General features: G+C 42.5%; 91 protein-coding genes, 1 tRNA gene, 1 other RNA gene and 2 pseudogenes (2 of these 95 cut by a window edge). 34 read left to right on the forward strand and 61 right to left on the reverse strand.

The window, feature by feature from the left end; genetic code table 11:
• The 4 genes from J8M00_RS15130 to J8M00_RS15145 all read left to right on the forward strand — a co-directional run.
• On the forward strand, positions 1-149 hold the 3' portion of the coding sequence (locus J8M00_RS15130; protein WP_211011370.1) for a helix-turn-helix transcriptional regulator. Its footprint begins 106 nt before the window's first position; only the last 149 of its 255 coding nucleotides appear in the window; its start codon lies off the left edge, out of view; its stop codon occupies positions 147-149.
• Between the two features lie 2,147 nt (positions 150-2,296).
• Positions 2,297-2,551 (forward strand): helix-turn-helix domain-containing protein, encoded by a 255-nt coding sequence (locus J8M00_RS15135; protein ID WP_023400852.1) that lies wholly within the window; start codon positions 2,297-2,299, stop codon positions 2,549-2,551.
• A complete protein-coding gene (locus J8M00_RS15140; RefSeq protein WP_211011371.1) occupies positions 2,548-2,736 on the forward strand; it encodes a hypothetical protein in 189 nt (62 codons plus the stop codon). Before J8M00_RS15135 ends, J8M00_RS15140 begins: the two co-directional genes overlap by 4 nt.
• 1 nt (position 2,737) lies before the next feature.
• The gene (locus J8M00_RS15145; RefSeq protein ID WP_211011372.1) at positions 2,738-3,331 is read left to right on the forward strand and encodes a hypothetical protein; all 594 of its coding nucleotides are present in this window, start codon (positions 2,738-2,740) and stop codon (positions 3,329-3,331) included.
• Positions 3,332-3,679: 348 nt separating this feature from the next.
• Here J8M00_RS15145 and J8M00_RS15150 read toward each other — a convergent pair whose 3' ends face one another.
• A complete protein-coding gene (locus tag J8M00_RS15150) occupies positions 3,680-4,708 on the reverse strand; it encodes a fibrinogen-like YCDxxxxGGGW domain-containing protein (RefSeq protein WP_211011373.1) in 1,029 nt (342 codons plus the stop codon).
• A gap of 231 nt (positions 4,709-4,939) precedes the next feature.
• Between J8M00_RS15150 and J8M00_RS15155 the strand changes: the two genes are divergently transcribed.
• On the forward strand, positions 4,940-6,595 hold the full coding sequence (locus J8M00_RS15155) for a DUF6794 domain-containing protein (RefSeq protein WP_211011374.1): 1,656 nt from the start codon (positions 4,940-4,942) through the stop codon (positions 6,593-6,595).
• Positions 6,596-6,780: 185 nt separating this feature from the next.
• Here J8M00_RS15155 and J8M00_RS15160 read toward each other — a convergent pair whose 3' ends face one another.
• From J8M00_RS15160 to J8M00_RS15170, 3 genes are all read right to left on the reverse strand, one after another.
• Entirely contained in the window at positions 6,781-8,208 is a 1,428-nt protein-coding gene (locus tag J8M00_RS15160) for a hypothetical protein (protein ID WP_211011375.1), read from the reverse strand.
• 212 nt (positions 8,209-8,420) lie between these two features.
• Complete coding sequence (locus tag J8M00_RS15165) at positions 8,421-10,295, reverse strand: S8 family serine peptidase (protein ID WP_211011376.1); 1,875 nt, start codon at positions 10,293-10,295, stop codon at positions 8,421-8,423.
• A 425-nt stretch (positions 10,296-10,720) separates the two neighbouring features.
• Complete coding sequence (locus J8M00_RS15170; protein ID WP_211011377.1) at positions 10,721-11,107, reverse strand: hypothetical protein; 387 nt, start codon at positions 11,105-11,107, stop codon at positions 10,721-10,723.
• A gap of 559 nt (positions 11,108-11,666) precedes the next feature.
• Here J8M00_RS15170 and speD point away from each other — a divergent pair.
• The 3 genes from speD (at position 11,667) to J8M00_RS15185 (ending at position 15,024) form a co-directional block, all read left to right on the forward strand.
• Positions 11,667-12,104: an adenosylmethionine decarboxylase gene (speD, locus tag J8M00_RS15175; protein WP_211011378.1), complete on the forward strand. Its 438-nt coding sequence runs from the start codon at positions 11,667-11,669 to the stop codon at positions 12,102-12,104.
• 20 nt (positions 12,105-12,124) lie between these two features.
• Positions 12,125-13,084: a polyamine aminopropyltransferase gene (gene speE, locus J8M00_RS15180; protein WP_211011379.1), complete on the forward strand. Its 960-nt coding sequence runs from the start codon at positions 12,125-12,127 to the stop codon at positions 13,082-13,084.
• Positions 13,085-13,230: 146 nt separating this feature from the next.
• Positions 13,231-15,024 carry an ABC transporter ATP-binding protein gene (locus tag J8M00_RS15185; RefSeq protein ID WP_211011380.1) on the forward strand — a complete coding sequence of 598 codons (1,794 nt, stop codon included), beginning with the start codon at positions 13,231-13,233 and terminating at the stop codon, positions 15,022-15,024.
• A gap of 123 nt (positions 15,025-15,147) precedes the next feature.
• Here J8M00_RS15185 and J8M00_RS15190 read toward each other — a convergent pair whose 3' ends face one another.
• Together J8M00_RS15190 and J8M00_RS15195 are read right to left on the reverse strand one after the other, a co-directional pair.
• Positions 15,148-15,864 carry a transposase gene (locus J8M00_RS15190; protein WP_211011381.1) on the reverse strand — a complete coding sequence of 239 codons (717 nt, stop codon included), beginning with the start codon at positions 15,862-15,864 and terminating at the stop codon, positions 15,148-15,150.
• A 106-nt stretch (positions 15,865-15,970) separates the two neighbouring features.
• The gene (locus J8M00_RS15195; protein WP_211011382.1) at positions 15,971-16,663 is read right to left on the reverse strand and encodes a hypothetical protein; all 693 of its coding nucleotides are present in this window, start codon (positions 16,661-16,663) and stop codon (positions 15,971-15,973) included.
• 731 nt (positions 16,664-17,394) lie between these two features.
• Here J8M00_RS15195 and J8M00_RS15200 point away from each other — a divergent pair.
• A complete protein-coding gene (locus J8M00_RS15200; RefSeq protein ID WP_211011383.1) occupies positions 17,395-18,408 on the forward strand; it encodes a phospholipase D family protein in 1,014 nt (337 codons plus the stop codon).
• A gap of 368 nt (positions 18,409-18,776) precedes the next feature.
• Entirely contained in the window at positions 18,777-19,325 is a 549-nt protein-coding gene (locus J8M00_RS15205) for a hypothetical protein (RefSeq protein WP_247687396.1), read from the forward strand.
• A gap of 145 nt (positions 19,326-19,470) precedes the next feature.
• On the opposite strand, the gene ppiC is transcribed toward J8M00_RS15205, so the two are convergent.
• Positions 19,471-19,749 (reverse strand): peptidylprolyl isomerase PpiC, encoded by a 279-nt coding sequence (gene ppiC / locus J8M00_RS15210; RefSeq protein ID WP_039612035.1) that lies wholly within the window; start codon positions 19,747-19,749, stop codon positions 19,471-19,473.
• Positions 19,750-19,968: 219 nt separating this feature from the next.
• Positions 19,969-20,700 (reverse strand): AAA family ATPase, encoded by a 732-nt coding sequence (locus J8M00_RS15215; protein ID WP_211011384.1) that lies wholly within the window; start codon positions 20,698-20,700, stop codon positions 19,969-19,971.
• Between the two features lie 391 nt (positions 20,701-21,091).
• On the opposite strand from J8M00_RS15215, the gene J8M00_RS15220 reads away from it, so the two are divergent.
• Positions 21,092-21,952 (forward strand): hypothetical protein, encoded by an 861-nt coding sequence (locus tag J8M00_RS15220; RefSeq protein WP_211011385.1) that lies wholly within the window; start codon positions 21,092-21,094, stop codon positions 21,950-21,952.
• Between the two features lie 273 nt (positions 21,953-22,225).
• On the opposite strand, the gene J8M00_RS15225 is transcribed toward J8M00_RS15220, so the two are convergent.
• From J8M00_RS15225 to J8M00_RS15235, 3 genes and pseudogenes are all read right to left on the reverse strand, one after another.
• Positions 22,226-22,726: a GNAT family N-acetyltransferase gene (locus J8M00_RS15225; protein WP_211011386.1), complete on the reverse strand. Its 501-nt coding sequence runs from the start codon at positions 22,724-22,726 to the stop codon at positions 22,226-22,228.
• A pseudogene (locus tag J8M00_RS15230) lies at positions 22,723-23,386 on the reverse strand (LysE family translocator). The gene J8M00_RS15225 and the pseudogene J8M00_RS15230 overlap by 4 nt, the downstream one beginning before the upstream one ends.
• Positions 23,383-23,652 (reverse strand): hypothetical protein, encoded by a 270-nt coding sequence (locus J8M00_RS15235; RefSeq protein WP_211011388.1) that lies wholly within the window; start codon positions 23,650-23,652, stop codon positions 23,383-23,385. Before J8M00_RS15235 ends, J8M00_RS15230 begins: the two are co-directional and overlap by 4 nt.
• A 452-nt stretch (positions 23,653-24,104) precedes the next feature.
• Here J8M00_RS15235 and J8M00_RS15240 point away from each other — a divergent pair, with 452 nt between their 5' ends.
• Positions 24,105-24,419, forward strand: coding sequence for a hypothetical protein (locus tag J8M00_RS15240; RefSeq protein WP_211011468.1), 315 nt, complete (start codon positions 24,105-24,107; stop codon positions 24,417-24,419).
• A 182-nt stretch (positions 24,420-24,601) separates the two neighbouring features.
• On the opposite strand, the gene J8M00_RS15245 is transcribed toward J8M00_RS15240, so the two are convergent.
• From J8M00_RS15245 to J8M00_RS15285, 9 genes are all read right to left on the reverse strand, one after another.
• The gene (locus J8M00_RS15245) at positions 24,602-25,603 is read right to left on the reverse strand and encodes a fatty acid desaturase (RefSeq protein WP_211011389.1); all 1,002 of its coding nucleotides are present in this window, start codon (positions 25,601-25,603) and stop codon (positions 24,602-24,604) included.
• A gap of 118 nt (positions 25,604-25,721) precedes the next feature.
• Positions 25,722-26,186, reverse strand: coding sequence for an acyl-CoA thioesterase (locus tag J8M00_RS15250; protein WP_211011390.1), 465 nt, complete (start codon positions 26,184-26,186; stop codon positions 25,722-25,724).
• 237 nt (positions 26,187-26,423) lie between these two features.
• Positions 26,424-27,830, reverse strand: coding sequence for an FAD-binding oxidoreductase (locus J8M00_RS15255; protein ID WP_247687397.1), 1,407 nt, complete (start codon positions 27,828-27,830; stop codon positions 26,424-26,426).
• Positions 27,831-28,137: 307 nt separating this feature from the next.
• Complete coding sequence (locus J8M00_RS15260; RefSeq protein ID WP_211011392.1) at positions 28,138-28,611, reverse strand: hypothetical protein; 474 nt, start codon at positions 28,609-28,611, stop codon at positions 28,138-28,140.
• An 8-nt stretch (positions 28,612-28,619) separates the two neighbouring features.
• Positions 28,620-31,826 (reverse strand): RNA-directed DNA polymerase, encoded by a 3,207-nt coding sequence (locus J8M00_RS15265; RefSeq protein WP_211011393.1) that lies wholly within the window; start codon positions 31,824-31,826, stop codon positions 28,620-28,622.
• A gap of 1,171 nt (positions 31,827-32,997) precedes the next feature.
• Positions 32,998-35,895, reverse strand: coding sequence for an aminomethyl-transferring glycine dehydrogenase (gcvP, locus tag J8M00_RS15270; protein ID WP_211011394.1), 2,898 nt, complete (start codon positions 35,893-35,895; stop codon positions 32,998-33,000).
• 179 nt (positions 35,896-36,074) lie between these two features.
• Positions 36,075-36,464: a glycine cleavage system protein GcvH gene (gene gcvH, locus J8M00_RS15275; RefSeq protein WP_023400829.1), complete on the reverse strand. Its 390-nt coding sequence runs from the start codon at positions 36,462-36,464 to the stop codon at positions 36,075-36,077.
• Positions 36,465-36,526: 62 nt separating this feature from the next.
• Entirely contained in the window at positions 36,527-37,609 is a 1,083-nt protein-coding gene (gene gcvT, locus J8M00_RS15280) for a glycine cleavage system aminomethyltransferase GcvT (RefSeq protein ID WP_211011395.1), read from the reverse strand.
• A 115-nt stretch (positions 37,610-37,724) separates the two neighbouring features.
• Positions 37,725-38,297: a hypothetical protein gene (locus J8M00_RS15285; RefSeq protein ID WP_211011396.1), complete on the reverse strand. Its 573-nt coding sequence runs from the start codon at positions 38,295-38,297 to the stop codon at positions 37,725-37,727.
• Between the two features lie 129 nt (positions 38,298-38,426).
• Between J8M00_RS15285 and J8M00_RS15290 the strand changes: the two genes are divergently transcribed.
• Entirely contained in the window at positions 38,427-39,272 is an 846-nt protein-coding gene (locus tag J8M00_RS15290; RefSeq protein ID WP_211011397.1) for a LysR family transcriptional regulator, read from the forward strand.
• A gap of 10 nt (positions 39,273-39,282) precedes the next feature.
• Here J8M00_RS15290 and J8M00_RS15295 read toward each other — a convergent pair whose 3' ends face one another.
• The 4 genes from J8M00_RS15295 to J8M00_RS15310 are packed head-to-tail and all read right to left on the reverse strand — an operon-like array spanning position 39,283 to position 43,542.
• Positions 39,283-40,449 (reverse strand): FAD-dependent oxidoreductase, encoded by a 1,167-nt coding sequence (locus J8M00_RS15295; RefSeq protein WP_211011398.1) that lies wholly within the window; start codon positions 40,447-40,449, stop codon positions 39,283-39,285.
• Positions 40,450-40,459: 10 nt separating this feature from the next.
• The gene (gene ubiH, locus J8M00_RS15300) at positions 40,460-41,638 is read right to left on the reverse strand and encodes a 2-octaprenyl-6-methoxyphenyl hydroxylase (protein ID WP_211011399.1); all 1,179 of its coding nucleotides are present in this window, start codon (positions 41,636-41,638) and stop codon (positions 40,460-40,462) included.
• Positions 41,639-41,662: 24 nt separating this feature from the next.
• A complete protein-coding gene (pepP, locus tag J8M00_RS15305; RefSeq protein ID WP_211011400.1) occupies positions 41,663-42,976 on the reverse strand; it encodes a Xaa-Pro aminopeptidase in 1,314 nt (437 codons plus the stop codon).
• A gap of 2 nt (positions 42,977-42,978) precedes the next feature.
• Positions 42,979-43,542: a UPF0149 family protein gene (locus J8M00_RS15310; protein ID WP_023400822.1), complete on the reverse strand. Its 564-nt coding sequence runs from the start codon at positions 43,540-43,542 to the stop codon at positions 42,979-42,981.
• Between the two features lie 274 nt (positions 43,543-43,816).
• Here J8M00_RS15310 and ssrS point away from each other — a divergent pair.
• Positions 43,817-43,999: non-coding RNA, 6S RNA (gene ssrS / locus J8M00_RS15315), on the forward strand.
• Between the two features lie 122 nt (positions 44,000-44,121).
• Here ssrS and J8M00_RS15320 read toward each other — a convergent pair.
• From J8M00_RS15320 to zntR, 3 genes are all read right to left on the reverse strand, one after another.
• Positions 44,122-45,219 carry a 1-acyl-sn-glycerol-3-phosphate acyltransferase gene (locus J8M00_RS15320; RefSeq protein WP_211011401.1) on the reverse strand — a complete coding sequence of 366 codons (1,098 nt, stop codon included), beginning with the start codon at positions 45,217-45,219 and terminating at the stop codon, positions 44,122-44,124.
• Positions 45,220-45,312: 93 nt separating this feature from the next.
• Positions 45,313-46,599, reverse strand: a complete 1,287-nt coding sequence (locus J8M00_RS15325) for an SO_0444 family Cu/Zn efflux transporter (RefSeq protein WP_211011402.1) — start codon at positions 46,597-46,599, stop codon at positions 45,313-45,315.
• A complete protein-coding gene (gene zntR / locus J8M00_RS15330; RefSeq protein ID WP_211011469.1) occupies positions 46,583-46,999 on the reverse strand; it encodes a Zn(2+)-responsive transcriptional regulator in 417 nt (138 codons plus the stop codon). Before zntR ends, J8M00_RS15325 begins: the two co-directional genes overlap by 17 nt.
• A gap of 289 nt (positions 47,000-47,288) precedes the next feature.
• Between zntR and J8M00_RS15335 the strand changes: the two genes are divergently transcribed.
• Together J8M00_RS15335 and J8M00_RS15340 are read left to right on the forward strand one after the other, a co-directional pair.
• Positions 47,289-48,236 carry a D-2-hydroxyacid dehydrogenase gene (locus J8M00_RS15335; RefSeq protein WP_211011403.1) on the forward strand — a complete coding sequence of 316 codons (948 nt, stop codon included), beginning with the start codon at positions 47,289-47,291 and terminating at the stop codon, positions 48,234-48,236.
• Positions 48,237-48,470: 234 nt separating this feature from the next.
• Entirely contained in the window at positions 48,471-48,833 is a 363-nt protein-coding gene (locus tag J8M00_RS15340) for a DUF3192 domain-containing protein (protein ID WP_211011404.1), read from the forward strand.
• Positions 48,834-48,901: 68 nt separating this feature from the next.
• On the opposite strand, the gene J8M00_RS15345 is transcribed toward J8M00_RS15340, so the two are convergent.
• From J8M00_RS15345 to J8M00_RS15355, 3 genes are all read right to left on the reverse strand, one after another.
• Complete coding sequence (locus J8M00_RS15345; protein ID WP_211011405.1) at positions 48,902-49,804, reverse strand: diguanylate cyclase domain-containing protein; 903 nt, start codon at positions 49,802-49,804, stop codon at positions 48,902-48,904.
• Complete coding sequence (locus J8M00_RS15350; RefSeq protein WP_211011406.1) at positions 49,805-53,545, reverse strand: hybrid sensor histidine kinase/response regulator; 3,741 nt, start codon at positions 53,543-53,545, stop codon at positions 49,805-49,807. It lies immediately after the preceding gene.
• Between the two features lie 185 nt (positions 53,546-53,730).
• Positions 53,731-55,131, reverse strand: a complete 1,401-nt coding sequence (locus J8M00_RS15355) for a PhoH family protein (RefSeq protein WP_211011407.1) — start codon at positions 55,129-55,131, stop codon at positions 53,731-53,733.
• A gap of 411 nt (positions 55,132-55,542) precedes the next feature.
• Between J8M00_RS15355 and rapA the strand changes: the two genes are divergently transcribed.
• Both rapA and J8M00_RS15365 read left to right on the forward strand, forming a co-directional pair.
• The gene (rapA, locus tag J8M00_RS15360; protein ID WP_211011408.1) at positions 55,543-58,440 is read left to right on the forward strand and encodes an RNA polymerase-associated protein RapA; all 2,898 of its coding nucleotides are present in this window, start codon (positions 55,543-55,545) and stop codon (positions 58,438-58,440) included.
• Between the two features lie 168 nt (positions 58,441-58,608).
• Positions 58,609-60,099, forward strand: coding sequence for a hypothetical protein (locus J8M00_RS15365; RefSeq protein ID WP_211011409.1), 1,491 nt, complete (start codon positions 58,609-58,611; stop codon positions 60,097-60,099).
• Positions 60,100-60,132: 33 nt separating this feature from the next.
• Here the strand turns inward: J8M00_RS15365 and J8M00_RS15370 are convergent, their stop codons facing one another.
• Both J8M00_RS15370 and J8M00_RS15375 read right to left on the reverse strand, forming a co-directional pair.
• Entirely contained in the window at positions 60,133-60,420 is a 288-nt protein-coding gene (locus tag J8M00_RS15370) for a hypothetical protein (RefSeq protein WP_211011410.1), read from the reverse strand.
• The gene (locus J8M00_RS15375; RefSeq protein ID WP_211011411.1) at positions 60,414-61,067 is read right to left on the reverse strand and encodes an HAD-IA family hydrolase; all 654 of its coding nucleotides are present in this window, start codon (positions 61,065-61,067) and stop codon (positions 60,414-60,416) included. Before J8M00_RS15375 ends, J8M00_RS15370 begins: the two co-directional genes overlap by 7 nt.
• Positions 61,068-61,092: 25 nt before the next feature.
• Here J8M00_RS15375 and J8M00_RS15380 point away from each other — a divergent pair, with 25 nt between their 5' ends.
• Together J8M00_RS15380 and rluA are read left to right on the forward strand one after the other, a co-directional pair.
• A complete protein-coding gene (locus tag J8M00_RS15380) occupies positions 61,093-61,968 on the forward strand; it encodes a DeoR/GlpR family DNA-binding transcription regulator (protein WP_247687398.1) in 876 nt (291 codons plus the stop codon).
• Positions 61,969-62,042: 74 nt separating this feature from the next.
• Positions 62,043-62,696: a bifunctional tRNA pseudouridine(32) synthase/23S rRNA pseudouridine(746) synthase RluA gene (gene rluA, locus J8M00_RS15385; protein ID WP_211011412.1), complete on the forward strand. Its 654-nt coding sequence runs from the start codon at positions 62,043-62,045 to the stop codon at positions 62,694-62,696.
• Between the two features lie 20 nt (positions 62,697-62,716).
• Here the strand turns inward: rluA and J8M00_RS15390 are convergent, their stop codons facing one another.
• A complete protein-coding gene (locus J8M00_RS15390) occupies positions 62,717-64,006 on the reverse strand; it encodes an amidohydrolase (RefSeq protein ID WP_432652275.1) in 1,290 nt (429 codons plus the stop codon).
• Positions 64,007-64,204: 198 nt separating this feature from the next.
• Between J8M00_RS15390 and J8M00_RS15395 the strand changes: the two are divergent.
• Positions 64,205-65,397 (forward strand): annotated as a pseudogene (locus J8M00_RS15395) (HD-GYP domain-containing protein).
• A 41-nt stretch (positions 65,398-65,438) separates the two neighbouring features.
• Here the strand turns inward: J8M00_RS15395 and J8M00_RS15400 are convergent.
• Together J8M00_RS15400 and J8M00_RS15405 are read right to left on the reverse strand one after the other, a co-directional pair.
• Entirely contained in the window at positions 65,439-66,536 is a 1,098-nt protein-coding gene (locus J8M00_RS15400) for a general secretion pathway protein GspB (protein WP_211011414.1), read from the reverse strand.
• A gap of 9 nt (positions 66,537-66,545) precedes the next feature.
• Positions 66,546-67,460: an ExeA family protein gene (locus J8M00_RS15405; protein ID WP_211011415.1), complete on the reverse strand. Its 915-nt coding sequence runs from the start codon at positions 67,458-67,460 to the stop codon at positions 66,546-66,548.
• A gap of 172 nt (positions 67,461-67,632) precedes the next feature.
• On the opposite strand from J8M00_RS15405, the gene J8M00_RS15410 reads away from it, so the two are divergent.
• Positions 67,633-68,739 (forward strand): tRNA nucleotidyltransferase, encoded by a 1,107-nt coding sequence (locus tag J8M00_RS15410; RefSeq protein ID WP_211011416.1) that lies wholly within the window; start codon positions 67,633-67,635, stop codon positions 68,737-68,739.
• 25 nt (positions 68,740-68,764) lie between these two features.
• Here the strand turns inward: J8M00_RS15410 and J8M00_RS15415 are convergent, their stop codons facing one another.
• Positions 68,765-69,310 carry a hypothetical protein gene (locus J8M00_RS15415; RefSeq protein ID WP_211011417.1) on the reverse strand — a complete coding sequence of 182 codons (546 nt, stop codon included), beginning with the start codon at positions 69,308-69,310 and terminating at the stop codon, positions 68,765-68,767.
• 226 nt (positions 69,311-69,536) lie between these two features.
• Here J8M00_RS15415 and J8M00_RS15420 point away from each other — a divergent pair, with 226 nt between their 5' ends.
• On the forward strand, positions 69,537-69,872 hold the full coding sequence (locus J8M00_RS15420; RefSeq protein ID WP_211011418.1) for a hypothetical protein: 336 nt from the start codon (positions 69,537-69,539) through the stop codon (positions 69,870-69,872).
• 48 nt (positions 69,873-69,920) lie between these two features.
• Here J8M00_RS15420 and lpdA read toward each other — a convergent pair whose 3' ends face one another.
• The 6 genes from lpdA to serB form a co-directional block, all read right to left on the reverse strand.
• A complete protein-coding gene (gene lpdA / locus J8M00_RS15425) occupies positions 69,921-71,345 on the reverse strand; it encodes a dihydrolipoyl dehydrogenase (RefSeq protein WP_211011419.1) in 1,425 nt (474 codons plus the stop codon).
• 218 nt (positions 71,346-71,563) lie between these two features.
• Positions 71,564-73,471: a pyruvate dehydrogenase complex dihydrolipoyllysine-residue acetyltransferase gene (gene aceF / locus J8M00_RS15430; protein WP_211011420.1), complete on the reverse strand. Its 1,908-nt coding sequence runs from the start codon at positions 73,469-73,471 to the stop codon at positions 71,564-71,566.
• Positions 73,472-73,482: 11 nt separating this feature from the next.
• Complete coding sequence (gene aceE, locus J8M00_RS15435; RefSeq protein ID WP_211011421.1) at positions 73,483-76,149, reverse strand: pyruvate dehydrogenase (acetyl-transferring), homodimeric type; 2,667 nt, start codon at positions 76,147-76,149, stop codon at positions 73,483-73,485.
• Between the two features lie 102 nt (positions 76,150-76,251).
• Entirely contained in the window at positions 76,252-77,001 is a 750-nt protein-coding gene (gene pdhR / locus J8M00_RS15440) for a pyruvate dehydrogenase complex transcriptional repressor PdhR (RefSeq protein WP_211011422.1), read from the reverse strand.
• 438 nt (positions 77,002-77,439) lie between these two features.
• Positions 77,440-77,583 (reverse strand): hypothetical protein, encoded by a 144-nt coding sequence (locus J8M00_RS15445; protein ID WP_211011423.1) that lies wholly within the window; start codon positions 77,581-77,583, stop codon positions 77,440-77,442.
• Between the two features lie 93 nt (positions 77,584-77,676).
• A complete protein-coding gene (gene serB, locus J8M00_RS15450) occupies positions 77,677-78,708 on the reverse strand; it encodes a phosphoserine phosphatase SerB (RefSeq protein WP_211011471.1) in 1,032 nt (343 codons plus the stop codon).
• Positions 78,709-78,787: 79 nt separating this feature from the next.
• Here serB and J8M00_RS15455 point away from each other — a divergent pair, with 79 nt between their 5' ends.
• A complete protein-coding gene (locus J8M00_RS15455) occupies positions 78,788-79,405 on the forward strand; it encodes an AhpA/YtjB family protein (protein ID WP_211011424.1) in 618 nt (205 codons plus the stop codon).
• A gap of 84 nt (positions 79,406-79,489) precedes the next feature.
• On the opposite strand, the gene J8M00_RS15460 is transcribed toward J8M00_RS15455, so the two are convergent.
• The 4 genes from J8M00_RS15460 to prfC form a co-directional block, all read right to left on the reverse strand.
• Complete coding sequence (locus J8M00_RS15460) at positions 79,490-80,254, reverse strand: TatD family hydrolase (RefSeq protein ID WP_211011425.1); 765 nt, start codon at positions 80,252-80,254, stop codon at positions 79,490-79,492.
• Complete coding sequence (gene pdxH, locus J8M00_RS15465) at positions 80,255-80,896, reverse strand: pyridoxamine 5'-phosphate oxidase (RefSeq protein WP_211011426.1); 642 nt, start codon at positions 80,894-80,896, stop codon at positions 80,255-80,257.
• Positions 80,897-80,997: 101 nt separating this feature from the next.
• The gene (gene argS / locus J8M00_RS15470) at positions 80,998-82,740 is read right to left on the reverse strand and encodes an arginine--tRNA ligase (protein ID WP_211011427.1); all 1,743 of its coding nucleotides are present in this window, start codon (positions 82,738-82,740) and stop codon (positions 80,998-81,000) included.
• A gap of 63 nt (positions 82,741-82,803) precedes the next feature.
• Positions 82,804-84,393, reverse strand: coding sequence for a peptide chain release factor 3 (gene prfC, locus J8M00_RS15475; RefSeq protein ID WP_063362491.1), 1,590 nt, complete (start codon positions 84,391-84,393; stop codon positions 82,804-82,806).
• A 323-nt stretch (positions 84,394-84,716) separates the two neighbouring features.
• Here prfC and J8M00_RS15480 point away from each other — a divergent pair, with 323 nt between their 5' ends.
• Positions 84,717-85,454, forward strand: a complete 738-nt coding sequence (locus J8M00_RS15480; RefSeq protein WP_211011428.1) for a thioesterase II family protein — start codon at positions 84,717-84,719, stop codon at positions 85,452-85,454.
• Between the two features lie 262 nt (positions 85,455-85,716).
• The gene (locus J8M00_RS15485; protein ID WP_211011429.1) at positions 85,717-87,045 is read left to right on the forward strand and encodes a hypothetical protein; all 1,329 of its coding nucleotides are present in this window, start codon (positions 85,717-85,719) and stop codon (positions 87,043-87,045) included.
• Here the strand turns inward: J8M00_RS15485 and J8M00_RS15490 are convergent.
• Positions 87,042-87,611, reverse strand: coding sequence for a DUF6151 family protein (locus J8M00_RS15490; protein ID WP_211011430.1), 570 nt, complete (start codon positions 87,609-87,611; stop codon positions 87,042-87,044). The genes J8M00_RS15485 and J8M00_RS15490 overlap by 4 nt on opposite strands.
• A gap of 175 nt (positions 87,612-87,786) precedes the next feature.
• Between J8M00_RS15490 and efpL the strand changes: the two genes are divergently transcribed.
• The 3 genes from efpL to J8M00_RS15505 all read left to right on the forward strand — a co-directional run bounded on the left by efpL (position 87,787) and on the right by J8M00_RS15505 (position 94,170).
• On the forward strand, positions 87,787-88,359 hold the full coding sequence (efpL, locus tag J8M00_RS15495; RefSeq protein WP_211011431.1) for an elongation factor P-like protein EfpL: 573 nt from the start codon (positions 87,787-87,789) through the stop codon (positions 88,357-88,359).
• Between the two features lie 185 nt (positions 88,360-88,544).
• Positions 88,545-91,262, forward strand: coding sequence for a basic secretory protein-like protein (locus J8M00_RS15500; protein WP_211011432.1), 2,718 nt, complete (start codon positions 88,545-88,547; stop codon positions 91,260-91,262).
• A gap of 229 nt (positions 91,263-91,491) precedes the next feature.
• The gene (locus J8M00_RS15505; RefSeq protein WP_211011433.1) at positions 91,492-94,170 is read left to right on the forward strand and encodes a hybrid sensor histidine kinase/response regulator; all 2,679 of its coding nucleotides are present in this window, start codon (positions 91,492-91,494) and stop codon (positions 94,168-94,170) included.
• Between the two features lie 19 nt (positions 94,171-94,189).
• Here J8M00_RS15505 and rimI read toward each other — a convergent pair whose 3' ends face one another.
• From rimI to guaB, 5 genes are all read right to left on the reverse strand, one after another.
• Positions 94,190-94,636 carry a ribosomal protein S18-alanine N-acetyltransferase gene (rimI, locus tag J8M00_RS15510; protein WP_211011434.1) on the reverse strand — a complete coding sequence of 149 codons (447 nt, stop codon included), beginning with the start codon at positions 94,634-94,636 and terminating at the stop codon, positions 94,190-94,192.
• On the reverse strand, positions 94,620-94,907 hold the full coding sequence (locus tag J8M00_RS15515; RefSeq protein WP_211011435.1) for a hypothetical protein: 288 nt from the start codon (positions 94,905-94,907) through the stop codon (positions 94,620-94,622). The genes rimI and J8M00_RS15515 overlap by 17 nt, the downstream gene beginning before the upstream one ends.
• A gap of 71 nt (positions 94,908-94,978) precedes the next feature.
• Positions 94,979-95,055, reverse strand: a tRNA-Trp gene (locus tag J8M00_RS15520).
• 146 nt (positions 95,056-95,201) lie between these two features.
• Positions 95,202-96,776 carry a glutamine-hydrolyzing GMP synthase gene (guaA, locus tag J8M00_RS15525; protein ID WP_023400782.1) on the reverse strand — a complete coding sequence of 525 codons (1,575 nt, stop codon included), beginning with the start codon at positions 96,774-96,776 and terminating at the stop codon, positions 95,202-95,204.
• A 126-nt stretch (positions 96,777-96,902) separates the two neighbouring features.
• Positions 96,903-98,372: an IMP dehydrogenase gene (gene guaB / locus J8M00_RS15530; protein ID WP_211011472.1), complete on the reverse strand. Its 1,470-nt coding sequence runs from the start codon at positions 98,370-98,372 to the stop codon at positions 96,903-96,905.
• Positions 98,373-98,505: 133 nt separating this feature from the next.
• Here guaB and xseA point away from each other — a divergent pair, with 133 nt between their 5' ends.
• Entirely contained in the window at positions 98,506-99,855 is a 1,350-nt protein-coding gene (gene xseA / locus J8M00_RS15535; RefSeq protein WP_211011436.1) for an exodeoxyribonuclease VII large subunit, read from the forward strand.
• A 1-nt stretch (position 99,856) separates the two neighbouring features.
• Here the strand turns inward: xseA and J8M00_RS15540 are convergent, their stop codons facing one another.
• The 3 genes from J8M00_RS15540 to J8M00_RS15550 form a co-directional block, all read right to left on the reverse strand.
• On the reverse strand, positions 99,857-100,477 hold the full coding sequence (locus J8M00_RS15540; protein WP_211011437.1) for a hypothetical protein: 621 nt from the start codon (positions 100,475-100,477) through the stop codon (positions 99,857-99,859).
• Positions 100,478-100,525: 48 nt separating this feature from the next.
• Positions 100,526-101,347, reverse strand: a complete 822-nt coding sequence (gene cysE, locus J8M00_RS15545; RefSeq protein ID WP_036976872.1) for a serine O-acetyltransferase — start codon at positions 101,345-101,347, stop codon at positions 100,526-100,528.
• A 206-nt stretch (positions 101,348-101,553) separates the two neighbouring features.
• Positions 101,554-104,439, reverse strand: a complete 2,886-nt coding sequence (locus J8M00_RS15550) for a M16 family metallopeptidase (RefSeq protein ID WP_211011438.1) — start codon at positions 104,437-104,439, stop codon at positions 101,554-101,556.
• Positions 104,440-104,727: 288 nt separating this feature from the next.
• Here J8M00_RS15550 and J8M00_RS15555 point away from each other — a divergent pair, with 288 nt between their 5' ends.
• Positions 104,728-105,684: a methylenetetrahydrofolate reductase gene (locus J8M00_RS15555; RefSeq protein ID WP_211011439.1), complete on the forward strand. Its 957-nt coding sequence runs from the start codon at positions 104,728-104,730 to the stop codon at positions 105,682-105,684.
• 68 nt (positions 105,685-105,752) lie between these two features.
• Here the strand turns inward: J8M00_RS15555 and J8M00_RS15560 are convergent, their stop codons facing one another.
• Entirely contained in the window at positions 105,753-108,179 is a 2,427-nt protein-coding gene (locus J8M00_RS15560; RefSeq protein WP_247687400.1) for a zinc-dependent metalloprotease, read from the reverse strand.
• Between the two features lie 159 nt (positions 108,180-108,338).
• Here J8M00_RS15560 and J8M00_RS15565 point away from each other — a divergent pair, with 159 nt between their 5' ends.
• Positions 108,339-109,307, forward strand: a complete 969-nt coding sequence (locus tag J8M00_RS15565) for a class 1 fructose-bisphosphatase (protein ID WP_211011440.1) — start codon at positions 108,339-108,341, stop codon at positions 109,305-109,307.
• 23 nt (positions 109,308-109,330) lie between these two features.
• Here J8M00_RS15565 and J8M00_RS15570 read toward each other — a convergent pair whose 3' ends face one another.
• Genes J8M00_RS15570 through J8M00_RS15585 form a run of 4 tightly spaced genes read right to left on the reverse strand, consistent with a single transcriptional unit; the run spans position 109,331 to position 112,483 of the window.
• Complete coding sequence (locus tag J8M00_RS15570) at positions 109,331-109,648, reverse strand: hypothetical protein (RefSeq protein WP_211011441.1); 318 nt, start codon at positions 109,646-109,648, stop codon at positions 109,331-109,333.
• A 24-nt stretch (positions 109,649-109,672) separates the two neighbouring features.
• The gene (locus J8M00_RS15575) at positions 109,673-110,458 is read right to left on the reverse strand and encodes an ATP-binding cassette domain-containing protein (RefSeq protein ID WP_211011442.1); all 786 of its coding nucleotides are present in this window, start codon (positions 110,456-110,458) and stop codon (positions 109,673-109,675) included.
• A complete protein-coding gene (locus J8M00_RS15580; protein WP_211011443.1) occupies positions 110,455-111,390 on the reverse strand; it encodes an ABC transporter permease in 936 nt (311 codons plus the stop codon). Before J8M00_RS15580 ends, J8M00_RS15575 begins: the two co-directional genes overlap by 4 nt.
• Complete coding sequence (locus J8M00_RS15585) at positions 111,377-112,483, reverse strand: substrate-binding domain-containing protein (protein WP_211011444.1); 1,107 nt, start codon at positions 112,481-112,483, stop codon at positions 111,377-111,379. The genes J8M00_RS15580 and J8M00_RS15585 overlap by 14 nt, the downstream gene beginning before the upstream one ends.
• A 196-nt stretch (positions 112,484-112,679) precedes the next feature.
• Here J8M00_RS15585 and J8M00_RS15590 point away from each other — a divergent pair, with 196 nt between their 5' ends.
• Positions 112,680-113,873 (forward strand): ROK family protein, encoded by a 1,194-nt coding sequence (locus J8M00_RS15590; protein WP_211011445.1) that lies wholly within the window; start codon positions 112,680-112,682, stop codon positions 113,871-113,873.
• A 19-nt stretch (positions 113,874-113,892) separates the two neighbouring features.
• Here J8M00_RS15590 and J8M00_RS15595 read toward each other — a convergent pair whose 3' ends face one another.
• Positions 113,893-114,723, reverse strand: a complete 831-nt coding sequence (locus J8M00_RS15595) for a sulfurtransferase (protein ID WP_211011474.1) — start codon at positions 114,721-114,723, stop codon at positions 113,893-113,895.
• 93 nt (positions 114,724-114,816) lie between these two features.
• On the opposite strand from J8M00_RS15595, the gene J8M00_RS15600 reads away from it, so the two are divergent.
• Positions 114,817-115,343 carry the 5' portion of a glycosyltransferase family 9 protein gene (locus J8M00_RS15600; RefSeq protein WP_211011446.1) on the forward strand. 487 nt of this gene lie beyond the right edge of the window, so the window shows 527 of its 1,014 coding nt (coding positions 1-527); the start codon lies at positions 114,817-114,819; the stop codon falls past the right edge of the window.

Here is a 115,343-nt window from a genome sequence, read left to right on the forward strand (position 1 = left end):
ATTGGGAAAGTGGAGAAACTTCTCCATATACTAGTTTGTTGATCAAAATGTATATCGTTTGTGGGCTAAACCCTAAATCTCTTCTGCCTCAAAGGAAAGCAGAAGTGGATAAAAACGAACCATTAAGGAATTCAGAATTTCCAGAATAAAGAAACTAATAAACTTTGTTTATATTTGTTACATTGAAAAATTCAATACATCAATTACAGGAAAAGTCATGGGAAAAAAGAAACTAATCGACTCCTTTTTTTCATTAGAAGAGTCTTCCTTAAAGTTAATCTCTGGTGCAGGTGGTGTAGCTGGAGGAGGCGGTCAAGTTGACCCAGCTAGTGTTAATATCCTCCCGCGCCCACCGCATAAAATAACACGAAAGAACAATTAAACGTTTGGAGTAATATGGATATACTTTATAAATTACCTATTGACTTAAATCACATAATAAACATCTCTATTTGGCTTTTTCTTATTTTAGCTGTGGTAGTTAGCAAAAATAGTCCAACAGTTCGATGGATCGCCTTATGTATTTTGATTGCAAGAACCATTGATATTGTTATATATCCGTGGGCCTTGACTACTGGTACTTGGTTTTATGTCATTGTTAGTATGCAAGATTTACTTTTAGCACTAGTGATTTTGTTTCGATATAAAATAGCTTACACAATAGCAAACAAAAATTTATGGAGTATTAGTAAGCTAGCAAAACATTGCCACTGTGACTTTAGACTAACTTCTAACGAAATTATGTATGTTCTAATATTGTTCTCATCAATTCTTGTGAACATTGCGTCTCTAATAGAGAGGGGCGTTAGGAAGTTAACAGACTACAACCCGATGTTTATATATAACTCTTTTGAGTCTATGAAGTGGTTACTTACCTTATTGTCTGTAATGGTAATTTTTTCGCTGACCATCGATGCGATGAGAGGTCTATACACTGGCAAAAAAATTAGGAGCTACACTTAACAAGTATAGTCAGGAGCCCAATCCAGATTAAGCAACCTTCCTTAACTGATTAAAAGAGGGGTCAATGTCACTGACCCCCTAACTAAATATTTATCTATAACGCCCACTCACTATGACTTTCTTCGGCTGTTTATTTTAATTTTTACCAGACTCTAAGTAACTAATCTCTAGACAGCGGAAGCCTTCTCCGCTGGGTCTAGGTTAGTTTTATGTATTAGCACTGCTAAAAGTGAAATGGCCTTCTGGATAGATAGACAATCATAGTATTTATGATAAAGAGATTAACTATCAATAACTCTGACCCCATTGTTATGGTATTCATATCAAACTTAAGAGGGTTTATATACATATCTCCTAATATTGTTTGCGATACGTATCTAAACACGCTGCCATATCACACCAAGAGGCTAATTGAATTGTATTATTTTCATACAAACCATATCACATATCCCGGTTTTGCTGTTTTTCGCTATCGAGATATATGCGCCAATTGTTTTGGTACTGCATTTTTGGCCCCCACCAAATGGCGCACATCTGGCCACCCTCATAGGGTGGTATTGATAGTTGATATAGTTTGATTACCGCGCAAATTCATCATTACACCACCAAAGTAACTGACTATTTCGTTTATCGGTTCAATAAAAAGCAAATAGCCCAGTTATTTCATGAAGGTTAGCCAAATCATCCCGCTTGCATAAAGCAGGCTTTCCGTCTGTTCGCGATTAGTTTTGTTCTCTAATAATTTAAAACTTCTGAATGGTTCTAAGCCTAATTGAGGGATTTCCTCTTAGTCGACAGCTTAAAAACAAAGGGGAAATAAAGCAATAAATTTCAGCATCTTGCATAAAATTTTTTGTCTTACCTGCTTAAGAATTGCAAATAGTAGTCTACCCAGGCTAGCAGGGTTCTATTAGATTTAGTTGTATTCAGCTATACGCCCAAAGCGTAGTAAACAGTCCTTCTCCTTTAGCCATCAACCAGTGAGTTTTTGCTATTTATTTTAATATGTTGCGTTTCGAGTACGTTTTAAATTTGCTTGATGCTTACCCCATGTTACTAGCCATATCGTTTAGGTGCTTCAGGTTCTTCCTATCAATATTGAAGGTAAATTTCAGAAATATCTTAAATTTCAAAGGAGGAAGGCGCATTGATTCAATTTTTCATATTATTCAGTTGTTGAGTTTCACATCTAAGTTTTAAAGGCTGACAAAATCAAATCGGCAAGAATACTAAAAAAGGGACTAATGACACTGTTTACTTATGAAGCATTTTTGTTAATATATCGTACATAATTGAAGTGTATAAGGCTTTCAAGTTAGCAAGGAAAAAAACGGTGGTAAGTGGAGATGACCTCAAGGCGATGAGGAAAAAAGCAGGGCTAACCCAAAAAGAAATGGCCGACAAGCTAAAAATCACCAGAGAAACGGTAAGCAATTACGAGCTTGGAGTTGGAGAACCTAGGACTGGGCATTTCTTTAAGTGGCTTATGTATTGTAAGATAGACTCGAAATCATTGCTAAATCAAATAAAGATGATACATGATGAAGTAAATGGCCAAACTGAATCAAAGTTACAGGATGAAGAATGATGATAAATTTTATTATGAGCAAAAAGGTATGTTCAGCCAGTCAGCGGTTTTCCTCCCTTAAATTAGAATTGTGTACGCAAATACATGGTGGTGGCCCTTGGCAGCCTGTTGACCCTTCTTCAGCCAAAATAAGCACAGATCTTCTCTCTCCCAAAAAACCAAAACAGGAGAAAAAAGGTAATTAGTATGAAGCCTTCGCAACTAATTGTTCTGACAATTATATCTATTTCAGTATTTTACACATTGGTCGGCAATCCAAAAGTAGTTACGGAAATCTATCTAATAACTATTTTACCGGCTCTTTTATATGGATTTATTAAAAAAGATCCCAACATTATTCACATTTCCATATTTTTGATACTAATTAATTTATCTGAATACATAATATTTGGTTATGAAATAATCAGCCTTAAAGCCATCGACATTAATAAAGTCGTTCATGGGATACTTATATATGGCATACAGATGATTATTAGCTTAACTGCCGTAGCAATATTTATATTTCGAGTACAAATATCAAGGAAAATATCAAAATCTGAAAAAGTTGATCTAACTTATTTTGATGGGATATTTCACTGGATATTTTTATATACATCGCTCGTTTACCTTGCTGCGATGATTGAATACACCTTGAGAAATGTATTTGAACTCCCATCTCTTATTTTAGTTTATAGCAGTTACAAGACTTTAATCTATTTAGCATGGGCTTTGACCTGTGGAACATTGCTTTCTATGGTAGTGCATTCCATCAGAAGTGAAATTAAAGTCAAGGCGCAGTGATTTATTACTTTTCATATCACATATAGCATTTAGACGCCCCAAAAAAACCATTGTCGGTAAGACAAAACTGGTGCAGAGGTCAAACACCTCTGTTCCCAGGGGCGAGTTATTCTTACATTCCACAATGTATGTTGATACAAGCAAAGCCCATATGGAAACAGCCAAGTTGCCATAAGGATCATTCAATAAACCCCCTCACTTTGTTCAGATTTTATAATCATTATTCTTCGCTATACCATAAAGCCCAATGAGGGTTCCAAAGCAACTTATTCAGAAAGAATCAGTAGCTCTGACACTACTGATTGGAAGGGATCAATGACTCTGACCCCTTTGATCATAGGTAATTACTTACCTCATCCATAATAGCGCAAAGCGGGTGCCATTTGGCTCCACTTTACTTGCACATAAACCAGAGCCAATTGCTCCAGACGCATAGGTACCTCGTGCAACCCAGCAATGAGTTGGACCGTGCGGGTCAACCTGCCAACCAACTTGATGAGAGTTGTTTGCCCACGTTAAATAAGTAGGTAAAACGCAGCTCGACACTAGCGTTGTTGTGTCGTTGTAATCTGTTCTGCAACTTGGAATATCTGCAACCTTAGGCATATGCTCCACACGATCTAAATAGCCCCACGCACTTCGGATCAAATTCAAATCATAGGTTGATAAATTGTCAGCATAAACAGTCTTGCCACTTACACAATTTGCACCAGCACAGGCTACTTGCTCTCTAGCATCACGAAACTTGCTCAAGTCTTGCTGATAGAGAAATAGTGAGCTTGGGTCATTAGGGCTGGTTTCAGGTGTTGTGCCATAATCAGAGATGCGAGCAATACCACCGGGCTGAGTTTTAGGGTAACTACCGACTAATGTCCAGCCACCACCATCTGTGGTCATATCACAATAAAATGACTGTTGCTCACCAGACTCATTTAGCAATTTATACACACCATCACCGACACTATAACCGGCATCTAAAACTTGCTTGCAAGTCTCAAAACTCGCTGCCGGATTATGATTGAAACGCCAGTCACCACTGGCTCCGGTATTACTATGCCAGCTGCCTTGGTAAACACCAGAGTCGCTGAGTGATCCTGCAAAGTAGCGCAATTCACCAGAAAGTAAATCACTGGTTTGGAATTTGATATTGAGCGCATTGACACTGGCTTCTCCTGACAGGATCAGTTCGGGCTCGCTCGCCACAAAGTGCGCTCTAGTGCCCTTCACGGCCAGATCAACTGTTGTTTCGTTAACAAGCTGTCCATCATGAACAGTATCTAAATGAAGTTGATAGTCACCAGAAAAGTTATTCTCTGTGGCAAAAACGACTGTCGGTATGAGCAGAGCAAAAGCGGTAAGTTTATTGATATTTTTCATTAAATATTCCTAATTTAAGTAGCCAAAGTAATACGTGGCTATGCTTCCTAAGCAGTTTTATCTCGAGTAAAACTGCTAGTCGCGAGTATGTAATATTGGCTTCTTAAATACCAGAGACATCAATAAATCATTGCAATAAAGCGCACTTTTTAAGCCGCGTAACAGCCTCTTGAAGTCTTAATTTCACAGTAATAAAATCAAGAAATAACAATAATACGCGTGGCCTTATTCATGAAAAGAGTGTTTATCCAATTGATCATCATATCTTTGATTTTGTTCACCAGTAGCTGTGCCACCACCGTTTTCCAAACCTCAGAGCAAACATCAGAGCAAACACCAGAAAACTTGAAAGAAGCTATTTTAATACTTCAATCTAGGCTACCGCCTGAGGATTTAGCCGCACTGAAAAATACTACAGAACCAGACTTAGCTAAGTATCACCATGGCTTTGGAGCTGGCCTCAGAAACTCACTGGGTCTTTGGTCTAAGTCGCCGCTTGCTCAATGGTTTACGCAGCGTGATATTCGTCACCCTGACAATATGAGCAGTATTATTATCAAAAGCTTACATCGCGAACTTAATGGTCTTCCATGGGAGGTCGATAAACAGCTCCACATCTATCAACAGTCTCAACAAGAGATTGAAATACTTCATAAAAAGTACCTTTTAAAGGAGCAAAAAAGATATATCAGACGAAAATCTGCCATGCTGGGGTGGCAATGGAAAACACATCAAGCCCCCAAAGCTCTGCTACCAAAACAGCCAAATAATAAAGATATCTGGGGACTTGAGCCCTACGATAGTGGCTTTATTGTCACAGTCAAAGGCTGGAGAAAAACCCCTAAAAATATCTGGCATGATGGGATTTATTTTATATCCGCCAAGTCAACGCAGCTCTCGCCTGTCTCGGTTCAAGGCTGCCCAGAAATTCACGATGTCATCGTGCGTGGAAATCAGGCCCAATGGCTATGTAAAGAAAATACCGAGTGGTCAATTATCACCACCCAACCGAAAGCACCTTCAACACGGCAGACATTACACTTACCCACTCAGTTTGACCGGTTGCGACTGGGTAAAAGCAAAACAGGATTAATCATTGTCTCCCAAGACGCCATTTATACCTTGGGATCAGACAAGCTAACTCAACTATTTCAAGCTACTTCAAGTACGCGACAATATCCTGAGTTCGACTCTGACGGCTATGGCAACCATCAAGCTGATGAATTTTTCTTTCCGCAAAGAAGTGCAACACTGCTATTGTTTAACAATGCAGTTTATTTTCAGGTAGAAGATACAGGTAATGAAACCGATTTATACCGACTTAAGTTAACAGAGACGGACATTGAAAGTGCAAATAAGTTTTTTGTGCATAAATACATTGGCAGACGAGCCGTAAACATCAGTAATATAGCCATTGATAACCACGACAACCTTTGGATTGGCACGCCAAACAACGGGACACTGGTCAAGCTCAGTAAAAGTGGTGATACCAAGTTTGCGTCTATTTTCAACAATCTAACTCCTCAAAAAACCATTTCTACGGAGCACCAAATACATTGGCAAGCACTTTTACCAACAAGTGCCATATTGATTTCAGATGAAGTTATGTACTTAGCCTCTTCCAATGGTATTGTCACAGTGCAAAATAATGAGATAACACCTGTTGTTTATTTTGATTACCCACTTGGCATGAATAGAACTCCTTATACAGCAGCTCCCCAATATAACTACCACATAAAACCACAGCGACTGGGTAAATTTAACGATGGTAGTTTTATCCTCGGTGATCGACATGATGGTGTATATTTGTTAATGAATAATGGGTCATCATTTGACTTTTATTTACCAGAAATAGTAAATAAACCTTATCTGATAGGCCATAACTAACTCAAAAATTGGCATTATTGCTAATACACTTAGATAGCTTGCAATGAAGTAGAGAAGTTAGCTTTTATATGACAGCTGTTTTTGATTATGACAATACTGAGTTGGTGGTCTCAGTGACCACCACTTTAGGCTTATCCTCTTACACAGTTTATATTATTTAAAGGTGTAAACTTTATTCGGCTCACTTACATCTTCGCTTCATAAGTTTTATCTACGACTTCTACTGAGATATTATTATTGTTAAAGTTCCCGACAATACGTTTGAAAACAAGGTCATTTTCGCGAATAAAATGAATGAATGCACGGGTATAATTGGGAATGACTGTAGCAATCGTATTATCAAATGGGATGTGCATAAAACCTGATTGGAAAATAATCTGCGCATCTTTGAAATATACAAAGCCCTGACGCTTTGCTGACATATTCTCCAAAATATAAAATTGCGCTCCTTGAATGACCTGTTCATGCTCTATTTGTTTAAACTTAAAATGGTCAATATGCTGCGCAAATGGGCCATATGCTTTGATAGCAGAAATACTATATGCATCTGCTAATATCTCGATCCCCTGCTCAACCAGTACTTTCAATCCTCTAATTTGGCCTAAGTGAGGATGAGTAATAAAAGCAGAAGTGATACGCTTGGTGGGAAATTGCTGCTCGATTAAACTCAGAGTCTGCTTGGCAACACGTTCACTTGGACTTGCACCAAATAGGGTGATCTCATCTCCATTCACTTGAAACACACTGTTATGCCGCGCTGAAGAATCAGTTACAACATACAAATTCTCAGCAATTTTCGTCGCTTGCCTCACCCCATCCCCGGCTTTAATGACAGGCCCATACCCCGCAGGCAGCTTGAGTTTATCGGAGTCGATTTTATCTATCGCATAAAAATCCGCGTTAAAGCTAATATAGGTCGGTGAAGAGTCACCTGTGTAGTATTTATTTACTTCAGTCGCTAACGTAAAGCCATTGATAGTTTGCACATTATTATATTCAAAGCGACCGCCTCCCGCTCCTTGAACAAGAGATTTCAAGCGCAGTGTTGTGGCATCAAATATATATTTAACCGTCTTTTGACTGGCGTCTTGATGTGCGATCAAAAACGTGTTGGTTTCATTGTCATAAGTTACTTTTATGTGCTTCTTTATGTCGCTTTCACGCAACAGTGGTCTGATAGCCAAAAAGTCTACATTGCTCAGTGTATAAGGTAAGGCACGATCGAAATTGTCCATGCCCCTTGAGAGCACTCCTTTCCCTATGGTTGACGCATTTTTTTCGTAAAAGTAGCTATGCGTGTCATTTTGAAACTGCACTCTGTCATATAGTCTGCCTCCAGCAAAGTACAAAATATCATTGTCATAAAAATGTTTATTGACCATATCGACATCGATTGATCTAATAGACATATGCCGGTTGGGTGTTTGCATATCCCAATAGTTTTGACTTCTATAAACATTATTCAAGAAGTGATACCGTAAAGAAAACGCATCAATTGAAAGTGTGTTTTTGTACTTCGTCTTTATTTCATTGATCACTATTTCAGCGCTTTTAGCACAGACTGGTTGCGCAAACCAAACCATTAAGACAATTAGACTAAACCGTAAATACACGTGACGCTCCTTTTATTTCACAAAGAGGTGGACATAACTGCAACAAAGTAGATGTCTTATTAATGTGATGAAATGCCAGCAATGTAAAACGCTAAGCTTAAGAATTTACAAAAGTTTACGAACAATGAACGTAAAAATGGGCGCCGTAACTCAGCCCCCACAAGTGTGAATCGCTAGCTAAACTCACGGCTTAGCTAGCAGGTTAAAGCAAGTTAAAGCGCCTTTTTCTTGGTCACTTTATTTTTATGTCCCAAGATTCGAATTGACCAGCTGTCTAAAGTGCCAGGCTTTACATTATTCTCGACAGACTGTACTTGTTGGCCCGCAACAAAATCAAACGTCCCAAAGGACATAGGCTCATTGCTCATATCAGTAATGTGGATTTTCCACTCCCCTGTACCTGCATTCGCCTTTTCGTCCCAGAATTTATAGCTCAGCATCAAATGATCGTTATAACCATCGGCACTACCAGGGGACTGCTCTGGTAAATTGAGGTGCTGACCAATTAAATTATTAAATGGTGACATAACAATACTACGTGTACCACTTGGTGACTCTAGTTCCACTTTTATATCAGAAATACGAGTATGTTTGGCATTTAGGCGGATCTGAACACCTTCAATAAACAAGTCATCATCAACTTGAATTGACGCAGTTGTAGTACGCGATGCATCATCGTGGATCGTCGCATTTACCTTACTACCCAAACCATACCAAGGGGTTTTAACCAATTCTGATGGCAAGTCTTCAATGGCATAGCGACGCACTAACTCTGTCGCTTTATCCACATCCAATAAACCAAATCCATAGTAAGGAGAAAAAGTATGCCCCGCCGCATTGGTTGACCAGCCCTCGAGGCCAGTGATGCCATTGACTTGAATATCTGCTCGGGTTGGATCCACCTTGGTTGCAGTGCGCGCTAACAAGTGACGAATATCACGCGGAGTAAGGTCATGATTTTGCTGCTCTGCCGCTGATAGCAACAGCGCAATCGCACCCGATGTGTTTGGCGCAGCAGATGACGTACCATTCATTCTTACTGTAAAGTCATCATATTGAGAGCAGTCAAAACTTGCATCAACATGCTCAATGATCCAATCACATGAAATACGGGTAGTGGCATGTCCGGGTGTTCCTCTGTCTAACCCGCCAGGCGCGGTCAGGAATACGTTACTACCCACTGTTGAATAACTAGATAGCACGCCATCTGCACTTAGCGCGCTCACCGCGAGGTTCCAAAAGTTAGCTGGCGTATAGAGTGAGTTGCCATTGGTCCAAGGCAAACCATGATTATCTCCGACAGGAAAGCTATAACCATAGAACGACAGACCCTGCTCTGTGAAATAATGAATGCGAGAATTAAGATAAGAGTTACCAGCAGCCTGCACATAAACAGCTGTGCGAGGATCTTCTTTAGTCGACAAAGTCACTGTCTCGTAGACTTTTTCCTGCTCTGGCTGACTAAAGAGCAGCACATCATTACCTTGAGCATCTTTGACTGTTTTAGAGAAGGTATACGGCAAGCTAACGGATGGGCTCATGCCATAACTTTTATTGAATACACGAATTCTATCAGCCGTTGTGTTTTCAAATTGATTACCATCAAAGCCGTGACTTACTCTCCACTGCTCATGGCTGTCAAATGTTCCACCATAATTGGTAAATGCGGCAATTTGCGCAAGTGGTGCAACACCCCGAACACCTATATTGTTTTGAGCAGCTGCAATAATCCCCGCGACCATGGTGCCATGATCGCCACGAAATGGCGGCCGTGCATCTATTTTTGGATCATCAATGACATTGGCTGCCAGATCCGCATGACCCAAATCAACGCCAGAATCAATCACAGCGACAAGCACGTCTTGACCTTTATGACCCCAAATATGCGTTTGCCACAAATTCAAATCGATACCCGACTGCGTATTGCTTATGGCACCTGAATTAAGCAGATTCCACTGCAGTGCCAACATGGGATCACCATTTGGATCAAGCCAGCGGTGCTCATAATCCCGATCTGTTGTCGCCGATACATTGACTGAAAGTAGCGCAGAAACCAGACCTGCAAGATATTGTTTTTTTATTTTCATAACAAGTTCCTTTTATGGGTTCAATTTATTTCTAGCATTCCGACTTTTGACTTGTCAATAAAAATACACACTTTATTCTCTTAATTTTAACAAGATCGTGCTCTACACGGCCTGTAGCTCGCTAAAAAGTCAGTTTGAAGAAAAGTTGATAATCATTGAAAGTTGAGAGGGAATAACAGCTAGGTCATCGTTTAACCAAGGTTTAAAACGACTGAGAATAGAAAAATGGGATTGAAATAAGACAGTTTAATTGACTATAAGAAACGCGACGTAATTGAGTTGTATGGTCATCTTCACCGAAATTCACAATGGCTCAGGCTAATAAGTAGTACCCGCGATAGATTCCTTTGAGGGTTCATATGAACAGGTCGTCACTGTATATTAAAAATGGGATCAACGACTCTGACCCCATTGATAATCAGAGATTAAAAATCTAAGACTTTAGTAACAAAGCACTTTTGAGGTAACACCCCTCTTTGCATTTCAATTTTTACTCTATCACCCTCTGAAATAGCTGAAGCAATATTTACCACTTTTTCAAGTGTATCCGGCTCGTCATAGGTTACAACATTACTCATGAAACATCTGAATTGACGACCATTGCTATCTGTTGCAGTGACGGATAAATGATTTGCACTCACATTCATAGAAAAAGTGCCTGACTGACTGTGATTGACTACAATTTCAGCGGTATCAATAGTGACAGAGCCATAATTTTGCTCAGAAATTGTAACCTCAGCAGCAGATGCAAGGTTTGCAGACATGCCTAATGCTAAAACAGATGCGCCTAAAAATTTAGTTATTACTTTCATTGTATATTATTCCTTTATACATATATTTAAGTTGCTAACCCCTTAAAATTAAGGGGAATAAAAAAACCAAACGCCCCTACTTAAGGAACATAACAACGTTAAACTTTAAATACAACCATAAAAAAGAAAAATAAAAAACCAAAAAAAACAATAAATAAATTAACTAAACAATCCTACAAAAATAAAATTAAACACAACCTAAAATACAACAACTTACAAAACAAAAGGGAAACTATTGAAATTAAGTTAATTAATATAAATAACAACAAAATTAAAACACGCTCTCGAACTTTAATAATCACCATTTTTAGTCTTACATACTAAATAAGATAAAAAGAATGTCTCTTACCGTCCAAAAGAGCATTTTTCTACACTTTGCACTTGTCCACAATCATTGCACATTTCAATGCTGGAATACCTGTGGTCAGAAAAGATTTATTTTAATGGCTTGCCCAGTATCTAAATATCTGGTTGTTACGTGTTGCCCCACTTCACTATAAAAGTATTGAAAAGGGCGGTACCCCCAGAGCGTATCTAAAACAGCACATTGAGTAAAAAAATGAATATAACCTCAGCAGATCCACAGCTAGTTCACCCTTTGGGTCAACACATTATTGTCGATATATTCGACGCCTCAAATTTAATGGGCGAGCAAAACATCGAGGACATGATGATTGACTGCGCCAACGCTGCAAACGCCACGATCCTGAAAACCCATGTGCATCCATTTGAAATGAACGGTGGTGTATCTGGCATGATTATTTTGGCTGAGAGTCATATTTCTATTCACACATGGCCGGAGTACAACTTTGCAGCCATGGACATTTTTATGTGTGGTGATGCACAACCCCAGCTGTGCCTGCCCGTGATAGAGCAGTATTTTCAACCGGGTAAAATGGTAATCAATGACCTCACTAGAGGCGGCTCCATCAGCCGCTTGGGGGAGTTCCAACCACTTTTGCACAACAAATTACAAGCAACCTCAATAACCGCATAATAAAACGGAGTATTCAGCACATGACTAAAATTAATTGGCATTATGAGCAAATGACAAGTGGTATTCACATTGCACTTCGTTCAGAAAAAGATTTGGTAAGTGTGGAAACAGAATTTCAAGACGTCAGTATTTTTGAGACCCGCCACCTTGGTAAAGTAATGCGCATCGACGATGGCATTCAGGTGACGACAAAAGGCGAACACATCTATCACGAAATGATGGCTCACGTGCCTATTATTTTTCATAACCATGTTAAAAACGTGCTCATTGTCGGAGGTGGTGACGGTGGCAGTGCACGTGAAGTACTAAAACACCGCAGTGTTGAAAAAGTAGTCATGGTGGATATTGATGAGCAAATTATCCAATTGAGCCGTAAATTTTTACCCGAAATAAACAATGGCGCCTTTGATGATCCAAGATTCGAGCTGCGCATTGGCGATGGTGCTGACATTATCTCCCAATACAACGATTGTTTTGATCTGATCATTCTAGATGCCGCCGATCCGGACGGCGGTGCATCAGAAACATTATTCACTCAGTCATTTTTTGCTAATTGCTTAACCGCGTTAAAGGCTGAAGGTATTTTAGTTGCACAAGGTGGTACGCCTTATTTCGAACCTTACATGATGCAGTCCATGGTGTCGCGTTTAACTCAAGCATTTAACAACCCTGCTGGCATATACATGGGCGGCTGCTATGACTATTTTGGTGGCTCCCACGCATTTATTTGGGCTACTCGAAATGGCAGCATTAATACGCTGCCATTAGAAACGCTAGAATCGCGTGTTACTACAGCGGATATTCAAACTAAATACTACTCACCTGAGGCACACTTTGGTGCTTTTTTCTTGTCAAAAGACATGCGAGAACATGTAGATCAAGCTGTGAAATGCGAAAACGTGGACACTCTGTCGATGCCTGAAGCCGGTGATTGGGACGATTACACGCCAGAAACATCAAATAACAGCTACGATAAATAGTCGCGTATTCAATATGCCATTTGGGCATAAGCATATTTAAAAAAGTCACTGATATGGAGGTTGGTACCGTGTCAGTGGCTTATTAGATCCAAGCGCAATTCACTTACTTGAACTCTGTTTGATACATATAGATACAACATAAAGCGATGAAATCATTATATAAACGATTTGAAAAAATAGGCCAAAAAGACTCTTTTGACAGTCAGTTATACCAAGCTAAACACAATCTTTTATTTATTCAGCAGTGCTCAAAAGAGTTTTCCAGTTGGATAGCTATCGCATTCGTGATTGCCTTATTCGGCGGGATTTTACAAATTGTGACCTATGATTTTTTAGGCTCGTTAGTCGATTGGTTGGATAATGTAGGCAATCAATCACAACTCAACGGCAAAGGGCATGATTTAATCTTCATTGCTATTGCGATTGCCGTTGTTATTCCGACTATTACCCTGATTAAGAATCTTGTTTTTCATCAATTACTCGGTCCAAACTTACAAAAAAATACCATCATTAAGCTATACCGTACATTAATTGGCACACCGGCGAGCTACCACGAAGAGGACGATCCGGGGGCTACAGCCATTGTGATTGTCGATACGTCCGAAGCCATCATTGATGTGGTTTTACAGTTTTGTGGTTTCGCGGGCTTTATCTTGGCATTTATTGGCGCATTACTTTTTTATGTGGGCAATATTGATGGATGGCTCACCGTCCCATTCCTTATTTGGATAGGCCTGTTCTTAGCATTGCTGATAGGGCAATGGATCCCCAAAGCCAAAACCACTAATCGCCTAGAAGCAGAGAGTTGCGCCGAGATTACCGGTAAATTCACTGAACGTTTCGCGCGTATTCGAACTGTGAAAATGTTATCTAATAAAGAATACGAACAAAAATTTGCTGAAAGATGGGCCTCTCGACATCGCAGAGTCGTCGCTAAGGAATACCGAGTGTTTTCAAGTTTTGCCTCGGTGATTGGTTTACTCAACGGTTTATTACTTGTTGGGACAGGAGGTTTGTGCTTAAAGCTATGGATGGAAAGCGCGCTCTCAATCGGCGAGTTTTCCATGGTTCTGGCGTTAGTCTATCGGGTTATATCCCTATCCGAATGGTGCCAAGATGAATTTGACGCCTTTTTTGTTTCTTGGGGTCAAGTGACCGTCGGCAGAGAGCTGATCAATGAGTTTCTTGAAGAAGTAGAGCTCGTCGAAGAGGAGGGAAACTTCAATGCAGCAAGAGGCAAAATCACGTTTAAAAATGTTGAGTTTGCCTATGAAAACAAAGCACCATTATTCACTGACTTCTCTTTAAAAATAAAAGCTGGAGAAAAAGTCGGGATCATCGGCCCTTCAGGTTCTGGTAAGTCTTCACTACTCAATATGCTCTCTGGTATTGATGAAATTGAACAAGGAGCCATTTATATTGATGGTAAAAATATCGAAGACTATTCAACCGAGAGCATCTGTAGTGAAATAAGTTTTTTAAATCAAGATATTGGCCTTTTTAATCAGAGTATTTTTGAAAACGTCGCTTTTGGCTTGAATAACGTTAGCAAGGCATCGGTAAGGCATGCACTGGAAATGGCCAACGCCCTCAATTTTGTAGACAGCTATCAAGATGCGCGAGGCCGTCGGGGCTTGGCTGCTTTTATCGGGGAAAATGGTGGGCAACTATCTGGCGGCCAACGTCAACGTTTGGCATTTGCCAGGGCAATATTGAGAAATAAAAAAATACTCCTTCTCGATGAAGCAACCAGTGCGCTTGATCCGGCTTTAAAAGCTGAGTTTATCGAAACCCTCAAAGTGCTCATGAAGGGGAAAACCGTCATTTCAATCGCCCACTCTTATGATGTCCTCACCATGATGGATCGCATTATTGAAATCAAGGACGGTAAAATCATCAGAGACACAAAACCAGCTGATATCATCAACATGGTAGACTAAATCAATGGGGTCAGAGTCAATGGTCGTCTTTTTGCTTTTTGTAACTTTCTGACCTCCTATCACCTCCGCGAGGCATAGGGGTCGATCGTCTACCCGATAACGTTTCAATCAATGGGGTCAGAGTCAATGGTCGTCTTTTTGCTTTTTGTAACTTTCTGACCTCCTATCACCTCCGCGAGGCATAGGAGTCGATCGTCTACCCGATAACGTTTCAATCTGTTGTTTAAACTGCTTACTGCCTAGCACCCACATTTTGTTTGTCGCTGTGTGAATTTCTGTGAGCATTGCTGCTGGGATCTCTCGAGCAAACAAAGCTCGGTAGTTTGCTTGCCTTTTATGAGAAGATAAACCCAGAGCTAAATACACATCATGCTCTGTCAGTAAGCAAATACGTTTGCCCAATGCATTGTGGTGATAACTTGACCAGATATACTTCGCCGGGTCCGACACAATACCGGCCCTAATTGGGTTCAATTCAATATAGCGACTCACAAGCAAAAAGTACCGCTCAGTATCCACTAACGTCGACTTATAACGCCCTTCCCATAGAGTACCCGTTCTCTGGTAAGTAGTATTAAAATATCGAACATAGTAGCGCCCTAAAGACTGCATTAGCTTGCTCGTACCATTCGCCGTTGTTTGAGTCAGCAGCAAGTGAACATGATTCGTCATCAAAACATAAGCATGAATTTTCACTCCATACTCTTTAGCGTAGTGTTTCAGCTTGTCTAAATAAACCGCATAGTCTTTTGTATCAAAAAAAGTCGCTTGTCGGTTGTTGCCTCGCTGAACAACATGCTGCGGTATATGAGGTAGGTTCAATCGTGGTAGTCTCGCCATATTATCACTAATCCTTTAGCTTTTGTGGCTATTGCAAATGCATTACTTTTATTCAAAATTTATAAAAAGATCAGTGTTCTCTGATCCCTGTGATTTTAAACGTCATCTATGCAAACGTGCGAATTGTCGGGTTCATTGCTTCAGACAAAAAGTGGCCAAATAACCCAACATCAACATCTAAGCGCTCAGAGAGTGTTTTATATTCTTGTCCAAAACCTTCAGGGTGGAATTGTTTACCGTACTGTTCAGTCAGTTCATTTAACCTAATTGACCCATTTAAAGATGATGCATTCAAATCTGCATACTGGTATGAATTTCTAAGCTTTAAGCCCTCAACAATTCCGCTGTGCAGTTGAGTAAATGCGTCTTTCAATTTCTTGTTACCCGACAAAACTGTTTCTAAGTTATTTACCTGAGCAGCAGAAAGCTTGCCACTGCTCAGTTTTAAATTTCCTTTTTTGTCTTGATACAAATCCAAATCACGCAAATCCAAATTGGGATTTTTGTCTGTTTGCACTGTTTTAAACCTCTCGAATTCACTCAGGCTTGTTTTCAATGCTTTTTGCACCTTTTCCATTGCGTCAACATATGCAAGGGTAACTCTTTTTGCCTCGTCTTCGGCCGTTTTAATATCCTCTTTACTCACACCAACATGTGTTTGCAAAGTCACTTTTGCCGAAGTTAAAGGTACCTCAGGTTGTAACTGTGATTCTTTCAATTGTTGTTTCAGTGAAGACTGTGCACCTCGGGTAGGCGCTTGCTGACTATTAACGATGTTTTTTCGATTAATTTCCATCATTGTGCTCCAATCCTTGAAAGCCATGTATGAATAATTAGCTGAATCTACAAAATATTAGTGTAAGAAAATAACTGAAAAGTAGCATACTCACAAGAAGAAAACCGTTCGTGTATAAGTAATGCGATTATTTTTACACAATAACATCGTTTAAAAATTTCTACCCCCCTTTAAGTGCCACACAACCTTATATGATAAGCAATCAATTTACATTATGAATAAACTAAAAATAAGTGCATCAAAGTCGACTTTAGAAAACACTACAGCATTCGTAGTTGTTCAGCATAATTTGCATAATAAGGGTGCAATAGGCAGTACATTAAACGAAGTGTTCCTAAAACTTAAAAACCAACCTTTAGCTGCTCAGAGCGAAGGTTCAAACCAAGTTTAAACACAGCCCTACCTATTATTGTATCTGCAATATCCTCAACTCCTGCGCAGCAGTTAATACTTTTAGACTTAAACAGTGATGCTCTTACAGCACAGAGACAGATCCTGTGCTATCACATAGAAGCCGCAAAAAAAGCTGAAGGATTGATGGTGAATAGATCTGTCAAATCAATGGGGTCAGAGCCATTGATTATTTAGCCCTAGCCCTTTTATCACGCCAACAAACTCTTGAGTGACAACAGACATAGACTTTTTACTTTCCTCTTTGATTGAACGTTACTTTATATTTCAACTTTGATACATTGCCATAAAGCAATTACAAAACAAGGAACTAGAAAGAGGCTATGGATATTTTAATTGAAGATGGCACTGAGAGAAAACATAAGCAAAAACTGCAGAGCCTTATTTCTAGTTCTAAAAAAAGTATTGATATTGCAACAGCATACTTAACTGAGACAGCACTACTTAAACAAAAAGGAGATGTAAAAGTTCGACTCCTCACTTCAATATCCGCAAATGATATTTTAAGTGGCTCAGTAAGTCTGGACGCTATTTCTTTGTTATTTAAACAAGGTATTGAAATTCGATTATTGGACCCAGACAATAACCACTTTCACCCTAAAGTGTATATATTTGACCATAATACGTTTGTTATTACTTCCGCAAACTTCACTCGCAACGCAATGGAAAACAATATCGAAATAGGTGTAAGTAGTGACTCCCCTCAAGTTTCTGAATTAGTTAAGTGGTACGCGAGTTTATGGAGTACAGCCACGCCACTGACAGGTGACATGCTTGAAGACTTGATTAACTTCCAAAATAAACATCTGAAAACAGCGCTAGAAATAAAGAAAATCAAAAACGACTACAATCTATTGGAAATCAATTATAGAAAAATAAATTTTGTACATCAAAAGTATAAAAAATCTAACTTTTTTATTTGTAATAGTAACCGAAAGTACAGCGCTCGAAATAATGATGGCAGTTATTTTGATGAGGAATTAATGCTTGCCAGTGAGCATGTGATTGCATGGGAGAGCTATAGATATGTAGACCACATGAAAAGAGTGGTACCTGGCGATATTATTTTTCTTTACGCCAAAAAAACCGGAGTCATAGCAATAGGAGAAGCCCTAGAAAGGGCCAACAAAGTTCCGCCCGAACAAGCACTTAAAAAGTCTACATCAACAAATGAATGGAAAATACCTGTCAGATGGCTAACGCCTAAAGATGATAGATTCGAAATAGACATACCAGATCAAGCCGTTCAGCCTACATTTCTTGATATCAGCGCTGATAAATACGGCAGTTTGAGAGACAAAGTTATGGTTCACTTTGAGCATAGCTTACAAAAGTAATCATCGTGTTCCCGAAATAAAACAGTGCACACAAATTCGAAGAACCTGACCGTGTAAAACTACTTTTGTACAAGGTAAAAAAAGAGGTCTCTAACTCTTTTTACGAAGTACAAAGCCCATGTGTTTACCTAGATGTCAATTGTGCGAGTGAATCGCTTTCTATTTCATGAATCAACGACTCTGACCCCATTGATTATGACCATGCTAATTCACACCACTTATTCATTAAAATCACTAAAAATTAGTAGCTGAGAACAACGCCCGAGTTTCACTGAACACCAAAACACTGAAATATAATGACTTTTTATTTGGTGCGCTTATTGCTAAATATGACTATGCTCTTACTGAATGAGATAAGGAACTGTGTTATGGAAATAAAAACAATAAGAAACTACCTAATGGCAACAGCCATTGCGTGTCAAATAGCCCTTTTGATATGGGAAAGCTTAAATGGCGGTGTCGTCACCCATCACTTTTTAGCTCGAGAGGATATGCCAGGTCTGTCAAATTGGTGGGGTCTTGTGATTTTACCATTTTTAGTATGGATCACCGCTTACAGTATTGAAAAAAGAAGTCAGCATCTAACAGATAAACAGGCCCGAGCCGATTATCATAAAGCGGCTTACATAAGCTTTTTAGCCATGTTACTTATTAGCATTGCTCAGTCGACTATTTTTAGCCTAGGTTATTCAACAGCTGCACTGTCTATATTAATGGCCATCACATTTATTTCGCTCTTTGTGCCGTTATACAGAATTGAAGCGATTGTCGGTTACGTGTTAGGTGGAGCATATTTTACAGGCCCTATGATCCCATTTGTTGGCGTGGTGATATTTGTAGTGGTATCTGTTTTTGCACATTTCTGTATCAAACCACTCATCCTTCGATTAAAGACGCCAAAAACCGCAGCTGAATAAAGGTATTTGACAGCATTGGATGCTAGCTTCGTTGATTACAATCAACGAAGCTACGTGCTTTTTGTATAACACCTACAGCGAGTATTATGTGATAAGGCCACTCCGTTATCATTTTAAATCAAACCTTAAGCCTTTTGAGCATTATTTAAGTGCGATACAGCACTTTAATGATATGCCAACCAAATTTAGTTTTGACCAACTGCGGAGTTAGCACTTCACAAGAGAAACAAACTTTATCAAACTGAGGAACCATGGTGCCGCGTCTAAACTCACCTAAATCACCGCCTTTTTTACCTGATGGGCAGGTTGAATGCTTCTTCGCTAAAGTTTGAAACTTTGCTCCTTTTTTTAGCTGTTTGAGAATATCTTCCGCTTGCTCTTTATGCTTTACCAAGATGTGTAACGCATGCGCTGTACTGGCCATATGACTCTATGCTCACTGTGTAAATTATTGCACTATTAATTAAACACAATAATACACCAATACGTTGTCAAAGATGAGCGCCAAAGTACTCAATCCAAGTGAATGGAATAAAGACCAAGTTATAATTTAGTCGCTAATGCAGCAGAAGATAAAAAGGCCTGCCCTAAAACTCAGCTGCAAATACATTTGACTCCGCCCTCACAACTCCCTTAGATTAGTTTACTCTTCCATCAGAACTTTCATCATCTGCTCATGATGATTCAAAAAATCCTTTGTAATTGTGTAGTGTTCAGTGTCTTCGTATTTGACTTCACTTATACCTGTCTGTGAAAACTGATAAATTTTTGCCCTAGGGTATGCCAACAAAATTGGCGAGTGGGTCGCTATAATAAATTGAGAGTTTTCTTCAACTAATTGGTGGATAGCTGACACTGCCGCCATCTGACGTGCAGGTGATAGGGCAGCCTCGGGCTCATCCATAATGTATAAACCATCACCTCGTAACTTGTTTACCAAAGTCGCCATAAAGGACTCTCCGTGTGATTGCTGGTGTAGAGATTTTCCACCATAGCTACTCAGATATCCCACTTCATCCATAAGCGTCGCAAGGTTGTAAAAGCTCTCAGCTCGAAGAAAGTACCCATCTCTTGGGTGTTTAAAACTCTTAATTGGCTTAAGGTACTCATAAAGTGAAGAATGGGTTTTATTGGTAGTAAATGTTGACTGTTTAGTGCCACCTTCAGCGTTAAATCCCATAGCCACCGCAATCGCCTCGATGAGTGTAGACTTGCCCGCCCCATTCTCCCCTACAAAAAAGGTAACATCGGCATGGAACTCTATGTAGTCTAGCTCTCTAATCGCTGGAATATTAAAAGGATAAACCTCGAAGCTGTCAATATTGTCACGCTTTAACTGAATTTCTCTGAGGTAAGGCCTATCTGTAAAACTCATGCTTTCTGTGCCGCTGTGTATTGTTAGTATCAATGTTCGCCAAAACAAGTAATTTCGAACAAACACTCTAAAAAATAAATCGGCTACGCTATCACCTTCTGAATCGACCCACAAGCTGCCCAATATCAATGGGGTCAGAGTCATTGATAAATTTAAGGTTTACACTTATTGACCTCGTTCAGGGTTGTAACGCAGCTCAAGCTTCGGATATTGAATCACTGTCTCGAGCCAAGTGTTTTTTTGAATGGGATCAACGACTCTGACCCTTTTGATTCTTGAACCTTACAAGACAAGGTGCCAGCGAGTAACAAAGTACATAATCAGATGAACACGACGCAATTTCCAAAGATGCACTACGCTAGTAGTATTGGGCAACAATGATGAGAGACCAATGTACAAGTTCATACTCATTTGGTTATTGCTAGTAAGCCAGGCGTCTATTGCGACAGAGACAATTCGCGTGCGAGGCAGTCAGTCAGAGTATGATAGTACTCACAATTACTATGTAGGACTCATAGAGCTGGCTTTCGATAAACTAAACAAGCCAATTAGAATTCAATTTTCACCTTATATGGTGCAGGACAGAGCGCTCTTTGAACTGCAGTCTAATCGTTTAATTGACTTATACTGGGCAGGTACCAACCAGCAAAGAGAGTCTGAGTTGGGGGTGGTGCGTATCCCACTGATTAAAGGGCTACTCGGGTATCGCGTTTTTACTATTCATCAAGATAATGAACAGCTTTTTTCTCAGATCAAATCTTTAAAATCGCTAAAAAATACGACTTTGTGTCAGGGACAGCACTGGCCCGATACAGACATCATGCTAGCCGCAGGCCTGAGCGTGATCACCAACGTTGTATATGAAAATATGTTTAAGCAAGTCTATGCAGATAGATGTAAAGCCTTTCCCAGAGGGATCAATGAGGCCTTCTCTGAAGTAAAAATCCGACAACAAATTATGCCTAAGTTAATGGTCTTTGATGATGTTATTTTGCACTATCGGTTCCCAATGTATTTTTTTACCCATAAAGATAACTCTCAGCTCATCAATGACCTGAAGTCGGGTTTAATGCTGGCAATCAAAGATGGAAGCTTTGATAAATATATGCAAACTCATCCTACGACTAAGCATTTGTTTCCCCTTAGTAAATGGGATAATAAAACGATATTAACCATAGATAATCCGTTTCTACCTAAGTCTGCACAGGTTGATGACAAACAGCTGTGGATAGAACTTGGTAACAAAAAATAGCGGCCAAAAATTTACTGAGCAATTTTTAGAGGTTTTCCTTACTTCTTTTCAAACCAAGATACACATCTTGGTACTGTTTTTTCCCATCAATAAACCCAAGCTGCCCTGAACTATTTTGCTACTTGTCATATGTTTATGATCACCTCAATGTAACAATAAGAGAATAGTGGCTCATAAATGACTATCCACACATCAGGACAACCCCCTAGATGCTCTTCAAGCTAAATATAACTTACTTCCATGCCTGATCTAACTACCTATGACTTAGCTGTGTTAAAAATAACGAAATACACAGTGTCGTCCATGGGTATGTAGCGTTATAGTTTCTTCATATCGTGCACCAAGGCTTAGAGCAACATTTTTGGATGCGCTGTTTTTAGGATCGATATAACTCACTAAGCTTTTTGCTTTTAAGCTGTTTCTCGCCAACTCAATACACTGCCGTCCAGCTTCTTGCGCATAACCTTGGCCGCGAGCTTCAGAAACCAACCAATACCCCAACTCTAATTCAGGCCAAGCTGGCGACTTCCATAGCCCCACGCACCCTACAAATTTCTTAGTAGATTTTTCTTCTACAGCATAATATCCAAAACCATTCAGTTGCCAATGCCCAATCAACATAGTTAAATTACGCCAAGCGCCTTCTCTATCTTTCCGACCACCTACATACTTTGCATCTAAATTATGTTGATAAAACATAGCGTAGTGTTCAAAGTCCTTTTCATGCCACTGGCGTAAAGTAAGACGCTCAGTTTGTACCGTATTAATTTTCATGCATCTCCTGTTAGTTGATCAATGAATGTTAAACTTACACCAATTGAAATCAGCATAACTGCACTTAATTTATTCATTATCGCCGTCACAGATTCACTCGTAACCTTTTCATTTACTTTGCTACTTAACTGGGCATATAGCAGCAAACACAATAATTCAATGACAATGCTTGTAAGTCCTAAAATCAGTAATTGAGATAAAAATGGTTTTGACTCATCTATAAATTGAGGCAAAATTGCAACAAAAAACAGGAGTGTTTTAGGGTTTGACAGCTCTATAAATAACCCCCCTTTAAACGCTTTGTAAACATTTACTGAAATTGCACCTTGAACTTTATTGAGAGCGCTTTTTTCTAGGAATAGATTAATGCCTATCCATAGTAAATATGCCGCACCAGCCCATTTCACAAAAAAGAAAAAAGTATCTGAAGATGAAAGTACGGTATTAATTCCCGTTGCAGATATTAAAAATATATATCGCACTTCCACCAACCACTCCAAACGCAGCTGAAACACTGGCTTTATATCCCGAACTGACTCCATGAGAAGCGACATAAAATACAGCCGGTCCAGGAGAAATGCATAAGATAAGCTCAGCTATACAAAACAATATCCACGTTGTGATATCCACACTACCTCCAAGAAAATAACAAAGGCTCACTTCTCATTATTTTTTTGAAATAGACGCGAATCATGACGTTCGTATTCAAGCCCGTAAATCTCTTTGAATTTTGATATTTTTTTTATGGTGTCTTCTTCGAAGGCTGGCGCTCCATCAAATGCATGCAATGCAATGCTCTCTATCAATTCACCTAAACTCATATCGTACAGTTCAGCAGTTGCCTTTAGAACTTTAACTAATCTCTTCTCCATTCTTAGACCAGTTTGTACCCTTTCCAATTTCTCTTGTTTATTTCGTTTTTCCATTTTAACCATCCACCTCAACATTGTTACCATGGTAACAATGTACCACAAGTAAAATGTATTAAAAGCTTTTTTGTATGTGGGCTATGAATGATTGACTCAAACAACAAGAGCCTTTCTCATATCTACAAATTAATGGGAGCCCAAATCATTGTAAGTACTTACACACACCATACGTTGAATTTACAGTGTTCATTGAAATAAAAGATTTTAAGTAAGCTTAAGCGATATTGGCCCTTTTAATTTCCTATACTCCAACAAATTGCTCCTCATACTCCATCTGCAAAAAATTGACACCTTGATTGAGAGTGGCCTCTGCTGGCATAAAGAAAATAGTTTTCATCCACTGTTTTCGCGGCTTAGATAGCCAATCTCATGCTACTTAGAAAGTTTGGTTTAAAAAATGCATTAGAAATTCACTAAGAACAAAAATTCAAATGAGTGATGTCACCACCATGAATGAAAGCACAAATACCGTATATGTATTGAGCGGCTATGCAAAATGCTCGACCACAAATCAAAATAAATACAAACTCGGCAACAAGCACTCTATCGGCCTGTTAACGACCGATAAGAACTACAAAGATAATATCAACAACCTTAAAACCTTTATCCAAGATTTAGGTTGGGACTCCATCACGTTTTGCATGGTTGAAGAGGTCGACGATATCAATACCTTGTCCAATGACGTTTTAATATCCAGCTTTCAGCGCGCCCAGAAGAATGGCCAATCATTGGTGGTTAATGACTTGCCCATTACCGTGCATTAATGCAAAACAGAGCTTAAAAAAACAATGGGGTCAGAGTCGTTGATCGTTCATGCTATGTGGGATGAACGACCTCATTTGGGCTGTAGCGAAACGAGCTAATGGCCTTTTAAAGTAACAATTAAAGCGAGTATTTTGAAAGGGCTCATATGACTCTACCCCCATTTGACTGACTAACACTAAAATCAACTACTCGATTCACTTTCTAAGTATTGATTTGCATGCTTTAAGCTTTGTAAGTCATCAAAACGTACTCCGTGCTGGGCCATAACTGGCCGTATTTTTTTGCTTATCAATTGCCGAATATAAAAGGGTTGATTTGGCACGAAGTGATGAATGGTATGTGTACGGCCAAAGTCAAAACAAAAGAGCTGAAAAGGTAAAAACCAGCGACTGGTGATCACATGTGTTTGCTCTAACACATTATTCACACCACCATAGTAGTGCATTGAAGAAGTAATTAAATTAAGAGAGGTTGAGCGAATAATATTTGGTACAATCAGTACCACCATCAAGAATTCAGCAACTACAAGCAACTCCACTCCCCATGCAGGTAATTCAAATGGGTGAACAAATTGCAGCACATAATAAACAATCACACAATGTAAGATTGCAAAGTAAGTCGTCGCAAGCGGAACACCTGCATTAAAGACCTGAAAAAACTTAAAGTCACGTATTTCTTCACTAAAACGCTTTGAATTAATCAATAAACCCAGCAGTCCATCAGCGACCACAACGGCTCTCAAAAATGGAGACTTAATACCATTACCCACTAGGCGCTCTTCTAAGTCTTGTGAAGTACCAGAGACTTTATGATGATGTAAATGGATCTGCCTGCGATACCAAGGGTTCACCGTATTTGGGCGCATCAACCACACAATTAGCATCATAAAGTTATGTATAAATGGACGCTTACTAAAATACTGCTTATGAAGCAGATCATGCTCAAGTTCATGTGCAATAGAAGTAATAAAGGCAACTAAAATAATACACAGCCACGCAGGTATCACCGCAACATAATACAGCGTCGCAACACCAATAAATGAACTCAATGACAACAATAGTATGACCATGGCAATACCGTTTTGCCATTTAAGGATTGGATAACGCGCCCTAAGCGATGCCTCTTCGGCTTTTATCGCTGTCACTATCGCATTGATGTTCTGATTCGCTGTTAATTTTGACATTGATAGCTGTACTAAATAGTTGATATTAGAATCATACCGGAATCAATGGGGTCAGAGTAAATGGTTTTTCAAATTCACTTTACGCTTCCCCATTCATATCAAGACAAAAAACAGCGGGTTAATTAAAATCCCGATCGAAATACTCTGACCCTTTTGATTGCATCTCGTATTGCTTAAGTATCGTCAGCATATCTTCTGGAATGGGCGCTTTTTGTCCGGTTTTCATATTAAACATCACCACAGTTGCGTACCCAGTTGTACATATTGCTTGCTGTGATTCACTCAACGCCTCGTAGCGCATGGTAAAACGATCTTCTTTGATGTCAGTAATATATGAACCAATATACAAAGTATCAGGAAAAGTAACCGGTCGCTTGTATTGCGCATAAGTATCACGCAGAACCGGACTATGGCTGGGCTCAGATAATATAGAAAGCAAACCGGTTTGCTTTAAAAAATCAATGCGCGCAGTTTCGAAATAACGAAAATACGACACGTTATTCACATGCCCTAACGCATCCATTTCACCCCATACCACATTAATTTTTGTGTTAATTGCATACTTTCCGAAAAACTCCTGCATGACGTAGCCTCAAATTATGATTATTTACTTTGAGCGTAACAACTCATCGTACCAGCAGCAAGGTTAGTTCAGTTGCAAAATGCACTTTTGCGCGGGATGGAATCAATGGGGTCAGAGTAAATGATTTTAAAAATGCACAGTACTCTTTCCCCAACCAAACTCTTATAAGACTGCAGACTCATTAAAAATTAGGATCAAATGACTCTGACCCCTTTGATTAGAAAACTGGATATTGCTCTATTCATCATAGTGCTGCTCCCATAATTTGTTGCTAAATCGATTGTTGGGATCTAGCTTTTTCTTTAGTTCAAAGAATTCTTTAGCTCTTGGGTAAGCATGGTTAAACTGCTCTGTCGTAGCGTGCAGTTGGTATGGTAAATAGTATGCTCCACCTTCAGAAATTACCGCATCAATCATTTCTCGACTCCACGCTTTAACCTCTGCCTTATCCCGTTCAGATGTTCCTTGGCGATAATAAACAACAAAAGCAAACACCTCTTCTCTCGCCCAAGCTAGCAGTGAACCTGTATCTGGCAGAGCGTGGCGTATTGATACATTAAGTACATTGACTTCATACGCCTTAAAAATACCTGACATTTTTGCAGAGAAGCTGTCAAAACGGTCAATTGGTACGAAATACTCCCTTAGGACATAAGTTTCATTTTGTCGGCTTTTGGGTTCTAGCTCTTTAACATCATAACTGGCCTCATAGTTTCGCCATTGAACAGCTTCAGAAGAATACTGGATAGGCTCAACAATGTGCTGTCTCATCCATTTGCCAAGACCGGTATCAGCAACAAATTTAGCAGCTTTAGGTTGCCACCAATAATCCTTGTCACGTGAAATCAATTTCTCTTGCACAGTAAGCGGCTTTTCAGTTTTAACCCAGCTAACACTATTCACATGTGTATAATCTGGTGGGTAAATATCAGCATTATGAAAAACGACACTTGGGTTGCTTTTTACGTTCTGCTCAAAGAAAGAAGCGTATTGTTCGATCGTCATGTAGTCAGTTTTTCGACCAACTTTTAAATTTGGTACTAGCTCAAGAGTTGCCTCAGCGATAACACCCAGACCGCCATACCCTCCGATAACCCCAAAAAACACTTCCGAGTTTTCGTGTGGCGATGCACTAACAATAGAGCCATCGGCTAAAACAACTTTAATAGATTTAACCGACCTTATAATTGGCCCTTCACCCATGTAGCGGCCATGTACATTAACACTCAAAGAACCGCCAACAGTAAAGTTTGCGTATGATTGCATGATTTTTATAGAGAGGTTTACAGGGTCAATGACATCTTGAATATCACGCCAGCGAATACCACTTTGGACAGTAATTTCTTTTGCTTTGGGATCAAAAGAAATTACCTGATTAAACTCTCTCATATCTAGATGCAAATGATCTTCAAGCGCGATTTGACCGCCTTGGCTGTAGCGACCACCCCCAATGGATAGTTTTCCTTTTGTGTCGCTTATGGCGTTCTGAATATCCTCAATCGATTTGGGGGAAATTACCTTCGCAACCTCTATTGGGTTAAGTTGAGTTACATCGTTAACTATATTTACTTTACTAGGAGAGCTTTCTTCTTGAGGTGAAAAGTCAACGAATATGTAAATCGCAAACAACAGAATTAAGGCCAAAAATACACTTATAGTAATTGAGATAATTTTTAAAACTTTCTTGCCCTTAGCGTACATAAAACCCTGTTATTTGTTGTTTTTACGAGAAAACAGGCTAACATTTTATCCCCTACTTTCCAATACAGCAGACAGTACTTGGGTGACATCTGCTTTTCACAGTGCTCTGATTCTTGTAGTCAACGGGGTCAAAGTAAATGGTTTTTGATATGCATTGCACTTTTTCCAAATACAAATTCAAAGACGATTACGAGATTGCAGATTAATTAAAACCAGAATCAAAGTACTCTGGCCCCTTTGATTTGATGTTTTAATTGATGGGTGAAAGATTGGTTTCTTTTATCTCATTTATAATTTTTTCTAAACTTTCATGCCATTGGTTACTTGCAGCTGTTCTTGATTTAAGAAGGTGTACTTTATGCTTTTCGAGCTGATGTTTTACCGTTTCTCCCCATTTTTCATCATTTGGTTTAGCTTCTAGTATTTGTTCGAAAGCAAACAACATACTTGAAAAAAACCATGTGTATTTGGCATATTCGTCATCATTAACATTTTTTGGGACATACCCACCACTTGCAAACTTAGGATGAGCAATACAGAGTGTAAGATACTGTTGATAAATTCCATGTGCCTGTGCCGAAGCTGAAGTATTTCTTCCAACTTGAACTTGCCAATAAGCAACCCCTAAAGCACCAATAGCTACAAATAAACTAATTATTGGAACCCAATTTTTCCAAGTCTCAATATTTAGTAAAACTGCAAAGCCTGTTTCAAAACATATCATACGTGATTCTACCTCGGTGGTAATACTTTACGTGAATTAGTGACAACAAAACCCTCTGGAACAGGCTTAAATAAGTCAGATTCTAAGGGCCATCTCTTAGCTCTACTTTGAAACTCTCTGAGATTTTTAATATTAAGACTAACAGTTACAAAAAAATCATTTTCGCCACCTTTAATTCGAGCTAAATCCCGACGGAAGCTTTGTTTTGCAGGAGAACGTACTCGACTATCTCCATATTGGCGGTTATTTACAAAAATAGCATATGCATGAATATCCAATACAGCTGCTTCTATTAAAGTAGCAAATGTATCTAAATCTTTATTCCATGACAGGACAGCGAGTGCATCAACTTTTCCTTGAAATGCAACTCTTGTCTTGCTGTTTTGCAATTCCGAACAAACCATAACACCGAAATGAAAGCCATTATGCTCATAGACCGGTTTTGACCATTTCGATTTCTTTAATGGCTGCCATGTTTTACCAAAAATTCTGGTCAAGGTTTCATCTTCAGCAGGTGCAGGTTCTATTTTTTGTTGCCAGATTTTTGTCCAATGAGGATACCCAAGGCGATTATCTTTCAAAACTAAGCAAGCCTCACTCACCAGCTTATTATTTTTGAAATGTCTATATTCTGTACCTGCAACCAAATTTATCCCCACGCCAGTTAAGCGACTAGAAATACTATCAACCCAATCGAGTGGCAATGATAATTCAGGTAAAAATAAATACTGTGGTTTAGGCTTCGACGAAATTACATTATTAATTAATTCACAAATTTGTTTGTAACGCTCTAATGAATGATCGGGTCGATTACAAGCAGCCTTTTCCCAGCTACGTTCCTTTGTGGCTAAACTAGCAACTGCAACTAAAACCTGTTCAGTACTACCATTTCCTATCTTGATATTATTGGATGGTTTAGAAGGGGTGATTGGCGGATCTAATAAATTAGGTGAAACCCACGCACCTCTTAGGACTGAAATATATTTCGCAAGTGCTTTTATTGGACTTGAATTTTTCTTAGCATTTTTACCTATACACTCAGGTACTAATTCAACTATCTCTGAGGAAGTGTATGGCCTTGTAGGGAAAACAAAAGGAACTATGTTTTCATAGCCAATTTTGCCTTTTCTAAATAATCTTTTACCTTGAGTCTTAGCTAAAAATTTAGTTAAGTTAGATACATTTAAAAACTCACCATCATTTAGTGTTGTTAAGATTTCTTTTTGTTCTTCTATTATGTGCGAATTATGACTTTCATTCTCAATAAACCCATGCAGGTTTTGTATACACTTGTATGGTAATTTTGCTAAATCACTTTGTTGTAATTTAGGTGCAATTTCATAAAAACCGTCATCTAAGTATGTCGAGAAGAAATCATCATTGAAACTCAACCTCTGTATCAAGGTTTCCATGAAAACTTTTGCTAGTTTTTTTACAACATTGCTTGCAGCTTCATTTTTAAACTCTGTAGGATAAGCTTTAGCAGCGCTATCTATAAATGAATGGGCTAAAGACTTATATAGCTCGCTCCATAGTTCGTCATAAATAACACAATTTTCTACACCATTAATGTTTCCACAAGACTCTCTGCTTTTTAGATGAGCAATCAAGCTATCTAAGGCATCAAATGTAGCTGTTACAATGTTATTAGCATCGTTCCAGTCTTTAAGAGATATTGCTAAACTGAGCAACCTAGGTAAGTATATATAATGATTTAATATTTTTTCTGGGCATAAAATATGGTCATGGGCAAACTGATAAAACTCTTTACGCTCTTTGACCCAACCCGATGCAGGAATGTCTCTAGCAACAGTTTCCACTTGTCTCAGTTGAATGGACCAACTCAAACGATGTAGACTCAGGCCATCAGCTCTTCTCAATGTGTCAGCACTTTCACTCGAAGATTCTGCTGCAATCAATACTTTAGCTGCTGTTGTTTGTTCAAACTGGTCAATTGAAGGCATGAGCCTATGTTCACTTGACAGCTTATACATTTCTTGTTCAATGCTATCAACTAAATCTAACCCAGCTTCACCTTCCAATATAAACAGTTTTTGTTTTGTTGATTGGAATTGTATTGTCGTATTTTTCAAGTAGTATTTTGGAAAGTCAATCTCCCATAACTCAGAGTTTTCAGTATTCTGTTTTAAAACTGGTTTTTCACCCTGTCCAAACTTAAACTTTAAACGCTCAGTCAAAAAGTTCATAAATGACTTTGTATCGTGTATCTTGCCGCCATCATGCAGCACCAAAAACATATCATCAACATATCGTCCATAATGAACTGGTGCTAATTCCTCTCGTATCAACTTATCCCATTTACAGAGTAAAACATTAGAAATGACACGCGAAACTGTTAACCCCATAACTAGTCCGCTAGGGATGTCTTTATCAGGAGTTGTTAAGCGTTTTGAAAACAGGTTAGCAGCTCTCCCCCAATCCTTAAGTAACCTTACTATTTTTTTAGTAAATTCTTGCTCCTCCGGAGAAATACACCTTTCTTCAACCAAACCAATTGTTTCTTGAAACTTCGGCTCAGTAAGAAAACTGGGGTCAATAGTATGATAATAACTTTTTAAGTCTAACGACACTGCAATTACAGGTCGTTTATGTTCTAGCTCGCTTCTGATTGCAGCTAAACCATCGTTACGCCATTTTTGATATGGCTGATAATAAGGTTTAAAAGACCCTATACCATTAATATTAAATGATTTTTGCTTGCCTCCGCTATCGGTCTTCAACCTCTTTAATCTTGCACCATAAACATCACTTTCACTTAAGCATGCATCAAATTTATGGCCAACCATATTAATCCATAGCGCAGATAAAATATGTGTTTTTACAGGGAAATTGCCAACTACCCTAAATTCAGGTGTGATAACATTAAAACTACAAAAATGCTCGAAAGCCCTTTTTTTATTGGAGAAGTGAGTATGACCGTTCTTGCAATCTTCTCTAGGCCTGCTTGAAACTTTTTTGGGAACAACCCTAAACTGCCCGATATAATGATTTAATGTTTTTGGGCCATCATTATCTTTCCATTCTTTCAATAAGCATTTTAGATTCCCTAAAAGGTTTTCTTCAAATTCGGCAAAATCAATAGCAGAGGGGTAGCCGTCTTCCATAAAACAATCAACTTTAGCCTTGCGATACGCAACCATCAAGTCTGTAAGTGATAGATTATTCCATCCTTTGAATTCTGCTTTATAACTCATGTTAAATCCCTGTACTTAGGTACCCGTATGTAATGTATTAGATAAGTTTTTTTACTTGTTTTAGATACACTTGTCTTTGCTTTATAACTGTATTAGAACTCAAAGTTATAAAGTACTTAGAATCAGCTCTATACTACAACATAATTATTTCTAACTACTTGATTAGTTGGATTTTACATTTATTTTGATGCTATCAAATATTCCAAATATATATACAAGCAAAGATTTTAGATAGGGAACTACTTAAATGAAAAATAAATTAGTTTGCCACTAAGCTAAAACGTAACTAGCTGCTTAGACAGTTAACTCATCTTACCCCAATTCCACCCACAAAAAAAGCAGCCATCAGGCTACCTTTTAAATTTAAGTATTTTTAAATCAGAACATTACACATCATCACGATACGTATCAACCGCCGGATAACTACACACAAGGTTACGGTCACCTAGAAAAACAATGGGGTCAGGTCTTGCATCGTGCAACCCTAAACAACAAAGCCAACAGACAACATCCCTCCCCCTTCCATCACGCCTGAAAATAAGCAATTGATGAGTAATGCGCTCGCATGGATGCGAGTCAAGCCATGATTTCCCCAAGGGTGGCGAATACATGGGGTTTACGTTCACATCAATAGTGTTTTGAAGATTAAGCGTGATAGCGGGGCGCTGGGAGAGTCCAGAGAGGGGCCAGCGCCAGCCCCTCTTTGGTTGTCGTCGCCAACGCGACAAAATGTTTAGCTGAACGGTTGTTAAACTGATTGCCCTGACACACGTCGATCCTGACCTCCGTCAGGATGACGAAGGCGAGATTGCAGCTGAACCCAGCATCTCTGCAAAATGGCTCCTGACTTTCGTCAGGATGACGAGGGGAAGATTGCAGCTAAACCAAATACCTCTGCAAAATGGTTCCTGACTTTCGTCAGGATGACGAGGGGAAGATTGCAGCTGAACCCAGCACCTCTGCACAATGGTTCCTAGAATTCGTCAGGATGACGAGGGGAAGATTTCAGCTGAGCCTAGTACCTCTGCAAAAGGGCTCCTGACCTCCGTCAGGATGACGGAGATGAGACTCCAGCTAGACCCACCCCACCACAAAAAAACCGCCTTAATTTCTTAAGGCGGTTTTCAAATCAAAATCCATGTCAGGACTGCTCCCGACAATCAGATATCAATTACTCTGCATATGTCTCAACAGCTGGACATGAACAGATAAGGTTACGGTCACCGTATACGTCATCGATACGCGTTACCGTTGGCCAGAACTTGTCTTTTGCTACCGCTGGTACTGGGAATGCAGCATAGAAGCGATCATATGCACGCTCCCACTCGTTGCCAAGTACATCAGCTTGTGTGTGCGGAGCAAACACAAGTGGGTTGTTCTCAACAGACCATTCGCCTGACTCAACCTTCGCAATCTCTTTACGGATTGAGATCATCGCTTCGATAAAGCGGTCAATTTCAACCTTAGATTCAGACTCAGTTGGCTCGATCATTAACGTGCCTGCAACTGGGAATGACATGGTCGGTGCATGGAAGCCATAGTCCATAAGACGCTTCGCCACATCCATTTCAGTAATGCCAGATGCTTCTTTAAGTGGACGTAAGTCAACAATACATTCGTGTGCAACACGGTCATTACGGCCGCGATATAACACTGGGTAGTGATCCGCTAGTTTAGCCGTTAGGTAGTTTGCGTTTACAATCGCCATTTCAGTTGCTTGCTTAAGACCTTCGCTGCCCATCATGGCAATGTATGCCCAAGAGATAGGTAGAATCGCCGCAGAGCCGTAAGGCGCTGCTGATACTGCACCGTTGCCCTCTGTGGTACCTGCAACATTAATGATGCTGTGGTTAGGCATAAATGGTGCAAGGTGCGATTTAACACCAATTGGACCAACACCAGGACCACCACCACCGTGTGGGATACAGAATGTTTTGTGTAGGTTTAAGTGTGATACGTCAGAGCCGATGAAGCCCGGGCTTGTAACGCCAACTTGCGCGTTCATGTTCGCGCCGTCCATGTATACTTGACCGCCGTGCTGGTGAACAACATCACATACTTCACGGATAGTCTCTTCGTATACACCGTGTGTAGACGGGTAAGTAACCATGATGCAAGATAGGTTCTCAGACACTTCTTCTGCTTTTGCACGTAAATCGTCAAGGTCGATATTACCTTTGTCGTCACAACCAACAACCACAACCTTCATGCTTGCCATTTGTGCAGACGCTGGGTTCGTACCGTGTGCAGAGCTTGGGATCAAACATACGTTACGGTGACCTTCGCCACGTGACTCATGGTATTTACGGATCGCAATAAGACCCGCGTATTCGCCTTGTGCACCTGAGTTTGGCTGTAGTGAAACTGCATCGTAGCCTGTGATATTTACAAGCCAGTCATGCAGCTCAGTCATCATTGTTTGATAACCTTGTGCTTGCTCAAGTGGACAGAATGGGTGAAGCTCAGCGAATTCAGGCCAGGTTACTGGGATCATCTCCGCTGTCGCGTTTAGCTTCATAGTACAAGAGCCCAAAGAGATCATTGAGTGGTTCAATGCTAAATCTTTGTTCTCTAAACGCTTGATGTAACGCAGCATTTCAGTTTCGCTGTGATACTCATTAAAGTTTGAATGGGTTAGGATCTCGTCATCACGTACCAAGCTTGCTGGAATACCTGTGATGCCGTTTGCCGCAACCTCTGCGTCAAGCGCAGCTACATCAAGACCATGGCCTTCGCCTAGGATGATGTCGAATAATTCTATGATGTCAGCGCGTGTTGTTGTCTCATTCAGTGCGATTGAGTACTCGCCTGCATGGTTAATTGCAAAGTTAACTTGATTTGCAACAGCACGTGCTACAACGGCGTTTTTGTCTGCTTCTTCTGCTACAACTGTGATGGTATCAAACCAAGTGTCGTGCTTCAGTGCAACGCCTTTTGATTTAAGGCCAGTCGCCAAGATGCTTGCAAAGCGGTTGATACGCTGTGCAATCGTCTTAAGGCCTTGTGGACCATGGTACACCGCATAGAATGCAGCCATGTTCGCTAGCAATACCTGCGCTGTACAAATGTTTGAGTTCGCTTTTTCACGGCGGATGTGCTGCTCACGCGTCTGCATCGCCATACGTAATGCGTCGTTACCTAAACGGTCTTTAGAAACACCGATGATACGACCTGGTAGTGAACGTTTGTACTTGTCACGCGTTGCAAAGAATGCCGCGTGTGGACCACCGTACCCCATAGGTACACCAAAACGCTGTGCAGAACCAAGCACCACGTCAGCACCTAGTTTACCCGGCGCTTTTAATAGCATTAAACTCATGATGTCTGCCGCAACACAGGCAATCGCTTTTTTGTCTTGTACTTGTGCGATAAGGTCTGTGAGGTCTACCACTTCACCAGATGTTGATGGGTACTGGAATAGTGCACCAAAGATCTCGTGGTTTGCCACATCGCTTGCAGGCGCTACAACAACTTCAAAACCAAACTGTTCAGCACGGGTGCTTACTACGTCGATTGTTTGTGTGTGTACGTCGTCTGCAATGAAGAAGGTGTTTGCTTTTTTCGCTTTTGCTACACGCTTAGCTAGGGCCATAGCCTCTGCTGCAGCTGTAGACTCATCAAGCAAAGATGCACTTGCCAAATCTAGGCCTGTTACATCCATAGTCAGTGTTTGGAAGTTAAGAAGAGACTCCAAACGCCCTTGTGCGATCTCTGGCTGGTATGGCGTATACGCGGTGTACCAACCTGGGTTTTCTAACACGTTACGTAGAATAACATTAGGCACGTGTGTTGGGTGATAACCTTGGCCGATGTATGATTTAAATACTTTGTTTTGGCTTGCTACTGATTTTAGGTAGCTCAGCGTTTCAACTTCAGTACGGCTTTCACCAATCTTAAGACCTGTTTCTAAACGAATAGAGTCAGGTACCGTTTGACCGATCAGCTCTTCAACACTTGATACTCCAAGCTCAGCAAGCATCTCGCTTACTTGTGCGGCATTCGGGCCGATGTGGCGACGAATAAAGTCTTGCTTTTGCTCTAATTGTTCAAGAGATTTGGCGTTTGACATTAGTCCAGATTCCTATGATCCAAATAAAATGGGTGTTCCTGCATTGATGCCTGACATCTTTGCCAGACAAAGGCCTTGGTAACGCAGTCACAGATAATGCTTTGAGCGTTAACCAAACCAAAACGGTTTGATTTAACAACAAAAGCCCCAAAAAATGGGGCTTTTAATCACACAACGAATTAGTCTTCGTCGATTGAGTTTTTGTAACCTTCGTGGTCAAGTAGGTTTTCAAGCTCTGACTCGTCAGACGCTTTAACTTTGAATAACCAACCGTCGCCATATGGGTCGTTGTTAACAGATTCTGGTGAATCTTCTAGCTCTTCGTTGATTTCAACGATAGTACCAGTGATTGGTGCGTAGATATCAGAAGCCGCTTTTACAGACTCAGCAACTGCACAATCTTCGCCAGCATCTACTTCGTCATCAACGTCAGGTAGGTCAACAAATACCATGTCGCCTAGAAGCTCTTGTGCATGCTCAGTAATACCTACAGTGAATACACCGTCGCCTTCGCTGCGAACCCATTCGTGTGAAGATGCGTATTTTAACTCGCTAGGAATGTTGCTCATTTTTTGTTCCTTTGGTCGTTTTAGTTGGGCAACCGCCCATAATTCTACTCGTTACAATGATCTTAGATCACTGACTTACCGTTACGTACGAAGCTAGGCTTCACAACTTTAACGTCTACTAGCTTTTTGCGCATTTCAACTTGTGCAGTTTCCCCTGTTGAACGAGGAACACGTGCCAATGCCACGCTAAAACCTAAAGTCGGAGAGAATGTACCAGAAGTTATAACACCTTCGCCACCTTCTACGATAACTTTAGAGCCGCCGCGCAATACACCTTTGCTTTCAAGCACCAAGCCAACCAGCTTATCAGTACTCTTATCAGCACGTTGTTGCTCAACTACTTTACGGCCGATGAAATCACGATCTTCTGGTTCCCAAGCGATGGTCCAAGCCATATTAGCAGCCAGTGGAGAAACCGTTTCATCCATATCAGAGCCGTACAAGTTCATGCCCGCTTCTAAACGTAGCGTATCACGTGCACCTAAGCCAGCCGGACGCACACCTGCATCTAGTAATTGCTGCCAAAGTTCTGCTGCATCGTCGTTATGAACAACGATTTCGTAGCCTGCTTCACCAGTATAACCAGTTGTTGCAATGAATAGTTTTCCAGCTTGAGCACCAAAGAATGGTTTCATGCCTTCAACTGCTGCACGCTGCTCATCATTTAAGATAGTCGCTGTTTTTTCTTTTGCATTTGGACCTTGTACTGCAATCATGGCGTACTCAGGACGCTCGGTGACTGTCACTTCAAAATCAGCGGCAACTGCACCAATGTGTGCAAGGTCTTTTTCACGCGTTGCAGAGTTTACAACTAGACGATAATCCGTTTCTGTGAAGAAGTAGATGATAAGGTCGTCAATAACACCACCTTGCTCATTCAACATGCCAGTGTATAGCGCTTTACCAGGCACGGTCAGCTTTGCAACATCGTTTGCCACAAGCTTGCGTAAGAACGCTTGTGCATCAGCACCTTTCACATCCACAATGGTCATGTGCGATACATCAAACATGCCCGCATCTTGACGCACTGCGTGGTGCTCTTCGATTTGTGAACCATAGTTGATTGGCATTTCCCAACCGTGGAAATCAACCATTTTAGCGCCTGCTTCTAGGTGCTTAGCATGTAGTACTGTTTTAGAAGTCATACTTGTCCTTCACTTTTTTGTGTTATGTAAGTCACTCTAGGTGCTTTACATATAATCGAGGTAAAAACCTCGAAGGGGTTAATCTTGAGCTGGTGACCAACTCAAATGCACGGAATTAATTTACGCAAAAACCTTCAGCGCTGAGCTTTTTTTGCCACGCTGAAAGCGGGGCTTGCTGCGCGATAAGTTGATGCTGCTGCACACCATCTTGTAGTAACGTAGTGATAAATACATCACCACTTTGTTTGCCATAACAAGCTTGTAGATCTGAAATACCTAAGCCAGGTGTGAGCGAAAAGTTTGTTAATAATGAATCAAATGCAGCGTTGCCACTGAGCTGTGCGATGACTAAGTCTTCTCGACGTACAAGTTCAATATCGTACTCGTGCTCATGCTGCTCAACTAACACTTGTAAAGTTGATGCAGCGTCTTGATCCAAAATAAAGCGATAAGCTGTTTCACTAAAGTAGTAAACCGCGTAGCGGTGACCGTTGGCAAATGTGCCTTGAATACCAAGACCGGGCGCTATCAACTTGTTTAAGTTGATGCCAAGCTCTTGATTAAGGAAAGGCGTCGTTTCAAAGCCACTAAAATCTAATACCACTTGACCTGCCTGTGAACTGTAAGCATTCTTTGTTGGTACAGTCCCTTGACGGTGTTTGGCAAAAATTATCGGAGAAAACGTCATACAACCACCTTAGTGAAATTAAGATGGACAAAAGTATAGGGTGGCAGATAACCAACAACAAATTGTAATTATTTATCAATTGATAAATAATATTAATGTATTCAAGATTTATAAATAGCTTTTTTAAATATGAAGAACTTATCAATTGATGGCCTACGGACACTTGTCACGGTTGTAGAGGTCGGAGGTTTTGCAAAAGCAGGTGAATTGCTCGGCTTGTCCCAACCAGCCGTAAGTTTGCAGATCCGTCGCTTAGAAGACTTACTTGGATGTAAGTTGTTTAAAAAACAAGGCCAGCGTCAAGTGCTTAATCAGTACGGTGAACTCCTGTTGCCGCAAGCAAAGCAGATGCTGCAATATAATGACGCCATCTTGCAACAATTTACTTCTGAAAGCGTCACAGGTCGCGTGCGCTTAGGGATCCCTAGTGAGTTTGCCGCGCGTATTCTACCGGCCATCATCGGTGACTTTGTCTCTCTGTATCCAGATGTAGCACTGGAAGTAAAATCAAGGCTTAGCAAGCATTTACTTTCGGTATCTAGACAAGATCAATTTGATCTGGTTTTGGCGTTAAATGAAGAGCTAGAATCTGTAACCCACCCTATATTTATGCGCGATCAATTGGTCTGGGTTGGCGACTTAACGCTAGCAAAAAAAGATGTCATCACCTTAGTCACCGCACCAGAGGGCTGTATTTATCGACGTCGTGCTATTGAAGCGCTGCAACAAAGCGGCCGTCCATTTCGTATCGTATACAGCAATGCAGACTTAACCGGCCTGATAGCGGCGTTAAACGAAGGGTTGGGGATCACGGTTTTAGCCAAAAATACCGTACCGAGCGAATTATCTTATCAAGAATATACCCATGATTTGCCGATGCTTGGCGAAATAGGGATCAGTTTAATCAAAAATACTCAGGAGTCCGCCCACGCTGTAAACAAACTCGCTGAGTTTATCGCGTTACGTTTGTCGTAACGCAGCGCCCTTACTGCCCTACAGCCTGCTTTACAAACAGGTTTTTGATCGGACCTAAATTATCAACTAAGCTCAAACCCAAGCCTCGGATTAGCTTTTTAGCCGGGTGCGCGCCCTCAAATAAGTCTTTAAGGCCCTGCATCATAGCAATGTGCTTTTGTGCATCCAACTTGCGCGCACGCTCGTACTCTCTGAGTACTTTATGTGCGGCAAACTCCTGGTTCTGCTCACCCAATGCGTTAATTAAATGCGCTGCATCTTTTAAGCCTAAATTCATGCCTAAACCTGCTAATGGGTGAATGGTATGGGCTGCATCTCCCATTAATACCACACGACCTTTTAACCATTGCTGGGCGTAGCGCATAGTAAGTGGAAACACTGCTCTGTCACTTTGCACTTCACACAATCCACATTGCATATCTATGGCGACGGACAAAGACTTATTAAACTCGCTAGGGCTTTGCGCCATAAGCTGCTTAGCATGCTCAGGAGACGTTGACCAAACAATGGAATGCATATTGTCTTCACGCAATGGCAAAAATGCCAAAGGACCTGTCGGTAAAAATACCTGACGTGCCGTATGCTGATGGGCACTATCGGTTTTGACCGTGGCCACAATTGCATGGTGGTCGTAATCCCAAAAGCTCAGCGGCATATCAAATAACTTACGCACTCCAGAGTTTGCGCCATCGGCAGCCACCAGCAGCTTGCTCATTACTGGCATGCCAGACGCTAACGTGATCAGCACATCGGTATCTGTTTGATGAATCGTTTGATAGCGGCTTTCAAACGCCAGCGTGACGTGTTCATATGCCTGTAGCTTATTGTACAACGCATAGCGAATACCATCGTTTTCAATGATGTGACCCAGCTCGGGGAGCTGTAAAGCGTGTGCATCAAACGCAATTTTGCCAAAGCTGTCTGCATCTCTGACATCCATTGCGGTATAAGGCGTTGCTCTACTAGCAAAGATATCCTGCCAAACATCCAATGATTCAAACAGTTGCTGACTGGCAAGGCTGATCGCGCTGACTCGCACACCATAGTCTTCATTTAATGGCTGTGGCGCAGCGCCGGCGTCAAGCACCATCACTGAAATACCTTGTCGTGCTAAACCCAATGCCAGCGTTAATCCAATACAGCCACCGCCGACTATACATACTTGCACTTGCTGCATGAGAGCTCCTCTATTGCACTCGGCCCATTAGCTGTCTAGCCAATGGCATTTTTAAATTGGGAAACAGGCTGATCATCATCAAGCCGCAACTACGCCCAAAAGCGATGCTGCGAGACTCGTTGGAAAACAGCCTCACAAGGCCATCAGTCAAAGTCATCACTCGCCCGATGTCTTGATCTCTAGCGACTTTATAAGCTTGGGTAAACCCATGGCAGCCCCAACTATCGAGTTCTGTTGCTTCTAGCTGTGTGACCAAACATTGAATATCACGCATACCAAGATTAAAACCCTGACCGGCAATCGGGTGAATGGCGTGGGCGGCATTACCTATCACGACCACACGATGATGTACCACACTGGAGATACGTCCATGAACAAGCGGATAACGACTGCGCGTTCCTACCGCTTCAAACAGGCCACCACGATAGCCAAACTCTTGTTGTAGACGCGTTAAAAACTGGCTGTCATCAAGCGCTAATACTTCCTCTAGCGCACTTTGATTCATGCACCACGCTACCGAGAAGCGTCCTTCGCTCATAGGTAACAGTGCAATAGGCCCCTGTGATGTAAAACGCTCAAAAGCTTGACCTTGATGTTCAGGCGACACTTTCACATTCGCAATTAATGCCCCTTGCTCATATAGAAAGCTATCAAATTCGAGGTTAAGTAAATCTCGTGTCGGTGATTGCGCTCCATCAGCAACCACAAGTAGTTTTGCCCGTAATTTTACTGCTTCATCACTATCGAGCGTCACCTCAACATAGTCTAAATGCTGCACTAATGAGGTGACCTTAGCAGGACAAAACAAAGTAATGTCTTGGTTTTGCAATTGCTGGTGCAAAAATTGACCATATGGATTCACTTCGACCACATAGCCCAATGCATCAACTTGATACTCTTGAGGTGTGATCGCCGCTTTCCCAAAATGACCTCTATCAGACACATTGACCTTTAAGATTGGCTCAGCAAAAGACCAGGTTTTATTAAAGAGGTTAAGTTGACTTAAGTAATCAACGGACTGTTCTGCCAGCGCAATGCAGCGATCGTCAAAGCTTGGGTGGCTTTGCGCTTTAGGGGCAAATGCTTCCACCACAGCAATACGGCAGTTGGGAATTTGTTTTTTAATACTGACGGCAGCAGTGGCACCTGCCATGCCACCACCGACAATAAGTACGTCGAATTGTTGCAAGCCTGATACTCCCAATTCTTGCAGTTAGGCTTTTTGCATCAGCGCTTCAATCTCTGCTATCGATTTTGGCACATCAACGGTTAAGTTTTCATGGCCATTTTGCGTGATCAGTAAATCATCCTCAATGCGCACGCCAATGCCTTTGTACTGTGCTGGCACTTCAGCATCTTCATCGAAATATAAGCCGGGCTCAATGGTCAAGACCATACCCGCTTCAAACGGTCGATCTGCCTCATCCAGCTTATACTCACCAACATCATGCACGTCTAAACCGAGCCAGTGACCTACACCATGCATATAAAATGCTTTGCAAGCTTGTGCTTCGACCAACTCTTCAACAGTGCCTGAAAGGATACCCAGTTCAATTAAGCCTTCAGTTAAAACACGAACAACCTGCTTGTTGGCTTTGACTAAAGTACCACCTGGTTTTACTTCTTCAAATGCCGCCAATTGCGCTTTGAGTACCAAGTTATAAATTTCAGTTTGCGCAGCGCTAAACTGACCACTGACCGGGAAAGTTCGTGTTATGTCAGCAGCATATCCTTCCAATTCACATCCTGAGTCGATCAAGATCAAATCCCCTGACTTTAACGCATCACTATTTTCGGTGTAATGCAATATATTGGCATTGTTACCTGAACCAACAATGGTGCCATATGCTGGGTATCGCGCGCCATTCATCGCGTAGTGGTGATGTATTTCAGCTTCTAATTGATACTCAGTAGCTTCTGGCTTGGCAAATTGCATCGCTCGCACATGCGCCTGTGCGCTGATCTGCGCCGCCTTGCGCATCACGGCAATTTCACTCTCTGACTTAAACAAACGCATTTCATGTACCAAGGGACGGATATCCTTGATGGTCTCTGGTGCTTTATAGCCTTTTTTCGGTGCACCGCGCAGTGTGCTCAATAAACTCCATACCTTGTCATCAAATATTGGATATGTTCCCTGACCAAAGTACAATGTCGCACAGCCATTCACCAACGCTAATAATTCGTCATCTAAATCTGTTAAAGCATAGGTTTCGTCCATATCAAACTGGGTTTTGGCCTTTTCAAAGCCAACTCGCCTACCATGCCAAATCTCCGCTAGTTTGTCTTTATTGCGGCAAAATAAGATAGTACGGCCATTACCTACTTTGTCTTTGTGTAAGACCAGAACGGCATCCGGCTCTTTGAAACCTGTTAAGTAAAAAAAGTCGCTGTCTTGGCGAAATGGAAATTCAGTATCACGACTGCGAGTAATTTCTGCGGCCGCAGGAATAATCGCCACCGCATTGCTATCTAGGCTGTTTAGCAGTCGTGTGCGACGTGCTACAAACTCTTCATTTTTTATCATAATTAGTGCACTGTTTTTGATGTTGCGCCATTTCCTTGCTCTCTGCCCATCTCTGCAAAGCATAAAAGCGCAGAAACACGAATATACTCGACCACTTCATGAAATGCTTGTTGGTCTTCCTCTGTATCATCGAAATGTGTATCAAGCTTAGTGATCTCACTGAAGTCACTGATCACTTCTTTTACGTCATCAGACAGCTTGCCATAGTCTTTTTGCTTTAGACCAAAGCCAAGTAAAAACCCTGAAACCCAAGAGACTAACGCATTAGCTTGATCGATAAGTGCTTCATCACCATTTGGCAAATAAACTTCAAAGGTGTGTTCAGGATCATTAAAACGCTCTACCACAAGCTTGTATAACTCGGCTAAAAACCCTTTGAGTTCAACGCCGAAAGCTTGGCCGTCATTGAATACGTCACTGAGTAAACCTAAGTATTCTTTATCATCAATACTCAAGCCACAGGCCAAAATGCCACTAATAGTGCCATGAACTTCTGCAGGTGCGACAAAGATGCCGTGTTTTTCGAGTAGTAACTGTGCTTGCTGGTAATCTTTTAATTCGATCATAAGGCTTAATTCTCATTCACTTGATAAGGTTAATGCTACCATTCGAAGTATAGCAACTACAATGCATTGTCTTGTCTCGAAGGAAAAAACCCCGCGGTTCCATCTGTTTGCCTACCAAGACACAGGTAGTTTTCAAACAGAGAATCTAGGGCGCGTGTATGTAAAAAAAGCAAAAATTGGGCAGCCAATACTCAGTCGGTGATTTTGCCAGCAAATAAGTAAGATTTTTTCATTTTATGGTTTAAGCATTCGGTGTTGTCTTATATACTAAAGTTGTTCCCTAGCTCGCCGGACAGTGGATTATGTCCCTGAGCCGATAAACTTTTTTTAGGAATGCAGTTTATTCACTTTTGCGCAAGCTTGGCAGGTACCGAGAAGCCTACGGTGGGTTGTTGCCTTCCGCCTTGAACCTTAGGGTTCAAGGACTTACATCCGCATCCGCGCAGCCGGGGACACCTTCACCTACCATCAAAACTCGCATTGAGTTCGCCTGACTTATTTCTTTTTCCGAATATACAAAATAAAAAACCCACAGAACATAATCCTATGGGCTCCCTATTTACATTGACTTTCTCATGTCTATATAGATGACTTACGCTTTACAGGCTGCGCATACATAGACAAAACAAACTCTTTCAGCTCGATTGGGAGTGTCTCTATGCTTTGCTTGAAACGTTCAGTTTCTTCACTGCTGCTATTTGCTTGCTCGCCCGCAGCTAAATAGTTTGTTGAATGCAAGTAATAGTTATCAATGATTTGCTTGTCAATGATTTGCGCCAACTCCTCTGGCGTTTCAAAATCATCCTCAATGGGCGTACCGAATGCGACATGGACATTGCCTTTATCAGCGCTAAATCCATCAATGATACTCTTGATATCTTCGCCTTCTTCTTTTTGGTACTCGCCAAACTGTTGCTTGTGATAGAGCTCTTTGGCTTTTGCCAGTGCACAGGGCTCATATTGATAAGAAATTGATACTGGCACTACCTTTAGTTTGCGTACATAGTCAGCAAATGGCTCTTTTAAACGCCTCCCCTGAAGTTGCAGCATTTTTAAGAGCGCAGGGTCGGTATAGTCAATACCATCTTTTGCGCGACCTTCTTTTTGTGCTATCCAAATCGAATTGCCTTCTTGCAGTGAGTCATAAATGTAACCTGATAACTGCGACAGCGCTTTGAGCATCTCTTTTGGCGCTTTTGCTGAGCGCTTTACGATAAAGCTCTTATTCAAGCGCATCAACTCGGTAATATAAGGGACTTGCAATAAGTTATCACCAATTGCAATGCGTACAGTCGGCAAATTGTTCTGGTGCAATCCCCAGTTAACCAGCGCCGGATCTAATACGATATCGCGGTGATTAGAAATAAACAAATATGCGCCATTTTTATCTAAACGCTCAAGCCCAGAATAGGTAACCTTGGAAGTGGTACGCTCAACCAACATAGACAAATATTGTGCCACCTCATTTTGAACGGCTTCAACATTGTTGACAGTTTTCCATTTAGATTTGAGTCTCGCTTTTACCAAAGGTCTGCTAATAGCAGCAAAAGACGCTATCCATTTTGGTAAGTTATGTTCGGCAATAACATCTAAAAACTGTTCGTCGGCCAATAACCTCTCTAGGGCCGCGGGCACTTCATCATCATTATAAGGTCTGATATCTGCGTATTTATCCACTAAATTACTCTTACTGATCTAGGCGTATGACAAAAAACGGCCTATTCTATCTCGCTCTCAATCCGGATGCTAAGAATATCAAGTCTGACCACACTAGGTTGTCAGACGTTGTTTGAAATCCATCGCGAATAAACGCAGCATCAACATCGCAAGTAAAATGGCACAGATTTGGCTCAGCCAGCTTGGCAACACTTCATGCTGATGCCCTGCCATTGCAGCCACTTCAAAACCAAATTGCAAAACAAGATAGTCCGTTAAAAAACCAAACAATATAGCGACACCAATAACAGCTGTAATATATGCAGCTACAGCTCGACGTCCTAACTCTTTTGCAACCACCCCAATGGTTGCCACATTTGTTGCAGGTCCCGCTAACATAAAGACTAACACCGCCCCTGGTGACACCCCGGCGAGCAACAGCCCTGCAGCAATAGGCGTCGAAGCCGTCGCACAAATATACATAGGAATACTGATCAATATGACCACTATCATGGCCAATATACCGTCACCCCATTGAGCTAAAAACTCGGTTGGCACATATGTTTGGACTAATGCAGCGAAGAATATACCAATTAGAAGCCAAACCATAGTATCAGATAATAGCTTGTTACAACTAAATTTGACTGCTTGCCATAGCTTGGTAGGTAAGCGGTCTTTGGATTTACTTTGAGAAGAGCAGCAAGCACTTACTTCTGGTTGCTCTATTTTCTCTTCTTCCGGGCAACTGCCTTGCTGATGACCACTCGTCATGTGTTTATGATTATGCGTACCGCGCGGTGCCGTTGAGGCACTCTCAGCGCCGCAGCAAGTTGCTGTGGGCTCAGTCACCACTTTTGATACTTGCTCACGGCAAACAGATGCAGCTTCCGAGCTCTTGGTACAACAAGCGGATTCCGATTTAGGGGCGGCCTGCGGCGCTTTAGTACAACACGGCGCCGCTTGTGGGTGTTTATCACTATGCTGCGCGTCCACTGACTGTTCGTGGTTATCTCGGCCAACCAATAACCCCGCTGTGATCGCGCTGACTACAGCTGCAATTGGCCGAATAATGGCCATAAAAGGCCCCAGCATAGCGTACGATACAGAAATGGAATCCACGCCCGTTTCCGGCGTTGACACTAAAAATGCAGTGGTGGCACTTTTAGACCCACCAGCTCTTCGCAGCCCAATGGCCGCGGGGATCACTCCACAGGAGCACAGTGGCATGGGTGCGCCGATCAATGCCGCTTTAACTGTTGTCCACAATCCCTCTTTACCTAAATGACGTTGTAAAAAGTCTTTTGGAATAAATACATTAAGCAGGCCTGCCAGTAGTAGACCCAGCATCAGCCAAGGTGCTGATATAACAAACAATTGCCAAAAATTACTGATGAGTGTCATCTAAATCCTCCAGTGCCGTTAAAATTGAACAAGCGTTTGCGGGTTCATCACCACCACAACATTGATCAGCCAGTAAAGTCAATGAACGTTCAAATATGCTCAATTCCGAAATTTTTTCGCGGACCCAATCTCGCTTTTGTAAAGTCAGGGTTTTTACTTCTTCACAGCGATATTGTTGTTTATCAATCTTGATACTCAATAACTCTTGAATATCTTTAAGATTAAATCCAACTTCCTTTGCGCGAATAATAAAACGCAGTCTATCTACTGCCTGTTTATCATATAGACGATAGCCCGCCGCACTTCTTTCATTGGCAACCAATAACTCTTGTTGCTCATAATATCTCAGCGTATCCGTCGATACGCCTAACAACTTTGCAAGCTGCCCTATTCGATACATCGCCATGGTTATTCACTCAGTTAACACGATAAAGTCAGCTGATGCACTTAAGCCTGAACAACTTGTTAGCCACAATAAATCAAATTTAAGTGCTAAAAGTGATACACTGGCGTTTGCTATTTGCTGAACGTACACACATGAACTCTGCAAATGGTGTCGTGAACTAGCACGTTTAATGCCCATCAATTAAATAGGCGCTAAAATTCATCGCCACCATTTCGTCAATTTCATCACTAATAAAGAGTATAAACCTTGGAGTTAGCTCCAAAGTCAATAACGAGATAAAAATATGAATATTGTTGTTTTGGATGCCGCTACTTTGGCAGGCGTCGACCTTTCTCCACTTCACGAATTTGGCACTGTAACCACATATGAATACACCAGCCCCAGTGAGGTCGACAGTCGCATTCAACAGGCAAACATCATCGTCTCTAATAAAGTTCAGTTGAATGGCGCTCACTTTGCAGTAGCACCTGAGTTAAAGTTAATCTGTGTTGCCGCCACTGGTACTAACAATATTGATCTGGTTGCGGCAAAAGATGCAGGTATTGCGGTTACTAATGTTGCCGGATACTCAACCCCTTCAGTCGTTCAGCACACCTTTACCTTGCTAGGTAACCTAATGAGCAATATTCATCGCTACGCCGCAGATACAAAGCTAGGCGCTTGGCAAAATAGTAGAATGTTTTGCCGTCTAGATCACAGTATTAATGACATTGCCAATAAACGTTTTGTTATCGTCGGCTATGGTAACCTTGGCCAGGCAACCGCTAAAGTCGCTGAGGCATTTGGTGCCAAAGTGATCATTGCTGAGCGCCCAAATAGCAAAGCAACACGCAGTGGCCGTATGGCATTTGAAGATGCAATGAAGATTGCTGATATCGTTTCAATACACTGTCCACTCACACCGCAAACTGAAAACTTGTTTAATGTTGAGACTCTTTCACTGTTGCCAAAGCGCGCTATTCTTATCAATACAGCACGCGGTGGCATAGTCAATGAGCAGGCTCTAGCTGATGCACTCGCTAACAATCAAATCGCCGCGGCGGGTGTTGATGTGCTCTCGGTTGAACCTGCTGACGCTGATAATCCACTGATCAAATATCAGGGCGACAATCTAATGCTGACCCCACACACGGCATGGGCCAGTCAAGAATCAATCACTCGACTAATTCTTGGTATTGCTGAAAACATCACCAGCTATTTAGATGGTGGGCAACATAACCGTGTGGTTTAACCACGCAAATGCAATGCAGTTTAGGCCACTTAATATGAGTGGCTTAAAACACCACATTTTATTCATTATTGTTACTATTTAGTGTAAATCTCATACCCACCTTTCTCCAAAAACCATAACCAATTGATTTTTAATAATAAAAAAACTGGCAAAACAATTGCAAAAGTTAAGGTAAGTAAAAAATAAAATAAAACTTGATGATGACTGTACACATCAGGTCATGAGGATAACACAATGAAAAAATTACTTGTTGCTACTGCGCTTTTAAGCACTACATTACTGTCTGGTTGTATCGTTGCCGTGTCTGATGGTGAAATGCGTCACTACAATAGCTGGCCTGCAAAACACCAAGAAAATAGAGATAAGATCAGCGAACTCGCACTGGGTACTAGCTACAAAGAAGTTACTAAAGAATTTGGCACGCCAGACTTCAACGAAGCAATATCAAAAGGCGGCCACACATATCAGGTCCTTTACTTTGCCACGAACAGAAAACACGCGGATGGCCAGATCACCAAAGACGAATGCACACCATTGGTATTTAAAAACAATCAACTCGTTGGTTTTGGTCAGTCGGCGGTAGATACTTACTTGTAACCAACTATTCAGACATTTCCCTGCTCAAGCCGCATATCGCGGCTTTTTCATTTGGCGTACAGTGAGCGTTAGCGGTTTACCAAAACCACCCGCTCTTGCAAGTGATGTGCTTGCAACAAGGCTTCATCCGCCAGCTTCAAACTATCTTGGTGATCACCAGAAAAATCTTCTTTGACATGGACTACCCCAATGCTAATCGTTACGTGCGCGCAAATAGGAGAGCTAGGATGAGGAATTGATAAAGCATCTACAGCTTGATGCATGGCAGCAGCTAAAGACAACGCTTGATCTGCATTGCGTTTATTCATCAGAGCTACAAACCGCACGCCATCATAACGCGCAACAAACCCCTCTACTTTTTGTGTGATGCTTTCCAAAACCTTGGCAACTTTAACCAAACACTCATCGCCAGCACTGAACCCACAACTGTCGTTGTATTCTTTATAATAGTCTATATCCACGAGCAACATTGATAGTGGCACATGTTGATCCCGACTTTGATACCAAAGCTGGGCAAGGGTCTCATCTAACGCTCTACGATTTGGAATTTCGGTTAATCCATCGATATTAGCTAGACGCTCAAGCAAGTCATTCTTTTGCTTAATTGCCAAATGAATTTTTATCCGCGCTTTGACGATATTAGGGCTAAACGGCTTAACAATATAATCCACCGCCCCCAACATCAGCCCGCGCGCTTCATCTTGGTAACTATTACTAGCTGAAATGACTATCACTGGTATTTGATAGCTACTGGGATCCGCTTTGAGCTGTAACAGAAAATCAAGGCCTTCATCATCTGGCATTAAAATATCCACAATGATTAGGTCAAAGCGCGTTTGCAATAGGCGCTCAAATGCTTGGCCGCTATTGGAACAACCAATCACCAAGTGCTCATCAGATAAGGTATTTTCCAAAACCACCCGATTGAGAGGATCACCGTCTAACACTAAGATATTGGCTGACTTTTGCATTTAACTTCCTTTTGCTTCCAATAAAATAAACTGTTGCGCTTGTTGAATCAAAGATATTAACTCATCTCGCATCTTATCATTCAAAGGGGCACTGCTTGACCCACTATCTGATGAATTAACCACCTTTTCACGGCGAGCGTTTGCCTCGGTCAATTTGGCATAGTCAGCTAAGCGCGCCAATCCAATACCACCAGCAGCCCCTTTAATACTGTGTGCAATCTCTGCCAACCGCGCATTGCTATCAACGGCTTGCAAATCACGAACATACTCATCACACAGTTTAGCAAACTTATCCAACATTGCTTTTACAAGGTCCGAGTTATTCATCAGCTGCCTAAGGGCAAACGATTTATCAAAAACACGCGGGTGATTTCCTACATAGGGCTGCAAGGCGACACATAAGTCATCAGGAGAAATGGGCTTAACTAGAAATGCATTAACACCATGTTCGAACGCTTTTTCTTTTTCATGCTCATGTGCATTTGCAGTAAGCGCAATAATTGGCAATGCCTCTTCACTGAGTTTCTCACGGATAATTTGAGTGGCCTGATAACCATCAATATGTGGCATATAGATGTCCATAAGCACCATGTCAGGTTTGAGCTTTTGGCAAATATCCAAAATACCCTGTGCACTAGAGAGCGCCACAACTAGCGCACCATGTTGCTCCAAAACCGTTTTGGATATATCAAGGTTTAGTACATTGTCATCAACCACTAAGCACAAAGCGTTTGCCAAACGATCATGACTTGGCGGCGACGTAGTGCTTTGTTCAAACGGAGATAAACACAGCGACTGGTAAAACATGTGCTCAGGTAGCCTAAGAGTGGTAAGTGAATGGCTTGCACATTGCGACATATTTAAATTATTGGGTACCACTAACCCAGAACAGCCTGAAGACGTCATATCGCTAAAGTGATGACATAAATAGCTCAACTCCTCGATGTCATCACAGGCGATATACGCAAATTTATCCAACTGTTCCAACGCCTCACCAAAATTGGCAAAATGCGTGACTTGATAGGCCGATAAATAACTCGGCGGTGTATTTGTTGATACCAAACATATGTTGTTATGATTAGCGTGATAAGCCCGGCCGTGTGTTTTCAACATCAGCTCAAATTCAAAAGTGCTCCCTATCCCTTCTTCGCTTCGGATCTCAATTTTACCGCCCAATAGGGTGACTTGTTGTTTTACAATAGCCAACCCTAAGCCTATGCCTTCATACTCTCGAGAACTGGATTCATTTCCTTGTGTGAATGCATCAAACAGGCGGTTTTGGTCCACTTTTTTGATACCTGGACCGGTGTCAAATACAGCAAAAGACAACCACTGCTCCCCTGATTTACTCCATTTTGTTTCCACCCTAAGGCCCACTTCACCATGGCTTGTAAATTTAACCGCATTGCCTAATAAATTGACGAGAATTTGTTTGATCCGAGCTTCATCCCCTACAAACTCAGGCCACACATTGGCTGCAACCTGTAATTTCAAACCTAATTTTTTTGCATCGCTTAAAGGCTGGATCAGCGCGCTCAAACTGTTCATCAAGTTCAATATCGTAAATGGTTTGCTATGCAGTTTTGCTCGTCCCCCCTCAAGGCGAGCAAAACTTAATATATCGCTCAGCATTGTCAGCAGTTGTTTCGCTGCGGTTTCAATATGCGCTAACTTTTCACTGTCTTGGACACGTGTTAAGCCTGGTTTTAGGATCCCCACTAACCCCAGTATCGCATTTAAAGGCGTTCGGATCTCATGGCTGATATTTGCTATAAAACGGCTTTTCGCTCTATTTGCCCGCTCGGCTTCTATCTTAGCTTTAGTCAGGGCTGTTACATTTTGTACATGGATCACAAAATATTTTGGTACCTTTTGCTTGTCCCAAACGAGTGATACACTCAGCTGAAGCCATAGCGCTGACTCGCTTTGTGACAAACTCAAAACTTTAACCCCTTTACGCTCTTCCAATAATTGCGCCAATACGCCATTGAGTGTATCCAGCTCGTCTTTATCAAACAAGGCACTTAAATGCTGTCCAGCTTCAACGCCATCTAACAGTTTTCGCACAGCGCGATTGAACTCTAAAATCACACACTCTGTTGAGACCAGCAAAATGCCATTTGGCGCATGTTTAATTGCCGCTTTAAAGTTTTGTTCAGAGGCTCGCAGCGCGATCATAGCCTGTTGTTGTTCACTAATATCGCGGGCAATACCTAAACTCCCGATACGACTCCCCTGCTCATCAAACAATGGAGATACACTCACCAAATATGCTTTTTCATCGAAGTTGAGCGTTTCTGTCAAAGGTATACTGTGGAGCTCCATCGCCTGCTCAAGGTCAAGTAATTCCAAGTACTTTTGACTCACTTCCTGATGCTCTTTGGCAACCAATTCAGCTTGCACAACCCCAATAAATCGCTCAAACGCCTGATTACAACCAATGAATGAGCCATCAATATTTTTAAAATAGATGAGATCCGGCACTGAATTAAGCACAGTATTGAGCAGAGCGGCTTGGCGCTCTTTAGCCTCAAAGCTACGAGAGAGCGCTTTTCTTTGGCGCTGAACCTGATCGTCTAAACGCGCATTATGAGTTTCCATTTGCTCAAATAAAGCTTGCCTTTGAGTGACAACTTGTTTGATTTCTTTAAACCATGGCTGCCAATCACTTGGTACTGGATAGTTAAGCGTGTGGTCTTCAGCTAAATCTTGCTTAGTCAAGTAGTGAACAAAGTGCTTCAGCGGACGAATAAAGATCTGTCCGTTTAACCATAAAAACGTAAAGAAGGTGAACACAATAAACAGAGTCAAAAAGCCAAGTTCAATTATGACCTCTTCAAACACCGCCGCAATAAAGGCGTCTTCTGATTGCTGAAACCGCAACGAATAAGGTGCATTTTGTATTGCACCTTGTAGCTCAACCCCTCCACGCCACAGTCTAGCATACTCAACCATGGGGTCTTTTTGTAAAACAGCTGCTTGGCTGCTTTGCACCAATACTTGTGAATTTGCGTCGATCAGTGCCAATGCCCCCTCATCGAAGGTCAACTTATCCAGCAAAGCAGTCACTTTGTCTGCACTATAAATCAGAATAATGTGTGATTTACCGCCGCTGATAATAGGCTGTGCGATACTGAAATAAGTATTGCCGAAAAGCCGAGTCTGTTTACTGTCAGGGTTTGCTAACCCCCCCTTTCTTGGACTAAAACGTCCTTCAACAATGGCCGTTAATAAATGGCTTTGTGTATCATCTCGGCGTTTTACAAAGGCAAAGCCATGTTCATTAAAATATGCCACGGCCTCTAATTCACTGATCAATGCCAACGCAGTATCGAAACTCGGACCCAGCGCCATGACGTGTAACCAATGCTCCAATACATGAGGCGAAGCTTTGTAGGTACCCAAACCAACCAATTCCCCTCCCTGCTCTGGCAATCGATGATAATAGTATCCCAACTGCTGGCGCACTTGCTGCTGCACATTATTGGCGAGTTGATATTTAATCGGTGTATCAAGACCTCTTTTAATGCTGCCAATAACCGTACTTGCAGCACTCGCAGCTTGATCGACCTGTGCCAATACCGCTGAAAACTGCACCTGATACACGTCATATTGGCGCTCTAACTTAATATTGAATAAGTGAAAGCACAGAACGATTGCGAGAATTAAGGGTATCAATAAAGCGACACAAATAGATTTTCGGTAAGTTTTAAGGGGCAGGAACTCTGACAAAATGTCCATTCATGGGCCTGTAATAATTGCTTCCATCTTTTTTTGAAAGAGTAGCGAGCGCCATTGAGATAAGCAAGTGCTTCACGCTGGCTGCAATTTCTTTTGTGCATACAGCCGATGTATAACAGTAAACCGCATGTGCTCACAGCTATACATCGACCGCCTGCTAACGAGTTAACAATTCACGGCGTGTTTTACAAGTTTTCCTCTGCAAACGACGCCAACCTGCTGCGCACAACCCCATTGAGGTTGACAGTTGCGCTTCCTTCAAAATCTTTGAAGCGCTCAACAATATACGTCAACCCGGATGTCACCGGCGTTAAGTAGTTGCTGTCAATCTGCGCCAGATTCCCCGTACATATCAATTTAGTCCCTTCACCACAGCGCGTAATAATGGTTTTCAGCTGCGACGCCGTTAAGTTTTGGCTTTCATCCAAGATTACCACTGCATTTTGAATGCTCCGGCCACGCATAAAGTTCACAGACTTGAACTGAATATTGGCCTTTTCCATTATGTAGTTACGACTGGAAATTGGGCTTTCATCATGTTTGTGCAGTACCTCCAAAGTATCAGTGATCGCCGCCAACCAAGGTGCCATTTTCTCTTCTTCTGTACCTGGTAAGAAGCCGATACTTTCGGCGATTTCTGGCGTGTTTCTGGTAACAATAACCTTATCGTACACCCCTTTTTCAATGATCATCTCTAGCGCACTGGCCAGTGCCAATAGAGTTTTACCACATCCCGCAGGCCCGGTAAGTACCACCAATTCAATATTGGGATCGAGTAAAGCATCTAAAGCCATACCTTGATACACATTTTTTGGCTTAACCCCCCAAGCTTGTTGATGCATTAAACGTTCAACACTGATGTCCTTTAAAGTGACATGGGCCTCATCATAACCGATAACACGCGCTGCAAAATGCTCACTGTCATCGAGTAGATATTCATTGTAAAAAACTTCCGGCATCAGCGACTTTGGCACTTTATGCAAACTATAACGGCCCTGCTGCTCGGTTTGACACTCACCTACAGTAGCCCAAAAGTCGCCTTCGAACTTGTTATATCCAGAAGTGAGTAAATTAATATCATCAATTAATTGGTCAGTGCGGTAATCTTCAACAAACTTTAATCCCACTCCCTTTGCTTTAAGTCGCATATTGATGTCTTTGGTCACCAAAACTACACGCTTTTCGACATACTGTTTTTGCAATTGCAATGCACAGTTAATGATGCTGTGATCATTTTCATTACCCGGCAGACCAGAAATACTATCAGGGTATAAATGGTCGTTAACGATAATGAGTTTACCACTGCTGGCTGGTTTATTCGGGTCTCTCTGTACTTTAGGTAAATCAACACCTTCTAACATTTGCTCGGGTGTTGCATCGGTTAAGACATCGTCGAGGCTACGAATTGCAACCCGCGCATCTCTGCTGACATCACGTTTTCGATCTTTGATGTGGTCAAGTTCTTCTAACACTGTCATGGGGATCACAACATCGTGTTCTTGGAAGGAGAGGTAAGCGAGGGGCTCATGAAGTAAAACGTTGGTGTCTAGTACATATATTTTCCGGTCGAGGTCATCTTTTCCCATAGTGCATTCCTATTCGTCTGCAATTTCTATGATTGAACACTGTATTGCTCGCCACACAATACATCGCTCTAACTTAATTTTAGTCTATTTGTCACAAAAGTCGTTTTTATGACAAAAAGTGCAGTATGAAACTGTCCCTATTTATTTCCAGGTATGTACATTGTCACTTTTTTTAATCAATTGGATCGTATATTTTATCTCCAACTATGAGCATGTTTGACTATGCTTAATAGCCACTATTGCACATTAAAAAACAATCAACGGTGAGCAAACAACAAATATGTCCGAGTTATTTGGTAAAACCCGCACAACACCACGCTGTAAGGCACATTTATTGTGTTTTTACAATCTTGAACAAGGCTTTGCTTCTCGGTAACATAGCCGCCTTTTTTCTGCGAAGATGAGAAAACCATGAATTTTTCCTTAGGTCAGCGCTGGATAAGCGATACCGAATCAGATTTGGGTTTAGGGGCCATTGTCGCCTTAGAGGGTCGACAAGTAACCATTCTGTTTCCCGCCAGTGGAGAAAACCGCGTTTATTCTGTACAAGAAGCGCCGGTGACTCGTGTAGCATTTAATCCTGGGGATGTTATCCGCAGTGTTGAAGAATGGGAAATGCGTGTAGAGAGCATCGAAGAGCAAGGGGATCTGCTTTGCTATCATGGTGTTCGTCTAGACAAAGAAGAAACTGTCAGCCTGAAAGAAACCTTTTTAGATCACTTCATTAAGTTTAATAAGCCGCAAGACAGGCTTTTTGCAGGCCAAGTAGATAGATTTGATCGCTACACATTACGCTACCAAACATGGCAGCACCAATTTAACCGTCAGCAATCTCACCTTAAAGGCCTTATCGGTCAACGTGCGAGCTTGATACCTCACCAATTATATATCGCCGATGAAGTCGGACAGCGTTTTGCACCACGTGTTTTGCTTTCTGATGAAGTGGGACTGGGTAAAACCATTGAAGCCGGTATGATTTTGCATCAGCAAATTCTCACTGGCCGCGCTAGCCGAGTGCTGATCATTGTACCTGAAAGTCTGCAACATCAATGGCTAGTAGAGATGTTACGTCGTTTCAATTTGCGCTTTTCTATTTTTGATGAAGAACGCTGCGACGAAGCATTTGCCGACTCTCCAAATGTCTTTGAAACTGAACAATTGGTACTGGTGAGCCTTGAGTTTATCACCAAAAAGCGCCGCTGGTTTGAGCAGGCGACCTTGGCTGATTGGGATCTGCTCATTGTCGATGAAGCACACCACTTAACCGTAGAAAAAGATAAACCAAGTACTGAGTATCAGCGTATTGCTGAGCTTAGCCAAGATATTCCAGGCCTCATTTTGTTAACTGCGACACCTGATCAACTGGGTCACCGCAGTCACTTTGCCCGTTTGCAGCTATTAGACCCTGATAGGTTCTATGATTACGATGCATTTGTTGCGGAAGAGAGCAATTACAAAGAAATTGCTGACGCGGCAAATCAATTGTTGCAAGATACTGAACTGGATGAAAAAGCCACGCAGACCATCACTGAGCTTCTCAAAGAAACCGATATCTCTGAGTTACTTAAGCGTGTTGCAGAAAAAGAACAAAGTGCAAAACAAGAACTGCTGGGTATGCTGCTTGACCGTCATGGAACCGGCCGTATCTTGTTTAGAAATAGCCGCAGCGGTATTGAAGGTTACCCGAGCAGAAAAATCCACGCACATGCAGTTGAAATGCCGAAACAATATAAAACAGCCATGTCTGTTTTAGGTAATATGGGTGGCATTCAAACGGCTGAAAAAAGCGCGTTACGTGCATTGTTTCCAGAAAAAATCTTCCAAGAATTCGAAGGGGAAAGTGCAAGCTGGACACAGTTCGATCCACGTGTAAATTGGCTGATTGAAAAACTCAAAGAGTTAAAACACGAAAAAGTACTCTTGATTTGTGCAGAAGCACAAACCGCGATAAGTCTAGAACAAACCTTGCGCGAACGTGAAGGCATTCGTTCAGCGGTGTTCCATGAAGGCATGTCTATTATTGAGCGTGACCGCGCTGCAGCGTATTTTGCCGATGAATATGACAGTGCGCAGGTATTACTGTGTTCTGAAATTGGTTCTGAAGGACGTAACTTCCAGTTCTCGCACCACTTAGTGCTATTTGATTTACCGCTGAACCCAGATTTATTAGAGCAACGTATTGGACGTCTAGACCGTATTGGTCAACAACATGATGTGAATATTCATGTACCTTACTTTGCCAATACCGCACAAGAAGTTTTACTGCGCTGGTACAACGAAGCATTAGATGCATTTGAAACCACCAGCACCACAGGTCAGCTACTCTATAAAGAGTTTTCTGAAGATTTGCTTGAGTTTATCGCAGCCCATAATTGCGACGAAGAAGAGCTAGATCCGCTGCTTGAGCAAGTTGCCAAACAGAATAAAGTACTGCGCGCCAAAATGGAGCAAGGTCGAGACAGACTCCTTGAACTACATTCAAGCGGTCAAGGTCGTGCCGAGCAAATCGTCAGTGAAATTGAAACGCTCGACGACGATGTTATTCTGCCAGCTTATATGATTAATGTGTTCGATATATTTGGCGTTAACCAAGAAGACAAGGGTGAAAACACCATTATTCTGAAGCCAACAGAACACATGCTCAATCCATCCTTCCCTTGTTTGAAAGATGATGGCATTACAGTCACATTTGATCGCTCCACATCACTGTCTCAAGAAGATGCACAATTTATCAGTTGGGATCACCCTATGGTAGAAGGTGTGATGGACATGATCTGTGATGATGATTTTGGCTGTGCGTCTGTAGCATTGCTTAAAAACAACAAGTTACCAGTAGGTACTTTCTTTGTTGAACTAATCTATGTTGCCGAAACTTCCGCGCCTAAATCATTGCAGGTAGGACGCTTCTTACCTCCTACGCCAATACGTGTATTGATGGATAAAGCCGGTAATAACTTGGCAGATAACGTTGCCTTCGATGCATTTAACCAGCAGTTGTCTGCTGTTGGCCGCCAAACTGCAAGTAAGCTTGCCAATGCACTTCAGTCCGGAATCCACCCACTGATCGCCAAAGCAACTGATATGGCAAATGAGCAGCTAGAAACATTGCAAAACCAGGCACAAGCAGATATGCAAACGCGATTGGACGAAGAGCAAAACCGCCTTACCGCGCTAAAAGCCATCAACCCCAATATTCGCGACGAAGAGATTAAAGTGTTTGATAAACAAAAAACACAGCTCAGCGAGCATATCTCTAAAGCGCAAGTTAAACTCGATGCCATTCGCTTAATTGTGGTTTCTAACCAATAACTATTTATTCAATATCAGGCAGTAAAGTCCCGCTTTACTGCCTATTTATTCTTTCACCAGCCATAAACCTCATTATTTATTATTAAATTCATATAGAACATATAGTTATTGTGTATTGGTTAAAAGCTTGATAACTTGGTCAAGATTTATACAATCAAGGAAATGACTATGAAGATAAGAATAATAACCTCACTTTTTATGCTCAGCCTTCTCATGCTGGCCACAGCATCTATGCAAACATATGCAGCCAAGAACACTTCGCCCATTGGAAACTATTTTATAATTGATAGTAGCGGCACAGATCAAACCTATAAATTAAGCTTCAAACCTAACAATCAAGTCATTGTATCTGGAGACTTTAAAGTATCCGCCCAATGGCAGTGGCAACCTCAGCAACAAATCATGGTGCAGCTCGCTCAGCCGCAAAGTCAATTCGAAATACAATTGTCTGAGAATGAGACCTATATTCACCAATTAACGGGGTTAAGCTTCAATTCAAAAACACAACAACAAAGCCCCTACACACAACACTTGCAAGTTTGGCACAAAGAAACACAAGAAGTCGTTGATACCTATACGATCTCAGGTGAAGCAGTGTTAGTAAAACAACGCCAGCTGAAAAGGTGGCAATCACAACTGGTAAATAAAACTTGGGAAATCGCAAATATTGATGAAGTAACACATGCCGACACTCCTTGGTTTAAAGCCAGTAGCTCAGCTTCGGTCACTTTTCACGAAAAAGGCACGGGGATCGTACAACATTGGGACAACACACAGAGTGACCTAACATGGAAGCAGAAAGGCAAAAAGCTCATTCTTAATTATCAGCGCAACGATAAGCCCATGAAAATTGTGCTACGCGTATTTGAATATATTGACGACATCGGGCTGCGTTTTGTCGCAAAACACGTAAACAAAGAGTCAAAACAAGCCAAGTGGATCAGTGGCTACATGATCGAAAAGCAGGATGTCGCACTCACTTACGAGCAAATCGTTGGCCAATGGCGCAAGAATTCTGGACGTTTTCATGACTACTACCCTGATCAAATTGCGGTTGCTGGTGTCGCCAATACCGCGTCTAAATGGGAGCTCAACCATCTTGGTCAGCTTGTCAGAGAAAAACTAGAACACCCAGAGCAAGGTGTAGTATTAAATTGCCCTGATAATAGCTGCTATGTTAGTTGTGAATTCTTCTATGAATTACTCGCTAAAAAAGGCAATACACTTTACGTTGCACATCATTTTAGCTCTGAGTTTTATCCTCAAGGTCCTCTGAAGATGCAAGGTAAATGGATATTAAAAATCGAGTATGATGAAGAGTTTGGCATACAAGACTTTTCTAGAAACATCTTCTCAAACACCCCAATGACCTTGGAATATGAAGCGCAAAAAGAAGCTTACGTATTCAGTCGATTTCCAAACGAGAGTGGAGAGGTTGTAAACCGAGTTAAATCGCCTGCGGGCACTGGTACCTTCTCTTTCATTGATGGCAACCTGCATACGCTGATTAACCAACAAGAAAGCATTTTTGAAATAACCAAGTTTGCCCGAGATGGTCTCTCTGTCTGCCAATATCAGCCAGGTGAAAGCTGTGCGACAGGTCGACAGGCTGTATTTAAATTTACTCATGATGCTGGCCCCTACCCAGCAACAAACTAAAATCATATGGGGACATCATTTGTCCCCACTTTTCTATCCAATGACCACAATGACTATCATTGATTGCAATGCTAGACAAGCTGAATTAGTTAAGACGATGGCAGGACGCTTAAAGCGAACTCCATAAAGTAGCCAAAACATAAACACGACAACATACCCAAATAAAAATGTCATCGATAATGTACTTTCACCGTGACGATTTATTTCATTAAGCAACTGTCCAAGTAAAGCAAATGCACCTATCCCACCAAATAATATCCCAGCGAAATCCCAATAGCGCTCATTACTGGTCAATAAATGGTGCCAAACAGTCTTCAACATGCTTGCTTCCCCTGTGACAACTCGATATTCCAACTGCGATAATCTATCACTCTCGCCACAATATTGGGATGATCCAACTGGCAGAATCGCCCTACCACCACCACGTCACACCCGGCGGCTAATGCCCCTTGCACACCAGCATCCGAGTCTTCAAACACCACGCAATCCCGACAAGATAAACCCAATTTTATAGCAGCGCTAATAAACGGCTCTGGATCAGGTTTACCATTTTGCACATCTTCAGCGCCCACTAAATATGCCGGCCTAGGCAATCCACAATGTTGCATACGCTGAAGCGCATTCTCCCGATCCGCTGACGTTGCCAATACCCAAGGTATTTGGCGTTCGTGCAGATGGGCGAGAAACCTCGTAGCTCCTGCAATTTCGCAGACATATGTGGCAAATGTGGCCTCTGCGCCTTCTAAATTTTTGGTTTCTTGATGAATATCCAAGTGAGGTAAATGCTGGCGGATATAATCTTCAAACCGCACACCACGACCGTCTTTGAGTACAGTTTCTAAGTCCAGATGATGAATCTGACACCAAGGTGCAATGGCTTTCGCGATGGCTTTATCAGAATCAACTAACGTTCCATCCATATCAAAGATAATCCCTTGATAGTTAGATAAGTCACAAAACAACTCCATACCTCCTCCTTAAAAGTGCAAAAACATGCAAAACAAACAAAAAAAGCGTAAAAACATGCATCAACAAGCAAATAATACGCTTGCGATCCCAATTAGATCAAGTAAAATTCGGCAAAAAAACGCAGGAACATGCAAAATGCTACTCGCAGAACGGCATCAATTGATCTTAGACCAACTCACCCTACATGGCAGGATCACCTCGGTAGAGCTGGCAAAAACACTGGCTGTCAGTGAAGACACGATCAGGCGCGATCTTAACAAGTTAGGAGAACTCAAGCTGTTACGCCGCGTTCACGGCGGCGCCTTAGTTTTACAAGAGGACACGCCCGACTACTTCGATAGATTAAGTACGCCAGATCCATCAAAAAAGCGTTTCTTAAAACCCGCACTCGACATGCTTGAAGCGGGCCAAACTATTGTGATTGACTCAGGAGAAACCTGTCGTTACTTGGCGCAAAATTTACCCGCCAATTTACCTTTAACCGTCGTCACAGGCTGCCCTTTAATTGTTCAAGATCTCATGCAGCACCCCCAGGTACACGTAATACAAATTGGTGGCAGAATGTTCAAACCGGCAATGCGTACAGTTGGAAATTCAGCCATCGAGATGATCAAGCAAATCCGTTTTGATTTAGTCTTCATGGGGATCTGCGCATTTCATGTAAAGCACGGTTTCTGCGTGAGTTATTTGGAAGAGGCTGAAGTACTTAGAGCAACCATCGAGCAAGCCGATCGCACTGTACTCATGGGCCCTCATGATAAACTGGATAAAACCATGACTTTTCAAATCGTGCCTGCACAGAAGATCCACCACGTTATTACCGATGCAGGTGTGCGCCCAGATGTCCAAACCAGTATTCAAGCGCTTGGTATAGAGCTAACCATCGTGCCAAGTAGTTAAGCTAGCTCCTTACTTGGCCTTTCGAGTGTAGGCAGTTAGAATATGCCTGTTTTGATCTTTTTTGGAATTTTGCTGTGCTTTTAAATTACAACCCGCCTACCGATCCCTACCTTGAAATTTTATATCAAGATGAACATATGTTGGTGATCAATAAACCAAGCGGCTTGTTAACCGTTCCCGGCAAAGATCCAAAACATGCAGACAGCGCGATTAACCGCGTCAATCGAGTTTTTCCAAACGCAAAAATTGTGCATCGTTTGGATATGGCAACCTCAGGTGTACTGTGTTTAGCAATGCACAAAGAGGCGCATCGTTTTTTAAGTATCCAGTTTCAAGACAGACTCACTAAAAAACGTTATGTGGCGCGTGTATTTGGTAAATTAGAGTCCGAGCAAGGCTCTGTCGATTTGCCCTTAACCTGTGACTGGCCCAACCGCCCAAAACAAATGGTCTGCCATGAATCAGGCAAACCCTCACTGACGCACTTTGAAGTACTCGAATATGAGCCACAGGCAACGCGCGTTTCTCTAACGCCTATCACAGGGCGCTCCCATCAGTTACGCGTGCATATGCAATCTTTAGGACATGTGATTTTAGGAGATAGACTGTACGCCCAAGGAGACGCCCTGACAGCGGCAACTAGGCTACAACTACATGCGCAAATGCTTGAGATCTGCCATCCGGTCAGCGGCGAGATGATGCAATTTAATGCGCCGGATCCATTTTAGGATCCGATCCGCATTTGTATTTATTGATTAAAGAGATCTAACGCACTGGCAGTCATTGCACGCACGCCCGTTTGTAAAGCCAGCGGGTAGTCTGGTGCAAATTTGCTCGAATGTAGTGACGGTAATACGGTGCCATTTTTTTGTGCCGCTGCATAATCCTGCGGATTTACACCACCTAGCCAGAAGATAGTGATTGGCACATTCTCAACTGTGCGCCCAAACAAACCAAAGTCTTCACCCGCCATAACAGGATCAGCTTTGACAACATTCTCTTCGCCTAACTCATTTTTGATACTTGCAGTCACAGCATTAGCAAGCTCAGGATCATTGTACGTGGATGGAATGCTTTCCGATTCATGAACATATACTACAGGTGCTTTATCTGCGGGTAATCCAGCACTGATGGCCACTCCTTGAGTTAACCGCTTTAATGCGGCTATTTGCTGATCTCTCACTTCTCTGTCGTAAGATCGTAAGGTTAGTTGCAGCTTTACTTCATTAGAAATAATATTGTGCTTAGATCCGCCATGTATGGATCCCACGGTGATCACCGACGGTTTCAGCGGCGAGATCTCTCGGCTTGTGATTGTCTGGATCCCAAGTACAATACGAGAGGCGAGTACCACAGGATCTATTGTCGTGTGCGGGTAGGCCCCGTGGCCACCTTGCCCTTTTACAGTAATATCCACTGAGTCGACATTGGCAAGCGCATAACCTGGAGAGATAGCCACTTTACCAGCAGGTAGTGATGCGCTGACATGCAGACCCAACACATGATCTGGTTTGGCAAACTTGCTAAATAGCCCTTCTTTTAACATTGCCTTGGCACCTGCGCCAACTTCTTCTGCTGGCTGAGCGACCATCATCAAGGTGCCCTTCCACTGGTGTTTATTCTTTATCAACTGCTCTGCGGCACCAATAAAGCTGGTCATATGAATATCATGGCCACACCCATGCATTACGCCTACCGTATTATTGTTCGCATCTTGCACTCTGACTTTTGAAGCATATGACTTGCCTGTTTGCTCTATGATTGGCAAGCCATCAGTGTCTGCACGGATCATTACGGTCGGCCCATGCCCGTTTTTGAATAGGCCAACCACACCATATCCACCAACGCGATCCGTTACATCAAAACCGAGCTGCCTGAGTTCCTGTGCCAAACGTGCTCCGGTGTTTTTCTCTTGCAACGATAATTCGGGGTTTTGGTGAAGGTGGAGATAAAGTTGTTCTAATTTTGGCAGTGATAGACTCACTGCCGATTCTAAATCACTGGCGATAACCTGATTGGCGCAACACAATAACGCCATTGATGTGAGCAATGTTTTCATAAGGTTATTATTATTAAGTTGAAAAAGTCGTACCAGCTTGCAAACAAATGCGGGTAAATGCAACCACTTTATGACCGATCACTTGCCGTTATCATATTAAGATCTGAACACTTTTCTCCCTTTCATTTTTACATCCATTTGCTAAGCTTAAATTCTCTACAGGGGGATTTTTATACAGTGAAAACAATAAATATCAAAGATTTACAACCGGGTATGTTTGTTGTTGGCGTGATCAGACAAGCCGGACATGTTCGCGTAAAAAATCAGGGTTGGGTCAGAAATGAAAAAGGGATCAATAACCTGATCAACTCTGGTGTATGGAAGTTGAAATAGATCCCGATAAAACATTGGATCAATCTCAACCTGAAACCGAAACAGTCAAAGAGATCGCCGAAGCACCCAAACAGGATCCGTGGCATAAGTCTGTGCCTGTTGAAGCTGAACTTGGTCATGCAGTTCAGATGTATGAACAGGCTAAACAACTCCAAGAGAAAACCTTTTTAGACATCAAAGAAGGACGCAAAATCGATGTTGCGGACTTTAAAGAAACGGCTTCAGGATTTATTGATTCAGTATTTAGAAACCAAGACGCATTGGCATGTATTGCGCGGATCCGTGAAAAAGATGGCTATCTACTGGAGCATTCCCTAAACGTCTCCATTTTAATGAGTATCTTTGCGAAACACCTCGGCTTCGAGCGTACGCTCATTGAAGAGCTGTCAACTGGTGCGCTGCTCCATGATATTGGTAAAATCAAAATCCCTGACGAAATACTACAAAAGCCAGACAAACTCAGTGAAAACGAATTCGCGATTATGCGCGAACATGCCAAATTTAGCCACGATATTGTTAAAGACAGTGGGCTTGGTGAGATTGCCTCAGAAATTGCAGGCTTTCATCATGAACGATTAGATGGCACAGGCTACCCTTATGCAAAAAAAGGAGAGGAGTTATCTCAATATGTTCGCATGATCTCAATAGTCGATGTTTACGATGCACTCACCGCAGATAGAGTCTACAAAGTAGGTATGACGCCGATACAAGCGTTTAAAAAGCTCAAAGATGGCTGTCCACATGAGTTTGATGAGCACTTACTCAATCAATTTATTCATTGTATTGGCATGTACCCAGTCGGCACTCTAGTCAAACTCAAAAGCCACCGAGTTGGCATTGTTGCTGCCAGCAACCCTGATTCGCCTCTACAACCTGTAGTTAAAGTCTTTTATAACGCGAAAAACATGTTCCATGTTGAAGTGAGAGATATAGATTTGAGCGATAAGCGAGTTGATGATGAGTTAGAAGCTGCTGTAAAGCCTGAAGAATTTGGACTCGATTTAATTAAGTTTTTTCGTCATTCGATGTTACCTTAGCGACCGACTCGCGCCGCTAAGGAGGTCGCACAGTGACTGAATTATGGGATCCAGTCCTGCATTGCATTTAACGTAAATTCAATTCCATCAAAATCAAATAGAGCTTGCTCTGGCGTGATCTCTACAATGGTTAATGCCCCGAGGTTATCTCCTTCGTACAACTCTCGATTGTTTAATTTTATCCAGCGCTTCTCTGGCTCGGTCGCATAGATATGAGCTTGATAACGCAAAGAAGGAATGCTGTTTTGTAATTTTGGTGGTAACAGCTCAACAGGCGTAGCATGTGCTGTATCTTTACTACTGGACACCACATCTTCCTCTTCACCAGAATTCACAGTAAATGCGGGTCGTGTTTCTTCTACGGCCGCCGCAAACGCCTGCTTTAGTTCATCTGATACACCTGATAACTCATCTTCTTGAACGTTTTGGGTGCCATTAAATTGGTTGGCTTGTGGGTTATTGGTGTACTGCTGAGCCATGTTCGGATTGTACATTTGGCCGTTATTTGCCGCCACCATAGACTGCTGTGGGTAAGCCATATTAGGCTGCGAAAATTGACCTGCCGTTGCGTATTGTTGTACTTGCGGTACTTGGCTTTGTACTGGTACGTTAATAATTTGCCCTTGGCTATTTACTGGCACCAACTGCTGTGAATACACAGCTCTCCCACTGGCATCAAAACCAACCTGTACCGACATCCATTGATAATTTATCTGGTTATTCACCATACCTTGAACTACAGGCCGTTGCATAAGCACAGGTTGCTGCACTTGACTGGCCACTGGCATAGCAGGCACAACAGCTGGTGTAGCTGCTAAGGCGACCTTAGTATCAGGGGTCGCTTCCGTTTTTTCGACATTTTCCGCCGCTTTTGTGGTTGCAGGTTGCTCAGTGGCGGGAGATTTGTCATCTTCTACCACTTTTGTAACCTCGGCTTGCAGTGCTTCTTCAGGCGCTTGTACTGATTGCCCTAAAAAGTAACCAGCACTCAATGCACAGACACTAATTAGTCCACCACCAAGGCCGAGACTCAAACGTTTATAAAAAGCCACCTGTGCTGATTGACGTGCTTGTACATAGTCTTGCTCAGATTTTGACTGTTGTTGTGATTGTTTTAATGCATTAACAAGATAAGACATGACACACCATTAAAATAAATATGAAAGACCAAAACCGCATGCAAACATCGCGGCTACCCAACCTGAAATTAATACAGGTACATTGAGTTTTTTGGTTTGTTGTTCTGGGATCAAATTCAGTGGCAAGGCTTCTTTTGCGGCCTGCTGTGCAATTTCCTTACTGATCTCTTGCTGCTGAGCAGAATACGCACCTAGTAGGCAGCGATCTGCCAGTAAGTTAATAAGCCTTGGGATCCCCGCTGTAACTTGGTGGATATAAGCAATCGATTCATTGCTAAATAAATGGTTTTGACACCCGGCTTTATTCAGTCTGTGTTTGATATAAGAAAATACTTGCGATTCAGTCAGGGGCAATAAGTGATACCGTGCGGTGATACGCTGTGCCAGTTGGCGTAACTCATTGCGCTGCAACAATTGCTGCAGCTCTGGCTGCCCGACAAGCACTATTTGGAGTAATTTCTTATGATCTGTTTCCAAGTTGGTGAGTAAACGAAGTTGCTCTAACACTTCTGCTGCAAGGTGCTGCGCTTCATCAATGATAAGCATGGTGTGCCCACCTTGCTCATGATTCTCCAATAGCCTTTTTTTAATTACGTCAGTCAACGATTTAAGTGTTGCATCTTTAGCATCATACTCTATATGTAACTCGTCACAGATACTCGCTAACAATTCCATTTCTGACAATGCTGGATTTAAGACAAACGCGACCTGAGTGGACTCTGGTAATTGCGCTAACATGCTGCGGGTCACCGTGGTTTTTCCAGTGCCCACTTCCCCTGTTAATAATACAAAGCCACCGGCATCGCCAAGTCCATAAGTTAAATGTGCCAGCGCTTCTTTGTGGCGATCACTTAAAAATAGAAACTCAGGATTCGGCGCAATTGAAAACGGTTTCTCCGTTAAACCAAAATAGCGTAAATACACGATCTGTCTCTTTATTGTTAGAATGCTGCCTATAATGGCAAAAAATCACTTTAAGTTAAAACATTGTTTGCTTAATCGTCCCTGAATTTTTTACAAATTTAGGAACAAACATTTTAAACTCAAGGTGATAGTGCCATAGTAAAGAATGAATTAATGAAGTATTAGGATGACTATGAAGGTGTATTTGGTCGGTGGTGCCGTCAGAGATAGATTACTCGGCAGACCTATATTAGAGCGAGACTACGTCGTAGTAGGTGCAACAATCCGGGATATGCTAAAACTTGGCTACCAACAAGTTGGCAAAGATTTTCCTGTATTTTTACACCCAGATAGTAAAGATGAACACGCCTTGGCACGCACAGAGCGAAAACAAGGTCAGGGCTATACAGGTTTTATTTGTGACTTTGCACCGACCATTACATTAGAAGACGATCTGATCCGCCGCGATCTCACCGTGAACGCGATAGCACAAGATGATCAAGGTAATCTGATCGATCCCTATCATGGCAAAGTCGATCTCGACAATAAGATCCTGCGTCATGTCAGCGATGCCTTCAGCGAAGATCCACTCAGGGTTTTACGTGTTGCACGATTCGCAGCACGTTATCACTATTTAGGCTTTACCATTGCCGATGAAACCATACAATTGATGAGTGAAATGGTACGTGCTGGTGAGCTTAATACCCTCACTAAAGAGCGCGTATGGATGGAAATAGAAAAGTCTCTTAAAGATGGCGCTATCCACATATTTACCAATGTCCTCGAGGATCTGAATGCGCTGCCATTTGTCACACCTTGGCAAACTAAATGGGATCAAAGCACCGCGAACACATTATCGGATCAGCTTGAACGCTTAGATCCAAGTAATGACACTTATTTGAGATCTGCATTTAGCCTTTGGCAATATCAAGCAGATCTGAGTGAATACAATCTCGAACAAGATCATAAGATCCCAAAATCCTATGCTGACAGCTTGCGTGACTTACAAGCGAATTTACCATTACTGAAATCAGACGATTGGCAAGCAGACACGGTCATGACCATTCTAAATCAACTAGATGCATGGCGTCGTCCTGAACGCTTAAGTGTATTTATCAGCACTGCACGGGTTATTGATGAGAACTGCTCAACTAGGGCCGTTGAACTCAACAAGGCGTTTAAGGCAGCAAGTAATGTCAAAGCACAAGAAGTCATCGCTTTGGGTGCCAAGGGGCCAGAAATAAAAAAAGAAATGGATAAATTAAAGTTGAATCGGATTGCGGCCATATTGACGTTTTAAAAAGGGGCTATTGCCCCTTATAAAATTAAGCACATTTTTTGCTTAATACATCCTCAACAGAAACAGCTAATTTATCTTTGCGGATCACAATATGCTGATTGTTGGATTTGATTGACAAAGCACCGCCACCAACCGTCAAATTGTCGCTAATGATATATTCCAATTCATTGTTGTCATTTATTTCATACGCAAGTGACGGTGTTGCATTTTGTAATTGGAAATGACGTAGGTTCTCGTCATATTTGAAGCTTAATCCATTAAATGCATAATTAGGCAGCTCTTGTGTTGCTGGTGCATAACAATCTTTATTGCCACCTTTGTTATCATTTAGGTGATCAAACATATGATATTTACCCTGACTATCAATTACTGCAACCGCTTTATCGCCTTCATAACTTGCGTCATAAACACCAACTATCGGTGCAAACTCTGATTTAGCAGGCTCTACAGCCGTTGTTGTATCATTAACACTTGTTTGCTGTTCTTGCGCAGTCGGCGTGCTCTTATCATCACTGCCTCCACCACATGCTGCCAGAGTTAAACCAAAGAATACAGGTAGTACTTTTTTCATTGTTTGTTGTCATATTGGGAATAAATTGGTCGGTCATTATATTTAAAAGTCACAATACTTAAAGAGGTAATCAGGCCAAAATTCCATGAAAAGTAAATCAAAGTAAACCAATTCTCTTTTATTCTTCATTTCAAAAGCAAAGCATAACAACCTCTTTGTATATCAATGGACTCGCTGCATACAACGCCTCACAACAGTCATGAACAATATCGATTGAATGAGCTCAATGCACTTATACAGGCAACAAGAGGCAATAATCTGCTGTTCAGACTCCCTTGGCGACACATTTAAGCTGGTTAGTGGCGAGATCCAAGGCTCAGGAAGTAGGGGCGTTATAGCACATATTGAAGATGAAATCGCTTTTGAACAAAGTAGAGGGAATGATACTGGTGAGCTAAAAAGCTTTTTAGCCATACTAGAAGAGTATCAAGGTTATTCGCTGCAATCTAACGTTACTGTGACCACCTATTCAGTATTTAAACACATTGAGCGAAGCCAACTGAAGAATACATGTAAGCATAACGACATTAACTCAAAGCGATGGTACAGCAGTTTCATATAAAAAAACCCGGCGATCGCCGGGTTTTTTCAATTCAAAAAGAAGTGTAAATTACTTCTTCTTAACTGCTTTTTTGTTTGGAAGGTCAGTGATTGAACCTTCAAAGATTTCAGCAGCTAGACCGATTGACTCGTTCAGTGTTGGGTGAGCGTGGATAGTAAGTGCCACGTCTTCTGCGTCAGCACCCATTTCTACCGCTAGGCCGATCTCACCAAGCATTTCGCCTGCGTTGATACCAACCATTGCACCACCGATAACACGGCCTGACTCTTTATCAAAGATAAGCTTAGTTTGACCTTCAGTACGTGCTGAAGCGATTGCACGGCCAGATGCTGCCCACGGGAATACCGCAGTTTCGATCTTAAGACCTTGCTCTTTCGCTTCTTTCTCAGTTACACCAACCCATGCAATTTCTGGATCTGTGTAAGCGATTGAAGGGATACACTTAGGATCGAAGTAATGCTTCTTACCAGAGATAACTTCTGCAGCAACGTGTGCTTCGTGTACCGCTTTGTGTGCAAGCATAGGCTGACCAACGATATCACCAATCGCGAAGATGTGGTTAACGTTTGTCTTCATTTGCTTGTCTGTGTTGATGAAGCCGCGCTCATCAACTGCAACGCCAGCTTTGTCAGCATCAAGTAGCTTACCGTTTGGTGTACGACCAACAGCAACCAATACTTTGTCGTAACGTACTTGGCCTTCAGGTGCTTGCTTACCTTCGAATGAAACGTAGATACCGTCTTCTTTCGCTTCAACCGCAACTACTTTCGTAGAAAGCATTACGTTGAACTTGTTCTTAACGTACTTCTGGTAAACCTTGATGATGTCTTTGTCAGCAGCAGGTACTAGCTGATCAGCAAATTCAACAACGTCGATGTCTGAACCTAGTGCACGGTAAACAGTACCCATCTCAAGACCGATGATACCACCACCTAGTACAAGTAGTTTGCCTGGAACGTCTTTAAGCTCAAGTGCACCAGTTGAATCAATGATACGCTCATCTTGTGGGATGAACGGAAGGCTTACTGGTTGTGAACCTGCTGCAATGATAGCGTTATCAAACGTCACTGTCTTAGTGCCGTCAGCGCCTTCAACAGCGATGGTGTTAGAGCCTGTGAATTTACCGTAACCGTTAACTACGTTAACTTTACGCATTTTAGACATACCAGCTAGGCCGCCAGTAAGTTGACCGATTACAGACTCTTTCCAAGTACGGATTTTGTCTAAATCGATTTGTGGAGCACCGAAAGTTACACCGTGAGAAGCCATTTCAGCTGCATCGTCGATAACCTTAGCGACGTGAAGAAGTGCTTTTGAAGGAATACAACCTACGTTCAAGCAAACACCACCTAGGGTATCGCGAGATTCAATCAATGTAACATCTAAACCTAGGTCTGCTGCACGGAATGCTGCAGAGTAACCACCAGGACCACCGCCTAGTACAACAACTTGAGTTTTGATTTCGTTGCTCATGTTATTACCTTAACTATTATTCGAACGGGACTCTACTCAACTGAGTATCCGCACCCAATTTGCCTGCCAGTCGCCAAATTAGGACAAAACCAACAGAGAGAGTTTTTTGTGCGCGAAAGTGTATCATTCGCACTCACTAATGTCCCGTCCAATTATCAGACAGGACACTAAAAATACAACAAAACCGCACAACTTAGGTTGGGCGGTTTTGTATCATCTTACATCACTAGCTGACGAATATCGCTCAGGTAGTTTGCAAGTGTCACAGTAAAGCGTGCTGCAAGCGCACCGTCAATTACACGGTGGTCGTATGAACAGCTTAGCGGCACCATTAAGCGCGGCTCAAATTCTTTACCATTCCATTTCGGCTTCATCTCAGACTTAGATACACCTAAGATAGCCACTTCTGGTGCATTCACGATTGGCGTGAATGACGTACCACCGATGCCACCAAGGCTTGAGATTGTGAAACAACCGCCTTGCATGTCAGCCGCAGTTAGCTTGCCGTCACGTGCTTTTTTAGATACTTCCATCAGTTCACGGGAAAGTTCAATGATGCCTTTTTTGTTCACGTCTTTGAATACAGGAACAACCAAACCGTTTGGCGTATCAACCGCCACACCGATGTTCACGTATTTCTTCAGAATTAGGCTCTCACCATCTTCTGATAGTGAAGAATTAAACGTTGGGAACTCTTCAAGTGCTTTTGCCGCCGCTTTCATCACGAAGACCAGAGGTGTGATCTTCACGCCCATCTTCTTCTTCTCAGCTAGAACATTTTGCTCCTTACGGAATGCTTCTAGCGTTGTGATGTCTGCTTCGTCAAACTGAGTAACGTGCGGGATTTGTACCCAGTTACGGTGTAGGTTTGCACCAGAGATCTTTTGAATACGAGATAGTTTCTTCTCTTCAACTTCACCAAACTTGCTGAAGTCTACTTTCGGCCAAGGAATAAGACCAAGCTCGCCACCACCTGTGTTGCCACCTTTAGACAGCTGACCAGATTCAACTTGCTTAACTAGCTCTTTCACGTAGTTTTGAACGTCTTCTTTAACAACTCGGTTCTTACGGCCGGTCGCTTTAACACGCGCTAGGTTTACACCAAACTCGCGTGCAAGACGGCGAACAACTGGTGATGCATGTGCATACTGATCGTTTGCTACAAACTCATCTTTTTGTGCTGATGCAGGCGCTGATGCCGGAGCTGGCTTGGCAGCTGGAGCCGCCGCAGGTGCAGTTGTTGGAGCTGGCGCTGCAACAGGTGCTGCTGCCGCAGGTGCACTGCCTGCCGTTTCAAATACAAAGATTAAAGAGCCTGTCGATACTTTATCGCCAGCGTTTACTTTGATCTCTTTTACAGTCCCTGCAAATGGCGCTGGTACTTCCATAGAGGCCTTGTCGCCTTCTACAGTAATAAGAGACTGCTCTTCTTCGATTGAATCACCTACTGATACCATGATTTCAGTCACTTCAACTTCATCACCGCCGATATCTGGTACGTGTACTTCTTTCGCTTCTGCTACCGCAGCTGGTGCCGCTGTCGGCGCAGGCGCTGCTTCAACAGGTGCAGCTGCAGGCGCACTGCCTGCAACTTCAAATACGAATACCAAAGAGCCTGTTGATACTTTACCGCCAACTTCCACTTTGATTTCTTTCACAGTACCTGCAAATGGTGCTGGTACTTCCATAGAAGCCTTATCGCCTTCTACGTTTAAGATTGATTGGTCAGCTTCAACTGCGTCGCCCACTGCAACCATGATCTCAGTAACTTCTACTTCGTCGCCACCGATATCTGGTACGTGTACTTCTTTAAGCTCTGCCGCAGCAGGTGCCGTAGGTGCTGGCGCTGCAGCAGGAGCCGCAGGCGCTTCTGCCGCAGCTGGTGCTTCTGCACCGGCTGCGTCAAAAATCATAATCAAAGAACCTGTTGAAACTTTATCACCTTCAACAACTTTGATTTCTTTAACAGTACCCGCAGCGGCTGCTGGTACTTCCATTGAAGCCTTATCGCCTTCAACTGTGATCAATGACTGATCCACTTCAACCGTGTCACCTACGCTTACTAGGAGCTCGGTTACTTCAACCTCATCGGCACCAATATCTGGAACATGAATTTCAATTGACATGTTTTTGCCTCTTATGCGTAAAGTGGGTTAGCTTTTGTTGTGTCGATATCAAACTTCTTGATAGCGTCAGCAACAACTGATTTTTCAACCTTGCCCTGTTGAGCAAGTTCGTTAAGTGCAGCAACAACCACATAACCTGCGTTCACTTCGAAGTGACGACGTAGGTTTTCACGGCTGTCTGAACGACCGTAACCATCAGTACCTAGCACCTTGTAAGAACTGCTTGGCATGAATGCACGTACTTGATCTGCATAGTTCTTCATGTAGTCAGTCGCAGCAATTGCAGGAGACTCGCCAAGTACAGTGGCAATGTAAGGTACTTTTGCATCTGCTTCTGGGTTAAGCATGTTGAAACGTTCAGCATCTTGACCGTCACGTGCCAGCTCATTGAATGAAGTGACAGAGAATACATCAGAACCAATGCCGTACTCTTCACTTAGGATTGCACCCGCTTTGCGTACTTCGTTCAAGATTGTGCCTGAACCCATAAGTTGTACGTGTGCTTTCTCACCTGCGTTTGACTCAAGCTTGTAGATACCTTTACGGATACCTTCTTCAGCGCCTTCCGGCATTGCTGGCTGGTGATAATTTTCGTTCATCAGCGTCAGGTAGTAGAACACATTTTCTTGCTCTGGACCGTACATGCGACGGATACCGTCTTGTAGAATAACCGCAACTTCAAATACGAACGTTGGGTCGTAAGAAATACAGTTAGGAATAGTACCCGCTTGAATGTGCGAATGACCATCTTCGTGCTGTAGACCTTCACCGTTTAGCGTTGTACGACCTGCTGTAGCACCTAATAGGAAACCACGCGCTTGTTGGTCACCCGCCATCCATGCCATGTCGCCAACACGTTGGAAACCGAACATAGAGTAGTAGATGTAGAATGGGATCATCGGTAGGTCATTGGTGCTGTATGATGTTGCAGCAGCAACCCATGAAGACATTGCACCTAGCTCGTTGATACCTTCTTGAAGTACCTGACCAGACGTTGCTTCTTTGTAGTAAGAAACGATGTCGCGGTCTTGAGGTGTGTAGTTCTGACCGTGTGGGTTATAAATACCAATCTGACGGAATAGACCTTCCATACCGAAAGTACGCGCTTCATCCGCAATGATAGGTACGATATTTTTGCCAACACCTTTGTCTTTCAACAAGATGTTTAATGCACGTACGTAACCCATTGTCGTTGAGATATCACGCTTTTGCTCTTCAAGTAGCGGCTTAAACTGCTCTAGTTTTGGTAGTTCAAGTGCTTGTGTGAAGTTAGGTAAACGCTGCGGCGTATAACCGTGTAGCGCTTTACGGCGTGCGTGCAGATATTCGTACTCTGCAGAGCCTTCTTTAAGCGTTAGGTACGGTAAATTTGTAATTTCTTCGTCAGAAACGAGATCTTCAAGGCCTAAACGTGAACGTAGGTGTTCAACGCTAGACATGTCCATTTTCTTAACTTGGTGTGCAATGTTTTTACCTTCTGCAGCTTCACCCATGCCGTAACCTTTTACAGTCTTAGCTAGGATAACTGTTGGACGGCCTTTCTCATCTTGCGCCGCTTTATAAGCTGCGTATAGTTTAGATGTATCATGACCACCACGCTTAAGTGCGAAGATTTCATCATCCGTCATATCAGCAACTAGTGCAGCTGTCTCTGGGTAACGACCAAAGAAGTGCTCACGTACATACGCGCCATCTTTCGCTTTGTATGTCTGGTAGTCACCGTCGATTGTTTCGTTCATCAGCTGTAATAGCTTGCCAGTTGTGTCTTTTGCAAGTAACGTATCCCAACCAGAACCCCAAACAACTTTGATCACGTTCCAACCAGCACCTTTAAATAGGCCTTCAAGTTCTTGAATGATCTTACCGTTACCCATTACTGGGCCGTCAAGACGCTGTAGGTTACAGTTGATTAGGTAGCATAGGTTGTCTAGCTTTTCACGCGCAGCGAAAGAAATTGCACCACGTGATTCTGGCTCATCCATCTCACCATCACCTAGGAACGCATATACGCGCTGCTCGTTAGTCTCTTTAAGACCACGACCTTCTAGGTATTTAAGGAAACGTGCTTGATAGATTGATGCAATTGGACCAAGACCCATAGATACTGTTGGGAACTGCCAGAACTCAGGCATCAATTTAGGGTGAGGGTATGACGAGATACCTTTTCCATCTACTTCTTGACGGAAGTTGTCTAACTGCTCTTCAGTTAAACGACCTTCTAAGAATGCACGTGCGTAGATACCAGGTGAAATATGACCTTGGTAATAAACTAAATCACCACCATCTTTCTCGTTTGGCGCACGGAAGAAGTGGTTGAAACACATTTCATAAAATGCTGCTGAAGACTGGTAAGACGCCATGTGGCCGCCTAACTCTAGGTCTTTTTTAGACGCACGAAGTACGATCATGATCGCATTCCAACGTACGATAGAGCGGATACGGCGTTCAATCGTGGTATCACCAGGGTAAGCTGGTTCTTGGCCTGCCGGAATAGTATTCACATAGTTTGTAGTGATACCAGTTGGCATATCTACACCATCTAGGCGGGCTTGCTCTAGCACTTGCTCAAGTAAGAATTGCGCACGTTCTACGCCTTCTTCTTTTACAACTGACTCAAGCGCTTGTAACCACTCTTGGGTTTCTAACGCGTCAACGTCAAACTTATTGACTTCAGACATATGGAGTGTTCCTTATGTTTTAAATGCAAATTTATTCAATGCGCCAATGACGCAATCGAGCATAATTGCCCGATTTTGCTTAAAAAGACCGAATTTACCTAACTATTGCTGTTTAGTACGGCGCAGACTTCGCTCAATACGAGAGCGCTCTCTGCCCGCTTCAAGTAATGCTTCTTCGATGAAGGCTAGGTGTGCGTTACTTGCAAGCCTTGCCTTTTCCGGATCCCCTTGGATCACGGCGTCCATCAATACCGCTCGATGCTGCGCTAGCTGATCGCTAACGTCTGACTTTTGCACCAATACGGTTAAGTTTTGCAATACATTTTGTTCAAGTAACGACTGCATCCCACGCACTAAGTGCAGTAACACCACATTATGTGACGCTTCTGCTACAGTGAAATGAAATGCATTGATTGCTTTGGCTTTTAGGGCTAAATCATCCCCGACCTCAGCAATATTGTCATAGCTTTGTTTGACCTTATCCATATCGTTGTCTGTACCTCGAAGTGCTGCGTAATACGCGGCAATCCCTTCGAGGGCATGACGGAATTCGAGTAAGTCAAACTGAGACTCAGGGTGTTTACTGATCAAGTCAAAAAGCGGATCAGTTAAGCCTTCTTCTAGCTGATTTTTAACGTACGTGCCACCGCCTTGACGACGTGTCACTAACCCTTTGGCTTCGAGTTTTTGAATCGCCTCTCGTAACGACGGGCGGGATACTTCAAACTGCTTGGCAAGCTCTCTTTCCGGTGGAAGCTTTTCTCCTGGAAGCAATGATCCTTCTAAAATCATGTTTTCCAGTTGCTCTAAAATCACATCCGAGAGTTTCGCAGCTTTAATTTTCAAAGACATTGATAACACGCCAATTTGGGTTTTATATCCACCAGCTAAAAATAAAGCCCCTACGCTAAACCGTAAGTCTTTAAAACTTAGCAATATTTACTTAATTATTTAGTATATTGTGACCAGTCAGGTAAATTGGTCATACCAAATTTGGACATTAAGTTACCAAAATCAAGCTCGGCTGTCAAAAATACACCTTTTCATCACTTTTAATGTCCTTTTTTTGACATCCATTCAGATTAAACTTTATACAATTAAAATTGATTGCAAAGAAAAATAAAAATGGTCAGACCAGAGTGTCATAGCAGTAAAAGGTGAATAAAAGGAAGCTTGAAAAATAAAGAGTGGATAAAGCAGTAAGAGAGTGGTGAGTTAGACTGAGTAAATGCGCTGGAAGCCACGTCTACTTGATGAATAAACGCACAGCTTCCAGCTTAAAAAACTAAATTACTTAATTGCCACGTCGCATGCTTCGATACCGCTGCAAACGAAGTCACTGATTCCACCACCAACGGCCTTGGTTTTGCGTGATGCAATTACCTTGTCATCATTAAGTGTTTTGAGATTTTTTTTGATAAGTTTTATTTTCATCGTTACTTTCCTTTTGTTTTGTTTTTATTTTTTCAATCCAAGTATATGAGTCGCTACCAATCTATCAATACCAAACCCTATTCAGTGTGTACATTATGATTTAATTCCATCTGGCATAGGCACTGTTAGAAAGTACAGTAATTGTAGTAAAGAACCATCGCAAATGGCTGCATCTGCTCGCTCCACAACCTTGGGTTTACCGTGTACAGCCACCCCTAAATCAGCCGCCGCCATCATTACCAAATCATTAGCACCATCACCAATGGCTAAGGTTTGTCCCGCACTAATATCGTAACGGCTGCGCAAACTCTCTAGTACTTGCGCCTTTTTATCTGCATCTACTACTTCGCCAATAACTCGACCAGTTAACTTTTGCTCTTCAATTTCCAGAGTATTAGCAAATACATGATCTAACCCCAATCGAACCTGCAATGCCTCTGCAAACCAAGTAAATCCGCCAGAAGCAATTGCCAATCGCCAATCGTGCGACTTTAGTATTTCACATAGAGCTTTAATCCCCGCCATCAAAGGCAGATCTTCTTTGAGTGGAGAAATCAAGCTCAGTTCAATACCCTTTAATTTCGCTACGCGTTTATACAAACTGTCACTAAATGCCAATTTACCTGCCATTGCTTCTGCGGTTACCGACGCCACCTCGTCGTATACATCTGCAAGACGGGCTATTTCATCTATGCACTCTATTTCAATCGCGGTAGAGTCCATATCCATCACCAATAGGCCTGGTTTTAGTAGTTGAGGTAAACGAGGCAATATTGCTCCTTGACATCCCACTGTCTGAGCTGCTTGCCGGACAATCGCTTTGGGCAACGCATCAACTTGTTGTAAATGAACTTCTATAGCCACACCTACTGGCAGATCATCATGAGCTTTAAAAGCACACAGGCCAATAAACGTTAAGTGCTCGGATGAAAGCATCTCGATAAATTGCGTCAATGAGGTGCCCTTGACACTAGCGCCAAATAAAACGATGTATTGAGACTTGGCCTCTGTCGATACGCCCACTTTAGCAGATTGGGCATTTCCAAACTCGTACCACTTTGATAAGGTAAGTTGATTTTCAACAGGGCGGACATCGAATTGGTCGACATCAATGATATTTTGCATTGGCATTGAGCACTCCTAATAACGGTATAGGCTCTTTTTAACATCTAATGAAAATAATGTCAGCCAACAACCTGTAACTATGAAAAATACACAAGCACATGCTTTTTTAAAATCTTCACAAAGTAAACGTTTACTGAGACTCACTATAGCAGCAGGCTGCTTGCTCGCGCTGCTATGGATAGCGACCAACACCAGTTTTCGCTCTCACCAGCTACTGCACACCAATGCCAATCACACAGGGCAAAGCTTGGTCCGGCTATTTGCACTCAATGCCGCTGAACCACTGTCACGTATGGACACGCCAAGACTCAGAGCCCTAAGCAACCACTTGGCCAGCGATCAGTACGTGCTCTCTGTTGCCGTCTATAACCAAAAGGGTCAATTTCTAATAGGCAACGACGGCATAACCGAGGCACCCGAATTTCAAGGTTTACCTGACGGGTTAGCTGGTATCAATCCGAGTAAAGATGCCATAGTTGGAAAGATTGTAGATAGCCAACAAACCATCGGCTTTGTCAGCATTGAATATCTTACTGATGCTGCCATGAGTGAAAGCCATAAACACTTCCATCAATTGGGCCGAATCGTACTTTTAATGCTACTTATTGTTGGTGTATTTACCTGGCAAATAGGCCGTGCGTTAACGCGCCGTGATGTCAAAAAACAAATAAAAAAAGAGCACAAGAAGACAGTCTGATTGAAAATGAAGAAAACAACCAATCATAACGTCATGTCTGCTAGTGTACGTTTGCCCATATTTGGCTTGCGATTAAAGCTAATATCAAATTGAAAAAAGCTCACATGTCGACGTGTAAAGTGACAACGCAATGACTTCTTTCGGTTCACTACGTAATTGACATACATGTGTAAAAACATCCATCAATCTCGCAGGTGTATTAACCTGCCCCTGATGGCCAAAAACTGGCATCGATGGCGCATCAGTTTCAATTACAAAACTTGAGAGTGGCAACGCGCTCACCACATCTCGGGTTTTTTTGGCCCGCGGGTAGGTAATAGTACCACCCAAACCAAGTTTAAACCCTAAGTTGACGTAATATTGAGCTTGTTGCCGAGAACCCGAAAAGGCATGGATCACACCACCAAACTTAGGTTTTATTTGCTTGAACGACTGCGCAATTAGATGATGACTTTGGCGGTGGTGCACAATCAGCGGCAACTCTAAAGTATTAGCCAGCCGGATATGATCAGCAAAAATTGCCTGCTGTAGGGCGAGATCTGCACATTGGCTATCAATGCCGCATTCGCCAATGGCCACCAATTCCTGTCTATATCGTGTTGCCAAATCAACCAACTGCGTCATTTCTTGACGACTATCTGGTGTCAAGAAATAAGGGTGAAGACCAAATGCAATATAACTACACGAGTGCGTTTGTTGAAAATTCGTTAAACGCTTGCACTGTGCCAGTGAAACACCTGGCACAATCAGCTTTTCGATGCCATAAGACGCAGCGTCTGAAATTTGCTGGTTTACGTTGTCAGCAAATTCTGCAAAGTCTAAGTGGCAATGGCTATCGATAAATCGCATTTAAGGATTCAGGCGTTCAATCGACCAGCTGCCATCTGGTTGCTTTACGTACATAAAACGGTCGTGAAGTCGATGCTCTCCACCTTGCCAGAACTCTATTTTATGAGGCACAACACAATACCCGCCCCAAAAGTCAGGCAATGGAATATCACCTTTAGCAAACTTACTTTTCATATTTTGGAATGTTTGCATCAAAGCTTGTCGAGACGAAACTGGACGGGATTGTTGAGATGCCCATGCCGCCAGCTGACTCTCTTTAGGACGAGACAAAAAGTATTTCGCCACAGCGGCTGTACTTAAAGGTTGAGCCTCGCCGTATACAATCACTTGTCGCTCAATTGCATGCCATGGAAAGTGCAGAGATATCTTGTTATTGATAGCTAGATCTTGTGCTTTTTTTGAGCCCGTATTGGTAAAAAATACAAAACCATTTTGATCAAGGTTTTTCAACAATACAATACGCTGTGATGGCTGACCTTGCGCATCCACTGTTGCCACAACCATGGCGGTTGGATCCGCTGTAAACTTTGCATCAACGGCTTGCTGTAGCCAAATTTCAAATTGTTCAATCGGATTGTCTTTCAGCGCTTCTCGACGCAGCCCACCCTGCACATACTCTCTGCGGATTTCATCTAATTTCATCTTGGCGATTCCTTAGCATATTAAAACGGTGTTTACTCTCATCAGTAAACAAAAAGCCGCCTAAAGTGGCGGCTTTTACAACATTAACCAATAAATGGAGCTTACATTTGCTCCATTACCTCAATGCCTAATAGGTCTAAGCCCGTGTGTAGTGTTTTAGCCACTAAGTTACATAGTAGCAAACGACTTTCTCTAGTTTGCTCTGCGACATCATCTTTCAATATCGGGCATGCTTCGTAGAATGACATATACAAACTGGCAAGTTCATATAGGTATCCACATAATACGTGTGGCGTCGCTTCATTGATCATCAGATCAAGGACTTCTTCCAGTTGCAATAACTTAAGGGCCAAAGCCTTTTCCTGTGGCTCTGCGATGATGATCTGACCACTCAATGATCCGCTATTTACCTCAGCTTTGCGGAAAATGCTTTTAACACGTGTATAAGCATACTGAAGATATGGCGCTGTTGCGCCTTCAAAGCTCAGCATTGTGTCCCAATTGAAGATGTAGTCGCTTGTGCGGTGCTTTGACAGATCGGCATATTTAACTGCACCAATACCTACTTTGCGGGCAATTTCTGCGCGCGCTTCTTCAGAGAGCTCAGAGGCACGCTCAGCCAATTTCTCTGATGCACGACTCACAGCTTCATCTAACAAATCAGCAAGCTTGATAGTACCGCCAGTACGCGTTTTGAATGGCTTACCATCGTCACCCATCATAGTACCAAAAAGGCTTGGCTCGTAGCTGGTTTTATCTTTCAAAAATCCAGCTTTACGAGCTGTAATTTCAACTTGATTGAAATGCAAACCCTGACGAGCATCAACAAATATTAAAATACGGTCAACGTCCAACTCATTTGAACGATAATCACATGCAGCTAAGTCTGTTGTTGAGTAAAGGAAACCACCACCGGACTTCTGTACGATAAATACTGATGGCTCACCATCTTTGTTTGCCAGTTCATCAAGGAAAACAACTTGCGCGCCTTGATCTTCTACAGCAATGTCTTTGTCTTTTAGTAGCTCAATAACGCCATTTAAACGATCGTTATAGGCACTCTCCGCTTTAATGTCTTCGCGTCCCAATGTCACATTGAGCTTTTTGTACACTTCTTCAGAGTGCTTCACCGAGGTGTCGATGAATAACTGCCACAATTTTTCGCAATGTGCATCACCACCTTGTAACTTCACTACGTAATCTCGGGCTTTATCAGCAAAACCTCCCTCGTCGTCAAAGCGTTTTTTTGCATCACGGTAGAAGCTTTCTAAATCAGCCAGTGCCACCGCTTCCAGATCAATGCCCTGTTCAAGTAAATCTTCAAGGTGTGCGATAAGCATACCAAACTGAGTACCCCAGTCACCCATGTGGTTTTGACGGATAACTTTATCACCGCGAAATTCAAGGGCACGTACAACGGCATCACCAATGATGGTCGAACGCAGGTGACCAACGTGCATTTCTTTTGCAAGGTTCGGAGATGAGTAATCAACAACGACTTTATGCGGAGTCGCGTGTTCTGCTACACCAAGTTTTGCATCTTGGTTAGCTGATTCTAAGCTTGATGCTAAGAACTCAGGTTTTAGATGAATATTGATAAAACCTGGGCCTGCAATTTCAGTTTTAGCAGCAAGATCGGCAATGTCTAAGTTGTCTATGATCTTCTGTGCAACTTCTCGCGGATTCGTTTTTAATGCTTTTGCGGCGCCCATTGCGCCATTGATTTGGTAATCACCAAATTGCGGGCGAGTAGATTGTGTAACCGCTGGGTTTGTGCCTTCTGGAATGCCCGCAGCTTGCATTGCTGCATTGGCTTTTTCAATTAATAGAGTTTTGATATTCATTTGTTATCCTGTGGTCCTTGCCAGCCATCAAACCAGCAAGGTTAAATTCAATTTAAGCGCTTATTAGTGTTCACGTGTATGATGGAACTTAACATCAGGATAGCGTTCCATTGATAAGTTTAAATTTACACGGCTAGGTGCAATGTAAGTTAAGTTATCACCACCATCAAGGGCCAAATTCGCTTCGCACTTGCGTTTAAATTCAGCCATCTTCTTATCGTCGTCACACGTCACCCAGCGGGCTGTTTGTACCGCTACACTTTCGTAAATTGCATCTACGTTATATTCAGCTTTTAGGCGCGCTACAACCACATCAAACTGAAGCACACCGACCGCACCTACGATTAAGCTATTATTTTGTAGTGGTCTAAATACCTGTACCGCACCTTCTTCTGACAGCTGTACTAAGCCTTTTAGCAACTGCTTTTGCTTAAGCGGATCTTTTAAGCGAATACTACGGAATAATTCGGGCGCGAAATTTGGAATACCACTAAATTTCAGCTTCTCACCTTGCGTGAAGGTATCACCGATTTGGATTGTACCGTGGTTATGCAAACCAATAATGTCACCAGCATATGCCTCTTGAGCGCGCTCACGGTCACCCGCCATAAAGGTTACCGCGTCGGAGATACTGACTTTTTTGCCAATACGTACATGGTCCATCTTCATACCTTGAGTATATTTACCCGATACAATACGCATGAAGGCAATACGGTCACGGTGTTTGGGGTCCATATTCGCTTGAATTTTGAATACGAAGCCTGAGAACTTTTCTTCTTCAGCCTTTACTTCACGCTCTTCAGTTTGACGTGGCATAGGCGTTGGCGCCCACTCTGTTAAACCGTCAAGCATATGGTCAACACCAAAGTTACCTAATGCTGTACCAAAGTAAACTGGTGTTAGCTCACCCGATAAAAATAACTCATGATCAAACTCATTTGATGCACCGATCACCAGCTCTAGCTCTTCACGAAGCTGTTCGGCTAACTCATCACCGATTTCGGCATCTAGATCTGGGTTGTCTAAGCCCTTAATGATGCGTTTTTCTTGGATGGTATGGCCTTGACCCGTTGCATATAAAATCGTTTCATCACGATGAATGTGGTACACGCCTTTAAATTCTTTACCGCAGCCGATTGGCCAAGTGATAGGTGCACACATGATATTCAGTTCTGTTTCAACCTCGTCCATCACTTCCATTGGGTCACGGATGTCACGGTCAAGCTTGTTCATAAAAGTCACGATTGGCGTGTCACGTAAGCGAGTAACTTCCATTAATTTACGTGTTCTATCTTCAACACCTTTTGCCGCATCGATTACCATTAGACACGAGTCAACTGCAGTCAGTGTACGATAAGTATCTTCAGAGAAGTCTTCGTGCCCCGGGGTATCTAGTAGGTTTACCAATGCATCATTATACGGGAACTGCATCACCGAGGTTGTTACCGAGATACCACGCTCTTTTTCCATTTCCATCCAGTCAGATTTTGCGTGCTGGTTTGAACCACGACCTTTTACTGTGCCGGCTTTTTGTAACGCCTTTCCGAATAAAAGCACTTTCTCTGTAATGGTGGTTTTACCCGCATCCGGGTGAGAAATAATGGCAAAAGTACGGCGAAGCGATACTTCTTGCTGGATACTGTTGTTTGACATTGAAAACTCTACTTTTGGCTTATCTGAGTGAGACTATTAACTGATAACACTCGGCTGTGAACACATATCCGCATATTGTCTCCGATCCTGACTATTTTAACAACTTATCGGCGCATAAATTGACGATAAACTGCGGCATTTCTAACTTTGACCAATCTCATCGTTCATTCCACCTGTGCCGCCAATAGCATTCAATCAATAGGCGATTCTCTGGATATACAAAGTTGGCCCCTTTGCAGTGCAAGCCTGAACGCTGCGGCCCCTATACAATTTTATTTAAATTGTTAGGATAGATACCCATAACCAATAATAAAAAATATTCAATGACTACAAAACTATTTACAACGCCAAAGCCTAACCCTCAGGCAACCATTCGACTTTTCTGCTTTCCTTACGCAGGCGGTGCACCAAGCATTTTTATACCTTGGCTAGATAAATTACCCGCTCATATTGAAATAGTCCTTGTCCAGTTACCTGGGCGCGGTGCCCGGCTCATGGAGCCCCCCCATGACAAAATGCACTTAATTATTGAAGAGCTAATGCAACACAGCGACTTTATAACTCAAAAACCATGTGTATTCTTTGGTCATAGTCTTGGCAGTCGTGTTGCTTATGAACTCGCCTACACCTTACAAAAAGCAAATAAAACGCTGCCAGTTAAAATGATTGCCTCGGCCAGTCGAGCACCGCATTTAGCCAGCCAAAAACAACCTCTTCACCATTTACCTAAGCAAGAGTTCATCAAAAAGCTTCGTGAACTCAATGGTACACCACAAGAAATTCTGGCAAATGCTGAGCTGATGGACCTGTTTTTACCGCTGCTACGCGCTGATTTCGAAATCGCAGATTGTTATCGGGCTGAGCCATGCCCTCTCCCACTGCCTATCGATGTCTTTTTTGGTCACGATGATATTGATATATCACAAGCTCAACGTGATGCTTGGCAGTCGCTATCAAGCTTTCCAGTTCAGCAGCACGCTTTTAATGGTGATCACTTTTTTATCAACACACTCAGCGATCAAGTGATTGCAAAAGTGTCTGACATACTAGCCTCCTTATAAATTAAGTACTTGAATGGATCACAGTGAGGTCCATTCATCTCCCAAACCTGTACAATTTTCACACACCTTTGTAAACTAAAGTTAATCGACAGTCCTAGACATAGGTACACAATACCAATTACTATAAAGCGCTAAATAGTTTGCATTCTCATAATGAAGAAACTAACTCGCTCACTTTGTATTAAAATGATTGCTAGAAGCGTGTGCGAATGGCAGCCATGTCTTTAAGTCAGCTCATTGATATTAAAAGGATGATAATAAAATGAGAAAAATATTCGTGTTGTCTGTGCTGACGGTGGCACTGTGTGGTTGTAAAAGCCTTGTCGAAAAAGGGCATAACTTATTTGAAGCGGGGATGTATTCACAATCAGCTGAATATTATGAGCAAGCACTGGTTGAAGATCCGCACAATATTGATGCGCAAAAAGGACTCCTACAGGCCCGCAATAAAATATTAGATAAAGGTTTGATTGACGTTCGAATGCTGCGTTTAGGGGGTAATCCGACTGGCGCGGCAATGAAATTAGAATCACTATTGCGTAACCAAATTGAATGGCAAATAGAGCCTCTTGGGCCCATCGCTAATACACAAAACGAAGAAATTGAATATGCTACATTATGGTTGAAGCAGCGCGCCGAACAATTGGGCCAGTCTCGATTTCCAGATCAGTTCCGCTTTTTTGAACATCGCTATTCGTTTTTAATCGGCAACGCGCAACTGCATAACCAATTTGCGATATATCGTGCACCATTGCAAAACAAGGCACATGCCCTGTGTACTCGCATGTTCACACAGGCAAATAACGCGCGTTTTTATTTACGCCAATTTACTGAAAAATACTGTATGGCATGGGATCTGCCACAAAGCTTTACTCCGATGACCCAAGATCCAAGCCGCTATTCGAGCATTACACTGACACCGCGATTCAAAGTAAACTTGCATCGTACCAGTCGACAGGCGAATTCGTTACAGACTGCCTCTTCTGAACTAAAGCAAATATTCAGAGAAAGCTTGTGGTATAGCCCAGTTGGTCAACAGACTTTTAGGCTCAAATTTGATGCCAGATTAGAGCACATTAGAGACGCTAAGCTGGTCAACCGTCAGAAGCACTTTACCATTGTTGAAGAGCGTCGCAATCCAAACGACCCCTCGGACAAACTCGATGTCGAAGTAAAAAAAGCCTACAACTACCCTGTCACCGAATTTACCGAGCAATTTAGTGTCGACGCAAAATACGAGGGTATCATTGCAGCTCAACCTATAGAGTTTCGAGTGGATGAAAGTCAAACCCACTATACACAAAGCCACCAAGCGGATTTTCCACAACTCAAAATCAAACCTGTGAAAGCAATTTTTTTAGATGTTGACTCTAAGTTAGATACACAACTAGATGCACTACAGCAAGATTTTAAGTCACAACTAGATCGTATCTGGGTCGAAACTCATTGCAATGGCTTGATCGGTGCGCACTATGGTGAATACATTCTGCGCTGTGGCAAAATTTCTCCACAGCATGAATTTGTAAACAGCTGGTTCAAAAAACAATTCGGTTTAACCTACTACGAAATGGCATCACTGTATGCGCTTTAGCGTTGTTTTTCATCGCCAGCTAAGCAATAAGGTTGTGCGATCGGCTTGCCTTGTTGATAAAATTCGCTGGGCTTGCCTTTGCCAAGTAAACGCCAGAGCGCTATTTTTAATGCTAAATGCACAACGACACGCTTATGGGACCACTGACCCTTAATTTCGGCAGGTATTTCAGCATTGGCAAACTTACAGAAAACGCTGCCAATAGGTGGCCCAACGGTCTCGTTTAGATCCTCTTCAATACAACCTTTCAACAGTCCTACTAAAGGCCAACGTGCATTCACGGTATTTCCCAACGGTGTATTGCAACATGCAGCAAACCAGCGGTGAACACCGCCTTTTGTCACCGTAAGGCAAGCTATTTGCTGTTTTCCTTGGTGCACCTCAAGTTGTGATGAACTGACTTGAAAAACGTCTGAACCGCCATACTCATTGAGCATTTGATTTTGACCAAGGTGCCTTACAAATTTCTGGCAATCATCACAATAACAAACCACACGATTGTGAAATAGCCGACTTCCATAAGATATGGTGCCACGCACTTTGGAGCAGCGACACCTAAAATTCATACATTTACCCATACAGTACAGTTCCCTTATTCACAATAGCCACAATAAGATAAATATCATGCCGTTCTCTCTTATCCTATCACCCCTTTAAAACACAATAAAATACCTACGGGGCTTGGCGTTGGCGGAGCTTCATGCTAGTTTTCTGCAAAACAAAATAAATTTGGGAATTACTATGCCAAAGGCCAGTGAAATAAAAAAACATGCGGCGATTGAATACAATGGTCGAGTTATGATTGTGCGCGATATAGAACGTTCGGTACCGCAAGGTCGTGCAGGTGGTAGCCTTTACCGCATGCGTATGTACGATGTCGTAAACAACGGCAAAGTAGATGAAACATTTAAAGCTGAAGAAATGCTAAAACTAGCAGATCTAACTCGCCGCCCTGCAATGTTTTCATACGTAGATGGCGAAGAGTATGTATTTATGGATGAAGAGGACTACACACCTTATCACCTAAATAAAGAAGCTATTTCCGAGCAGGTATTGTTCATTAACGAAGATACTAAAGGCCTATCTGTGGTTGTCGTTGAAGGCAGCCCGGTATCAATTGATTTACCGTCAAGTGTAGAACTTGTGATTGAAGAAACATCCCCCTCTATCAAGGGTGCTTCAGCCAGTGCACGTACTAAACCAGCCACACTGACCACGGGGCTAATTGTACAAGTTCCGGAGCACATCTCTACAGGTGATAAAATCAAAATTAATACCACTGAAGTTAAATTCATGGGTCGTGCGGAAAGCTAATACCGCTTGAACACAATACTAAAAGCCGGATAACCCGGCTTTTTTACTACCTCTTAGACCTCTCCTGTTACTAAGTTCTTAGCTAAAGTTTAGAAGTTAAAATAATACTTTGAATTGCTGCAATTTTGTGCCAATAATAAATGGAACGTTCCAAATAAAAACAATCAAGATAATGGGAGTTAGTCATGAGAAGATTTGCACTGTGTGCTCTAGCACTTGCTATTCAATCAACGTCAATACACGCACATTCAGGACATACACATCAACACACTCAACAAACTGAACTCAATGAGTGGCAAGATAAAATAAGTTATAAAAAAGGCCAGCGAGTTACCTACCAAGGCGCCGTATACCAGGCTAAATGGTGGTCAGAAGGAGATTTACCAGCAACCAATACATCGGGCGCTTGGCAGTTTGTGCAATTCATGAATGGCGAAGGTGAGGTATCTAACCCTTGGTTGCACGCACAAGTTTATACAAAGGGACAAGTGGTTGCGTACAAGGGAGAGATTTTCAAGGCTAAGTGGTGGACATTAAACGAAGTACCGGGTGCAAGCCAAGTATGGGAGAAAATAGCGCACGACAAAAAGAACGATCCAATTTCACAAATGAGTTTAATTGGCCACAATATTATTCTGAATGAGCAAAAAGCAGAATCACCAGCCGGTGAATCCCTAAACAATGCATTTGATGGCGACCCTCGTACCAAATACGTGACGCTCAAACCACAAGGCTGGATACAAGTATCGCTAGCGCAGCCACAAAGCCTTACCCAATATCAGTTTACCTCTGCAAATGACGCACCAGGTCGAGATCCTCACAACTGGACGCTAAAAGGTTCCAACGACGGTGAAAACTGGCAGACAATAGATCAGCGTAACGAGCAAGTATTCAGCAAACGCTTCGAGCAAAAAACCTATCAATTGTCCGAAGAGCAGCCATACCAACATTACCGTTTTGAGTTAACACATAAAGGCACCGATGACTGGGGCTACGACCTTTTGCAAATTGCCGAACTAGACTTGTTTACAAATACACAATTGCCAATTGCCGGAATAACAAGTGACTCCAATACCGTATTTGTTGGTGAAATCATTGAGTTTCAAGATGCTAGCCTCAATCAACCAAATAGTTTTGAATGGCAATTTGAACAGGGTATCCCCGCTGCTAGTTTAGCAAAAAACCCGCTTGTCTCATTCAAGACTCCAGGCGTCAAAAATATTGAACTGACGACATACAACTGGCATGGTCAAAGTGAACTAGTGACTCAACAGGTGAAGGTCGTCGACCCAGCAAACCCTTGGCAAGGATTCGATTATCCAGAAATAAAATTTGCTCACGAAGATACTCAAAGCGAAGGATATAAGCGCATTCATAGACTCTTTCCTGATTTGGAAAAAACCATCAATGACGTAACGCTACAGGTCAATCAATATTTATATAAACACTATGGTGAGTCACCTGAATTTGATTCAGTCACATTTAGCTTGAAGTGGATGGACACCTTAGCTTATCGGGCAGGCTCTGGCCGTAATATGGAAATCGCATTCAGTACAAAATACATCACAGAGTCACTGGCCAATGCCAGCGATGAGGAAGTGATCTACGAGTTGCTCGGGGTTTTTTGGCACGAGCTTGTACATGGCTACCAACACTTCCCAACAGGGGCAATGGCTGATGGCAATGAAGCACATGCCATCATTGAGGGCATCGCTGATCTGGTGAGGATCCGAGCAGGCTTTCATGCGACACGTAGCCCTTCACCTTCGAAAAACTGGCTCGGTGGCTATACCAATACAGGTTTCTTTTTATCTTGGATACAAGATAACTACGACGATGACTTCACCTACAAAATAAACCAAATGGTACTGGCTAGCCAAAAAGAAGGTTGGGAATGGACTCTTGAAGAGGCGATCAAGCGCATTTTAAATCAAGATATCAATATTTTATGGCAAAAATATCAAGCGACTTTAGGCGCTGCTCCCGAAGCACCAGCCATTCCTGATGAGCAACTAAGTTTGATAACTTTGGGCGGTGAGGCAAGCGCTACCGCAGTGCCTGCTGACCCTATCTATGACGTTACGAACGCCTTCGATGGCGATCGCTATACTAAATACCTCACTTTAAACGCACATTCAGAAATCACCTTTTCTACTTTTGGTGCTGGGCAGCTGGAGGCGTATCGCTTAACCGTTGGCGAAAATCAACCTAGCAGAGACCCTAGTAGTTGGACTTTATACGGGTCCCCTGATGGTACTAATTGGCACCAAATAGACACGCAAGCACATCAGGTATTTGAACAGAGATTGGAAACTCGGGAGTTTAGCGTTGAGCCAACTCAAAGTTTCAAGCATTTTAAATTTAACTTCACTAACAGTGGTAGCCAAAGTAATGGCCAGTCCTTATTTCAAATCGCAGAGATCGATTTGTTAGCCGATAAAACAACCGCCACGTTACCAGTCACACTTGAAAACTTTGTTTTACTCGGTGGGGAAGCCAGTGCTGAACACGAAGGGTTTAGTCAATGGGGAGAGGGCTACCAAAGTGCCTTTGACGGTGATCGCAGCAACAAGTATGTCGCGCTAACCAAACAAGGTTGGTTACAATTCAACACAACACAGCCACGCACTTTAAAGGCATACAGTATCACCAGTGGCAATGACGCTCCGGAACGAGATCCGGCGCAGTGGACTGTGTCAGGTTCCAATGACGGCGTTCAATGGCACACACTGGATTCTCGTCAATCACAACAGTTTGAGTCACGTAATCAAACAAAAACCTTCCGCATTGAAAACGATACTGCATACTCTCAATTTCGCATTGAGCTAACGCATACCGCCACCGATGCAAATGGTAACGATTTATTACAACTATCTGAAATCGAACTGTTTAGTGCTAAATAGATGGCATATCTAGGACAAGGTGCTCGTGTACCTTGTCCTCTCTGTATGTAACCCCCCTTCCTCATTAGCCATCGACCCCCCCTACTCCGACGCTAAACTTTTCAGCTTTGACTATACGCGACACGGCGTAAAAACTTGAGAAATTACGCTAGCCATCATATGATCCTTATTTGCACAATGAATGGATAGTTTGACGGACTGTAACAGGTATATATGGATATCAGGATAGATGAAAACCAGTAAGCTCAGTATCAGGTTACTTTGGTACATCACACCGCTTGTGATTTTGCCTTTGTTATTTCTCGGTGGCTTTACACTGACCAATGTAACTAGCTCAACGCAAAAGCAAGCAAAGCTCATTGTCAGCCGCTTTGTCGAGCAACAGCAGCAGAAAATGTTCAACTACATGGAAATCTATCAGTCAACGACCAAACTGCTGTCCACCTCGCCTGTACTAAGTGACTTTTTACTGACTCCCCCAGACGAAAAGCAAGTAAAAACGAAACGCCTAGGTGCGTTGATGGATGTATTTGCAAGCTACAGTGAAGCCTATCCAGATATTCTCAGCATTAACTTAGTTGATGCAGAAGGCAATAGCCACGCCTTCTATTCGAGCAATCTGAGCTTTGCACCTGACGATTATCCTTTTTTTGACCAAGTGCTTAAAAGCAACTTGCGCCAACAACAATATATGCTGCCAGCGAAAGATGACGGTACTCAGCTCTATTTTGTGCAACAAATTTACAGTGTAAATTTTCACCTCAAAAGGCCTCAGCGCCAAGGCTATATCATAGTTCGAGTAGCCCCTTCTATTATCAGCAGTAGCATATTAGAAGCCCCCTACGACAACACATTGAACCTGCTGGTATCTGCACAAGGTGAAGTACTTTTCTCTTCAGATGGGCAATTTTCTTCTAGTTATTTAAGCGATGAGGAAATGGCACAAATAAGCTCATTAGCTGACAGAGGTAAGCTCGACTCTATTGTTTTACCTTCCGTAGATGGACTGAAGCGCATGACCTACAGTGCGCAGTTAAGTGGTGGGTATTACTATATATCGACAATACCTAAGAGCATTCTTTATCAATCGGGCAAAGCTATTAGCCTTATCACTGCACTCATTGTGATCCTCTCTGTAGTAACACTACCTGTGCTCATCTTCATTGTGGTGCGTAATCTCTTACTCACCCCTATAGAACTGCTTGGCGAAGCCAGTCACCGAGTTGGTGATGGCGATTTATCTGTGTATCTACCTGCCCATGATGATGATGAAGTTGGCACATTATTCGATGACTTCAATCACATGGTTAAACAAATCAGAGACTTCCAAGGTGAATTAGAAGATTACAAACTCCACCTTGAAGAAAAAGTAGAGAACAGAACACGCGCTTTGGAAGAAATGAATCAACAGCTTGAGGTTGCAATAAAAGAAGCTGAGCAAGCAAACCAGCTCAAAAGCCGATTTTTAGCCAATATGAGTCATGAGATACGTACGCCTTTAACCGCGATTATGGGGTTCACAGAACAGCTATTGCACAACCCAAATGCAAAAAATGCAGATCTGCACTTAGACACCATTTTGAGAAACTCTAAGCACCTATTAGAGTTAATTAATAATATTCTCGATTTATCCAAAATCGAAGCTGAAAAACTCGCCGTTGAGCAAAACGAAATTGAGTTTTTGCCGCTGCTAAAAGACATTGAGTCGATTATTCAGCCCCTTGCCGAAGAAAAGCAATTAGAGTTAACGCTTGACTACGCATTTCCACTGCCCAAAGTCCTCAACAGCGATGAAACCCGTCTTAAACAAATCTTACTCAATATTGCCAGCAATGCCGTCAAGTTTACTGAACACGGCTTTATCTCTATTGGGATTGATTTTCATACCCAAAGTGACCAGTTTGTATTTGTTGTCAAAGATACGGGTATTGGTATGTCTCAAAGTGAGATGGAGCGTGTGTTTAAGCCTTTTGAACAGGCCGATACCACCACCACTAGACGTTTTGGAGGCACGGGACTAGGACTATGTATTTCCAAAAATCTTGCGCAATTGTTAGGTGGAGATGTCCAAGTAAACAGTGAACAAGGCAATGGCAGTACGTTTACAATCACCATCTCTGCTAATCACGCAAGCCAAGAAATTCAATGGATTGACTGTGACTCATATATTCACAATCAAACCAGCAACTCACAAAAACTCGCTGAAACCCAGTTAGAAGCAACTATTTTGTTAGCCGAGGATAACAAGGATAACCAAGAGTTGATCTCCTTACTATTAAGTTCTTGGGGTCTGGTTCCAGACATCGCTAATAATGGCGCTCAAGCCGTGGAGATGTCATTGATCAACGATTACGACTTAATCTTGATGGACATGCAAATGCCCGTTATGGGTGGATTGGAAGCCACTGAGATGCTCAGACACGCAGCCTATGACGGCCCTATTGTTGCCTTGACTGCCAACATTATGAAGCATGACATAGACACCTACCTTGCCGCTGGGTGTAACGCTACACTCGGAAAACCAATCGACAGGGAAAAGCTTGGGGCGGTGTTACTGGAGTTTCTCGAGCTGGCAAACGACAACGCGTCTAAATGGAATAATTTACTCAAAAGCGAAAAGTTCCTACAGATCAGCCAAAATTATTTAGAAAAATTGCCCGAGCAGCTAGAGCTGGTTGAATCTCTTTATCAGAATCAAGAGTGGGAATCGCTTCGTGCGCTCGCTCATAGCCTTAAAGGCAGCGCGGGCTGTTTTGGGTTTAGTAATATTCACAGTGCCGCTGGAGAGCTTGAAAGCAGCCTACAAGAGAATAACAAAGCACAGTGGCAATACACAACGCTACAGCTTACGCAGGCGATCCGATACACATTAGAAAACGAAGACGTGCAACTACAAGCCGTAAAATAAAAGGCCTACGATATTACTTTTAAAATTCTAAGCCCATTAAAACCGCATCTTCTCTTCCCAACTCAGCAGGGTAGTAGTTTTTTCGCGTTCCCATAATGTTCAGGCCTACTTTTTTATAAAGTGCAATGGCTGCTTGGTTAGATGCTCGTACTTCTAGAAATAAGTTTTCAGCTTGCTCATCGCGACATTGCTGAATTAACGCTTGCATAAGCTCTGTCGCTATCCCCTGCCCCTGATGCTTTGGATCAACACAAATATTCATCAAGGTATAGTCTGGCCCTGCTCGCTCTGCAATAAAGTAACCGACCAACCCCAGCTCTGAATCTCGGCATGCATTAAAATATCGTCCGCCGATACAAGAGGTCAGGGTTTTTTCGCTCCACGGGTGGCTGTGACACGCATTTTCAATCCGCATGATATCTGCTATTGGAAATTTGGCTAACGCCTCGCTACGTAGATACTGCATGATATATCACTTGCCATAATTGTTGTTTTTGCGTCGCGGTTAGGTGTTCATTCGGTAGAGTGAGTGTTGTACCGTGCAGTGCAATTGATTCCCCAAAGATCACCTCTAAATTCTCACAGTTCAACGCAAGCGCGACATCTTCCGCCAAACGCACAGGCAATACCAAAGGAACAGAAACACTGTTGGCATCATTTGACGCTGTGAGTGTGTCATATTGCGCTTTAAGTTTGAGTGGTGTTAAACCAAGTAATTGAGCATGTATCGGGTGCATGGTAAAAATACTTTTTTATTGAGTCTAAATGGAAGTATTAAAAGAATCAATTAAGTGGGTAAAGTAAGAAGTGGCAGGGGCGGCAGGACTCGAACCCGCAACCATCGGTTTTGGAGACCGCTGTTCTACCAATTGGAACTACGCCCCTGCAATGTCGACGCATTATAAAGAGCTTTTAGAAAAGGTAAAGAGGAAAAATGCATTTTTTTGTTTGTTTGCGTCATTTATAAACAAAAAGGCGAATATTTACCATATTCGCCTTTTTTTCATTCAATTAGCGAGCGCTAATTTAAATTATTCCCACTCGATAGTTGCAGGTGGTTTACCTGAAATATCATAAACAACGCGAGAAATACCATCGATTTCGTTGATGATGCGGTTTGAAACATGGCCTAGGAAGTCATAAGGCAGCTGTGACCAACGCGCTGTCATAAAGTCAATTGTTTCTACACAACGAAGTGATACTACCCAATCGTATTTACGAGCATCACCCATTACGCCTACAGATTTGACCGGAAGGAATACTGTGAATGCTTGAGATACTTTGTGGTATAGCTCAGCTTTGTGTAACTCTTCAATGAAGATAGCATCTGCACGACGAAGTAAATCACAGTATTCTTTCTTGATTTCACCGAGTACACGCACACCTAAACCAGGACCCGGGAATGGGTGACGGTATAACATGTCGTAAGGTAAGCCAAGCTCTAGGCCAATCTTACGTACTTCATCTTTAAACAGCTCGCGAAGTGGTTCTACTAGACCCATTTCCATATCGTCAGGCAGACCACCTACATTGTGGTGCGACTTGATCACGTGCGCCTTACCTGTTTTAGACGCTGCTGACTCGATTACATCTGGGTAAATTGTGCCTTGCGCCAACCATTTAGCATTTTTTAACTTTTTAGATTCAGCGTCGAATACGTCAATGAAAGTATGACCAATTGCTTTGCGCTTATCTTCAGGATCAGAAAGACCTGCTAGGTCATTTAGGAACTGCTCTTCAGCATCCACTTTGATGATATTCAGGCCGAACTTATCACCAAACATTTCCATTACTTGCTGACCTTCGTTTAAACGAAGTAAACCGTTATCAACAAATACACATGTTAGCTTCTTGCCAATTGCACGGTGGATAAGCATTGCCACTACTGATGAGTCAACACCACCAGATAGACCTAAAATAACTTCGTCATCACCTACTTTTTCTTTGATACGCTCTACCGCATCTTCAATGATCTGCGACGGCGTCCATAGCTTTTCACAACCACAGATATCAATTGCAAAACGCTCTAACAAACGTGTACCTTGCTGTGTATGCGTTACTTCTGGGTGGAACTGTACGCCGTAGAATCGCTTTTCTTCCCAAGACATTGCCGCGTGTGGACACGTGTCAGTTTTTGCACTTGTTACAAACGTTTCTGGAATTTCAATAACTTTATCGCCGTGGCTCATCCATACGTCAAGCTGACCAACGCCATCTTCGATATGATCTTCAATCGCTTCGAATAGTGCACAGTTACCGACTTTTTCAACTTTCGCGTAACCAAACTCTTTCTTATCAGAGCTATGTACTTTACCGCCAAGCTGCATTGCCATTGTTTGCATACCGTAACAAACACCAAGTACAGGTACACCCGCTTCGAATACATATTCTGGGGCGCGCGGGCTGTTTTCTTCTGTTGTCGACTCTGGACCACCAGACAGGATGATGCCCTGAGGGTTGAATTCACGGATCTGCTCTTCCGTTACATCCCAAGCCCAAAGTTCACAGTAAACGCCAATCTCACGTACACGACGTGCAATTAACTGCGTGTATTGAGAACCGAAGTCTAAGATCAAAATACGGGAATCATGGATGTCTTTGCTCATTGATAATCTCGTTAGTTAGGAAACGATAAAATTAGTAAAGCACAGCTAACCTGCTTTACCAGAATTAAAAAGGGCTAGCTGCTGCTAGCCCTGACAATTTTGCGGGCTCAACACTCGTTGGCCGGCTTAACCTAAGCGATAGTTAGGCGCTTCTTTGGTGATCTGTACATCATGCACGTGAGACTCACCCATACCTGCTGAAGTAACACGTACAAACTCAGGTTTAACGTTAAGCTCAGCAATCGTCGCACAACCAGTTAAGCCCATTGCACTACGGATCCCACCAATTTGTTGGTGAATAATGGCAGCAATTGGCCCCTTGTATGCGACACGACCTTCAATACCTTCAGGTACTAACTTGTCAGCTTGATTGCTCTTCTGGAAGTAACGATCTGAAGAACCATCTTTCTGGTTCATCGCACCGAGTGATCCCATGCCACGGTATGACTTGTAGTAACGGCCTTGATACAGTTCAACTTCACCCGGCGACTCTTCAGTACCTGCAAGCATTGAACCAACCATGACACAAGCCGCACCGGCAACAAGTGCTTTAACAATGTCACCCGAAAAACGAATACCACCGTCGGCAATAACTGGAATATTGCGGTCTTTAAGTGCTTCAACTGCATCTGATATTGCAGTGATTTGTGGTACACCACAGCCAGTAACAATACGTGTTGTACAAATTGAACCTGGGCCAATACCAACTTTAACTGCATTAGCACCTGCGTCAGCAAGTGCCAGTGCACCAGCGCCTGTTGCAACGTTACCCGCAACAATTTGTAACTCAGGGTAAGCTGCGCGTGTTTCTTTAACGCGGTCAATTACACCTTGAGAGTGACCATGAGACGTGTCAATCAATAAGATATCCACGCCCGCTTCAACCAATGCTGCAATACGCTCATCAGTACCAGCACCAACACCCACAGCGGCGCCTACACGTAAACGACCTTGTGCGTCTTTACATGCATTCGGTTTTTCTTGCGCTTTTTGATAATCTTTTACTGTGATCATGCCTTTCAGTGCAAATGCATCATCAACGACTAAGATTTTTTCGATACGGTGCTCATGCATTAGACCAAGAATTTCTTCACGGCCTGCGCCTTCTTTTACAGTAACTAGATCAGCTTTTTTTGTCATAACTGAAGAAACAGGCTTATCTAGTTGAGTTTCAAAACGCATATCGCGGCTAGTCACAATACCTTCTAGTTGGTTATCAGCACCAACTACAGGGAAACCTGAAAAACCTTTTTCATCAGCAAGTGCGATCGTTTCAGCAATCGTTTTATCTGCTGTAACCGTCACAGGGAAAGTAACAATACCGGCTTCGTAAGTTTTTACTTTACGAACATTGTCAGCTTGCTCTTCGATGGTCATGTTTTTGTGAATAAAGCCAATGCCGCCTTCTTGCGCTAGGGCAATCGCTAAGCGTGCTTCAGTTACTGTGTCCATTGACGCAGAAACAAGTGGCAGATTAAGCTCGATATCGCGTGTCAGACGAGTTTTCAAACTCGCTGTGTGCGGTAGAACAGTTGAATGAGCGGGTACTAAAAGTACGTCGTCAAAAGTTAGGGCTTCTTTTGCAATTCTTAGCATGTGTGCGGCTTCTCTCAAGTGAATTCTGAGTATAAGGAATTGCGTGCGCATTTTATCAGCGTTCCTTATGCGAGTAAACAAAATTTAGCAAAAAATGTGCTAAAGTGTCTGTGAATTTTTTATGGAGCTAGGTATGTCATTGCCACAAAACAACAAAGTTTATACAGTTTCGCGCCTTAATCGTGAAATACGCAGTTTATTAGAACAAGGCTTTGCTTCTCTTGAATTGACTGGTGAAATTTCAAACTTTGTCGCCCCCGCCTCTGGACATTGGTATTTTTCCTTAAAAGATGAAAAGGCACAGATCAAAGCAGCTATGTGGCGTGGCAACAATCGTTATTGCAAGTATCGCCCCGAAAACGGGGCACAAGTACAAGTCAAAGCTCGTGTGTCTGTTTACGAACCTCGTGGGGACTATCAATTAATTGTCGAGCACATGGCCCCAGCAGGTGAGGGTCTGCTCAAGCAAAAGTTCGAGGCACTGCAAATGCAGCTTGCTGCGGAAGGCTTATTCAATAGTTTTCATAAAAAGCAACTGCCACAGCAGATCAATCGTATTGGCGTTATCACATCTGCTACAGGTGCCGCTATCAAAGATATCTTATCCGTTCTGAAGCGCCGAGCCCCACAATTAGAAGTCATCATTTATCCAACCCTAGTACAAGGCCAAGAAGCCGCCGCACAAATTGCTGAAAGAATCGCATTGGCAGATAAGCGTAACGAAGTTGATGTACTGATTATCGGGCGCGGTGGAGGCTCATTAGAAGATCTTTGGAGCTTTAACGAAGAAGTGGTTGCACGAGCCATTTTTGCATGCTCATTGCCGACTATCAGTGCAGTTGGACACGAAATTGATACCACTATCAGTGATTACGTTGCAGATTTGCGCGCGCCAACCCCATCCGCAGCTGCCGAGCTAGTGAGCCCAGATAGCAGCGAGCTTCTAAGTTATATTGCTGATAGAAAGCAACGCCTTATCAATGCGTTACAAAGAAAAATCTTTGATGAGCAACAAAATATTATGCGCCTTCAGCAACGTTTGAGTTTGCAACATCCACAAAATCAATTGATGCAGCAAGGACAACGCGTTGATGAACTTCAGCAGCGTTTGACCCGTGCATTGCAATATCAACAACAAAAACATCACCATAAAGTGAATGTTCTGAGCCATACTCTGCTAAAGTTCCACCCAGAAAAGCGCCTCAACGAAGCCAAATCCAAGCTCGAAAAGCTCGAATCGAGATTACATAACACTTTGCACCACCAGCTGCGCGATAAACAAAATCGTCTAGCGTTACTCTCAGCAAGACTAGATAGCGTTAGTCCGCTCGCAGTGCTCTCTCGCGGTTATAGCATTACACAGAAAGATGGCAACGTACTTGCTTCTGTAGCTGACGTACAACAAGGTGACTCACTGGTAACACAACTGGCTGATGGGCAACTACTCACACAGGTATCCCGTGTTGTCAAAAAAGAGGGCTAAATTAATATTCTCGGCTCAGCTCATCACTACTTTTTAAACTGAGGTGGATTTGCATTGCTTGAGTATTTTGCACTGCTGCCACCGTTTTAAATTGCTTCATCCATGGCATACGCAGTAAGGCAGTGTGAAGCTGTTGCCATTGTGGTTCGCCTTCCGGCGCGATGAAATTTAATTGGCACACGTGCAGTTTACACTCTGCCGATAACAAATTGATGGTATCGTGCAGCTGTGCTTCATAAAGGAAATCTTCCGCAAACAGCTCAACTTCAGAAGCCCAGTTATCATCACGCCTTTGATGCTCAAAAATGCTTTGCAACTGCTTTGGCACATTGCGACTTGATTTCTTCGTCATAGACTTGGTTGCGAGCGCATTTAGTTGCGCCTTAATGCGTTTATTTTCTTGCTGTAGCTGTTGATTGATAAGACGTAGATCAGCTGTCTCTGCGGGCTCTGTTGGCACCAAGGAGGTTTCATTTGGTTTTTCATTGTCACCAGAAGACTCAGGGGGGTGAGCCTCGTCCATGGTAACGCCCTCTATTGAAGCGGCGGCATGATGAAAGGATTCAGGCTGCTTTACACCATATAACTCATAGTAAGCACACGTCAGCAATCCCCCTGCCAAAAAAGCACATCCCAGAGCTATTGTAGTCCGCATGCGCAATTGAATTCGCTATAACATTGCACTGGTGTGAGAATCATTAATGCGACTTATCGTGTCATCCAAGAAGTTTTGGTCCATGCTTTCTGCCGGACATGGACAATTTGGCTTTCCAACGACTTTTGCTGGCACACCAACGACTGTGGTGTGTGGTGCAACTGCTTTTAGAACCACCGAGCCGGCACCGATACGCGCGCCTTCTCCTACTTCAATGTTGCCCAGTACTTTAGCCCCAGCGCCAATCAAAACACCTGCGCGGATTTTTGGATGTCGGTCCCCTTGCTCATTGCCAGTACCCCCGAGCGTAACCGACTGCAAGATAGATACGTTATCTTCAATAACAGCGGTTTCACCGATGACTATACCAGTCGCATGGTCAAGCATAATACCATGGCCGACTTTACAAGCAGGATGGATGTCAACGCCAAAAACTTCAGAGGTGCGGCTTTGAATAAAACGGGCGAGCTCTTTGCGCTGTTGTCGCCACAGGCAGTATGCGAGACGGTGTGCTTGTAATGCATGGAAACCCTTCAAGTTTAATATCACGTTAAGATAACTATCGGCAGCAGGGTCTCGATCTTTAACAGCTTTTATATCATGAGCAACATGAGTTAACATTCGCTCGCAATCAACAAATGCCTGATCAAACAATTCTCGAATAGTAAATGCAGACACCACGGCATCAGAAAGTTTATTTGCAACAATAAAACTGAGCGCAGCTCCCAAACATTCATGATTGAGCACACTCGAATATACGTGACTGGCGAGCAATGGCTCTCTTTGCACCAACTCTTGTGCTTCCTCTCTCAATTGTTGCCAAATTTCGTGTCTCATAATCACCACATGTCTTTCATATACCATCGTTTGCTTATCTTAGCGCGCATCACTCTGCGATAGCACTAGTAAGCAGCAAATTTCTAGTTATTAATTATAACCGAAGGTTCCTATAATGGTGTTTTTTTACCTTGGGTGCAACTGACCTCTGACAAATAAAAACGCCCCGATTTAGCGGGGCGTTTAAGATTGCAGTTCAAGGTAGGTTACTTAAACAGATCTTGGACTTGGATCACTTCGATATTGTTGGCCGGAACTGATAGCTTATAGCTTTCAATAACTTTATCTTCATCCAATAGCGACTGCGGCTTTTTGACATTGTATTTTAACGGCGACACTTGCTCATTGGCTAAACGCTGCTTCATATCTTTACCGTCACCGGTAACAAATACATAGTGCATGTTGTCGGTCTGCAGATTGTCACGGATCACTCGGTTTACATCCGCCAACGTCAAGCTGGCCAAGTTTGAGCGCACTAAACTAACAAATTCATCCGTATTATAAAATTGGCTGTCCAACGCATAACCAAGCTGCCTATCCTGACTTGCCACCAGCTGAGGTACATAGTTGTTTAGGAAGTTTCGAGTTGCCTCAAAGTCTTTTTTACTCATCCCCTGCTTAATCATCTTATCCAGTTCGTATACTGCCACTCGAGTTGCAAAGTGCGCATCGTTATTCGAACGTAGCGGGCGCAGCCATACCTGGAAAATCTGCTCAGAACGCCCTAAATTTGCATCAGGTAACGTCTGGTACATACCGCGCGGGAAATACTCAATGTAAGCATAATCACCATAGTTCATACCACGAGTTTGACGAATTCGGTCAAATAAGTATGCGCCTGCATTGCGGTGTTCTCCAAAATATGACCTTACTAACCAAAGCGCTGTCCAGTCTTTGCTACTGCGAATGGTATCGATAGGAAAACCAAAAGACACTGCCGTTGATTTCGCATTTTTCTCAACCACAGTTGCGTGGATCCCTTCTAGTTTAGGTGCATCGGCTACATTGAGCCGCGCATCTTGCCCTTTAGGAAGGCTGGTCAAATCAGCAATAAGCTGTGATTTTAATTCGTCACTCAGAGCCCCTGTTAAACCGAGGTTTAATTTAGCTTGAGTAAACTGCTGTTGATAGAACTCCTTCACATCTTGCAATGTCAAAGCCTCTAAATCAGACAGGTCGCCTAAATTTAAACTTGCGTACGCATGCCCTTGATAAAGCTTGTGATAGAGTACCTCTTTACCCAGCTCTTCATCGTTGGACGACTTTAAGTCCGAGTTAATACTATCCATCATTTCTTTTTTCAAACGATTGAAATCATCTTCTCTAAATCCAGGGTTCAGTAACTGCTCACTGACCAACCCATACCACTGCTGCGCATTGTCTTTGTGAACACGTCCACGCAGTGCAATCATTTCTTTATCTACCTGATGTGAGAAGCTTCCTGCAAGCGGATACATGGCTTTTTTAATTTCTTTATACGATTTGGTCGCACTGCCCCCTTTGGCTAACATGGCAGCTGTCAAAGCCGCTAAACCTTTTTTGCCTTCAGGATCTGCTGCTGCACCGGTATAAAATAACCAGTTCACATCAACCAGTGGAGAATTGGATGTTTTATCTAAAACCGTAAAGTGCTGCGTTGCAGGTTGCGCCATTTGTGCACTAAGCGCATCAAGTGCAACTTCGCGATCAAACCCTTCAACTTTTGCTTTCGCAGACATAGTCACAGTGTTGCGGCCTGAATCTACAAAATATTTATTTGCTATGCTGCGAATGTCTTCAGGCGTGACTGTATCTGCGGTCGCATAGATTTGATTGATCACTTCAGGATCTCGTTCGAAATGTACATAACTTGCCAACATAGATGCGATTGCTTTAGAAGAGTCTAAGTCGTTTGCAAAGCTATATCTGAGATTTGACTTTAATGCTGCAAGTTTTTCTTCATCGACTAACTCGGTACGCGCTGTTGCATAAGTCCGGTTAACTGCGTCACGTACAGTGACTAAATCTTTTTCATCTTCAACTTTGATAAAAACATGCAACAAACCCGGATCTTTAGTTTCAGCATTATAAGTGAACAATTGCGTGGCAATTTGTTTGTCTACAACCAACTCTTGATACAGCTTAGAGTTTTTTGAAAAATAGAGCTCGGAAATCAAATCCACTGCAGCTCGGTCTTTTTGTGTCGGTTCCCAAGCAGGACCTTTGTAAGATACCAATAACCAGTGTCCCGGTTGACCTTCATTAACAACATGCTGATACCTTGCCTCTTGCTGTTTTGGCTCCACAGGAATCTCTGCTTGATACTCGCCTCGCTGCCATTCACCCCAATGCTTTTTCACCTTTTTTATGGTCGCTTTTGGATCAACATCACCCACGATGATGATGGTTGCATATTCAGGTTTGTAAAATCGCTCAAAAAATAGATCAGCATAAGCCATTTGATCTGGCATAGCTTCGATGTCTTCAAAAAAGCCCATCGTCGTGTGTTTATAGGTGTGTTCATCAAATGCTTTGTCGCGCACCGCACCTAATAACTTGCGGATGGGGTTGGCGTTATTTTTAAGATATTCACCTTTTACTGTCAGTGCCTCTGTTCGAAACTGCTCTTCACTAAAATGTAAGTTCTGGAAAATATCAGCCTGAATTTCAAGTACCTTATCCAAATGCTCTTTAGAAAAGCTCAGATAGTAGTTGGTGTAGTCATTGGTTGTGTAAGCACGATTATCTACGCCTGAATTTTTGATGATATCTTTATATACAGCCTCAGGATATTTTTTTGAGCCTTTGAACATCATATGCTCAAAAAAGTGTGCAAACCCAGTCTTACCCTCTTCAATTTCGTTGCGCGACCCCACTGATACTGGGATCTGCAAAGATACGACATCAGGGTAATCTGTTTTAACGACCATGACGCGCAAGCCATTGCTTAGCTCTTCGATTACATAATCATGAGAGAAAACTTTGTTTTCAGTCACTTGTTTCACTGTCTTTGCATCACTTTGAAGACTTGACGCATTACTTGCGTTATTAGAAGCGCAGCCAGTCAATGCCAGTGTCACAGCCAAACTGGTAGCCAAAAGCTTAAATTTCATAAGTGTCCCTAATACTTTTAATCTTTGTTGTCTTAGTACCTACGCTTATAGCGTAGGTCAATGCCCCGATTATGCCTTATAGCTAGCAAAAGTCTTATGCTTCACGATAAAAGCCTAAAAAAAACGATTAGCTATGGATTAAATTTGCACAACTTAAAAGTGAGTAATATCAATAACCATGAAAAAAATTCATCTTTAATGAAATAAATTCAATAAAAAAATCTATCTAGACGTCTAAATGGCTGCTATATTTATCCTACTACGGTGAATTAAGTGGGAATGAGACACATGGCTTTATCGCTACAAGAGAAAATATTAGACCCGAATCAAGGGGTATACTTGATTGGTACTACGCCACCAAAGTTAGGTACCGACAGTGAAAAACTACATACCATAGCGACTAAGTTATTAGATAGATTGCATGAAATCGAATATGACGGTGTCATAATTTACGATATTCAAGATGAAAGCAGTCGTACACAAGTGCCTAGACCATTTCCATTTAAACAAACAGTTGACCCCTGTGAATACAGTAAATTGGTGCGAGATCTCTCTAAACTTGATGTCATTACATACAAGAGCGTCGCACAGCGGGACCGCGAAGAATTCAATCAATGGTTACATAAAACCAAACAAGACTTCGACCTGAACAATTTAGTGCTGGTTGGCAGCCCCTCTTCACAAGGTGATATCAAATTAGGCTTACCAGAAGCTTACCAAACGTTGCAAGCGCACCCTGAGCGCTTTTTCTTGGGTGGCGTCACAATCGCTGAGCGCCATGCCAATAAACGCAATGAACATGAGCGGTTAATCGATAAAACGGCCAAGGGTTGTGAGTACTTCATTTCACAAGCAGTGTATGATGCACAGGCGAGTATTGACTTATTAACTAGCTATGCACGTACATGCCGCCAGCAAGGGCTTGAACCAAAGCGCATTATTTTAACATTTACTCCTTGTGGCGGAGAGAAAACCCTTGAGTTTATGAAGTGGCTAGGTATCTCTGTTCCTGAGGCGACTAAATGGCGCATGTTAGATGCAGAAAACACGCTTAATGAGTCCATTAAAATTTGTCGAGAAAATCTCGACCTGATTTTGCGCAGCTGCGCGCACCTCAATATTCCACTGGGACTGAATATTGAGAGCTTAACAAACCGTAAAGAAGAAATAGACGCGTCTATTAACTTATACAGACTGTTAAAAGCAACCATGGAACTGCAATTAGCAGAGAAACAAATAGCTTAGTCACAACTTTCATTCTCGTAGCAAAAAGCCCCTTAATTGGGGCTTTTTTGTATCTAAATTAAAAGCGATTAGATTGGTGAACCCGGCGGCATGGACAGTGGTGAATAGTTTGCTGGCCATTCACCTTCTTTCAAGAAGTGCTGAATATGCTCACCCAAGAAGAGCTCGAAGGCTTGCGCTTTGGTGGGGCTAGAAAACAGTGATTGCTCAGTTGAGTCCGCTGCAATTTGTCTCAGATAGTAGCGTAACTGTGCTTGTACTTCTGGAGCAACTTTATCACTGCTACTTAAATTGGCCATTCTATATGCCGTTAAATACTGTACACGATCATTTAGCTTTTTCGCCATTGGTGACTTAGGGGTTGCATTAAATATTTGCTTGTGAATTTGATTGAAGATTTCATCGCTACCTAAAAATCGGTTGTTACGTGCGTGCTGTTGCGCCACTCGATTTAAGCGTTCAGCATTTAATAGAAGCTTCAATGTATGTTGGCTTGCCATTTCTGGCAATGCCATTGCGTCCAATGTTAAACCGGTGCGGCCGTGAATACTCTCTCGATTGCGCGCTTCACCATAGGCCTTAGGAGGGATCAAAGCGAGGATTGCTTCAGGTACAGCCAGCGCCTCAGGCGATAAGGTCTCTAACAACGACTTTAACGCATCGACCTGCTGCTCTTTCGCAACCACTTCAGCGCCTTTTGTGACTCCTTCGCCCCTTACTTCGTATTCATAGTCAACCCCGCCGATCAGCTTGACCACAGACTCCACTTGATACCTGTGGAACAAATATAGCGGGACTAACTTTTCTTCTAGCTGTGAAAGCGCGACACCTGCTTTGATATTTTCAATACCAAAATGTCCTAGGGCTTGTTTGCGGATCCCCATTACACGGCGCAGTTCTGTGATCGGGTCTTCACCATTGTCCCATAGGTGGGCTGTAGGATGCGCTCCCCCTTGCGGTCTAGCATCTGCGTCTGAAATATACTCCAATCCCAGCTCTTTTGTTTGTCGTATTACTTGCGCGAGCTCCTCCGCCTCATCAGCGGCTCTGAAGTCACTATATCCATACTTAACAGCTTGAATGTCCCACGCACCCATGCCAGAAGCGTACCCTTGACTCACATCTAACTGACCATTATTTGTAAATTGTACAAGTGGATGTGGGTAGTCCATAACTGAAGCGCGACCGTCAGCCGACGCAGCAAAGTTGTGGGCTATTCCCAAAGTATGGCCGATTTCATGAGCACTGAGCTGACGAATTCGATCCAACGCCATATCATGTAGCTTTTTCGTTGCTTCATCTCCATTTTTAAATGGCGCAGCCAGCGCTTCAGCAATAAGAATGTCTTGGCGAACACGCAGCGAACCTAAAGTTACATGGCCCTTAATAATCTCCCCTGTAAGCGGGTTGATAATAGATGCGCCGTATGACCAGCCTCGCGTGGCTCTATGAACCCACTGGATCACGTTATAGCGAATATCCATTGGATCGGCATGCTCTGGCAACATTTTTACTTCAAATGCGCCTTTATAACCTGCTGCCTCAAAAGCTTGCTCCCACCAGCGAGCGCCCTCCAATAAAGCCGTTTTAACAGGCTCAGGCACACCTGGGTCCAAATAATATACGATTGGCTTTACAGCCTCTGATACCTTTGCTGTTGGGTCCTTTTTCTCTAGGCGATGACGCGGTATATAACGAACATACATCGAGCTGCCAAGTGGTGCAGAGTAGTCTTTATGTTCAATGCTCCAGAACCCAGATTGCGGATGAAAAACTCGTGGCTGATAGTTGTTGTCTGGAAGCGCAATTAATGAGTGACGTTGATGGACTGTGATTGAATATGGATCAGCCACCGCTTGTCGAACAAACTTGCCAGGTTCGCCACCTTTAAACGTCAGTACCGCCTCTAACTCCGTATTTTGTACAAACGCTTTGGATCTCGGTGTAAATACAGCACTGCGGCTGGGATCCAAACTGTAATTGCCTTGCTTAGTTGCTTTTAATCTGCGAGAAACACCGTGAACATCCGACATTAAATACGGTGTATAGTCAATCAAAACGCTGTCACTATCCTCTGCAACGACTTTAAAACCATGCAAAATGCTTGAAGCAAACGCCTCTTTTACACTTTGCTTTTCCGCGTCGTTATTTGCACTTGCTCGATAGTAGGTATTGTTTGCACGCAGCATGACTTTGTCACCAAAGCGCTCAAATTGTACTAAATGGCTGCCACCTAACTGCCCTCGATCCAAGCCAATATCATTTGACCCCACACCGTAGGGCAAACTGTGTTGCAATAGAAAAGGTTGCGAAAACTTATCAACATCTAGGTAAATTTTCCCGCTGTTCTGATCAGCATAAAACGAGTAAAACCCAGGAAAGTGGTTAAACTTATCAGTAAATTCGTCTATGGACTTAATTGCTGCCTGCGCATGCGTTATCATAGGCAGTAACAAAGCAGTAACGAGATAAGGGGTATAGCGTCTCTTAATCATAATAGTGTCTTTGTTATTTCATGTTTTGTGGTTGTTTTTTAGCTAGTATATAAAATTGTATACAAAAAACAGTAATTCAAGACGAAATTCAGCGCAGTTCGCAGTGCCTCTCTCACATAAAACCACTGCGACCCGACAAACGTTATCAGGATTTAAAATATGCGTAGATTACCACCGGTGTTATTTGAAGATGGGTGCTCTAGAGAATTAGTCTCTCTGATCCGTACAATTTTGGCGGCTTGTAAAGAGATCTCTTTTAGAGTTGGACAAGGTGCACTGTCAGGTGTTTTAGGCTCTACTTTGGATGAAAATATTCAAGGAGAAACCCAGAAAAAACTAGATGTCCTGTCAAACCAGCTCATCAAAGACATCCTATTGGAATCTGGATACGTAAAAGCAATTGCTTCTGAAGAGGAAGATTATACAGTTGCTGGCAACCCAAACGCCAAATATATAGTGTCATTTGACCCGCTAGATGGCTCATCTAACACAGATATCAACTCACTTGTGGGCACGATTTTCTCTATTATGGAAGCGCCTGAAGGCTCAGATCCTGCTGATCCCGCCATTTTCATGCAGCCAGGTAAAAACCAAATTGCAGCAGGGTATGTCTTGTATGGACCGTCTACCACCCTTGCCTTATCAACGGGTAAAGGTACGCGCATCTTTACATTAGATAAAACCCATGGCAGCTTCTTATTGACTGAAGATTTCGCAAAAATTCCAGAAGATACTCAAGAATTTGCGGTCAATGCTTCAAACCAGCGTCACTGGCAACCAGCAATGAAAGAGTATATTGCAGATTTGTTGGCAGGCACTGAAGGGCCTAGAGGGAAAAACTTTAACATGCGCTGGATTGCCGCAATGGTAGGCGATGTGCATCGCGTATTGTGCCGCGGCGGCTTATTTACTTACCCAGCCGACACTAAAAACCCAGAAAAGCCTTATAAACTAAGACTCCTTTATGAAGCAAACCCAATGGCTATGCTAGTTGAGCAAGCAGGTGGGCTAGCGCACACTGGTGAAGAACGTATTTTAGACATTCAGCCAAATGCAATCCACCAGCGTGTTGCTGTTATTTTAGGTTCCAAAAACGAAGTTGAAGCCTGCTTGAATTACCACAAGTAATCCAAAGCCCTTTGCATTTTAGGTCAATCTAACAGCGCGATTAAGCGCGTTAGCTTGGCCTTGTCAATGCCTCCCATCACCTCGGGATCAGATAAGGCGTATAAACTACCTTCTAATTCTCCCACTTCATATTCTTCTCTCTGCAACAACACAGTCGCCCAAAATTCCAGATCCGATGCATCGATTTCATCCTCAATTGTGCGTTGCAACACCGCTTTGAAGGTTGCCACCGATAAATTGTAAGTCCCCACCTGTACTGTATTATTGAGCATAATTTGTATGGCGCCTTCTCTATTCACACCAAACTCAGCAAATGCACATACAGCTTCAAAATAATTCACGCTACCCTCTCAAATCTTATTGACTTAACTCGCCTGTGCCATTTCAAGTACTGCTCCATTCATATATGCAAGTAACTGTGCTTGATCCACCTCATTGAGTGCTACATCCGCAACAGAATAACCCTGAAATAACACCACAGCGCGATCACACAACATACTCACCTGATGTAAATTATGGCTGATCAGCATAATGGCAATCCCTTGAGAACTAAGCAGTCGGATCAATGACATTAAAAATTCATACTGCTCAGCTCCTAGAGCAGAAGTTGGTTCATCCATAACTATTATATCGGCCCCTGCATGGACTGCTCGTATAATAGCAATAACTTGTTTTTGACCACCAGACAAGGTTGCTACAGGCGCATTAAGATCAGGTAAATATGTTCCAAGCCTTTGCAGAAGCTTTTGTGCCTTTTTGGCCATGGCGCTTTTATCAAGCCAACCAAAAAACCTCAAAAACTTATTTGAGTGCAAAATCTCACGATTTAGAAATAGATTTTCAATCACGCTCAATTCATTGACCAACGCCAAATCTTGATGAACAATAGCCAAGCCCGCTTGCTCAGATGCGCTTGGGGAATTTAATAACAATGCCTGTTCATTTATTTCTATCGTGCCTTTATTTGGCTGTATCCGACCAGCAAGACAATTGACAAGCGTCGATTTACCAGCACCATTGTCACCTAATAACGCGACAACCTCTCCCCGGTTTATGTTAAAGCTCACGCCATTTAACACATCAACACCATCGAAGTTTTTATGTAAACCACTCACCTTTAATACAGTTTGGTCCAATGCCGTGCGTTTCATTTACTATTCACCTTTGAAGTAACGACCACTGCCACAATCAAGATTATGCCTTTCACCATCATTTGTTCATTGCTAGAAAATCCACTGAGAATTAAGCCGTTACTAATGCACCCAATTAGCCAAACCCCCAGCAAGACCCCGATAATATTGACTCTCCCGCCTAATAAACTGCAGCCGCCTAAAGCCACCGCAGCAATTAACGCCATTAAATCGGACTCGCCAATGGCATATCTCGCGCTTTGCATTCGACCCGCATATAACAGTCCAGCCAATGCTGCAAACCCGCCAGACAACGCCATTGCCCAAACTCGGATACGAGATACGCCAAGCCCCATACTATACGCAGCTGGCTTGCTTGCTCCTACGGCAAATAAATGACGGCCAAATCGTAGTTTATTTAAAATGATATATGCTAAGCAGACTAGACTGGCTAGCCACAATATTTGAGAGGGTATACCCAACACAGCACCTTGACCAAAAAGACTAATGAATTGAGGATCTATAATCGGGATAGATTGCAGCCCAGATAGCTGTCGTGAAAGCCCTGTTAGAAATCCAAGCATCCCCAGCGTGACAATCAAAGATGGTATACCCAAACGCTCGCATAAATAACCATTGAACGCACCAATCAGTCCACCAAGTAACAGCGATGCGGCAACTGCAATAGTGAGCCCAAAGGGCTGTAGTAACATAGCTGCAACCATGCCGCACAATGCCACAATTGCACCGATTGATAGGTCAATATGTCCGACCGAAAGAGCAAAGCTCAGGCCAATAGCCATCACCACAATAGGGCTCGTTTGCATCAATACATTAAGCAAGTTGGCTGTCGTAAAAAATGCGGTATGAGAGAGTAGCACTGTAAAGATCAGCATTGTTATCGCAAAAGCATAATAAACAAGCGTGTGTGCTGTTAGCTTAATGCGCATCATGATCTTCTCCGTGTCCCGCGTCAGTAGTTGCCACATGTGAATGATTCAATACACTTTGTAATATATGCGGCAGGGGTGTTTTAAAGGCAAGGCGCCATGATTCAGCGATATTTTCAAACGTCACTGAGTTGTAGTTTACTTGAGTGTAAAAGGGTGTGCTGACGCCCGTTGCCGCACCAGCGCCAATTCTTGCCATCAGAGTACCGATTTGGTGAGGACGATCAGATACAGCACCATACATATTACCATGCAGCGCCATATCTAGCAGGTTATTGGTGCCGAGATCGTGCGATATCACTTTAATATCTTTGCGATTGGCGATCCGAAGTGACTCTATTACACCCTCAGCTGCTGCATCCCAAGAAACATAAATAGCTTTTAGGTCTGGATGCTGAATTAACATCGCTGCTGTTAGTTGTGCGGTTTGGCTTTTTTTCACAAAGCCTTTCTGTACCGTGAGATGTATATTTTCATATTGTTCGAGTGCGCCAATAAAGGCTTCATCTCGTTTATTGGTGATATGATAATCTGCCTCATGGTAAATCATCCCTACCTTCCCCTGGCTATCAATTGCTTGTGCAAGCAAGTTTGCCGCTGCGCGTCCCATGCCGTCTACATTATCGCCAACCAAACCTGCGAAATCCTGACCGTGGATAAACCCGGCAATTGGGTTGCTGAGCAAAACTAGCTGTGTTCCGGCTTTGGTCAAACGTAAATAGCTGGGCTTTGCACTGAGACTATCGATGCTCAGTGACAACAAAATATCTGGGGTTAAAGCTGCTAAAGTTTCCAAATCAGATATTTGCTTCGCAGGATCATAATGTGCTTCGGTTACTGCTAGCACCTCTACACCGAGCCGCTCGAACTCCTCTTTGGCACCCAATGTGACCGAATTAACCCAAGGACTAGAACCATGCCATGCCATAACCGCAGTTAGATTTGCATCTTGAACCTTGGCTTCTTGCTGCCGCGTAAGCGTAAAGCCGTCGCTGCTATTAGCAACAGCGAGATAACTGAAACCAAAACACACCAAAACACCCAAAAACAACTTGATACACGCTTTTTTATAATGCCTCAGCTTACTTAGCATCATTCAACAGTCCCTTTAATGAAAACTCACATTAGTACATATAATCAGCACGCTATAGTTTGTCAATTTATTTTACTAACCCCTTTGTGCTGTGATAGTAAACTGAAAAATTTAAACTATTCGAAAATCACTCTTTGTGTAATAAGATAAGCAATCTAACGACGTGGTCGATATTCGAGATAACATTGAAGGAAAAACTGTGAAAGGGTCAAATGCTAAGCAAAATAAAGCCGTTAATTTACGTTTAGTATTGACGCAGATCGTAACCCTAGGACCAATTTCTCGGGCTGAAATCGCACGTAATACAATGTTAACAAAGCAAACTATTACCAATATGGTAGAAGAGCTCTTAACCTTAGAGCTAGTTGAAGAAATAGGCGTAAAGCGCACCGAGGGAGCAGGTAAACCCTCGAAAATGTTGTGTTTAAACAAGTACGCAGCGTTTACTTACGCAGTTCGAATATCTTCCGATTCACTGGAGCTGGGGGTGTATTACCTCAATGGGGAATGTCACAGCAAAATCACTCAACATTTTGTATCACAGCCGACTGCCGCAGCCATAGTTGAGGCGATAACTAGCTTTGCAAAAGATCAAAAAATAAATCAAAACAAAATATTGGCTGCGGGACTTTCGATTCAAATCCATAGCGCTGACGCAATAACCCAGCACCAGAAAAATCAAGCACTACAGGCTCAATTGAGTGAACTACTCCACTTACCTGTCGCCATTGAAACCACTGCATCGGCCTGCGCAGCTTATCAGATGCTGTTTGGCGAAGCACAAACACTGCATAATTTTATCTACATTCATATCGGGAGCAAAGTAGAAGCTGCTGTTGTATACGATAGACAAGTACTATTGGGGCAAAATGGATTAACCGGTGCCATAGGGGATATTTTTGTGACCCCAGAGCACAATGAAAAAACGGGAGAGCTCGGCACACTGAATGATTTTGTTTCACTCAACTCTCTACGCATCTATCTTGCAAGCAGCGCCGAGGCCGCCATACCTATCGATGAATTAACCCCGTTACAACACCCTATGAGTGAAAAGTGGATTGCCCGCGCCACTGAGCCAATGCGTATCGCCATTCATACATTGGAGTCACTACTAAATACCCAAACAATCATTGTTGGTAGTGATATGAGCGAAGCCTGCCTAGATAGTCTCATTGCGCAGCTGAGGCCATTCATTCCCTCTATCTCACAAATGGGCGAACGCGAAATAGTTAGATTGATTAAGGTGCCAAATATCAGTAGCATCGCATTAACCGGTGTCTCAACTCTTCCACTCCATGCGGCGTTGAGTAGCAAAAATATGCAAACACTGTACACACCATCTCTCTGGAATGAAAACGCATTACAACGCAGTATTTTTTCACATGCAATCTAGTATGCTTAAATTGCGCATTTTAGCCAGTTTCAATTGGAAGATCTTTGAGCTTCCCCCATTCACTCCAAGAACCGTCATAAACGTGTAAATCTGAATAACCGCATTCAGTTGCCGCTAACGCTAAAATACACGCCGTGATCCCTGAACCACAGCTAAATTGCAGTGATTTTGCGTGCGGCTGAATACCTAATTGAGAAAAGAGCACAGTTAACTCCGGCATCGGTTTTAACAGCCCCTGTTCTGTAAGTAATTTGCTATAAGGCAGGTTAACGCTGTTGGGGATGTGCCCTTGACGCATACCAGATCGAGGCTCAGTACCTTCACCCGCAAAGCGCTGTGCCCCTCTGGCATCTATAAGTAAGGTTTGTTGACACGCAATTTTCTCTTTCACCTCTTCTCTATCAATAAAAAAGCCGTTTTTGGGTTCAGCTGTAAAATCACCAATATTCGCTGCAAGTGAATACTCTGCAACGGTAGGATAACCACATGCTTGCCAGTGCTTTAAGCCACCATCGAGTACAAATACCTGCTCAAACCCCATAGATTTGAACATCCACCAAGCTCTTGCTGCACTAAACAAGCCTTTGTCATCATATACGACCACAATATCAGCGTTATTGATGCTCAGTTGGCGTACCTCAGCTTGAAAGACTTCACGCGAGCACATCATGTTTGGCACCGACGTATTGTGCTCGCTAAAAGTGTGACTAATGTCAAAGCGTAATGACCCAGGGATGATAGCGTCAGGCTTATAAGCCCCAGATTCTCCCGGCTTTATTATTCCAGAATCAAGAATAATGACATTTTGTCTATTTTCGTGAAGCCACTGACAACTTTTTAAGTTTTTTATCATTTTCACACACTTATTTGATTAAATTTGGTTAAATTCCTACACAGCTAACGCTATACTAGATAGCTTTAGTGAATATCTCAAATAGTGTATATGGGTAGTAAAGTCATTGATTCAAGCCAAATGGGGGATACCATTTTAGCCGTATTACCAAAGTTTATTGGTGATGCGATTAACACCCTACCGGCTTTAGAGCTATTGAAAAAGCTGTACCCAACAAAGCGTATTTGCGTGCTGATTAGACCGTTTATGGCGGGCTTGTTTAGTCGTGCAGAACACTATGGTTTAGAGCTTATACTTGATAAACGCTATTGTGATAAAGCACAATACGGCGTTTTCGATATGATCCGCGAACTTAAGTCATACAACTTTTCAATGGCTATTCTATTTCGTGGATCTTTTAGAGACGCACTACAGATCAGGTTGTCTGGTATCAAAACTATTGTTGGCTATGCACAAAATGCCAGAAGCCCACTATTAAGTCATGCCCTAAAACTCAATCAATGTGAACACTATATTCACCGCTATTGTAAACTTATCAATGACCCGCATGGCCAACCCTTTAAGCAGTTTAATGCCCCAACCCTTCAGCCAAAGAAACTGAAATCTTTTACTTTCAA

The sequence above is a fragment of the Pseudoalteromonas luteoviolacea genome (assembly GCF_018100925.1).
Lineage (GTDB): Bacteria > Pseudomonadota > Gammaproteobacteria > Enterobacterales > Alteromonadaceae > Pseudoalteromonas > Pseudoalteromonas obscura.

Bases quoted from the DNA above. Each gene is read 5' to 3' on its own strand.
- J8M00_RS15140 (WP_211011371.1), top strand. From the start codon at position 2,548: ATGATGATAAATTTTATTATGAGCAAAAAGGTATGTTCAGCCAGTCAG.
- J8M00_RS15145 (WP_211011372.1), top strand. From the start codon at position 2,738: ATGAAGCCTTCGCAACTAATTGTTCTGACAATTATATCTATTTCAGTA.
- J8M00_RS15150 (WP_211011373.1), bottom strand. From the start codon at position 4,708: ATGAAAAATATCAATAAACTTACCGCTTTTGCTCTGCTCATACCGACA.
- J8M00_RS15155 (WP_211011374.1), top strand. From the start codon at position 4,940: ATGAAAAGAGTGTTTATCCAATTGATCATCATATCTTTGATTTTGTTC.
- J8M00_RS15165 (WP_211011376.1), bottom strand. From the start codon at position 10,295: ATGAAAATAAAAAAACAATATCTTGCAGGTCTGGTTTCTGCGCTACTT.
- J8M00_RS15170 (WP_211011377.1), bottom strand. From the start codon at position 11,107: ATGAAAGTAATAACTAAATTTTTAGGCGCATCTGTTTTAGCATTAGGC.
- speD (WP_211011378.1), top strand. From the start codon at position 11,667: ATGAATATAACCTCAGCAGATCCACAGCTAGTTCACCCTTTGGGTCAA.
- speE (WP_211011379.1), top strand. From the start codon at position 12,125: ATGACTAAAATTAATTGGCATTATGAGCAAATGACAAGTGGTATTCAC.
- J8M00_RS15185 (WP_211011380.1), top strand. From the start codon at position 13,231: ATGAAATCATTATATAAACGATTTGAAAAAATAGGCCAAAAAGACTCT.
- J8M00_RS15190 (WP_211011381.1), bottom strand. From the start codon at position 15,864: ATGGCGAGACTACCACGATTGAACCTACCTCATATACCGCAGCATGTT.
- J8M00_RS15195 (WP_211011382.1), bottom strand. From the start codon at position 16,663: ATGATGGAAATTAATCGAAAAAACATCGTTAATAGTCAGCAAGCGCCT.
- J8M00_RS15200 (WP_211011383.1), top strand. From the start codon at position 17,395: ATGGATATTTTAATTGAAGATGGCACTGAGAGAAAACATAAGCAAAAA.
- J8M00_RS15205 (WP_247687396.1), top strand. From the start codon at position 18,777: ATGGAAATAAAAACAATAAGAAACTACCTAATGGCAACAGCCATTGCG.
- ppiC (WP_039612035.1), bottom strand. From the start codon at position 19,749: ATGGCCAGTACAGCGCATGCGTTACACATCTTGGTAAAGCATAAAGAG.
- J8M00_RS15215 (WP_211011384.1), bottom strand. From the start codon at position 20,700: ATGAGTTTTACAGATAGGCCTTACCTCAGAGAAATTCAGTTAAAGCGT.
- J8M00_RS15220 (WP_211011385.1), top strand. From the start codon at position 21,092: ATGTACAAGTTCATACTCATTTGGTTATTGCTAGTAAGCCAGGCGTCT.
- J8M00_RS15225 (WP_211011386.1), bottom strand. From the start codon at position 22,726: ATGAAAATTAATACGGTACAAACTGAGCGTCTTACTTTACGCCAGTGG.
- J8M00_RS15235 (WP_211011388.1), bottom strand. From the start codon at position 23,652: ATGGAAAAACGAAATAAACAAGAGAAATTGGAAAGGGTACAAACTGGT.
- J8M00_RS15240 (WP_211011468.1), top strand. From the start codon at position 24,105: ATGAATGAAAGCACAAATACCGTATATGTATTGAGCGGCTATGCAAAA.
- J8M00_RS15245 (WP_211011389.1), bottom strand. From the start codon at position 25,603: ATGTCAAAATTAACAGCGAATCAGAACATCAATGCGATAGTGACAGCG.
- J8M00_RS15250 (WP_211011390.1), bottom strand. From the start codon at position 26,186: ATGCAGGAGTTTTTCGGAAAGTATGCAATTAACACAAAAATTAATGTG.
- J8M00_RS15260 (WP_211011392.1), bottom strand. From the start codon at position 28,611: ATGATATGTTTTGAAACAGGCTTTGCAGTTTTACTAAATATTGAGACT.
- J8M00_RS15265 (WP_211011393.1), bottom strand. From the start codon at position 31,826: ATGAGTTATAAAGCAGAATTCAAAGGATGGAATAATCTATCACTTACA.
- gcvP (WP_211011394.1), bottom strand. From the start codon at position 35,895: ATGTCAAACGCCAAATCTCTTGAACAATTAGAGCAAAAGCAAGACTTT.
- gcvH (WP_023400829.1), bottom strand. From the start codon at position 36,464: ATGAGCAACATTCCTAGCGAGTTAAAATACGCATCTTCACACGAATGG.
- gcvT (WP_211011395.1), bottom strand. From the start codon at position 37,609: ATGACTTCTAAAACAGTACTACATGCTAAGCACCTAGAAGCAGGCGCT.
- J8M00_RS15285 (WP_211011396.1), bottom strand. From the start codon at position 38,297: ATGACGTTTTCTCCGATAATTTTTGCCAAACACCGTCAAGGGACTGTA.
- J8M00_RS15290 (WP_211011397.1), top strand. From the start codon at position 38,427: ATGAAGAACTTATCAATTGATGGCCTACGGACACTTGTCACGGTTGTA.
- J8M00_RS15295 (WP_211011398.1), bottom strand. From the start codon at position 40,449: ATGCAGCAAGTGCAAGTATGTATAGTCGGCGGTGGCTGTATTGGATTA.
- pepP (WP_211011400.1), bottom strand. From the start codon at position 42,976: ATGATAAAAAATGAAGAGTTTGTAGCACGTCGCACACGACTGCTAAAC.
- J8M00_RS15310 (WP_023400822.1), bottom strand. From the start codon at position 43,542: ATGATCGAATTAAAAGATTACCAGCAAGCACAGTTACTACTCGAAAAA.
- J8M00_RS15325 (WP_211011402.1), bottom strand. From the start codon at position 46,599: ATGACACTCATCAGTAATTTTTGGCAATTGTTTGTTATATCAGCACCT.
- zntR (WP_211011469.1), bottom strand. From the start codon at position 46,999: ATGTATCGAATAGGGCAGCTTGCAAAGTTGTTAGGCGTATCGACGGAT.
- J8M00_RS15335 (WP_211011403.1), top strand. From the start codon at position 47,289: ATGAATATTGTTGTTTTGGATGCCGCTACTTTGGCAGGCGTCGACCTT.
- J8M00_RS15340 (WP_211011404.1), top strand. From the start codon at position 48,471: ATGAAAAAATTACTTGTTGCTACTGCGCTTTTAAGCACTACATTACTG.
- J8M00_RS15345 (WP_211011405.1), bottom strand. From the start codon at position 49,804: ATGCAAAAGTCAGCCAATATCTTAGTGTTAGACGGTGATCCTCTCAAT.
- J8M00_RS15350 (WP_211011406.1), bottom strand. From the start codon at position 53,545: ATGGACATTTTGTCAGAGTTCCTGCCCCTTAAAACTTACCGAAAATCT.
- J8M00_RS15355 (WP_211011407.1), bottom strand. From the start codon at position 55,131: ATGGGAAAAGATGACCTCGACCGGAAAATATATGTACTAGACACCAAC.
- rapA (WP_211011408.1), top strand. From the start codon at position 55,543: ATGAATTTTTCCTTAGGTCAGCGCTGGATAAGCGATACCGAATCAGAT.
- J8M00_RS15365 (WP_211011409.1), top strand. From the start codon at position 58,609: ATGAAGATAAGAATAATAACCTCACTTTTTATGCTCAGCCTTCTCATG.
- J8M00_RS15370 (WP_211011410.1), bottom strand. From the start codon at position 60,420: ATGTTGAAGACTGTTTGGCACCATTTATTGACCAGTAATGAGCGCTAT.
- J8M00_RS15375 (WP_211011411.1), bottom strand. From the start codon at position 61,067: ATGGAGTTGTTTTGTGACTTATCTAACTATCAAGGGATTATCTTTGAT.
- J8M00_RS15380 (WP_247687398.1), top strand. From the start codon at position 61,093: ATGCAAAACAAACAAAAAAAGCGTAAAAACATGCATCAACAAGCAAAT.
- J8M00_RS15390 (WP_432652275.1), bottom strand. From the start codon at position 64,006: ATGGCGTTATTGTGTTGCGCCAATCAGGTTATCGCCAGTGATTTAGAA.
- J8M00_RS15400 (WP_211011414.1), bottom strand. From the start codon at position 66,536: ATGTCTTATCTTGTTAATGCATTAAAACAATCACAACAACAGTCAAAA.
- J8M00_RS15410 (WP_211011416.1), top strand. From the start codon at position 67,633: ATGAAGGTGTATTTGGTCGGTGGTGCCGTCAGAGATAGATTACTCGGC.
- J8M00_RS15415 (WP_211011417.1), bottom strand. From the start codon at position 69,310: ATGAAAAAAGTACTACCTGTATTCTTTGGTTTAACTCTGGCAGCATGT.
- J8M00_RS15420 (WP_211011418.1), top strand. From the start codon at position 69,537: ATGCACTTATACAGGCAACAAGAGGCAATAATCTGCTGTTCAGACTCC.
- lpdA (WP_211011419.1), bottom strand. From the start codon at position 71,345: ATGAGCAACGAAATCAAAACTCAAGTTGTTGTACTAGGCGGTGGTCCT.
- aceF (WP_211011420.1), bottom strand. From the start codon at position 73,471: ATGTCAATTGAAATTCATGTTCCAGATATTGGTGCCGATGAGGTTGAA.
- aceE (WP_211011421.1), bottom strand. From the start codon at position 76,149: ATGTCTGAAGTCAATAAGTTTGACGTTGACGCGTTAGAAACCCAAGAG.
- pdhR (WP_211011422.1), bottom strand. From the start codon at position 77,001: ATGTCTTTGAAAATTAAAGCTGCGAAACTCTCGGATGTGATTTTAGAG.
- J8M00_RS15445 (WP_211011423.1), bottom strand. From the start codon at position 77,583: ATGAAAATAAAACTTATCAAAAAAAATCTCAAAACACTTAATGATGAC.
- serB (WP_211011471.1), bottom strand. From the start codon at position 78,708: ATGCAAAATATCATTGATGTCGACCAATTCGATGTCCGCCCTGTTGAA.
- J8M00_RS15455 (WP_211011424.1), top strand. From the start codon at position 78,788: ATGAAAAATACACAAGCACATGCTTTTTTAAAATCTTCACAAAGTAAA.
- J8M00_RS15460 (WP_211011425.1), bottom strand. From the start codon at position 80,254: ATGCGATTTATCGATAGCCATTGCCACTTAGACTTTGCAGAATTTGCT.
- pdxH (WP_211011426.1), bottom strand. From the start codon at position 80,896: ATGAAATTAGATGAAATCCGCAGAGAGTATGTGCAGGGTGGGCTGCGT.
- argS (WP_211011427.1), bottom strand. From the start codon at position 82,740: ATGAATATCAAAACTCTATTAATTGAAAAAGCCAATGCAGCAATGCAA.
- prfC (WP_063362491.1), bottom strand. From the start codon at position 84,393: ATGTCAAACAACAGTATCCAGCAAGAAGTATCGCTTCGCCGTACTTTT.
- J8M00_RS15480 (WP_211011428.1), top strand. From the start codon at position 84,717: ATGACTACAAAACTATTTACAACGCCAAAGCCTAACCCTCAGGCAACC.
- J8M00_RS15485 (WP_211011429.1), top strand. From the start codon at position 85,717: ATGAGAAAAATATTCGTGTTGTCTGTGCTGACGGTGGCACTGTGTGGT.
- J8M00_RS15490 (WP_211011430.1), bottom strand. From the start codon at position 87,611: ATGAATTTTAGGTGTCGCTGCTCCAAAGTGCGTGGCACCATATCTTAT.
- efpL (WP_211011431.1), top strand. From the start codon at position 87,787: ATGCCAAAGGCCAGTGAAATAAAAAAACATGCGGCGATTGAATACAAT.
- J8M00_RS15500 (WP_211011432.1), top strand. From the start codon at position 88,545: ATGAGAAGATTTGCACTGTGTGCTCTAGCACTTGCTATTCAATCAACG.
- J8M00_RS15505 (WP_211011433.1), top strand. From the start codon at position 91,492: ATGAAAACCAGTAAGCTCAGTATCAGGTTACTTTGGTACATCACACCG.
- rimI (WP_211011434.1), bottom strand. From the start codon at position 94,636: ATGCAGTATCTACGTAGCGAGGCGTTAGCCAAATTTCCAATAGCAGAT.
- J8M00_RS15515 (WP_211011435.1), bottom strand. From the start codon at position 94,907: ATGCACCCGATACATGCTCAATTACTTGGTTTAACACCACTCAAACTT.
- guaA (WP_023400782.1), bottom strand. From the start codon at position 96,776: ATGAGCAAAGACATCCATGATTCCCGTATTTTGATCTTAGACTTCGGT.
- guaB (WP_211011472.1), bottom strand. From the start codon at position 98,372: ATGCTAAGAATTGCAAAAGAAGCCCTAACTTTTGACGACGTACTTTTA.
- xseA (WP_211011436.1), top strand. From the start codon at position 98,506: ATGTCATTGCCACAAAACAACAAAGTTTATACAGTTTCGCGCCTTAAT.
- cysE (WP_036976872.1), bottom strand. From the start codon at position 101,347: ATGAGACACGAAATTTGGCAACAATTGAGAGAGGAAGCACAAGAGTTG.
- J8M00_RS15550 (WP_211011438.1), bottom strand. From the start codon at position 104,439: ATGAAATTTAAGCTTTTGGCTACCAGTTTGGCTGTGACACTGGCATTG.
- J8M00_RS15555 (WP_211011439.1), top strand. From the start codon at position 104,728: ATGGCTTTATCGCTACAAGAGAAAATATTAGACCCGAATCAAGGGGTA.
- J8M00_RS15560 (WP_247687400.1), bottom strand. From the start codon at position 108,179: ATGATTAAGAGACGCTATACCCCTTATCTCGTTACTGCTTTGTTACTG.
- J8M00_RS15565 (WP_211011440.1), top strand. From the start codon at position 108,339: ATGCGTAGATTACCACCGGTGTTATTTGAAGATGGGTGCTCTAGAGAA.
- J8M00_RS15575 (WP_211011442.1), bottom strand. From the start codon at position 110,458: ATGAAACGCACGGCATTGGACCAAACTGTATTAAAGGTGAGTGGTTTA.
- J8M00_RS15580 (WP_211011443.1), bottom strand. From the start codon at position 111,390: ATGATGCGCATTAAGCTAACAGCACACACGCTTGTTTATTATGCTTTT.
- J8M00_RS15585 (WP_211011444.1), bottom strand. From the start codon at position 112,483: ATGATGCTAAGTAAGCTGAGGCATTATAAAAAAGCGTGTATCAAGTTG.